Source organism: Candidatus Nitrososphaera evergladensis SR1 (genome assembly GCF_000730285.1).
Lineage (GTDB): Archaea > Thermoproteota > Nitrososphaeria > Nitrososphaerales > Nitrososphaeraceae > Nitrososphaera > Nitrososphaera evergladensis.
On record NZ_CP007174.1, the window covers coordinates 110,649 to 225,278 of the forward strand.

At 45.0% G+C, this 114,630-nt stretch carries 121 protein-coding genes and 1 pseudogene (2 of these 122 running past the window's edge); 57 read left to right on the forward strand and 65 right to left on the reverse strand.

The features are described 5' to 3' along the window. Positions 1-653 carry the 5' portion of a bile acid:sodium symporter family protein gene (locus NTE_RS00630; RefSeq protein WP_148699261.1) on the reverse strand. 331 nt of this gene lie to the left of the window's left edge, so 653 of the gene's 984 nt are visible here — the first part of the coding sequence; the start codon lies at positions 651-653; its stop codon lies off the left edge, out of view. A gap of 387 nt (positions 654-1,040) precedes the next feature. On the opposite strand from NTE_RS00630, the gene NTE_RS00635 reads away from it, so the two are divergent. The 4 genes from NTE_RS00635 (at position 1,041) to NTE_RS00650 (ending at position 5,116) form a co-directional block, all read left to right on the forward strand. Further along, the gene (locus NTE_RS00635; protein WP_148699262.1) at positions 1,041-1,844 is read left to right on the forward strand and encodes a dienelactone hydrolase family protein; all 804 of its coding nucleotides are present in this window, start codon (positions 1,041-1,043) and stop codon (positions 1,842-1,844) included. Between the two features lie 11 nt (positions 1,845-1,855). Then, the gene (locus tag NTE_RS00640; RefSeq protein ID WP_226987091.1) at positions 1,856-3,355 is read left to right on the forward strand and encodes an erythromycin esterase family protein; all 1,500 of its coding nucleotides are present in this window, start codon (positions 1,856-1,858) and stop codon (positions 3,353-3,355) included. A gap of 104 nt (positions 3,356-3,459) precedes the next feature. Further along, complete coding sequence (locus NTE_RS17015) at positions 3,460-4,536, forward strand: DUF2795 domain-containing protein (protein WP_226987092.1); 1,077 nt, start codon at positions 3,460-3,462, stop codon at positions 4,534-4,536. 10 nt (positions 4,537-4,546) lie between these two features. Beyond that, positions 4,547-5,116 carry a DUF2795 domain-containing protein gene (locus NTE_RS00650; protein ID WP_148699263.1) on the forward strand — a complete coding sequence of 190 codons (570 nt, stop codon included), beginning with the start codon at positions 4,547-4,549 and terminating at the stop codon, positions 5,114-5,116. Between the two features lie 63 nt (positions 5,117-5,179). Here NTE_RS00650 and NTE_RS00655 read toward each other — a convergent pair whose 3' ends face one another. The 4 genes from NTE_RS00655 to NTE_RS00670 all read right to left on the reverse strand — a co-directional run bounded on the left by NTE_RS00655 (position 5,180) and on the right by NTE_RS00670 (position 8,349). Further along, complete coding sequence (locus NTE_RS00655) at positions 5,180-5,494, reverse strand: luciferase domain-containing protein (RefSeq protein WP_148699264.1); 315 nt, start codon at positions 5,492-5,494, stop codon at positions 5,180-5,182. A 152-nt stretch (positions 5,495-5,646) separates the two neighbouring features. After that, positions 5,647-6,186: a hypothetical protein gene (locus tag NTE_RS00660; RefSeq protein WP_148699265.1), complete on the reverse strand. Its 540-nt coding sequence runs from the start codon at positions 6,184-6,186 to the stop codon at positions 5,647-5,649. Between the two features lie 281 nt (positions 6,187-6,467). Beyond that, positions 6,468-7,349, reverse strand: coding sequence for a hypothetical protein (locus tag NTE_RS00665; RefSeq protein WP_148699266.1), 882 nt, complete (start codon positions 7,347-7,349; stop codon positions 6,468-6,470). 166 nt (positions 7,350-7,515) lie between these two features. Then, positions 7,516-8,349 (reverse strand): hypothetical protein, encoded by an 834-nt coding sequence (locus NTE_RS00670; protein WP_148699267.1) that lies wholly within the window; start codon positions 8,347-8,349, stop codon positions 7,516-7,518. Between the two features lie 547 nt (positions 8,350-8,896). Here NTE_RS00670 and NTE_RS00675 point away from each other — a divergent pair. The 3 genes from NTE_RS00675 (at position 8,897) to NTE_RS00685 (ending at position 11,675) form a co-directional block, all read left to right on the forward strand. Then, the gene (locus tag NTE_RS00675) at positions 8,897-9,496 is read left to right on the forward strand and encodes a PepSY domain-containing protein (protein ID WP_148699268.1); all 600 of its coding nucleotides are present in this window, start codon (positions 8,897-8,899) and stop codon (positions 9,494-9,496) included. Positions 9,497-10,382: 886 nt separating this feature from the next. Continuing rightward, complete coding sequence (locus NTE_RS00680) at positions 10,383-10,808, forward strand: hypothetical protein (RefSeq protein ID WP_148699269.1); 426 nt, start codon at positions 10,383-10,385, stop codon at positions 10,806-10,808. A gap of 168 nt (positions 10,809-10,976) precedes the next feature. Then, the gene (locus NTE_RS00685; protein ID WP_148699270.1) at positions 10,977-11,675 is read left to right on the forward strand and encodes a hypothetical protein; all 699 of its coding nucleotides are present in this window, start codon (positions 10,977-10,979) and stop codon (positions 11,673-11,675) included. 61 nt (positions 11,676-11,736) lie between these two features. On the opposite strand, the gene NTE_RS00690 is transcribed toward NTE_RS00685, so the two are convergent. Then, on the reverse strand, positions 11,737-11,934 hold the full coding sequence (locus NTE_RS00690; RefSeq protein ID WP_148699271.1) for a C2H2-type zinc finger protein: 198 nt from the start codon (positions 11,932-11,934) through the stop codon (positions 11,737-11,739). Positions 11,935-12,106: 172 nt separating this feature from the next. On the opposite strand from NTE_RS00690, the gene NTE_RS00695 reads away from it, so the two are divergent. From NTE_RS00695 to NTE_RS17230, 3 genes are all read left to right on the forward strand, one after another. Then, positions 12,107-13,222: an ABC transporter ATP-binding protein gene (locus tag NTE_RS00695; RefSeq protein ID WP_148699272.1), complete on the forward strand. Its 1,116-nt coding sequence runs from the start codon at positions 12,107-12,109 to the stop codon at positions 13,220-13,222. Then, positions 13,219-14,031, forward strand: a complete 813-nt coding sequence (locus NTE_RS00700; protein WP_226987093.1) for an ABC transporter permease — start codon at positions 13,219-13,221, stop codon at positions 14,029-14,031. Before NTE_RS00695 ends, NTE_RS00700 begins: the two co-directional genes overlap by 4 nt. A gap of 137 nt (positions 14,032-14,168) precedes the next feature. Next, on the forward strand, positions 14,169-14,297 hold the full coding sequence (locus NTE_RS17230) for a hypothetical protein (protein WP_264357931.1): 129 nt from the start codon (positions 14,169-14,171) through the stop codon (positions 14,295-14,297). 479 nt (positions 14,298-14,776) lie between these two features. On the opposite strand, the gene NTE_RS00705 is transcribed toward NTE_RS17230, so the two are convergent. Further along, positions 14,777-15,019: a hypothetical protein gene (locus NTE_RS00705; protein ID WP_148699273.1), complete on the reverse strand. Its 243-nt coding sequence runs from the start codon at positions 15,017-15,019 to the stop codon at positions 14,777-14,779. A gap of 593 nt (positions 15,020-15,612) precedes the next feature. Here NTE_RS00705 and NTE_RS00710 point away from each other — a divergent pair. Continuing rightward, a complete protein-coding gene (locus NTE_RS00710) occupies positions 15,613-17,493 on the forward strand; it encodes a sensor histidine kinase (protein WP_148699274.1) in 1,881 nt (626 codons plus the stop codon). A 33-nt stretch (positions 17,494-17,526) separates the two neighbouring features. On the opposite strand, the gene NTE_RS00715 is transcribed toward NTE_RS00710, so the two are convergent. Together NTE_RS00715 and NTE_RS00720 are read right to left on the reverse strand one after the other, a co-directional pair. Continuing rightward, positions 17,527-17,727, reverse strand: a complete 201-nt coding sequence (locus tag NTE_RS00715; RefSeq protein WP_148699275.1) for a hypothetical protein — start codon at positions 17,725-17,727, stop codon at positions 17,527-17,529. Between the two features lie 827 nt (positions 17,728-18,554). Then, on the reverse strand, positions 18,555-18,944 hold the full coding sequence (locus NTE_RS00720; RefSeq protein WP_148699276.1) for a response regulator: 390 nt from the start codon (positions 18,942-18,944) through the stop codon (positions 18,555-18,557). A 597-nt stretch (positions 18,945-19,541) separates the two neighbouring features. On the opposite strand from NTE_RS00720, the gene NTE_RS00725 reads away from it, so the two are divergent. Continuing rightward, positions 19,542-19,988 (forward strand): hypothetical protein, encoded by a 447-nt coding sequence (locus tag NTE_RS00725; RefSeq protein ID WP_148699277.1) that lies wholly within the window; start codon positions 19,542-19,544, stop codon positions 19,986-19,988. A gap of 1,840 nt (positions 19,989-21,828) precedes the next feature. Here the strand turns inward: NTE_RS00725 and NTE_RS16115 are convergent. From NTE_RS16115 to NTE_RS00740, 4 genes are all read right to left on the reverse strand, one after another. Then, the gene (locus NTE_RS16115) at positions 21,829-21,993 is read right to left on the reverse strand and encodes a hypothetical protein (RefSeq protein ID WP_158384894.1); all 165 of its coding nucleotides are present in this window, start codon (positions 21,991-21,993) and stop codon (positions 21,829-21,831) included. A 684-nt stretch (positions 21,994-22,677) separates the two neighbouring features. After that, complete coding sequence (locus NTE_RS00730) at positions 22,678-23,025, reverse strand: Sso10a family chromatin protein (protein ID WP_148699278.1); 348 nt, start codon at positions 23,023-23,025, stop codon at positions 22,678-22,680. Positions 23,026-23,113: 88 nt separating this feature from the next. After that, positions 23,114-23,314 (reverse strand): hypothetical protein, encoded by a 201-nt coding sequence (locus tag NTE_RS00735; RefSeq protein ID WP_148699279.1) that lies wholly within the window; start codon positions 23,312-23,314, stop codon positions 23,114-23,116. A 429-nt stretch (positions 23,315-23,743) separates the two neighbouring features. After that, entirely contained in the window at positions 23,744-24,499 is a 756-nt protein-coding gene (locus NTE_RS00740; protein ID WP_148699280.1) for a response regulator, read from the reverse strand. Between the two features lie 80 nt (positions 24,500-24,579). Between NTE_RS00740 and NTE_RS00745 the strand changes: the two genes are divergently transcribed. The 4 genes from NTE_RS00745 to NTE_RS00760 all read left to right on the forward strand — a co-directional run bounded on the left by NTE_RS00745 (position 24,580) and on the right by NTE_RS00760 (position 28,322). Beyond that, positions 24,580-25,047 (forward strand): hypothetical protein, encoded by a 468-nt coding sequence (locus NTE_RS00745; protein ID WP_148699281.1) that lies wholly within the window; start codon positions 24,580-24,582, stop codon positions 25,045-25,047. A 160-nt stretch (positions 25,048-25,207) separates the two neighbouring features. After that, the gene (locus NTE_RS00750) at positions 25,208-26,182 is read left to right on the forward strand and encodes a cation diffusion facilitator family transporter (RefSeq protein ID WP_148699282.1); all 975 of its coding nucleotides are present in this window, start codon (positions 25,208-25,210) and stop codon (positions 26,180-26,182) included. Between the two features lie 768 nt (positions 26,183-26,950). Continuing rightward, the gene (locus NTE_RS00755) at positions 26,951-27,289 is read left to right on the forward strand and encodes a hypothetical protein (RefSeq protein WP_148699283.1); all 339 of its coding nucleotides are present in this window, start codon (positions 26,951-26,953) and stop codon (positions 27,287-27,289) included. Positions 27,290-27,695: 406 nt separating this feature from the next. Continuing rightward, complete coding sequence (locus NTE_RS00760) at positions 27,696-28,322, forward strand: hypothetical protein (protein ID WP_148699284.1); 627 nt, start codon at positions 27,696-27,698, stop codon at positions 28,320-28,322. A gap of 615 nt (positions 28,323-28,937) precedes the next feature. On the opposite strand, the gene NTE_RS00765 is transcribed toward NTE_RS00760, so the two are convergent. Then, complete coding sequence (locus NTE_RS00765; protein WP_148699285.1) at positions 28,938-29,414, reverse strand: hypothetical protein; 477 nt, start codon at positions 29,412-29,414, stop codon at positions 28,938-28,940. Here NTE_RS00765 and NTE_RS00770 point away from each other — a divergent pair. The 4 genes from NTE_RS00770 (at position 29,407) to NTE_RS00785 (ending at position 34,817) form a co-directional block, all read left to right on the forward strand. Beyond that, on the forward strand, positions 29,407-29,700 hold the full coding sequence (locus tag NTE_RS00770; protein WP_148699286.1) for a hypothetical protein: 294 nt from the start codon (positions 29,407-29,409) through the stop codon (positions 29,698-29,700). The two genes, NTE_RS00765 and NTE_RS00770, sit on opposite strands and share 8 nt — an antisense overlap. Before the next feature lie 495 nt (positions 29,701-30,195). Beyond that, positions 30,196-32,613, forward strand: coding sequence for a chitobiase/beta-hexosaminidase C-terminal domain-containing protein (locus NTE_RS00775; RefSeq protein WP_158384900.1), 2,418 nt, complete (start codon positions 30,196-30,198; stop codon positions 32,611-32,613). Positions 32,614-32,747: 134 nt separating this feature from the next. Further along, positions 32,748-33,671, forward strand: a complete 924-nt coding sequence (locus NTE_RS00780; RefSeq protein WP_148699288.1) for a D-glucuronyl C5-epimerase family protein — start codon at positions 32,748-32,750, stop codon at positions 33,669-33,671. A gap of 564 nt (positions 33,672-34,235) precedes the next feature. Further along, entirely contained in the window at positions 34,236-34,817 is a 582-nt protein-coding gene (locus NTE_RS00785) for a methane monooxygenase/ammonia monooxygenase subunit C (protein ID WP_420835318.1), read from the forward strand. A gap of 189 nt (positions 34,818-35,006) precedes the next feature. On the opposite strand, the gene NTE_RS00790 is transcribed toward NTE_RS00785, so the two are convergent. Further along, a complete protein-coding gene (locus NTE_RS00790) occupies positions 35,007-36,680 on the reverse strand; it encodes a polysaccharide deacetylase family protein (RefSeq protein WP_148699290.1) in 1,674 nt (557 codons plus the stop codon). A gap of 478 nt (positions 36,681-37,158) precedes the next feature. Here NTE_RS00790 and NTE_RS00795 point away from each other — a divergent pair, with 478 nt between their 5' ends. The 4 genes from NTE_RS00795 to NTE_RS00805 all read left to right on the forward strand — a co-directional run bounded on the left by NTE_RS00795 (position 37,159) and on the right by NTE_RS00805 (position 40,526). Further along, positions 37,159-38,586: an MFS transporter gene (locus tag NTE_RS00795; protein ID WP_148699291.1), complete on the forward strand. Its 1,428-nt coding sequence runs from the start codon at positions 37,159-37,161 to the stop codon at positions 38,584-38,586. 646 nt (positions 38,587-39,232) lie between these two features. Further along, positions 39,233-39,481, forward strand: coding sequence for a hypothetical protein (locus tag NTE_RS00800; protein WP_148699292.1), 249 nt, complete (start codon positions 39,233-39,235; stop codon positions 39,479-39,481). Between the two features lie 612 nt (positions 39,482-40,093). Then, positions 40,094-40,270: a hypothetical protein gene (locus NTE_RS16120; RefSeq protein ID WP_158384902.1), complete on the forward strand. Its 177-nt coding sequence runs from the start codon at positions 40,094-40,096 to the stop codon at positions 40,268-40,270. Continuing rightward, positions 40,248-40,526 (forward strand): hypothetical protein, encoded by a 279-nt coding sequence (locus NTE_RS00805; protein ID WP_148699293.1) that lies wholly within the window; start codon positions 40,248-40,250, stop codon positions 40,524-40,526. The genes NTE_RS16120 and NTE_RS00805 overlap by 23 nt, the downstream gene beginning before the upstream one ends. 19 nt (positions 40,527-40,545) lie before the next feature. Here NTE_RS00805 and NTE_RS16125 read toward each other — a convergent pair whose 3' ends face one another. Then, complete coding sequence (locus NTE_RS16125; RefSeq protein ID WP_158384904.1) at positions 40,546-40,698, reverse strand: hypothetical protein; 153 nt, start codon at positions 40,696-40,698, stop codon at positions 40,546-40,548. Positions 40,699-41,241: 543 nt separating this feature from the next. On the opposite strand from NTE_RS16125, the gene NTE_RS16130 reads away from it, so the two are divergent. Continuing rightward, complete coding sequence (locus tag NTE_RS16130; protein ID WP_158384906.1) at positions 41,242-41,418, forward strand: hypothetical protein; 177 nt, start codon at positions 41,242-41,244, stop codon at positions 41,416-41,418. 629 nt (positions 41,419-42,047) lie between these two features. Here NTE_RS16130 and NTE_RS16135 read toward each other — a convergent pair. Together NTE_RS16135 and NTE_RS00810 are read right to left on the reverse strand one after the other, a co-directional pair. Beyond that, positions 42,048-42,212, reverse strand: a complete 165-nt coding sequence (locus NTE_RS16135) for a hypothetical protein (RefSeq protein ID WP_158384908.1) — start codon at positions 42,210-42,212, stop codon at positions 42,048-42,050. Between the two features lie 321 nt (positions 42,213-42,533). Beyond that, on the reverse strand, positions 42,534-42,815 hold the full coding sequence (locus NTE_RS00810) for a hypothetical protein (protein WP_148699294.1): 282 nt from the start codon (positions 42,813-42,815) through the stop codon (positions 42,534-42,536). 643 nt (positions 42,816-43,458) lie between these two features. On the opposite strand from NTE_RS00810, the gene NTE_RS17480 reads away from it, so the two are divergent. After that, complete coding sequence (locus tag NTE_RS17480) at positions 43,459-43,713, forward strand: winged helix-turn-helix domain-containing protein (RefSeq protein WP_226987294.1); 255 nt, start codon at positions 43,459-43,461, stop codon at positions 43,711-43,713. A 65-nt stretch (positions 43,714-43,778) separates the two neighbouring features. On the opposite strand, the gene NTE_RS00820 is transcribed toward NTE_RS17480, so the two are convergent. Both NTE_RS00820 and NTE_RS00825 read right to left on the reverse strand, forming a co-directional pair. Continuing rightward, the gene (locus NTE_RS00820; protein ID WP_148699296.1) at positions 43,779-44,231 is read right to left on the reverse strand and encodes a hypothetical protein; all 453 of its coding nucleotides are present in this window, start codon (positions 44,229-44,231) and stop codon (positions 43,779-43,781) included. A gap of 8 nt (positions 44,232-44,239) precedes the next feature. Beyond that, on the reverse strand, positions 44,240-44,794 hold the full coding sequence (locus NTE_RS00825; protein WP_148699297.1) for a hypothetical protein: 555 nt from the start codon (positions 44,792-44,794) through the stop codon (positions 44,240-44,242). Between the two features lie 338 nt (positions 44,795-45,132). Here NTE_RS00825 and NTE_RS00830 point away from each other — a divergent pair, with 338 nt between their 5' ends. Continuing rightward, entirely contained in the window at positions 45,133-45,549 is a 417-nt protein-coding gene (locus tag NTE_RS00830; protein WP_158384910.1) for a response regulator, read from the forward strand. 29 nt (positions 45,550-45,578) lie between these two features. After that, entirely contained in the window at positions 45,579-46,169 is a 591-nt protein-coding gene (locus NTE_RS00835; RefSeq protein ID WP_148699299.1) for an MEDS domain-containing protein, read from the forward strand. A 646-nt stretch (positions 46,170-46,815) separates the two neighbouring features. On the opposite strand, the gene NTE_RS00840 is transcribed toward NTE_RS00835, so the two are convergent. Both NTE_RS00840 and NTE_RS16925 read right to left on the reverse strand, forming a co-directional pair. Beyond that, positions 46,816-47,049: a hypothetical protein gene (locus tag NTE_RS00840; RefSeq protein WP_148699300.1), complete on the reverse strand. Its 234-nt coding sequence runs from the start codon at positions 47,047-47,049 to the stop codon at positions 46,816-46,818. 187 nt (positions 47,050-47,236) lie between these two features. Beyond that, entirely contained in the window at positions 47,237-47,539 is a 303-nt protein-coding gene (locus NTE_RS16925; protein ID WP_193354082.1) for a hypothetical protein, read from the reverse strand. Positions 47,540-47,685: 146 nt separating this feature from the next. On the opposite strand from NTE_RS16925, the gene NTE_RS00850 reads away from it, so the two are divergent. The 3 genes from NTE_RS00850 to NTE_RS00860 all read left to right on the forward strand — a co-directional run bounded on the left by NTE_RS00850 (position 47,686) and on the right by NTE_RS00860 (position 51,368). Beyond that, a complete protein-coding gene (locus tag NTE_RS00850; protein ID WP_226987096.1) occupies positions 47,686-48,189 on the forward strand; it encodes a hypothetical protein in 504 nt (167 codons plus the stop codon). 211 nt (positions 48,190-48,400) lie between these two features. After that, positions 48,401-48,757 carry a hypothetical protein gene (locus tag NTE_RS00855; protein WP_148699302.1) on the forward strand — a complete coding sequence of 119 codons (357 nt, stop codon included), beginning with the start codon at positions 48,401-48,403 and terminating at the stop codon, positions 48,755-48,757. A gap of 283 nt (positions 48,758-49,040) precedes the next feature. Further along, positions 49,041-51,368: a sensor histidine kinase gene (locus NTE_RS00860; protein WP_148699303.1), complete on the forward strand. Its 2,328-nt coding sequence runs from the start codon at positions 49,041-49,043 to the stop codon at positions 51,366-51,368. A 2,023-nt stretch (positions 51,369-53,391) separates the two neighbouring features. Here the strand turns inward: NTE_RS00860 and NTE_RS00865 are convergent. Continuing rightward, on the reverse strand, positions 53,392-53,592 hold the full coding sequence (locus tag NTE_RS00865) for a hypothetical protein (protein ID WP_148699304.1): 201 nt from the start codon (positions 53,590-53,592) through the stop codon (positions 53,392-53,394). 610 nt (positions 53,593-54,202) lie between these two features. Between NTE_RS00865 and NTE_RS00870 the strand changes: the two genes are divergently transcribed. From NTE_RS00870 to NTE_RS16145, 4 genes are all read left to right on the forward strand, one after another. After that, entirely contained in the window at positions 54,203-55,648 is a 1,446-nt protein-coding gene (locus tag NTE_RS00870) for a multicopper oxidase domain-containing protein (protein ID WP_226987097.1), read from the forward strand. A gap of 273 nt (positions 55,649-55,921) precedes the next feature. After that, positions 55,922-56,122, forward strand: a complete 201-nt coding sequence (locus NTE_RS16140; protein ID WP_158384912.1) for a hypothetical protein — start codon at positions 55,922-55,924, stop codon at positions 56,120-56,122. A gap of 24 nt (positions 56,123-56,146) precedes the next feature. Then, on the forward strand, positions 56,147-56,755 hold the full coding sequence (locus tag NTE_RS00875; protein ID WP_148699305.1) for a hypothetical protein: 609 nt from the start codon (positions 56,147-56,149) through the stop codon (positions 56,753-56,755). A 979-nt stretch (positions 56,756-57,734) separates the two neighbouring features. Next, complete coding sequence (locus NTE_RS16145) at positions 57,735-57,878, forward strand: hypothetical protein (protein ID WP_158384914.1); 144 nt, start codon at positions 57,735-57,737, stop codon at positions 57,876-57,878. A gap of 195 nt (positions 57,879-58,073) precedes the next feature. Here NTE_RS16145 and NTE_RS00880 read toward each other — a convergent pair whose 3' ends face one another. From NTE_RS00880 to NTE_RS00890, 3 genes are all read right to left on the reverse strand, one after another. Beyond that, positions 58,074-58,358: a hypothetical protein gene (locus NTE_RS00880; RefSeq protein WP_148699306.1), complete on the reverse strand. Its 285-nt coding sequence runs from the start codon at positions 58,356-58,358 to the stop codon at positions 58,074-58,076. A gap of 219 nt (positions 58,359-58,577) precedes the next feature. Continuing rightward, complete coding sequence (locus tag NTE_RS00885) at positions 58,578-58,853, reverse strand: death domain-containing protein (protein ID WP_148699307.1); 276 nt, start codon at positions 58,851-58,853, stop codon at positions 58,578-58,580. Positions 58,854-58,954: 101 nt separating this feature from the next. Beyond that, positions 58,955-59,209, reverse strand: a complete 255-nt coding sequence (locus NTE_RS00890; protein WP_148699308.1) for a hypothetical protein — start codon at positions 59,207-59,209, stop codon at positions 58,955-58,957. A gap of 1,014 nt (positions 59,210-60,223) precedes the next feature. Between NTE_RS00890 and NTE_RS00895 the strand changes: the two genes are divergently transcribed. Further along, positions 60,224-60,610, forward strand: a complete 387-nt coding sequence (locus NTE_RS00895) for a response regulator (protein ID WP_148699309.1) — start codon at positions 60,224-60,226, stop codon at positions 60,608-60,610. Between the two features lie 171 nt (positions 60,611-60,781). On the opposite strand, the gene NTE_RS17485 is transcribed toward NTE_RS00895, so the two are convergent. Next, on the reverse strand, positions 60,782-61,000 hold the full coding sequence (locus NTE_RS17485) for a winged helix-turn-helix domain-containing protein (protein WP_226987098.1): 219 nt from the start codon (positions 60,998-61,000) through the stop codon (positions 60,782-60,784). Between the two features lie 516 nt (positions 61,001-61,516). Here NTE_RS17485 and NTE_RS16155 point away from each other — a divergent pair. Then, positions 61,517-61,660: a hypothetical protein gene (locus NTE_RS16155; RefSeq protein ID WP_158384918.1), complete on the forward strand. Its 144-nt coding sequence runs from the start codon at positions 61,517-61,519 to the stop codon at positions 61,658-61,660. A gap of 154 nt (positions 61,661-61,814) precedes the next feature. Here the strand turns inward: NTE_RS16155 and NTE_RS00905 are convergent, their stop codons facing one another. Together NTE_RS00905 and NTE_RS00910 are read right to left on the reverse strand one after the other, a co-directional pair. Then, the gene (locus tag NTE_RS00905; protein ID WP_158384921.1) at positions 61,815-63,398 is read right to left on the reverse strand and encodes a polysaccharide deacetylase family protein; all 1,584 of its coding nucleotides are present in this window, start codon (positions 63,396-63,398) and stop codon (positions 61,815-61,817) included. Positions 63,399-64,128: 730 nt separating this feature from the next. After that, a complete protein-coding gene (locus NTE_RS00910) occupies positions 64,129-64,728 on the reverse strand; it encodes a PepSY domain-containing protein (protein WP_158384923.1) in 600 nt (199 codons plus the stop codon). On the opposite strand from NTE_RS00910, the gene NTE_RS16160 reads away from it, so the two are divergent. Together NTE_RS16160 and NTE_RS00915 are read left to right on the forward strand one after the other, a co-directional pair. Continuing rightward, positions 64,697-65,173, forward strand: a complete 477-nt coding sequence (locus tag NTE_RS16160; RefSeq protein ID WP_158384925.1) for a hypothetical protein — start codon at positions 64,697-64,699, stop codon at positions 65,171-65,173. The two genes, NTE_RS00910 and NTE_RS16160, sit on opposite strands and share 32 nt — an antisense overlap. Before the next feature lie 407 nt (positions 65,174-65,580). Continuing rightward, positions 65,581-65,820, forward strand: coding sequence for a hypothetical protein (locus tag NTE_RS00915; protein WP_148699312.1), 240 nt, complete (start codon positions 65,581-65,583; stop codon positions 65,818-65,820). 835 nt (positions 65,821-66,655) lie between these two features. Here NTE_RS00915 and NTE_RS00925 read toward each other — a convergent pair. The 3 genes from NTE_RS00925 to NTE_RS00935 form a co-directional block, all read right to left on the reverse strand. Next, complete coding sequence (locus NTE_RS00925) at positions 66,656-67,111, reverse strand: cupredoxin domain-containing protein (protein ID WP_148699313.1); 456 nt, start codon at positions 67,109-67,111, stop codon at positions 66,656-66,658. 297 nt (positions 67,112-67,408) lie between these two features. Beyond that, a complete protein-coding gene (locus NTE_RS00930) occupies positions 67,409-67,753 on the reverse strand; it encodes a hypothetical protein (protein ID WP_226987099.1) in 345 nt (114 codons plus the stop codon). 320 nt (positions 67,754-68,073) lie between these two features. Further along, positions 68,074-68,286 (reverse strand): hypothetical protein, encoded by a 213-nt coding sequence (locus NTE_RS00935; protein WP_148699315.1) that lies wholly within the window; start codon positions 68,284-68,286, stop codon positions 68,074-68,076. 112 nt (positions 68,287-68,398) lie between these two features. Between NTE_RS00935 and NTE_RS16165 the strand changes: the two genes are divergently transcribed. Continuing rightward, entirely contained in the window at positions 68,399-68,548 is a 150-nt protein-coding gene (locus NTE_RS16165) for a hypothetical protein (RefSeq protein ID WP_158384927.1), read from the forward strand. 277 nt (positions 68,549-68,825) lie between these two features. Here NTE_RS16165 and NTE_RS00940 read toward each other — a convergent pair whose 3' ends face one another. The 3 genes from NTE_RS00940 to NTE_RS00945 are packed head-to-tail and all read right to left on the reverse strand — an operon-like array spanning position 68,826 to position 70,190. Continuing rightward, entirely contained in the window at positions 68,826-69,539 is a 714-nt protein-coding gene (locus NTE_RS00940; protein WP_148699316.1) for a nucleotidyltransferase family protein, read from the reverse strand. Between the two features lie 8 nt (positions 69,540-69,547). Continuing rightward, the gene (locus NTE_RS16170; protein ID WP_158384929.1) at positions 69,548-69,700 is read right to left on the reverse strand and encodes a hypothetical protein; all 153 of its coding nucleotides are present in this window, start codon (positions 69,698-69,700) and stop codon (positions 69,548-69,550) included. Positions 69,701-69,713: 13 nt separating this feature from the next. Then, on the reverse strand, positions 69,714-70,190 hold the full coding sequence (locus tag NTE_RS00945; protein WP_148699317.1) for a hypothetical protein: 477 nt from the start codon (positions 70,188-70,190) through the stop codon (positions 69,714-69,716). Between the two features lie 323 nt (positions 70,191-70,513). On the opposite strand from NTE_RS00945, the gene NTE_RS00950 reads away from it, so the two are divergent. Next, positions 70,514-70,939, forward strand: a complete 426-nt coding sequence (locus NTE_RS00950) for a hypothetical protein (protein WP_148699318.1) — start codon at positions 70,514-70,516, stop codon at positions 70,937-70,939. 297 nt (positions 70,940-71,236) lie between these two features. Here NTE_RS00950 and NTE_RS00955 read toward each other — a convergent pair whose 3' ends face one another. From NTE_RS00955 to NTE_RS17020, 7 genes are all read right to left on the reverse strand, one after another. Beyond that, on the reverse strand, positions 71,237-71,704 hold the full coding sequence (locus NTE_RS00955; protein WP_148699319.1) for a type II toxin-antitoxin system VapC family toxin: 468 nt from the start codon (positions 71,702-71,704) through the stop codon (positions 71,237-71,239). After that, positions 71,691-71,918 (reverse strand): type II toxin-antitoxin system VapB family antitoxin, encoded by a 228-nt coding sequence (vapB, locus tag NTE_RS00960; protein ID WP_148699320.1) that lies wholly within the window; start codon positions 71,916-71,918, stop codon positions 71,691-71,693. The genes NTE_RS00955 and vapB overlap by 14 nt, the downstream gene beginning before the upstream one ends. A 287-nt stretch (positions 71,919-72,205) precedes the next feature. Then, positions 72,206-72,901, reverse strand: a complete 696-nt coding sequence (locus NTE_RS00965) for a hypothetical protein (protein ID WP_148699321.1) — start codon at positions 72,899-72,901, stop codon at positions 72,206-72,208. 348 nt (positions 72,902-73,249) lie between these two features. Further along, a complete protein-coding gene (locus tag NTE_RS00970; RefSeq protein ID WP_148699322.1) occupies positions 73,250-73,819 on the reverse strand; it encodes a hypothetical protein in 570 nt (189 codons plus the stop codon). A 979-nt stretch (positions 73,820-74,798) separates the two neighbouring features. Then, a complete protein-coding gene (locus tag NTE_RS00975) occupies positions 74,799-76,919 on the reverse strand; it encodes a potassium transporter TrkG (protein WP_148699323.1) in 2,121 nt (706 codons plus the stop codon). 120 nt (positions 76,920-77,039) lie between these two features. Continuing rightward, on the reverse strand, positions 77,040-77,837 hold the full coding sequence (locus NTE_RS00980) for a class I SAM-dependent methyltransferase (RefSeq protein WP_148699324.1): 798 nt from the start codon (positions 77,835-77,837) through the stop codon (positions 77,040-77,042). Between the two features lie 12 nt (positions 77,838-77,849). After that, entirely contained in the window at positions 77,850-78,125 is a 276-nt protein-coding gene (locus NTE_RS17020; RefSeq protein WP_226987100.1) for a hypothetical protein, read from the reverse strand. 841 nt (positions 78,126-78,966) lie between these two features. Here NTE_RS17020 and NTE_RS00985 point away from each other — a divergent pair. Together NTE_RS00985 and NTE_RS00990 are read left to right on the forward strand one after the other, a co-directional pair. Then, on the forward strand, positions 78,967-81,063 hold the full coding sequence (locus tag NTE_RS00985) for a sensor histidine kinase (protein ID WP_148699325.1): 2,097 nt from the start codon (positions 78,967-78,969) through the stop codon (positions 81,061-81,063). Between the two features lie 137 nt (positions 81,064-81,200). Next, positions 81,201-81,557 carry a hypothetical protein gene (locus NTE_RS00990; protein ID WP_148699326.1) on the forward strand — a complete coding sequence of 119 codons (357 nt, stop codon included), beginning with the start codon at positions 81,201-81,203 and terminating at the stop codon, positions 81,555-81,557. Between the two features lie 1,292 nt (positions 81,558-82,849). Here the strand turns inward: NTE_RS00990 and NTE_RS00995 are convergent. After that, positions 82,850-83,275, reverse strand: coding sequence for a hypothetical protein (locus tag NTE_RS00995; protein WP_226987101.1), 426 nt, complete (start codon positions 83,273-83,275; stop codon positions 82,850-82,852). Positions 83,276-84,571: 1,296 nt separating this feature from the next. Between NTE_RS00995 and NTE_RS01000 the strand changes: the two genes are divergently transcribed. Beyond that, complete coding sequence (locus NTE_RS01000; RefSeq protein WP_148699328.1) at positions 84,572-85,480, forward strand: manganese catalase family protein; 909 nt, start codon at positions 84,572-84,574, stop codon at positions 85,478-85,480. A gap of 374 nt (positions 85,481-85,854) precedes the next feature. Here the strand turns inward: NTE_RS01000 and NTE_RS01005 are convergent, their stop codons facing one another. The 3 genes from NTE_RS01005 to NTE_RS01015 form a co-directional block, all read right to left on the reverse strand. Then, entirely contained in the window at positions 85,855-86,163 is a 309-nt protein-coding gene (locus NTE_RS01005; protein WP_148699329.1) for a hypothetical protein, read from the reverse strand. 174 nt (positions 86,164-86,337) lie between these two features. Further along, the gene (locus NTE_RS01010) at positions 86,338-86,532 is read right to left on the reverse strand and encodes a hypothetical protein (RefSeq protein WP_148699330.1); all 195 of its coding nucleotides are present in this window, start codon (positions 86,530-86,532) and stop codon (positions 86,338-86,340) included. 133 nt (positions 86,533-86,665) lie between these two features. Further along, positions 86,666-86,917 carry a hypothetical protein gene (locus tag NTE_RS01015; RefSeq protein WP_148699331.1) on the reverse strand — a complete coding sequence of 84 codons (252 nt, stop codon included), beginning with the start codon at positions 86,915-86,917 and terminating at the stop codon, positions 86,666-86,668. Between the two features lie 222 nt (positions 86,918-87,139). On the opposite strand from NTE_RS01015, the gene NTE_RS01020 reads away from it, so the two are divergent. Further along, complete coding sequence (locus NTE_RS01020; protein ID WP_148699332.1) at positions 87,140-87,451, forward strand: hypothetical protein; 312 nt, start codon at positions 87,140-87,142, stop codon at positions 87,449-87,451. Between the two features lie 142 nt (positions 87,452-87,593). On the opposite strand, the gene NTE_RS01025 is transcribed toward NTE_RS01020, so the two are convergent. The 4 genes from NTE_RS01025 to NTE_RS16175 all read right to left on the reverse strand — a co-directional run bounded on the left by NTE_RS01025 (position 87,594) and on the right by NTE_RS16175 (position 90,914). After that, the gene (locus NTE_RS01025) at positions 87,594-87,974 is read right to left on the reverse strand and encodes a hypothetical protein (protein ID WP_148699333.1); all 381 of its coding nucleotides are present in this window, start codon (positions 87,972-87,974) and stop codon (positions 87,594-87,596) included. A gap of 1,918 nt (positions 87,975-89,892) precedes the next feature. Beyond that, positions 89,893-90,072 (reverse strand): hypothetical protein, encoded by a 180-nt coding sequence (locus NTE_RS01035; RefSeq protein ID WP_148699335.1) that lies wholly within the window; start codon positions 90,070-90,072, stop codon positions 89,893-89,895. Between the two features lie 113 nt (positions 90,073-90,185). Continuing rightward, the gene (locus tag NTE_RS01040; protein WP_148699336.1) at positions 90,186-90,584 is read right to left on the reverse strand and encodes a hypothetical protein; all 399 of its coding nucleotides are present in this window, start codon (positions 90,582-90,584) and stop codon (positions 90,186-90,188) included. Between the two features lie 165 nt (positions 90,585-90,749). After that, positions 90,750-90,914: a hypothetical protein gene (locus tag NTE_RS16175; protein ID WP_158384936.1), complete on the reverse strand. Its 165-nt coding sequence runs from the start codon at positions 90,912-90,914 to the stop codon at positions 90,750-90,752. A 380-nt stretch (positions 90,915-91,294) separates the two neighbouring features. On the opposite strand from NTE_RS16175, the gene NTE_RS01045 reads away from it, so the two are divergent. Together NTE_RS01045 and NTE_RS01050 are read left to right on the forward strand one after the other, a co-directional pair. After that, positions 91,295-91,630 carry a cupin domain-containing protein gene (locus NTE_RS01045; protein WP_148699337.1) on the forward strand — a complete coding sequence of 112 codons (336 nt, stop codon included), beginning with the start codon at positions 91,295-91,297 and terminating at the stop codon, positions 91,628-91,630. Positions 91,631-91,858: 228 nt separating this feature from the next. Beyond that, on the forward strand, positions 91,859-92,266 hold the full coding sequence (locus NTE_RS01050) for a carboxymuconolactone decarboxylase family protein (protein ID WP_148699338.1): 408 nt from the start codon (positions 91,859-91,861) through the stop codon (positions 92,264-92,266). Between the two features lie 57 nt (positions 92,267-92,323). Here the strand turns inward: NTE_RS01050 and NTE_RS01055 are convergent, their stop codons facing one another. The 3 genes from NTE_RS01055 to NTE_RS01065 all read right to left on the reverse strand — a co-directional run bounded on the left by NTE_RS01055 (position 92,324) and on the right by NTE_RS01065 (position 93,580). Beyond that, the gene (locus NTE_RS01055; RefSeq protein WP_148699339.1) at positions 92,324-92,590 is read right to left on the reverse strand and encodes a hypothetical protein; all 267 of its coding nucleotides are present in this window, start codon (positions 92,588-92,590) and stop codon (positions 92,324-92,326) included. Between the two features lie 283 nt (positions 92,591-92,873). Further along, positions 92,874-93,338 carry a type II toxin-antitoxin system VapC family toxin gene (locus tag NTE_RS01060; RefSeq protein ID WP_148699340.1) on the reverse strand — a complete coding sequence of 155 codons (465 nt, stop codon included), beginning with the start codon at positions 93,336-93,338 and terminating at the stop codon, positions 92,874-92,876. Beyond that, a complete protein-coding gene (locus NTE_RS01065; RefSeq protein ID WP_148699341.1) occupies positions 93,317-93,580 on the reverse strand; it encodes a hypothetical protein in 264 nt (87 codons plus the stop codon). Before NTE_RS01065 ends, NTE_RS01060 begins: the two co-directional genes overlap by 22 nt. Before the next feature lie 348 nt (positions 93,581-93,928). On the opposite strand from NTE_RS01065, the gene NTE_RS01070 reads away from it, so the two are divergent. The 3 genes from NTE_RS01070 to NTE_RS01080 are packed head-to-tail and all read left to right on the forward strand — an operon-like array spanning position 93,929 to position 97,349. Continuing rightward, positions 93,929-94,150 (forward strand): cupredoxin domain-containing protein, encoded by a 222-nt coding sequence (locus NTE_RS01070; RefSeq protein WP_148699342.1) that lies wholly within the window; start codon positions 93,929-93,931, stop codon positions 94,148-94,150. Between the two features lie 24 nt (positions 94,151-94,174). Next, positions 94,175-95,935 (forward strand): TackOD1 domain-containing metal-binding protein, encoded by a 1,761-nt coding sequence (locus NTE_RS01075; protein ID WP_148699343.1) that lies wholly within the window; start codon positions 94,175-94,177, stop codon positions 95,933-95,935. Further along, positions 95,928-97,349 (forward strand): glycosyltransferase family 2 protein, encoded by a 1,422-nt coding sequence (locus NTE_RS01080; RefSeq protein WP_148699344.1) that lies wholly within the window; start codon positions 95,928-95,930, stop codon positions 97,347-97,349. Before NTE_RS01075 ends, NTE_RS01080 begins: the two co-directional genes overlap by 8 nt. 158 nt (positions 97,350-97,507) lie before the next feature. Here NTE_RS01080 and NTE_RS01085 read toward each other — a convergent pair whose 3' ends face one another. Further along, on the reverse strand, positions 97,508-97,900 hold the full coding sequence (locus NTE_RS01085) for a hypothetical protein (protein WP_148699345.1): 393 nt from the start codon (positions 97,898-97,900) through the stop codon (positions 97,508-97,510). 374 nt (positions 97,901-98,274) lie between these two features. Between NTE_RS01085 and NTE_RS01090 the strand changes: the two genes are divergently transcribed. After that, positions 98,275-98,559: an AbrB/MazE/SpoVT family DNA-binding domain-containing protein gene (locus tag NTE_RS01090; protein WP_148699346.1), complete on the forward strand. Its 285-nt coding sequence runs from the start codon at positions 98,275-98,277 to the stop codon at positions 98,557-98,559. Beyond that, entirely contained in the window at positions 98,556-98,978 is a 423-nt protein-coding gene (locus tag NTE_RS01095; protein ID WP_148699347.1) for a PIN domain-containing protein, read from the forward strand. The genes NTE_RS01090 and NTE_RS01095 overlap by 4 nt, the downstream gene beginning before the upstream one ends. A gap of 749 nt (positions 98,979-99,727) precedes the next feature. On the opposite strand, the gene NTE_RS01100 is transcribed toward NTE_RS01095, so the two are convergent. Together NTE_RS01100 and NTE_RS01105 are read right to left on the reverse strand one after the other, a co-directional pair. Further along, positions 99,728-100,198, reverse strand: coding sequence for a pyridoxamine 5'-phosphate oxidase family protein (locus NTE_RS01100; protein ID WP_148699348.1), 471 nt, complete (start codon positions 100,196-100,198; stop codon positions 99,728-99,730). A gap of 39 nt (positions 100,199-100,237) precedes the next feature. Continuing rightward, positions 100,238-101,308 carry a class I SAM-dependent methyltransferase gene (locus NTE_RS01105; RefSeq protein ID WP_148699349.1) on the reverse strand — a complete coding sequence of 357 codons (1,071 nt, stop codon included), beginning with the start codon at positions 101,306-101,308 and terminating at the stop codon, positions 100,238-100,240. Positions 101,309-102,335: 1,027 nt separating this feature from the next. Between NTE_RS01105 and NTE_RS01110 the strand changes: the two genes are divergently transcribed. Next, the gene (locus tag NTE_RS01110) at positions 102,336-103,112 is read left to right on the forward strand and encodes a metal-dependent hydrolase (RefSeq protein ID WP_338031178.1); all 777 of its coding nucleotides are present in this window, start codon (positions 102,336-102,338) and stop codon (positions 103,110-103,112) included. Positions 103,113-103,694: 582 nt separating this feature from the next. Here the strand turns inward: NTE_RS01110 and NTE_RS01115 are convergent. Then, positions 103,695-104,114 carry a type II toxin-antitoxin system VapC family toxin gene (locus NTE_RS01115; RefSeq protein ID WP_226987102.1) on the reverse strand — a complete coding sequence of 140 codons (420 nt, stop codon included), beginning with the start codon at positions 104,112-104,114 and terminating at the stop codon, positions 103,695-103,697. A 2-nt stretch (positions 104,115-104,116) separates the two neighbouring features. Beyond that, a complete protein-coding gene (locus NTE_RS01120) occupies positions 104,117-104,350 on the reverse strand; it encodes an antitoxin VapB family protein (RefSeq protein WP_148699351.1) in 234 nt (77 codons plus the stop codon). Between the two features lie 302 nt (positions 104,351-104,652). Between NTE_RS01120 and NTE_RS01125 the strand changes: the two genes are divergently transcribed. The 3 genes from NTE_RS01125 (at position 104,653) to NTE_RS01135 (ending at position 105,702) form a co-directional block, all read left to right on the forward strand. Then, positions 104,653-104,880, forward strand: coding sequence for an antitoxin VapB family protein (locus tag NTE_RS01125; RefSeq protein WP_148699352.1), 228 nt, complete (start codon positions 104,653-104,655; stop codon positions 104,878-104,880). A gap of 6 nt (positions 104,881-104,886) precedes the next feature. After that, positions 104,887-105,285, forward strand: a complete 399-nt coding sequence (locus NTE_RS01130) for a type II toxin-antitoxin system VapC family toxin (RefSeq protein ID WP_148699353.1) — start codon at positions 104,887-104,889, stop codon at positions 105,283-105,285. A 186-nt stretch (positions 105,286-105,471) separates the two neighbouring features. Continuing rightward, entirely contained in the window at positions 105,472-105,702 is a 231-nt protein-coding gene (locus NTE_RS01135; RefSeq protein ID WP_148699354.1) for a hypothetical protein, read from the forward strand. 253 nt (positions 105,703-105,955) lie between these two features. Here the strand turns inward: NTE_RS01135 and NTE_RS01140 are convergent, their stop codons facing one another. The 7 genes and pseudogenes from NTE_RS01140 to NTE_RS01175 form a co-directional block, all read right to left on the reverse strand. Then, complete coding sequence (locus tag NTE_RS01140; RefSeq protein WP_148699355.1) at positions 105,956-106,534, reverse strand: hypothetical protein; 579 nt, start codon at positions 106,532-106,534, stop codon at positions 105,956-105,958. Between the two features lie 336 nt (positions 106,535-106,870). After that, positions 106,871-107,355: pseudogene (locus NTE_RS17490) on the reverse strand (cation:proton antiporter domain-containing protein); the annotation flags it as partial. 367 nt (positions 107,356-107,722) lie between these two features. Continuing rightward, the gene (locus tag NTE_RS01155) at positions 107,723-108,163 is read right to left on the reverse strand and encodes a type II toxin-antitoxin system VapC family toxin (protein ID WP_148699358.1); all 441 of its coding nucleotides are present in this window, start codon (positions 108,161-108,163) and stop codon (positions 107,723-107,725) included. 25 nt (positions 108,164-108,188) lie between these two features. Further along, on the reverse strand, positions 108,189-108,467 hold the full coding sequence (locus tag NTE_RS01160; RefSeq protein ID WP_148699359.1) for an AbrB/MazE/SpoVT family DNA-binding domain-containing protein: 279 nt from the start codon (positions 108,465-108,467) through the stop codon (positions 108,189-108,191). 1,237 nt (positions 108,468-109,704) lie between these two features. After that, entirely contained in the window at positions 109,705-110,130 is a 426-nt protein-coding gene (locus NTE_RS01165) for a hypothetical protein (RefSeq protein WP_148699360.1), read from the reverse strand. A 71-nt stretch (positions 110,131-110,201) separates the two neighbouring features. Next, positions 110,202-110,540 (reverse strand): phosphomannose isomerase type II C-terminal cupin domain, encoded by a 339-nt coding sequence (locus tag NTE_RS01170; RefSeq protein WP_148699361.1) that lies wholly within the window; start codon positions 110,538-110,540, stop codon positions 110,202-110,204. A 242-nt stretch (positions 110,541-110,782) separates the two neighbouring features. Further along, the gene (locus NTE_RS01175) at positions 110,783-112,324 is read right to left on the reverse strand and encodes a hypothetical protein (RefSeq protein ID WP_148699362.1); all 1,542 of its coding nucleotides are present in this window, start codon (positions 112,322-112,324) and stop codon (positions 110,783-110,785) included. A 690-nt stretch (positions 112,325-113,014) separates the two neighbouring features. Between NTE_RS01175 and NTE_RS01180 the strand changes: the two genes are divergently transcribed. Then, on the forward strand, positions 113,015-114,630 hold the 5' portion of the coding sequence (locus NTE_RS01180) for a hypothetical protein (protein ID WP_148699363.1). 241 nt of this gene lie beyond the right edge of the window; the window shows 1,616 of its 1,857 coding nt (coding positions 1-1,616); the start codon lies at positions 113,015-113,017; its stop codon lies off the right edge, out of view.

The window sequence follows — 114,630 nt, forward strand, 5'->3', positions numbered from 1 at the left end:
ACTCCGAAATTGATGAGGGCGATAAATACGATGGACGCCGGCAATGATCTTTTATCGACCTTTTCAGCTACTGCAGGCCACCGTTTCTTTACAAACCAGCCAGCAGCGATTGGAATAAAGAGTGCGGTGACTAGCAGGAAAATCATCTGTAGTATTGGTATCTTAAACTGCGAGTTGCCCAGTAGGAAATATACCATGGAAGGAAGAACGAACGGGACAGCAAGAGATGTGACAATTACCATTGCGACAACCAAAGACAGTTGCCGCCTGTTTTTTTCTCCCTCCAGAGTAACGTTAATCACAAACGGTGCTCCAAGGCCGGTTGAAATGCCTGACAATAATAGCACAGGGATTGCTAGTGGCTCGTAGACGATTTTTGTAATGGCATACATCAACAGTGGCAATATCAAAAGTTTGGTTACCGACAGAATGGCAAGTTTTTTGGGAGTCTTGAACGTAGAGGCAAGCTCACCGAGATCCATTCGTATGAGGTTTAGAAACAAAAGGCCGCCAAGCCATACGAGCAGATAAGGTTGAAAAATGCGTCCCACAGAGGGTACAAGAACGCCGGCAGACATTGACGCCACAATCGCTACGAAAAGCAAAATGTCATTCTTGTCAAGCTCTCTTTTTGGAGCATATTTTTCAACCATGATGTCAGTACTCAGATCATCGGCATAATATATCAGCACGACAGATCATTTTATTAGGATAGTTTAGCAGCGCAAGAGAGATGAAAAAGAAAAAGATGAAGAGAAAGTGCGGCCTGCCAGCTGCGGCAGCAGCATTTTATCATATTGCCGGATAAAGTGTTTTTAATTTTTAATGAGCAGTACAGGAAATGGAGAATGTCGGCAGCAAGGGTATCATGTACATGGATAGTATATGCACCTGCAAGACGTGTAACCACAAGCTAACAAAAAATTGCATAGAGGCCAGCTGCTCCTGCTGCACCGAAGAAAATCACTCGATGGTTCTCGATGGAATAGAAGGGTTTGCTCCCCTGACAAACAAAAAAGAAAAGAAGGAGGCCAAAAGAAATGCAAGGGCGCAGAAGAGACTACGATAATGATGACGATGATGATAAAAACGAGCAATCAGTCGATATCTCGCTTGATTCAGGTGTTTTACTGCATGGTAATCTGAAGGTCTTTGATGATGACAATAATAGCCTGTCCAAAATAGTACTATTTGCCCACGGAAGTGGGAGCGGAAGATACAGCCCGAGGAACAGATACGTTGCAAGCGTGCTAAATAAGACGCGCATAGGCACTCTACTTTTTGACCTCCTCACAGAGGAGGAAGAAATTGTCGATGAGCAAACTCGGCATTACAGGTTTGACATCAGCCTTTTGGCAGACAGGCTGGTCAGAGTAACCGACTGGTTGTTGCTCCAGAATGGAGGCTTTGCTAATAATAATCATCTTAGAATTGGCTATTTTGGGGCAAGCACCGGAGCTGCAGCCGCATTGGTGGCGGCTGCAGAAAGGCCAAATGCAGTGCAGGCCGTCGTCTCGCGGGGAGGCCGGCCTGACCTTGCCACAACAAAATCTCTGGCCCAAGTCCGGGCGCCTACGCTCCTCATCGTCGGGCAAAACGATGAGCCCGTAATTGAGCTAAACTGGGAAGCGTTTGGCAACCTGCAACTACTCGCCAATGACAAAAAAGAATTGGTGATAATTCCCGGCGCCACGCATCTATTTGAGGAGCCGGGCAAGCTTGAACAGGTGGCACAGCTAGCCACAAGCTGGTTTGCGCGTTTTCTCGGCGGCGACATAAAAGAGAAAAATCATGATGAGGATGGCACCAAGAAATCTGACATGGCAGCAGAGGCGACGCGATAATTGCAGAGACGATGATGACGGTGTATAAACTTGAAAATGCCTCCAATCTTGATCCGCTGCTGGAGCACATTGGAGACGCCAGGTATGTCTTGCTTGGAGAAGCGTCGCATGGGACATCCGAGTTCTATGCTTGGAGGACAGAGATCACCAAGCGCCTGATAGCTGAAAAGGATTTTTCTTTTGTGGCAGTTGAGGGAGACTGGCCGGATTGCTATAGGGTAAATCGCTACGTAAAAGGTATGGCAGAAGCCGGGTCATCGGCCTTTGAAGTGTTGCACGCGTTCAGCCGCTGGCCTACATGGATGTGGGCAAACAGGGAAATTATCGAATTGGTCGGATGGCTAAGGTTTTACAATGACAGAAGGGTGGCAGGACGGAACAATAGAGAAAGAAGACGCGACAGAAAGGCTACTACTACTACTGCTGCTGGGTTTTACGGTCTGGATGTCTACAGCTTGTGGGAATCGCTTGATGCCGTCATGCAGTACCTCAAGAAGAATTACCCCGATTCGTTAAAGGCGGCTATCAACGCGTACAGCTGCTTTGAGCCCTACGGCAGAGACGTCGAGGAATATGCTAGGGCGACTGCATTCATCCCAGAGTCTTGTGAAGACGAGGTTGTTGAAATGCTGGTGGAATTGAGACAAAAAGAGCAAAGGAAGGAGAGGAACTTGGCAAGTGGTGGATACAAGAGTGATGAAGAAGAAAAAGAGGCATATTTTGATGCAGAACAGAACGCCGTGGTGGCAAAAAACGCAGAATTGTATTACAGGACGATGATGAAAGGTAGCGCCGCTTCATGGAACGTCCGCGACCACCACATGATGAACACGCTTGAGCGCCTGATGAGATTTCATGGCAGCGATTCCAAGTGCATAGTATGGGCGCATAACACCCACGTTGGCGATGCAAGGGCAACTGACATGCAAAGGGCCAAAATGGTAAACCTTGGCCAGCTTGCAAGGGAACAGGCAGGGCACGATAACGTAGTGCTGGTAGGTTTTGGAACATACGAGGGAACCGTAATTGCTGCAAAAGAATGGGGTGAAAAAATGGAGAAGATGCCTGTCCCGCCTGCAATTGATGGAAGCTGGGACAGCTTTTTGCACAAGTATGACGAAGCTGCCGAAAGGTATGACGATGATGGTAGTGACAGCAGAAGCAACAATGATAATGATAATCGAAAAACCATAAAGGATAAACTCTTTATCTTTAGCAATAGGGGAAAAGAAGGATACAGCACGTTTCTTGTCCCAAGGGGGCAGAGGGCAATCGGTGTAGTTTACAACCCTTCATACGAAAGATATGGAAATTACGTGGAAACCATTCTGCCCGAACGATACGATGCACTATTGTTTATTTTGATAAAACAAATGCGCTCCGACCAATACACATGCCAGTATCGCCAGACGAGGAACTTCCAGAGACTTTTCCTACTGGTGCATGATGACATAAGCACACACGCATGTGTATGTATGCGCGCATGTATGTGCTATTGCTACTATTGTTAATCACAGAGTCAACAATACGACTCGTTTCCTAGTACGCGGACTGCTATAAATCAAAACGAGATATAGAGAGATACTCATTTATTTCATTTTTACCAAACTTTAGAATGGCCGAGAAAGAAAAACCTGGGATTGTAGAACAAGGAGATATTTTCTTTTTTTACAGGCCAAAGGTCGGCAAGGAAGAAGTCGAGGAGATAAAGGACGTGCAGAGATTCTATATGGTCACCTCGCCAGAAGAAGGAAAACAAAGAAGGCTCTTTATTCTAGGCCAGAAACAACTGCCAAAGATCGTTGAGGGCAAGTCTACGTCAGAAGAAAGAAACTGGGCTCTCAATGTGCTTACGACCTCAAACACAGAAGACATCAGAAAAGAATTACTGCCCGCCGAATATGAGACAGAAACAAGGGGCAAAAGAAGGGTAGGACCTGCAACGCCAGCCGGTGAAGGCAAGTATTCCATAGTCAAGCATGACAATCATACCGAGCTTGCGTATGTCTTGGAGCTGCCTCCAGTGCCGGGTCCTACGCAAAAAGAATTTGAGATAAAAAAAGAGGCCAGCTACATCATTTCTGTTAAAAACCCGGACATACAGGTGCCCGGCTTTAAAGCCTTTGAAGAGAGAAAGCCGCAATACCCCTCTTCCGTAAAGGAAAAGTTTGGAGACAGACGGTGGATAAATGTGGAAGATCCGGATCTTTTGAACTATGAAAACACGCAGGTATTGCTCATCGGCGCAAGGAAAAGGGATGTCGAAGAGGAGCTGGGCATTGACCTCAACGAGGAAAAAGAGACAACCAATACCGCCGAGCTGTTCAACGAGCTAAAAATCAGAAAGGATCAAGTCCCATTAAAGCCTCTGCTGAAAGGTGATTTTCCAGGCAAAGAAGAAATGCCCTCAGAAAGGGAAGTCCAGCAGCTGTCAAGTGAGGAAGCCCCCGGAAGGGGAGGCAAGGCAGGAGGGCGTGCGGCCGCATCAAGAGCGCCGTCTGCTGCGGCAATAGCAAAGATACTCGCCGGCACTGATTTTCCAAAGAAAAAAGATGAACTTGTAAGGGTTGCAGAGAAAAATGCAGGCAGGGTAGAGTCAGCCCAAGACATTGTGCAAACTGTGCGCGACCTGCCAGACAGGAAATACAACAGCATGGCAGACGTGGAAAAGGCCTTGGGAAAGGTGAGCTAGAGTAGAGAAAATGGCGCAGTTCAAGTGCGAAATATGCGGAGACGGTTTTGAGCAAAAGTCCCGGTTTGAAAGACACCTGGCAACGGCACACCCTGACAGAGCGCCGTCTGCCGCGGATTTGGAAAAAGCATTGTCTGGTGTACAATACCCAAAGACAAAAGAGGAGCTGCTGACTGCCTACGCGTCGCAGCAAGTATCTGATGACGAGCTTCGAAAACTTGTAGAGTCGCTGCCAAGTCGCACGTACAGAGATGCTGCAGAAGTTGCAATTGCATTGGGAGAAGTAAAGAAAAAGCAGGGAATCCGGAGCGCAAGTGAAGTTGCCGAGAGTGAAGCGCCAAGCGCAAGGGGCGGAAGGACCGCGGCAAGCACAGCAACATCCGCCGCGGCGGTTGCAAAGGCTCTTTCTGGCGTGGATTTTCCAAAGAGAAAGGATGAGCTAAAAGAGTATGCACAGAGGCATATTCTAGAGTCCGGGCTTGATAACCCAAAAGACATAGTGGACATGATAGGCATGCTGCCGGACAAGGAATATCACGACATGTCTGATGTAGAGAAATCGCTGTTTGCGCAAACTTGAAGTACAAAAAGAAGAAAAATCTACCAAGTCCTTATTTCCCGCGCTTTTTTGCTTGTTTTTTCTTTATTTCTTCTTCCTTATTAGGCGCTGATGCTGCAAATAAAAGAGGTCTATTACTGCTTTTACATCTTCGGGTTTCTGAATCTCATGACTCACCCATCCAGATTTTGGAATGACATGGTGCGGCAGCACTTTTCCCTCGGATATGAGTCTCTTGCTGATTCTAGTTGGAAATTGCAAATCTGCTATTTCGTCGCCATGAATGTGTCCCATCTCAATGCCGTTCACATAAAATCTGGTAGTTGCAAAATCGTGCTCATGTATAGTAACTCCCTCCCAACCAAGCAACTCTCGCTTTATGACTTCACTTGAAGGCAAATCCATCCGACGGCGTTTTCATCTCTTAATGCTTGTATGCTGCACCGCAGTTATTACCTCTTTCTGTGCATACATGCACGCATGGCAGAAATTTGCTGCATTCGATAAAAAATGAAAAAATATGATGTGGTGCATGTCTTTGCACTTTTTTCTTAGGAATCAACAACAGTCAGCGCAAAAAAGTTGTCCGAAATATTGTATTGTGGCCTGTTGCCGGTGGCATTATGGATAGCTTCTGCAATCGTCTTACAAAAGAAGAGCGAACACTTGTATCCCATATTGTGATGCACTAGTAACTGGATCTTGTTGTCTTGTGTTCTCTTTTTAGAGAAGGTAAAACGTGATGCTATCGACCATATCTCTAGACTCTCAATAAGCGCATCTTCTGAATACTCTCCGTGCAAAATAAACTGCAGAGCTTTTGGATCAGTCTTGCTGTTGGCCTGTGATACTTCTATTATTTCTTCTTCGGTCATTTTCTCCATTATGACCCTGAGTCTGGCCTTTGAGACTGGAACCATCATGCCCTTTGCGGTCTTTGTGTTGCACCAGATATATTGCATGAAAGCTTTGTGCACTAGAGAGTTAAGGCTGATTCCTTCCTCCTCTGCCTCGCGCTTCAGCTGATCCAGAACACTACTCTTTACTCGAAATGTCTTTGTTTCAGTTTCTTCTTTTGAATTGCTAATCAAAGTGTTGATAATAATGTTGATGGTTGAAGAAAGATAAAAAGGGACAAGGAAGCTGCGACGTTACTGCCGTACCATGAGAAAGGCATTGCATGTTTCTTTGTTATACCGGGACTTTGTATCTTGCTTTTGCCAAGCACTGTCACAGTATTTCTGAAATTTTTGAAATATCTTCTTTATGCTTGGTCCTTCATAATGGCCGAGAGAGAAATTTTATTATCTGATAAAAAGAAAAAAGTCTAATGCTCCTTCATAGGAGGAGCAATATGTCTCAGTAGCGTATCTCAAGCTGTTGCGTTACCTGATGGTGTAGTTGATGTTGCGTTACCTGATGGTGTAGTTGATGTTGCGTTACCTGATGGTGTAGTTGATGTTGCGTTACCTGATGGTGTAGTTGATGTTGCGTTACCTGATGGTGTAGTTGATGTTGCGTTACCTGATGGTGTAGTTGATGTTGCGTTACCTGATGGTGTAGTTGATGTTGCGTTACCTGATGGTGTAGTTGATGTTGCGTTACCTGATGGTGTAGTTGATGTTGCGTTACCTGATGGTGTAGTTGCGCTTACAGTGAGCGTAGTTGAAGCTTTAACGCCGTTGGCATCTGTTGCACTGACATCGTGACTGCCGCTTGTTATGTCAGCAGGAGGCGTTGCAGTTGCGGTAAATGAACCATTGGCATCTGTTGTTACGGGTTCTAGCGTATCCAGAGTAAGATCGTCGATCATCAGCGTCGCGTTTTGGTTGCTGCTAAAGCCAGAGCCAGTGACAGTCAGCTGCTCATCCGCATTGACGGAAGATGGCGTCAGAACAAGAGTTGCATTTTTTGATAGTGCTGTTATATTTCCCGGTGGCGCGGTTACGTTACCTCCCGGTGGCGCGGTTACGTTACCTCCCGGTGGCGCGGTTACGTTACCTCCCGGTGGCGCGGTTACGTTACCTCCCGGTGGCGCGGTTACGTTACCTCCCGGTGGCGCGGTTACGTTACCTCCCGGTGGCGCGGTTACGTTACCTCCCGGTGGCGCGGTTACGTTACCTCCTGTTGCTGTCCCGTTGGTTGCATTTTGCGCTGATGCAAACGGGCTTACCATTGCCAAAGATGCAATCGCAAAGCCCGCAACCAACAGGCAGGACGTCAACAGTTTCCTATTTCCTGTTAGACTTGACATTACGGCATTTCTGTGTTAGTGATTCTTAAGATTTGAGGAAACACAGTAGCTATCCTCACTACCCAAAATATTCATAGTAAAACCTCTACGAAACTACTACCTCTCTCTCTATTGCAGCGCATTATGAGCAAAAAAGGAAGGAGGAGGATATAGGTAGAGGTTGTCGCTACCCGCGCTCCTTTGCAACAGTGCCGTAGATGGGTTCAGTGCCAAAGTGGTTGTCTATCTTGTCAGGTCCCAGCGTCATGGCAATTGCAGAGTTGCCTATTATCTTGATAGTTACTGGTACATCCTGCACTGGGCCCTTTGACATTGTGACGGTAACTGTTCCATTGATGGTCGGGTTGCCAGACTCGTCGTTCTTGATTTGAGTCACTTTTAGATCCGACACTTCATGCTCATGCGGGGCAGTTCCGTCAGGGCGGACCATCTCTATTTTGGCTACAAAGGAAAGGTTGCTTCCTGCGGACGTGGATGTGTTGTTCTGTCCTGTCATTGAGGTGGCATTTCCTGTAACAGTGGTCTTGTTACCATCTGTTGTTACTGTCGCGTTGCCCTGTGTGGTTACTGTCGCGTTGCCGGCCGTTACAGTAGCGTTGCCGCCAGTGGCTGCAGTTGCGTTGCTCTTTACTTCTTCCAGCTTCCAGATTCCAGCCAGTATCCATGCAGGCTTGTTAGCTTCCTGCTGTATGCTTGCAATCCGGCCCGTTAGCCTGCCGTCTTGCATCTTCAAGCCTGTCTGGTTTCCCGTTGGGGCCGTGCCTGTTTGGTTCCCTGTAGTGGCCGTTTGATTTCCTGTCTGATTTCCTGTGGTCGAAGTCTGGTTTCCTGAACCTGTTACATTTCCAACCAGGCTCTTTCCAGCCTTCGTCGCGTTTCCAATCAGGTCTTGGATTGGATTTTGTGCATAGCTTTTTGCCACTGAAAAAGAGCCGGCCACGATAGCCGAGACAAGTACAGCGGCAATTGCAGCAGAAAATACCTTAGCCTTGTCGTTCATCAAAACATATAATCACTAGGAAATGTTTAATGAGTTTCGACCTTGACTTTGACGTGCGTCAGATAAGCTAGAATGGGCAAGAGACTTTACTAGAAGGATAATCAAGAATAGTTACTGTCCAATCATAATGAGTTAGTTGGCCTCGCATGTGATCTTTCTCTCTCTAACAAGCGTATGTGCGTGTGCGTGAGAAAAATACCCGCGCCCCTATTACATGTCGATGTCAAGTCTAACAGGAAACGAGGCGCGGGTGAGGTACTCTCCGTACCTTGTAATGCAAACAAGTATCTAATAAGATTAGTGGGTAATAGCTACAGGCCTTTTATATGGAAGAAATTCTCCAGTTGGCCCGGCTCAGAAAGCTCTGCCTCTTGGTCTCATCTTTGGGAAAAACCTGTCACGAAGAAATGTTCTTTTCTCTCTTTCCCCGCCTGGGTCTCTACATGTGCATATAATGAAAATGCGCAGGAGCTAAAGTAACTTTGTTACTCGCTAATGATACGCAATCATTAATAAAAAAATTTGGCTATTACGGTTGCATACAGTCATGGAAGCATCAGGAAAGAGTAACAGAAAAACACAGATGATGGTGATGGCAGGCGTCATGGCTGCAGTCCTGGCTACGGCGGCAGTCTTTATGACGCAACCTGTACTAGCGCAGCAAGGAACCAACAGCACACAATCCAACAACAACCAGCTACAGCAACAACAGCAGCAGGGCGTGCCACAGCTTAACGGCACCGTAAACTTGCGAGACGCTGCAAAGGCATTTTTGCGCGACAACGTAAAGGTGCCATTTGACAGTGCCCTTAACACGGCAAAGGGAGCAGTCTCTAACGGCACCGTGATCGGCGGTCAACTTACAGTGGTTCAGGGCTACCTCGTATACGCGTTCAAGGTCGCCAATTTCGATGCTGACACAAGCCAAATAGTCATAGTGGATGCAGGAAACGGCTCTGTCCTGTACACCTCTGGCAACATGCCGCTGCACTTTGGCGGATTTGGAGGCGGAGGCTATGGGTGCGCTCGCGGTCACTTCTCTGGCCATCATGGCATGAACTGGGGCGACAGGGCTCCTTGGTCTTCTTCGCCATCATCTTCAGACAGTGGTAGTAGCGGCGGGTCTTCAGCTGCCCTTAATGCTTGAGTGCCCCGCAACTCTTCCTTTTTTCTTTTTTCTGTCGCAGTTGCACACATCTCTGATGCTATTGCAGCCTCCTCTCCTCAAATCTATTCAATAGTGTCAGGGCAGTTTTTGCAGTAAAGGCCCTGCTTGTCTCCACTGTAAGCATTGGAAAGGTCAAAAAGAACGGAATCTCCGCAACAATATGCTTGGGCGTTAAACGACCGCATTTCTGTTGAGGAATTTTTTTGTGTACGTGCACACCACAGTATTACTTCTTCGTCAGCTTACACATATGCAAGATGTATATGTGCCTACTCGCCACTGGTGAGGCAGCAAATGACCTTTTGCGAATTTTATTGCTTTAACTGTAACCAGCCAGCAGACGAACATCGAGACGGTAGCTGCCGCAACTGTGGCAAGCCTGTCACTAGACTCGTGGAAAAGAATCATCAGCAGCAAAAAGAAAAAAAGGCATGATGAAATACGCTATCGCATGTTCTTCCTATACAGTCGCGGTGGTCTTGCAAAAGCTGTCCAAACGAACAAAAATAATTTTTTGGGCGGCCATCACATGCCCATAGTAGAAAGTCATTAAAGATAGCTATAGAACTAGATTAGGGGGGCTGAGGGAGGGACCCAGTTACCTGATTACGCGTATGGTGTCGTTGTGCCCAGCTACGCCAGGCGTTCTCAGGCATACCGGATCTCTGCGGAAATTGTCCATCCTGCCTCGGCCCCTTTTTAGCAATTTCAAGCGTGCAGATGCCCCGATAGCCTGCATAAATGAGCTCATAAAGACGACCAAGTCAACGGAGCGAAAAACCCTCGGCCTCGAAAAAAATAGGACAATGGAAGCAAAAGCGAAATTCATTTCATTGAAGAAATTCTATACTAATACGAAAATAATATGCCTGCAGTCGATGAAGTTAGAGTTGCCTTTGAAAACCTACAGCAAAAATACAAAGAGCACCTGCCAAAGGTAGACACTGTTCTCATAGAAAACCTCCTAAAGCGTAAAATGGAAGATCCGTCCAACGACCCGATATTCATGGTCGAGGTTTTTACCAAGCCGGGCCTTGATCCGCAGCAAGTCAGAAGCTACATAATCCAAAAGACGGGTATGAGCCCAGAGATATACGACAACGGCACGCACTATGTGACAAACCAGAAACTCAACTTGAAGATACTAAAAGAGATATCCGATTCTGACGATGTTCTTGAGGTTACCGGCGAGTATACAGGCAGGATTGGGGCCTATGGTGCATCACACGAACATCGGGAGACTGAAGATACTCCGGGAGCAGCAACTGGACGCGGTAAGCCACCTGGATAAGGAAGGGAGCTCCTCTTTCTTTACTCTGCCGCACATGGACTCGTAGCGCAACACGGAAAGTAATTTTGTTTTGCTGTCGTGGACATCCTTACATCATCTTTGTCATTATCATCTAGAGGTTTCTTCGTGAATCTATTTCTAATGGTGCAAATTTCTAAAGCATCGCACATGGGGGGCAGAAGCAGTAGTGTCCTACGCAAGTTCTTGGCAGGTCTGATCATTGTTGATGCGTTGATCGCTATTTGGATTATCGCCATTGCCGGCAACTGGGATCCGCGGCTCTTGATTGGATGGGCTGTCTTGAACGTGGTAATAGCAATTTCCGCGCTAGCGATCATCAAGTCATCGTCGCGGCGCAAGGGCAGTTCCTCTCTGCAAGCACGTCATACTCGATATTATTATTCTCCATCCCAAGAGGAGGAGCGGCATACAAGGGATAGCGACGACGATTATAATAGTGATTTTCACCGAGCCGCATACATTACGATGAACGGAGAAACCGTGAAAAGCAAAGGCGAAAAGCTCCTGGCAGATTACTTTTATCAAAACAATATTGTCTATCAATATGAAAGAGCGGCATGGACCACTGGCACCAGATTCAAGTCTAAAAGAATGATTTCCAAGCCCGATTTTTATCTCCCCGATTATGACGTGTATGTTGAATACTGGGGAATGGTGAATACCAAGGACAAAAACAACAGGGCCGACTATATCAAATCGATGGAGTGGAAAATGACCAAGTACGATGAAAACAAAATAAAATTCGTATCCATCTATCCAAACAATCTAGACGATCTGGACAGGATTTTCAAAGCAAGGTTGAGGAAAGCTACCACTACTGTTGCTGACGCAAAGAGAGACAATTAGGCGTGTGCATATATATTCAATAATAATAAAAAAGGCCACAGAAGAAGACGGCCATAGAAACCTAGGCTACTGTTGTTGATGATGTGTTCTTGGCCACGTGATCCTGTTTTCTGTGCTCTTCTAGGTCAAGTGAACTTGGGAACGTCTTGTTACATTCTTCGCATTCAAACCTTGGACGCTCGGCCGGCACCTGGGCCTTCACTTCCTCTTTTTTTGCAAGGGGCACCTGCTTGCCTTCCTTTTCCATGTTTCCATTCATAGCATTGCATGTACCGCTTACGAAATAAACGAGTTTCTCGAGGCTTAAAGAGAGGTAAAATACCTAATTTCCTTAAATCAGCCGACGATGATAATGATACACGTGCTCCTCGATCCGGAGCTCTGCAAACAGAGAGTGAGAGAAAAAAGGGAAGGGGGGAGTCGATTGATATGTGCGTCGCGACATGATATTCTTGCGCAACAAAAAGATGCAAAAAGAAGAAGAAAAGGAAATGCAGCTGGAAAAAAAGAACGCCATTGAGGTCCACAACCTGACCAAGACTTATCGCGGCAATATCCCCGCGGTGGACAGCATCAGTTTCTCGGTCATGCCTGGAGAGATATTTGGCCTCCTGGGGCCAAACGGTGCCGGCAAAACCAGTACTATTAAAATGATAGTCACCCTTGCCAAGGCCACTTTTGGCAGGCTGGAGGTTTTTGGAGTTGATGTCTCTAGATCACCCCAAATCGCAAGAGGGATGATGGGATACGTGCCTCAGAGCATATCCGTTGATGCTGACCTTACCGCGTATGAGAATCTGCTAATCTTCTCCAAGCTTTCGTATGTCAGCAAGCAAGACCGTGACGAGAGGATACGCGAGGCGTTACAGTACATGGGCCTGGCAGGAAGGGCAAACGACCTTGTCAAGCATTTCAGCGGAGGCATGATGCGCAGGCTAGAGATAGCCCAGGCACTTGTCAACCGGCCAAGGATCCTGCTCCTAGATGAGCCAAGCATCGGGCTTGATCCGGCGTCAAAGAGGCAGGTGTGGAAAAGCATCAAGCAGTTGCGGCAGGACTATGGCACTACCGTCCTGATTACCACCCACGACATGACAGAAGCAGATGTCTTGTGCGACAGAGTGGCTATCATGTCTGCGGGCAATATAGCAGCATTGGGAAATCCTGCAGAACTGAAAAGGACCATTGGAGGTGGAGACAGGGTGACGGTAAATTTTCTTGCCTCTGCCGTGCGGCCGCAGGACATGGAATTTCTGTCAAGCCTGGGCAAGGTCGTTGCAATAGGCAACAACAACGATGATGAAGAAGGAGACGAAACGTCTGTTCAGATTCTGGTGGGGGACGGGGAAGAAGCTGTACCGCACATCATGGATTCTTTTCGAAATAACGGCATCCAAATCGAGTCCATTTCGGTAAGCAAGCCGACCTTGGATGACGTTTTCATGAAGTATGCCAACCGAAGGCTCGACTGCGAAGAGGAGATGGTTGCTGCTGCCAAAAGCAACTCTAGCGGAGCAAGGCGCGATTTTGTGAGACACGCAAAATGATGATGAATAGAAATAAAAACAACAGCAACAATAGCAACAGCGTCGAAAGGTTCCTTTACAGTTCCATGACAGTGGCAGAAATGGAAGCAAGAAAGCTACGCCACGATTCTACCGAGCTGTGGACCAGGGTGGTGCAGCCTGCCCTTTGGCTGCTTATTTTCGGCGTGACTTTTAACAGCCTCCGAGCTCTGCAGACAGCCGGCGACTTTTCCTACATCCAGTTTATCACGCCGGGAATCCTGGCGCAGTCAGTTCTGTTCATAGCAATTTTTTACGGCATCACCGTCGTCTGGGAGCGCGATGTGGGGATCTTTACCAGGCTCTTGTCTACGCCGTCGCCAAGGGCGTCCATAGTTCTGGGCAAAGCCCTTGCCGCTGGCTTGAGGGGGCTTTTCCAGGCAGCAATGATATTTGTACTGGCTCTTTTAATCGGAGTCGAGATAAGGCTTGACCCTGTTGACGTCATCGGAGTTTTTGCCATAGTGGTATTGTTTGCCATGTGCTTTTCCAGCCTGTCGATGTTGCTTGCCTCGTACATGAAGACTCGCGACAGGATGATGGGGATAGGCCAAGCGCTGACCATGCCTCTTTTCTTTGCAAGCAACGCCATCTATCCGATTGCTCTGATGCCTGTGTGGCTCCAGTACGTGTCGCTGGCAAACCCGCTGAGTTATGTTGTGGATGCGCTCAGGGCAATGCTAATCACCGGTAACTATGCAAACTTGCCAGTTGATATTGCCGTGGTGCTTTTTGCTACGGTCGCATTTGTAGCGCTTGCCTCTGTGTCAATAAAGAGGCTGCTGGAATAAAAAGAGGGCGACTCATTCTAACCTCTGATGTTCTGGCATACGTGGGAAAGTGCCACAGCGCCGCTGCCTGATGCGCTTTGATATAATGATGATGCATCAAGTCTTTTAAAATATGGTGTTGGTGATATTTTTGGTATATGTCTTCGGATGTCCCGCGTTGCAAGGAATGTGGGATGGTGTTTGATACTGTAGAATCGCTGGAAGAGCACGTAAAAAATGAAAAGCAAGAAGTTGCAGAACGCCACAAAGGGATCGATGACGGATAGCGCAAGGCTTCTTTCTGCTATTCCTTTTTGAAGCCCGCTATTTGGAAAAATACACCGCCTATTCTTCTCTAGGTGTGCATATATGTAATCACGGTAAGGATTTGGAATGAATGTACGTGTATATGCTCTTGCAAGAAATTTAGAGATGTAGTGTGAGAATAATTGCGCCAAGGCAGGCAGGTATTGTTATTATTCTGATGACGACGATACCTATGAGAGGCGCCACAAGGACACACGACTACTGGAGCAACAGGTGCCACACACACATATATGCACCTTGTCAAGATCGGGAAAGGAACTGTTGGTATCGTCGTCATCATCTTTGTTCGCCATCCCATCATAGTTAGCCTGCCCCGGCGTCATCTCCTTTCCGACTTGCTTTAAAGTCGTTGCGGAGCTATTTTACGCGGCATCGGTACAGGAAAATATATTCGGTACATGAGTTTGCCGTGACAACAGTATGTGCGTGTATATCTGGCTCATCCCCTCTTTTCATTTTCGTTTTGGTCCTTCTTCTTTTTTTCATTAGTGTTATATTTCAGATCTATCGGGGGATTCTCGTTTCCTTGGCGCGGCATCTCGTTTAGCTGACCTTGATTGGGACTCTTTTGGTTCTCTTGTCGCTTGCGCTCACCTGATTTCTTCTCCGCATTTTCATTTGACACACTACTAATTGTATGTGAAATTGCAATAAAATAGTTAAGCGCAATTGGCAGCGCCATATGATGATGGCGTGTGCGCGGCTGAATCAAAAGCCGCCAAAGTTTCTAATTTGGCAGATCGTCCAAAGCTTCTGTAACTTGATGAAATTGCACGAATTTTTCGTGTCTTCTATTGGTTTAAGCATATACGTATTACGTCTGTGTCTTCTCGACAGGCTGGCAAAAATAAAAGGGACAGTAGAGTGTCCTGCGTGTCCTTCGGTAATTGCAAAGTGCATCAATTATTGCAATGTACCCTTAATCGTTATAACATATTGACACGGTCATGCTGGTGAGTAGCTCATTACTCACCTTACCCTTCGACGAAGATGAGGATCAGGGTCTGGCTGGAGCGGAGAGTGTTCATGGCAACTCCAGTCTCCTGATCTCCTGATTTGCATTTTGGACGTATATGTTCTCTGCTGTTTGGCGCTGCCAAAGGTCATTGTCAACTCATTAGGGGTAAAAAGAACAGTGGCATAGTCAGGTAGCGACTTTTAGTAGAAAAGTTCTAAAATAAAAAAAGGACGGGCCGTCTAGAGACGAAGAGGACACAAATCCAAATGATAGTTTAATTATTACAGCGACCATCATTGAATTTGCGATAGCTGCTGATGCTGCAGAAAAAGAGCTTGCTCCTAATAGTATTGATTGCAGCAGGAGCAACATCTCTGTCAATCGCGTCTTACCAGTACCACGATTCCACAAGCAACAGGATAACCAGCCTGGCCAAGAGGGATATACACGATAACGCAATCATCGAGGCAAATGCCATTTCACGCGCCCTGTCAACCAAGATAGCAGATGTTGCTGGCAACCTGAGATTGCTGGCCAATGCGCCAAGCGTACAAAACGGCGATGTAACCGGCCAGCAGCTGTTTGATTCTTCTCAGACTATTACATCGGACCTTACAGATGGATACTACTGGATTGACAGGGATGGCAAAATCGTAACATACAGCGAAATTAACACCGGCAAATTTCCAGATTACCGCGGAGACGATCTCAGCTTTAGGGAATACTACAAAGTGCCCAAGCAAACGCTAAAACCCTTTATAAGTACGGTGATCGATTCTCGAGACGGAGTTCTGAGGCTCTACCTGTCCCATCCTATAGTTGACCTTAAGGGCAACTTTAGCGGCGTCGTAGTTGCAGCCATCAGTACAAAAAATGCGGGTGATTTTGTGCAAAGCCAGCTGCTCCCACAGTACAGAAGCACAGTGGGTTTAATGGATCGTGACGGACTAATCTTGTATAGTAACAACCAAACGCTTATTGGCATTCATTACGATGACGCTATGTTCCAATCCGTTGTACCTGATCCGATAAAAGCGCAATTCAATTCTTTTCTAGAGAGGTCAAAGATCAATACGTCTGAAGTTGAGGATATCTCGTATGGACCAAACACTGTCACCATTGCATCAAAGGCGGTATTGATTAACGGCGAGCACTCATGGACAGCGTACATTGTTTATCCCCACGTCCTGACCGACGAAACTGCGTCCTTGCTAAATCAACAGAGTACCTTTAACATCGTAATAATTGTTGCAATAGGAATAGCCGCAATTCTCACTGCGGCGATGGTTTTGACATGGAACAAGCGGCTTGAAATGGTAGTAGAGAAAAAAACTGTGGAATTAAAGCATGCAGCCGATTCGCTCGCCCGGGTTAATGAACAATTGAGGGAGCGTGACAAAATGCAAACAGAATTTATCAACATTGCCGCGCACGAACTAAGGACGCCAATACAGCCAGTTCTTGGAGTGATTGAGCTTCTAAAACAAAGCGCCGCCGGCAAGGCCAAGACGGAGATCACCGATAGGCAACTGGCAATAATGGACAGAAACGCCAGGCGGCTTCAAAAGCTGTCTTCTGAGATTTTGGACGCCACGAGGATTGAAGCAGGCACGCTCAGGCTGGACATGGAAGTGATGGACATCAATGAAAATATAAGAAATGCAATTGCAGATACTAAAAGTTGGATTCCTGACGATCAGAAGAAATCATTACAAATACGATTCAGGCCTGTTGCCATAGACGAATTTGGCTATCCTATCCCGCTGCTTGTCAAGGCCGACAAACTCAGGATATTTCAGGTAATTTCAAACCTCCTCAGAAATGCAATCAAGTTCTCAGCCGAGGAAGGCGGCAGCAAAGGGGTCATTATTACAGTTACAACCGACAAGAGAGATGGTGATGATGGTAATAATGATGACAATAACAGCGACGGAGGTGGCAATGGGGGCGGCGGCTATGCAATAGTGTCAGTCAAAGACTGCGGAGCAGGGATAAGCGCGGAGGTGCTTCCAAGGCTGTTTACCAAGTTCTCAACGGACAGGGAAAGGGGAGGCACGGGCCTTGGCCTTTTCATTGCAAAAAACATCGTTGAAGCTCACGGGGGAAGGATATGGGCGGAGAACAATAATAGTTCTGAGGATGGCAAAAGGGGAGCGACTTTTTCTTTCATGTTGCCGCTTGCTGCTGCAAAGCCTTAAGTTGTTATTATATAGTTTTGAGAGCACTTTGGATTAAATCCTACATATGTTGTTGTAGAGATGTTCTGCCTTCTCTGCAGGCCTTTCTTTTATGCTGCCTTCAGCCATAGTAGTATGTGATGGTGATTGTGTAATATCTACAACAATAGCAGTAGAGGCTGCTGCTATTTGTTCTTCTTGTTCGAGTTTGGATGATAATCTGCCAAAGCCTCTTCTATGGACCAGGGTTGCCATTGTCCTATTCTCCTGCAATTTATGCATAGTTTCCTCTGCATGTACTTTTCAAATGATTGTCCTGGCCGAAGCTTGGCGAGATCCTTTTCTCCACAAATGCTACACTTGATGAATCTATACTCCACAGCCTCACTTTCTGATTGTCTGATATATACGAGAAAATGCTACACTTGTTTGAACAGCTTGGCCGGTAACATCAAAAAATCACAGAATATTGACTTATAACTGTCTCTACTAATCTTATTAGCGGGAAATGAGATAGTAAAGTGAGGCTGGACATCCCGCGCCCTCTCTCGTTCCATCCTCTGCTGTGGTTTCGGACATACACGCCGTCGTCTCTTTCTTGCGAGAGCGCGGATACCTTTTTTCTTCTTGTGATATATTTTCGTCAACTCGTCTCAAGATCCGGATTGTCACCACTGTAGTGGTAACCATTGGCCTTGATGAACCGTAAAAATGATATTGCGACAAAACTGGTTAGCTTTTAGTTTAGAGAAGGATCATATTCTGCAGTTGGCAGACACTTGTCACAATAGCGGCGTAGCACAATGTAGTTGCCGACGTCGAAATGAGCTTCGTTGGTGGCATACGCTCCGCACGCGTTGCAGTATGGCAAACCCCTCCCCGGTTCTGCTTTCAATGGCTTGATCTGAAATGGCTTTTGCATACTGTCAGGAAGCAATTGAGGAGTTTTATATAACTTTTAGTTGCAAAATACACAGGTAAATTGAAGTGTATAGCCAAACACACATACAAAAAAATCAATTCGCCTGTTTTGCCTATTGCAAAATTTCAAGACGGCACGTTGGATTTTATCTTGAGACAAACTATGCTTTGGCTTGATCAAAGCTTGTAGAGTGAATCTTGGGCTCAAACAGCTTCATCAATAACCTTGTCAGATCCTCAAGTTCAAACGGCTTTTGCAGGACCTCAATTTTCTCTATCCCGGAAAAGTCGGTAAGCTCCTTGCTAAAAGCTGTTATCATGATTATTGTCTGTCCAGAATGTCTGGCGAGGATCTCCTTGGCAACATCCCGACCATTCATCTTTGGCATCCTGTAATCTAGAATCACTACGTCGAAAGGTTTGTTCTGATGGTCAGAAAGCATGTAATGATGTAGACACTCTTCCCCATCGCGAGCAGTTGTAACTTCGTTTCCCTCGCCTTCAAGGAACACTCTGTACATGAGAAGGATGTTTGGTTCGTCTTCGGCCACAAGTATCCGCAAGGCCACTGGACAATAACGCGAGTCGCTTAAAAAGACTATGCTTTATACGCAAAATCTCTAGTCGTTTGACGATTCTGCCTTGGAGTGATTCACAGCGGGGCCGTAATGACACTTGCCGGGCATACGCACACATGGGTGTCAAGTCAATAAATACGCACGGCAAGCAAATGTTTGGTCACAAAAGGCTAACAAGGTTCCTTTCAAAATATGTGCATTACTAAAAGAAGTGCGTACTAGATGTCATACTCTCCAGCCAGCAAGCATTTTTCGCAGTACCTCTGCACCACGACATAGTTTTGCACATCGAAATACGCCTCTGAGGTGGCGTATTCCCCGCACGTATGACAATAAGGAAGTCCCCTGCCGGCTCTCCATTGCAACTTTTTTATCTCAATTGGCTTAATTTGCATCCGAGCAATAAACTCCGTGGATTGATATAACATTGATCGAATCGGTCACTAGGGTGTAACCTGATAGGATTTTTACAGGCCGACTCTCTGTTGCTTCATATTTTCATTAATAGCTAGCAGGGAAATGTGGCTCTCGCCCAAAAGCCTTTTCAATTATTTATCTAATTTTCAGAGTATGGCCCTTGGTGAAAAGCTATTTGAGGAAATCGGACAAGCAGCAGGTTTCAGGATAACAAAAACCCATCCAGTTGAAGGGACTACGATGGAGGTCAGCTTCACGTCGGATCTCAAGGGAGTTGGCAAGTTCCCAAGTGGCAAGAATATGGGTTCGGGTGTAGTCATTCAGTATCCCCATGGTGTAGTCGATGGAAGTTATCAAGGCATATTGAAAACAACAGATGGCGAACAGGTATTTTGGTGGGCCCATGAGAAAGGAAAAGTTGTGGCGGCAGAGAGGAATGGCGGCGGAAGCAGCGGTGACAAGATAAAAAGCCTAATCATAGTCAGCGCGTTTACAAATTCGCAAAAACTGTCATGGATTAACAATCTGATTATGGCTCTAGAAGCCGAACGTGATCTGGTTAGCCATCACTCCAAGACAGTCGCATATGAATGGAAATGATGATGCAGATCACAGCCATGAAGTCGCGTGGATTAAATGCGGTCAGAGTTTCAAGTATCTGCACTCTCCCCCTGTTATTCTTCAAGCTTGATGAAAAAACTATGGATACCCGCGCCACGCAATCAGATGATGTCAAGTCTAACAGAGTAGCGCGGGTATTATGAACACTGCTGACGTCGTATGCTGTTTCCAAGCCATCTGTTAATATTGACACCGCATCAGCGTTCCTGCCAATTGTTCTGTTCGTTTGTTATACAAGAGTGAAGAAGAATGCGTACGCCCGCGCCCCTCATTAAAGACGGGCACCTGTACGTCATAGGCAGAGAGGCGTGTGAGGGAGGGCGCGGGTGGAAGCGTGCCCATCTACGCGAGCTATTCGATGGGCGTGAATAGTGTAAATAAAATCTCAGAGTAGGCAGAACTCGTAACACCTCCCTGTTCGCTTGAGCTCGAACGTCTCTCAGTTAGCTGGAGAGTAGGTAAAGAGTATGCCCGCGCTCCTTACCTGTTATGTACTTGGAATCAACATGGCCCAGGAGCGCGGGCACGATGAACGCAGGTCCAGATCAACTTTGCCCCGCTCAATGCGTTAATAACACTATTGTAAGAGTAATACGAAATATACTTCTATAAGAAATATGTGCGTAACTCGCCATATTAGAGAGAGGTATGCTGCTTAGAGTGATTCATTATGATTCAGACACGAAAACAAGTCCGGTATGACAGATATTGAGGACAAAGTTAAAGCAAGCTGTGGCAAACAAGATTGCAGATGCCCCTAATGACCTGAAGGCTGAATATCAAAAGGGAACAGTAAAGGAATCGACGCAGTAGAGCAAGTGACTGTCTTTACTTTTTCAATTTTTATCCTTATCATCCTGTCATTTTCGAAATAAAATATGTGCCCGCGTGCCCACTGCCGTGAACTTCGAATGTCACACCATGACAAGGACACGCAGGCTGCAAGATGCGTCTGAGTGTAAAATCTATGAAGGCCAAAACGTAATAACGTCTCTGCAGTCTTACGCTAGAGTCCGAGCTTGTGATTTTCTTATATGCCGCTACTTGTCAAGCTCGAACACGTCTGCTTGGTATAGGCACTATTACTCTCTCCTTGCAAATGGCCGGCCATTTGCCCTCGCAGATGCTCTCCGCTTGATTCTTTCAGCAAGTGACACCTCTGCTGGTTGACGAATGTGCACTGCAATAATTCTATGAAATTTTATAATTATCGCTCTATGTACTCCGAGTCTTTTTATTGGATTGAATTGACTTTATATACTAAGATTCGTCTAATCCCGAAAACATGACGAGGCCAGGAAAGCCTGACTGGGGTTCACGTGGTGGTGGACATTATTTCAGGACCCTGGCCTCAATTTTTCAACTATCGTATTTTTCCAAGAAAATCGATTTCTGTGCAAAACGCCTCAGGTTGTATTGGGGGTTGTGTTCTGTGCAATTTGAAAGTGCTCCCGACCAGGATTCGCTCTTACTTTGATACCTTACAAAACTCAACTATAGGATCCTTAAAGTCTGCGTTTCCGCGATTACCCGACGTTTGATCAGGTCCGCACATGACGGTGGGAAAAATGTAAAAGGCAAAGAGTAAGACTATTACAAGCAAACTTCCTATTACTACCATTGCGCCAAGCATGGGTTTCAAATGCTGAATCCTATTGCCTGATGCGATATTTCATTCTGTCGGAATAATAACACAAGAGGTTTTTATTATACAGCAAAGCTTGACAAAAATTATGAGGACGAATGAACGGACGGACAGACAAAATGCTGTTCTTGTCCTGCGACAAGATTTTTTGTCCGTTTCCGAATCGAAGCGTAACTAGCCTTCATCGCCAACTATCACGGCATCCTTAATGAATTGCAGCAATTCGTCGTGACCTTCCAGTCTGTAATAGTTTTTCAAATGGATGATAGTATCATCATCGACAATGACGTACTGTTCTTTTCTCTCATTTAGCTTTTCAAATTCATTTGCTCTGTTCATACATAGTTTTGGTTTTTATCCTAAAAATGACTTTCCTTAAACGTCAATGCATTGAAAGAAATGAATTTGTCATTTTATGAGCTTGAGGACTTTTATCTCGGGTTTTGCGACTAATTCGCAGAGATAGAGAAGAGTAGATTGGAATAATATTGCAAGCAGCTAGGTACAATGCAATAGTTCTTCTTGTTTGTCATTTCCTAGCGTATGAATGAAAAACTGTGCCAAAGTAAGTCTTGCTTGCTTGCAATTGCCATACGCAATCTGAAAAAAATGACGAGTGTATTCTGGCCCTTTTCTACTTCTTCTGTCATAAAGATCGGCTTGGAAAAAATCATTCTGATGATGACACTGATTGTTGTTCTTAATGGCCCTGCTCCCCTCGACCATGACTAGACGAGAAAAACTGGCGAGGGGCAGGGCTCCGCAACAGAGATTCTGTAAATATCAGTACAAAATCGAAGTATAAGAGAGCAAGGGAACAGTGTTACGCAAATACGTATGTTCTATCCTTTTGCTTTCCTAGCTATCATTAAAAAGTACACGGTGGCCCTGTCTCCCGAGAATGGTGCAACGACGTGGGGACAGGAGACAGGACCAAGTATGGTCGTTGTTTCTGCGTCTTGGCGTTCACAATTGTAGTATAAAAAACTCGACTAACTCAGTTAACGTAGCTTCAAGTTCCTGCTAGTCTGTTTTAGCACTATCGCTTCTTTTGATAATAGAAATGGCAGTTTCATGACCTTTCTTGTCTCTTGCGCGAAGCAGTATATGCCAGATTTGTTCATAGCTATTAAGAAACAGCATTCCCTTCTTGGTAGTGCAGTAAAGTCTCTCTTTTGGCCTATGCTCTATCATTTCTGTCTCAATGAGCATTTCTAGATATCCGTTTAATTGTTCCATCGAGGTGCGAGACTCGTACTTTATTCTGGTTTTCAGTTGCCCATTTTGAGCAGCTTTAAGAATGGCTGCAGCTATGTCGACATTGCTTCTGTATTTCCTCATAATTGTGTTCCCTGCCCCTGCTTTCCTCAAAACCTATTCTTCGTGCACAAGATGCTCTTGCCGCGGAAGAAGCTTTGAGGCCAAATTGCAAATTTGAATAATCTGATTACATATAAAATCATTCGTCAAGTATCATTACCTTCCTTGCGCACTTTTCATGATAGTACTTTGTATTCTTGCTGCTGCTCTTGCTGATTATTATGTCACCAAAGTTAATTGTCTGTCTGCATTTTTGACATGCGCCTTTGTACCTGTAGAGGTTGATGGAGAACGCCTTGTTGTATGCTCTGCTATGAGGTACTATCGTGTAGGCCGTCATGTTGTATACTCCTCTCTTGCAAAGCAGGCTTGTTTTTGATGCACGTTAACTGGTCATTCATAGCAACAGCTAGCCAATAACTGAAATATCATATAATCACCTCCGCCATTTTTCATGTAGGCAACATAGGTGAGTGGTTCAATTCTAGATCAAGTAGGTCAACCGGTGGCCCTGTCTTCCTATAAGCGGCATCTTTACCTTTGATGCCGTGTCATACGAAAAGAGGCGGCTTGCTGAAGGCCGTCAGTCACACTCGCTATCGCTTGCTGATGCTTTTGCCGCCTCGACGGCCAGAATCCTGCTGCGATCGACTTTGGTTACTGGGCATGTAACCCAACCGTTAAGCGAGTAGCACTCAGGGCTAGACAAAAGAGAATCTTGGAAATTTCCCATCAGTCCGCTTTTCACGCGAAGAGCTGTTCCAAGATTTCACGGTGCACGTGTCGCGTTTCTAACCGCAACACATAGTTCTTTCATCCCAAACGGCTTTTGAAGCAGGTTTTCGCGAGTCACCCGACGCAGATGGTTCTTCATTTTCTCGTCGAGTTGATACGCGGACATTGGCATTATCTTGGCATCAGGATTGATACGAAGAAGTTCTTCAGCCAGGCGCAGACCGTCCATACCATGCATACGGATATCCGTCAGCACCAAGACATGATTGTGATGGTAGTAGTCCCTCTTTTCCTCCTTCTCATTATTATTATCATAGGCGGACTTGAAGTGCTCCAGTGCCTTGACGGGGTCATTAAAGGTCTGAACTTTGTTGTATCCACACGCAATCAGCGATTTCTCAATGCCGCTTAGAATATCCTTGTCGTCATCGACAATCATGATGATCGTCCCGACCTGTGAGCCTGCCGTTGTTGTTGCTGCTACGAACTTGGCGAAATCTCCCTTCTTTGAATATGATGTTGTAACTGCATCATCGAGGCCAAGTTCGCTTTTTGTTCGTTCGCAGATCTTTGCAAGAATTTCCCCGCCTGTCCTGCTCCCGAGTATTCCAATAAATGCGAGCTCAAACAGCTCTGGCCTTTGCATTATAGCTGCATGGACGCTCATTTCCCCGCCTAGATAATCCTCTGAAATTTTTTCGATGAACGCATCAAATACCCGAGGGCCAAAGACTGATTCTATCGTCGACAAGATTGTCTCTGCCAATCTGTAAGAATCTATGTTTTGCATAGAACTTTGCTCTAAAGCAAGAGCAGTATGGCCTTATATGTAAATATTATTGGGCGGTGTCTGCATGGATGCCATTGTCTATGCAGATCGAGGAATCACTTATCCAGAAATATTATCTGGCTGAAAGATGTTTTGTGCGACCTGAAGTCCGAATCTCTAACTATGTACTAAAGTGGAATGAAATCTCTTACGGCATTCCCAAGAGAGAAGTTTCAGAGTTGAAGGCGTTCCTGAAAGAGATTCTCCCGTATATTTCGGGCGCCTTTTTCAAGGCTGCTGGCCAGATTTCCAAAACGATAGAGGAAGAAGTAGGTGATGCCAGGCAAGTGCGCAAAATCCATGATTCGTTTTTGCCAGAATTGCAGATATCGTCCAGAAGGGTGGATCACGAATACGTTCTACAGATGAGGGAGGATGGTGCCACAGTAATTAGCAGGAATGAGACAGTGACCACAAGCTCAGGCGACGGTCACGATAGGTCGAGCAGCAGAATAATGGCAAACCTCTCTATCAATTCTATTCTGGGTGAACTCGTTTTCATTCGGTAAGAAAGGCCAGCTGCTGTGCTCCATGTCCAGATTCTGACGGCCCCATTACATCCGGCGTGCGTACAGATAAGGGCCGCTCAGTTCAGAAACATTTGCGTCATGATTGCCATAGCGCCTTTATAATATATTATTAGGGTAGAACGACGGATATATACTTGCATTGGCCGGCGGCTCCAAGAAAGCGATTTACGCCGCATTGTTTGGAAACCTTGGAATAGCCATAGCCAAACTCATCGCCGCGATATTTACTGGTAGCACGGCAATGTGGGCTGAAACCTATCATTCTTTCTCTGACACGTTTAACCAGATACTGCTACTCGTCGGAATAAGGACTAGTGCCAAGGCCGCCACGGAGCGTCATCCGTTTGGCTACGGTAAAGAGCAGTTCTTTTGGTCCTTTCTAGTCGCCACGATGCTTTTTGGAATTTCCGGCGTGCTCTCATTGGAGCAGGGCGCCACCTCGCTGTTGGTTGCGCCCCATCACATCCAAAACGTCAGCGTCAGCTACATAATCCTGGCAATATCCGCAGCATTTGAAGGAAATGCGTTGAGAGTCGCATTCGTGGTGTTCAAGCAAGCGATTGAAGCAAGGGGCGAAAAGGTCAGTCTTCGTACCCTTTACAACGAGTTTAGAGAAAGCAAGGACCCTTCCATCCTGACAGTCATGGTCGAGGACTCTGCCGCCCTTCTTGGGATTACCATTGCAGCAGTAGGGATATTTCTTTCAGAAGCGACCGGCAACACCATCTATGATGCCGTCAGCTCGCTTGCCATAGGTGTCATCCTGATGGTCTTTGCTTCCTTCTTGGCAAAGGAGAACAAGGCCCTTCTGATAGGTGAGGCCATATCAAGGAAGGAGTGGAAGAGAATAGTCGATTCTGTGTTGCAGATTCGCGAGGTCAACAGGGTAGTTTCCCTGAGGACGATGCACTTTGCTCCCCAGGACGTGCTAGTTGCAATGGAAGTCAACCTGAAGGATGGCTTGGACACGGACAAAATAGAGTTGGTGATAGACAAGATTGAAAAGCAAGTAAAAGTGACTATCCCTTACATCAACCCCTCAAAAATCTATGTCGAGTTAGAACAGGATAGTTGTCCGACCGACTTCAAAAGAAAGCCAGAAAAGGGAAAATGATTGTATGGTAAAAAATAGGGACTTTGATAAAAACTGGCATGGAAACACAGAGTCGTCCGCTTGAGGTTCTAACTTTATATTTCAAGATGGCAGAAGTTATAATTGCAAGTTGAAGTGCGCGTGTTGCGGCGGAGAAATGACGGTCGACCAAGAGCTTGAAAACACAATAATTTACAAATGCTCAGAATGTGGTTTGAGCAATTCCATTCTAAAAGACAATCATTCCAGTACTACCGCTGTAGACAGGGCGTAGGTAATATTATTGCCAACAGTTTGCACTTTACAAGACGCTAAAATAATGATATAAGAGAAAAAGGAAAAGGAAAAAGAAAAGACTCTAGGCCACAACCTTTAGTCTAACCTTTTGTTTTCGACTTGTCATACGATGTGTACGGACTTTTCTGCCGCACTCTGGGCAATAGACAATTCCTAACGGCCGCCGCTCTTGACATGTGCTGCAAAATGTGTTGGTAATGTAGATTGAATTTGCCATCTGTCTCCCCCGCTCTCCCTCCCCGGTTCTTCTGTATTCCTTATACTATCATTTATCTAATATAGTGGCCGGATTCTTGACGTTAGTACCAAAGTGGCAATTTTTGGATATCAAATAGAGGGTTGTTCTATCTATGTTGCAGTTCGCATATTCTCCCTGGGACAATGGAAATAAAATAGAGCAGATATGGACATTACATTAACTAGTTACAATTTCTTCATATAGACCAAAAATGGAGACAGCTTAAATCAATTCTTGATGAATAATGCAATGCTTTGACAAAAAGAGAGTACAAAGCCTCCATGTCACTAGCCAGGCGAATGTTTTTGGGCATTGCTCTTGCATCAGCTGTAATAATTATTATGCCGACAGCAGTGTTCTCTGCTGCGGCCGAAAATGTCGACGATAACAACAAGATGACAGCCACCATGTACATCGATGGGAGCAGCGATTGCTGGAAATGGGTTCGTTATCCCCATGGCTTTGGTGAATGGCAGCAGTTCAAAACATTTTCGCCTTGTGAAAGCTATGAATGCCATTTGCCAAGATACGAACTTGATGAAGTCTGTCACAACGTATTGGGAGAGAAGAGGATGAAAGCAACAACAGGATAAAATAATAGTAACAATGTCGTAATGAAATGAAAGAGAAGTTCGCCCGCTGGCAGGCATTCATAGACCGGGTTGATGTGCGTGTGCTTCTTCATAACTCGTTTATGCAATGCTGCGTAAAAAACAGCATCGAACATCTGCGCCACACACATGTTCGATGTTTACCCACTTGTCCCCGCTCGCATCCAGAGTGGGCGGGGTCAATTATCCGCAAAAATCTTTCAAATTTCACATTTAAGGAACGTGTAGCTGGCCTGCAAAACTGTTTCTGAATAACTGTATGCGTCTATAGTACGAATCCATAATATCTTGGCAATATAGCGCCTGCAGCGGTTGCGGCAAAGCAATATGAGAGAATTATCCACAAACGGAATAAAAAATAACCTAGAACATCATATTTTTATATGATGTGATGCTGAGGGTGGTGATGAAAACCACGCTAGTTATAACGAGCCTCGTCATTCTTGCAGGATTTGCTACTGCAATTGTAGCAGTCCCAATGATGATGACGACGGCAGCGTATGCACAACAATCGCAACAGCAACAAGTACCGGGTTACAACTACTTTTACCCAGTACCGCCGATGAACGGCACAACGCCTCAGCCTCCTGCAGATAACGGTACATCAACAACTCCTCCACCAGAGGACAACGGGACAACAACAATGCCTCCGCCCGAAGACAACAACACCTCACCGCTTCCGCCGCCGGGTAACAACACCCAGAGCGATGAATCCAGTATATTCATCAGCGCCCATAATATTCACTCGGCAGAAATCGGCGATGGCATAATCGGAGTACGCGTTCTTCCTCCAACTCCTGGCTTTGAGTGGGATGGCGACATTATCTGGCAGGCAACAGGCAATGTAACTCTCATCGCAATCCAGAGCGACGGAACGACCACGGTTTCTCAAGAAGCGACTGCAAGTGCGTTGCACTTTACCGCCGCGGCGCTAGAGTTTCAGAGCGTAACAGGTGAGCCAGTCGACGTGACGTACAGTGTACAGGCGCACCTTCAGGCCGTGCCTGCACCTTAGGTAGATAGATGCAAAGAGAGAAAGTATGTGTGTGTATCTGTATGCGAGAGTGAGTAAGAGTATTTTTTTTCTCTCTCCTCCTCTTCATTCCTTGACCTGTCTTCTTGTCTAGCGCTTTTGACTACGGTCCAGATTCCAAACGCATGTTTGTGGTATTTTTGCGGTTGAGGCACATGCTATCGTCGGCGCAAATACTAGCCTGACCGTGCTATGTTCATTCGATGGGTTATGCTGCAATAGGTTGAAAAACTTGACTATGTAACAGGATTCTAATTCTAATAACTGAGCGTCAAAAACTCTGCTCGCATACATTCTCAAAGAACAGAGATTGAATGCGAGCAGAGTAATTGGACTCATTGGGCATGTATATGAGTCACGTTTGATTTCTATTGCGTCAGCTTCCAAACATGACTGCGAAAAAATCGCAGCATTGTGATAAAAAAGCATTACCTACAAAAGTTACCTAATGCTTGTTGGACATGCCTGCCAAAATTATTTTTATTGCGCAACATCTCCTGCGCATTACACACACACTCTCTCTCTCCCAACTGTGCCGATACGCAATTTGCAAGCCGGCTAATAGTTGTGGCACTTTGAGGATTGGATGATGTGCCTCTATCGTGCAGGAAGCTCTTCATGCATAATAGGAGAAGAAGGTGCCGCCGCCACGCTTGCTATAGTAGTAGCGGTGGCAGTATTGTTATTGCTGCCAATGATTCCGCTTTCCCACTTCCACAATGTTATGGTAGCCACCTTTGAATCCGGGTTTTCCTCATGTACTCCAGCCACCGTCATGCCGTTAAATGGTGCAAGCGTGCCGGTCGCATTGCTGTCAAATGCTGCTATTACTATCCCCTTTCCTTGCAGGGTGGCAGGATCGTACCGGATGATTTCATAAAATGTGATGGCCGTAGTATCGCCATCCTCTTCAGAATGGATGTGCTCTCTTCCGTAAGCAAAGACAGTCTCTCTTCCGGTGATAATTCCGTAACCTGTATTGGTCATGTTGATAGTCTCCCCGGTGTCCAGGACCGTCATCGTACCATTTCCAATGAAATCCACCCTTGTGTGCGTCTGGTTTATTATGCTCACACCGGTGGATGTTGCGTTTTCTTCCCAGATTGGTTGTGATGAAAATTGTAACCCTGATGACGATGATGATAATGGTACATTAGCCCTGTCGCTGCTGTTTTCCCCTTGTGCAACAGCAGCGATCGGTGCGGGGCCAATTAAAACAAAAACAATAGCGGCTAGCAGAGTTATTGATGCCAAAAAAGATTTTGTTTGTTCTGTATTGCAAGCGCGTGACATTGTAAGACATGATCTTCTTTTTATAATTAAAGACTTACAGAAATATCTGCTCGGCGGACGCCCTTGACACACACACACAGCTTGAGGCCTGTTTCTCTTCTTATTCTCTGCATTCATAAAAGAAGGCTCTTTTTGCATTAGGGATGCTTGTTAGCATATTTGTAATAGTGGTTGACTTGCCGTAAAATGACTATGTAATGTTGTTACTATGAAGGATTTCGCTCTAGTAATTTTTCGGGTGTGTTCTTTCCCTCCATCCCTCTATAGAGCGCCTAGATTTTGCGGCGCCCTGACTTTTGACATCATTGTCAATCTGATAATTTCATATGCAATTCATCTAACTTGGATCCGAATTGAAAATAATTCGAAAAGAAACGAGAAGGTGGACTTTTCTCGTATATAGAAAGCCATGGGACTTTGTTATGTGAAAATCTCACCTTCATTGTCTTCCAGAACTTACAGTTCCAACCGAAGTGGCGGCAATGATATATCCAGACTGCGGCGCACAAACTTTTTTTCTCCTTCTTCTAAAACGGCCACTACTACTACTTCCCTGGCTGCAATGGCAGCCTCGTTCTTGCTCGTATTGGGCGCAATCTCTACACCATTGTCTGCCCAAGCTGCTACAATCCCCGGTGCGTGCAACTGTGTAATCTTTAGGCTTGATGATATTCAGGATTTCTGGCTTAACACCGTTCAGGTTGCGCTTATGGATCACTTTATCGAAAAAAGCGAGAAACTTACGGTTGGAACAATAATGAACTTTATTGGAAACGACCCTTCGGTGGTGGACAAGGTGAGGGCAGGACTGGATTCAGGAACATTCGAGCTTGCAAGCCATGCGTGGAACCACGTTGACTATAGGACCTTGACTCCTCAGGAACAACATGATACGCTGCAGCAGGCCAATCAAAAGATGACCTCGCTTTGGGGAAGCAGTGCAGTGGTGTTCATTCCCCCATACAATGCCTATAATGACGACACTCTTGCCGCGCTTCAGGCACTGAAAATGAAGGTAATAAGCGCAGAATTTGACCAAGAACTTCCGACCATCTACGACCCCGACAACCCTAACAGCAAAGACAACAAAGTCTACAAGGCGATACCTGGCTCTAATATTTCAGACTCGCATGGCATCTATCATCTTCCGCAAGTGATAGGATTCTACACCTATGATTCCGAACCCCCGACAAAGACAGCGATGAATACATTGACCAGTCGCATCGATTCGACAATATCTTCATACGGATACGCGGTTGTTACGTTGCATCCCCAAGACTTTGCTGTAAAGGATTCAAGCCAGAATCCAACAAACCAGATCTCAAGCAGCGAACTAGCAGATCTGGACACTCTCATCAAAAACATTCAATCAAAAGGGTATGCGATAAGGACGTATTCGCAGGCGATAGGCGATGATAATAATGGCAGTGGTGGTGGCTCCCCTTCATCTCCGCCACCGTCTTCGGAACCGCCTGCTGCTGATGATGATACTGACAAGACTGCTCCCCAGATAACCGCCCCGGCAGATATCGTAAAGGAAGCTACAGGCGTTCTTACGCCAGTTTCACTACCATCGCCGTCTGTGCACGACGACAAGGATCCATCTCCGCATGTCACCAATGACGCGCCCGGTGGAGGGTCTGAGTCCGGAGACGGTGCTAATGGTTTCCCCGTTGGGACGACCACCGTCAAGTGGAACGTGACTGATGCCTCAGGCAACTCCAATTCTACAACGCAAAAGGTTACCATAACCGATACAACACCTCCTTCGACTCCAAAGCCGCTGTCGCCAAAAGACGCTTCCAAAATTGCAAACGGCGGAGCATTAAGGTTTGAATGGACAGAAGCAACCGACCTGGCCTCGCCTGCAGTAAGGTATGATTTGGTGGTTGCAGACAACCCTGACTTTAAAAATCCTGCCGTTATATCGCAAACAGGACTTGAAGCACCAACGTACAACATCCCTCCTCCTAGCGGCTCAGAGCCTTTAGCCAATGGGACGTACTATTGGAAGGTCAGAGCATCGGATTCATACGGGAACCAGAGTCCTTACAGCGAGGTGAGCACGTTTATCGTCAACAGTAACAGTAGTGATAGTAGCAACAATGGCAGCAGCAACGGCAACAACAATAATGGTGGAAGTACCAGTAACAGTGCCATCGCATTGACCGCCTCGCCTCCGGCTGGCACATACAGTTCCGCGCAGTTAGTCACGCTCTCAGCCAATGCGTCATCATCATCGTCTGCTACTAACGCTGTTACTATCTATTATACCACCGATGGCTCTGACCCTGCAGCAATGACAGCTGCAGTCAGCGTCTACTCTGCACCAATACCGATAGCTTCCACAACGACGCTCAAGTTTATTGCACGAGATAGTAGCGCCGGTAACGTCGTCGCCCCTACGGTCGCACAGGAATATGTCATCCAGAGTGTCGCAAGTAGTAGTGGTAGCAGCGGCGGCGGTAGTGGTGGGGGAGGCGGCGGTGGCGGCGGAGGCTCCTCTTCTGGCGGCAGTTTCACTGCCGATGGCCAAGTGTTCACCTATGCGGACTCGCACTTTGCACAACACCCGCTGGACCGGATTCAGCTTGTAACCTTTGGCACGATGAACTTACTTCAGAACAACATCGTCATGACGTCAGTCAATCCAGGGCAGCCGGTAAACATCTCGGCTACATTCAAAAACTATCAGAACATCCCACAGAGCTACGTCTTCATAACCCAGGTTGAAAAGGACGGCATTACTTTTAGCATTGACTGGACAACAGGCACGGTAAACGCTGGACAGACAGAAACGGCTTCGAGGTTTTGGACGCCTGCAGACAACTATGATTCTGGCAACTATACCGTCAAGGTCTTTGTATGGGACCAGTTGAGCGGGTCTCCTGTCGCGCTGTCCGAAGCAGGAATATCACGAATATCTGTTGTTGCGCCGGCGTCGGCGCAACAGCAACATAGCGAGCTGCCGCAAATGTGATAGAGAGAACAACTGTATCGTTGACACTGTGTATTCAGCCAGAGCAAAAGTCAGATAATTTTTATTGTTATGTGTTTACCTTGTGGGTTTACCAAATCTCTTTAAAATAATGACAGTATAGCTAAAAGAACTTGTTGCCGCCAACTTGGAAAATCTTCGAAAGTATCACCGAGAAGCTCAGTAGGAGAAGAGGTCTGCTCGTTATTCCTCTTGCCATCGTCGTTTTCACTGTTTCGGTTCCGCCGACGCTGATGATGAAACCGATTGCGTTTGCAGAGGATTCAGTTGTTAATGTTGCTGTTGCCAGTGATAATAATGATAATAGCTCCGGCAAAAGAACCGGTTGGTCAGACATTGAATATATCAATGACGTAAATAACATCACGATGGTAGATTACAAAAACCTCTTTGGCCTGAATATAGGCCAGGTCTACAATCCTAACTTTGTGAACGATGCTGACTGGTTTCTCAGTCACTTTGAAGATCATGGCGATTATTATCTAGTGCCGTATAACTATGACTGGCACTTTTATTCGCACATATCGGCGCCCTGGTACGGTTGTGAAGCTCAGAGTAAGGCGATGCTTGTGACCGCTAAAGCATACAATGAGACAAGAGATCCTAAATATCTGGAATTTTCCAAAAAAGTGTTCAACGGCTTTAATTCCACGATCTTGAATCAGGATGGCTGGCTTTTGGGGGTAGCAGCAGAAAACAACAATGCTGCAATACTGAACAGTCAGCTGTTTTGCGTTGCAAATCTGATGACTTATTACGAATATACTGGGGACGAGCAAGCGCTGACATTATTCAAGAAGGGTGTAGATGTATTGGAGAAAAACATCGGTAACCTGACAGCAGATTGTGGCACATACTATTCCCTATCTAAAGACAGGTTTGTGCCGCACCAACAGCATCCTGAATACATGAAGATGCTGGACAGGCTCTATTCAATGACGGGAAGCGACACGCTGAAAAATACGCTGGACAAATGGCAGCAAGACTATCTAACTTGCGGCAAAGAAGATGACGGAGCCCGTCAAGAACAAGCCGGCTAGTCGGTCAAAAAAGTTCCACTCTCGGATGCGTTCTCTATGTCTAAAATAGCGACGGTTATTGGTGATCAGAATGGTCTGGAGACAGCGAGGCTACTTCTTTAGGAGATGGCATAGGATTGTACCTGTACACCAACTATCCTGCACAAATAGTATTATTAGAGGAACTTGTGTAGGTTCCAAAAAATGCGATGTGCCCACTGCGGTATAGAACTCTACAACGACGATGCATGGAACAACTGTATGGATTGCGGCAAGCCAATGTGTTCTAGCTGCCACGCTGCAGAGATGCTCGCCCATCAGAAAGATCGCCCTGACGATCATTAATGCCGACAGTTTTTCGCTTACAGTCAGAATTTGGGTCATTCCCATGTTGATCATCAAAAATCAGGTATTTGATAATCTCAATTGACTACCGTAAATGATAATTTTCAATTCTTGAAAATTTTATAAAAAAAATTCTAGTTAGTTGTTGCATTTGTACCAAAACATTCGCTTTGCCAAAGATCTAAAGAAATTGCATATATCATTGCAAAGTCGGACTTATATCGGCGATTGTCGATCTTCATCATACGTGAAAGAACTATGGCGCAGATGCCAGCACTGATACCAAAGGAAGTCGAGGTCCAAAGGCTGAAGAAGATCTACATAATGGTGATATGCCTAGGTTCCATTGCAGCCTCCGTCGAAGTAGACAACTTCGTCGATGGCTCGCTGCACCAGACATCCATACGTGACTCTGCATTCACGCCAGCACACTGGTGGCTGTACAGCCACTTCGTGGCTCTCCCTGTCGGCTGGGGTATGGTAGCAATTTACGACAGAAAAGTCCCGGCACTCAGAGGTCCAGGCAACTCGATGAACACTGGTTTGAAGATAACCATCCTTGGTTACCTTGCCACGATGTTCACAATCGGTGTCAACGAGATGTGGCACTTCTGGTTCGTAGAAGAGATATTTGCAGTACCCAACCACTGGATGTTCAACATGGGTGTCGTAGTGGCATTCATGGGAGCCCTTGCGTACGTGGTAAGGGTGTACGCACGTTTGGTAGAACTGGGTGCAGAAATGCCTGCAAGGAACCCGTATGTAGCAGAGATGTACAAGCTCGCACTGGAAGGCAAGCTGTACAGCAGGTCCATCCCGTAAAAAAACGAAAAAGAGGATTTCGACTCGCTCGACTGACTATATCCTCGCTACAAGAGGGAAGGTCATTTTGTAGGGCCTTTCCTGTTTTTTATTTTGCTAAAAGTCATTCGCATCTGCCTGTCTGTATGCTATTCTTCAAATCGCCATTGGACAATGAGGGCATCCTCTTCCCAATGCTGCGGAGAATCATCAGGCTTTGCCATTGCCGGTAGTAGTAGCAGCCGTTCCGTTTAGTGAAACTTGGACCTGAATTGTTCTCCATTGATGGTTCCCGAAAAAGTCTGTGGCTCTTGCGATAATTTCTGTGATCCCGGGGTGCTTTACTGTTACAGATGCACTCCAGTTTGACCATCCGTCGCCTCCTCCTTCCCCTTCCTGTTTGGCGACCTTGTAGTCAGTGTCGTTAGTCCGAACCTCTATCACCTTGACTCCTGACTCATCGTCAAAGGCGGTTCCTTTCACCGGTATGTTTGCGATTGGAGCACTTCCCTTGATTGCAGTCGTATTTGCAGGCGCATCGATAGTGACCGTGGGCCGGGTTTTATCCGCGACAAGAGCCACTGTCACATACTGGGTTGCATTTGCAGCGTTGCCTGCATCGTCGGCTGCAGTCCAGATCACCTTGGTCGTTCCTCTCGGGAAGCCCACTGCAGGCGCATTGTTTATCGCCACCGGGTGAGGATCCACGTTGTCAGAAAGGGTTGGGAATCCAAGGTCGACATGAGTTAGAGGAGATGAGGAAACAACCGCCTTGTCCATGGGGGCATTTATGCTTGGGGCAACATTGTCTACTATCGGAAATAGAGGAACCTTGGTTGCATCTGAAAATGTTCTTATCGTATGGTTATTTTGTTTTATCCAGTCTATCAGGATGCCAAGGTCGTCTATCTCCTTCTGTGAAAGATCTTTCGTTGGACTGTTATCCGCGTTCTTCACTGTAAAGTCCTGCGGGTGGAGCGTCACTACCGCATAGCCGTAGCTGGCAATGGTACTGCCAATCTTTTCCTCGATAAGTGCAAGCGGGGTCTTTGTTGGAATCTCTGAATCATAGGTGTAAAAGCCTACTGCCTGTGGCAAGTGATAAATGCCGTACTGGTCTTTTATGTCATCATCAAGCGAGCCATCACCACCGACACCGCTTTCGCTGTTGTTTGCGTCTTGCCCTTTAGGTATTGTAGTGGCAGTTGCTGTCGTCGCCCGGTATATCTTGTTGTCAGGACTGTCAGGCTCGTCTGGATTGTAAATGCTTTCAATCTCTGTATCAAACTCTGCGCTAATTATCCTCAAGCCGAGCTGATTCATTGCTTTGAGCGTGTCCTCATTGTACGAGTTAAACGGCATCACAAGTATCGCGCTCTTTCTGCCAAACAGATCTTGCATCCTTGCGTTAGCCGCTTTGAGCGTGTCGTACTGCTGCCCCAAAGAAAGCTTGCCGTAGTCAACGTGGTTCCATCCATGAAGCGACATTTCGATGAGGCTTGAATTTTGTTGTGAAAGTGAAGCCTCTCTTAACTTGCTGACCAGCGCGGGGTCGTTCCCAACCCAGTTCATTATCAGCGCCATATCAAGACTCGCATTCTTTTCGATGAACTTGTCAATGATAGCCGCTTGCACAGGTACAAGCCAGTAATCCTGTACATCGTCAAGCCGGAATATTACGCAGTTGCACGCTTCTTTAGGACTCGGGGTGTCTACTGATGCTGCCGTTGTTAACTCCTGCGCGGATGCTGTGAGCGCCATACTTGCAGGGGTAATTAGCAAAAGCACCATCACTGTCGTCATCATCAGAGCAGCGACTGCTTTATGGGTAGCAGGATAAGAGCAAGTTGACATGAACTTGAAAGAAATCTTCTTTCTTGTCATAACGGGACGTCCTCAATAACTAGCGTACAATACAATCCATTCTGATCATTGTACGTTTAAGTATATCATAAAAATGACCAGTCAGAGTTTTGAGCACTTCTTTTTTTGCTGCTATAATCCTGCCAATAGCGAGCACTTTATCCCAGGAACATAAATCGCAAGAGTTAGTCTACACATTTCCATCGAGACGGCGTCTGTTGAAAAGTTATGGTGGCAAACCACTACCACAACATCACGTAAAGGTGCGGAATCATTAATCCCGCCTCTGCCATTTGTGCCACACATGTGTTATATCAGGATGAAATTTTGGCTTCAACAATAACAACCGTATTTGTTTAAAGGTCGTGCTGTAGCCGCTCTTGCATATGTATTTTGGTAACAAGTCAAGAAATTTTAATCGCTCGTCAGAAGCAGCGGCTCTCAGGTTATACAACCCATATGTTGATGTACAAAAAAGAAGCAGGCAACAACAATAAAAATGAGTCGAGATTCTTCTACCAGTAATAATCATCGCTTTCCTTATTCCGCCGATGTCTCGGCATCGGTTTCCATCATTATTGCCAGGGTTTTCTACGCAGTAAACTGGTTCAATGTGGCAGCGATATTTCCGCTTCTTGTACTTGACTTTGGGCAGCACGATATTGGTCTGCTAGGCTCTATATCTGCGGCTTTTTTCATAGGAGTGGGGATGTTTCAGGTCCCTGCAGGCATATTTGCCGCCCGGTATTCTCCCCGGTCCATGGCAATATTTGGAATAGGGTTGTCATCTAGTGTCGCTCTTCTCTACGGCTTTACATCAGAGGCGTCACAGCTGATATGGCTGCGTTTCATTGTGGGAGCAGGCATGGCATTATTTTTCAGTTCTGGAGTTGTGCTTATCGCAAAGCATGCAGGAGGTACTAAAAAGTCCTCTGGCTTTTCAATTGGCCTTTTGAACTCGGCACACTCGGCTGGCGGAATTATAGGACTTTTTGGCTGGATCGTCATCGCTCAGATGGTTGGATGGAGGTCAAGCCTTGTATTAAGTGGAGCAATTGGCATCGCAACAGCCTTACCCATGATTATAGCTATTCCATCATCGGCCCACCGTAGGCCGATATCAAAAAGACCACCACCACCAGCAGCAGATGCTGCTGTCAACAACAACTATTCAGAGAGCAGAGACATTATTTCGCCATCACCTCCAGAAGCGCAGGCAGGAGGCAACAGATGGCCAGACATCTCCGAGATCTGGGGAACATTGTCAAACCCTTCATTAATTGCGCTCGGTCTTGTCCTTACAGGGATTCAGGCTTCCTGGGCTCTGTTGCTGACTTTTACCATAGTTTATCTCCAAAGCCTCAATATTCAACTGGAAAGCGCGGGCGTAATCGCAAGCATGGCATTGATATCTGCCATTGTATCTGCACCTTTGATTGGCGGTTATTACGACAAGAAAGTAAAGGATTCAAGAAAGATTCTGCTGGCCTGCGGCGTCGGCATAAGCGCTGCCCTTGCGGCAATGTCTATTCAGATCCTGTCAGTCATAATCATCGCCGTCATTGCTCTTGGATTCTTTTCCGGCGGCGCGTTTACCTTTGCCTATGCCAAAGCGCGCACAATAAGAACAACGGCTCGTGGTAGAGGTCAGGATGAAAGAAACAACAGCGTGAGTTTGCAGCATGAAGAAAGAAGAGGAGAGGATACAAGCTCCTACTCATCTGCTGACAAAAACAAATCTTCTTACAATAGCAGTGCGCTAAACGTCGCTTGGATAAATGGTCTATCACTTATTGGTATATTGTGGATGCCTCTTGTGTTCTCGCTTGCAGTCAAATCCGGAGGGGGATACTCTAATGCCTGGCTCTTGTCCGCCATACTGGCTGCGCTATTTATGTTCATTCCACTACAAAAGGTGGAAAAATAGGCAAGTGTGTGTATAGAGCCTCTGATGACGATAAGCAAGAGCGCATAAATGCTAATTATTGATGGACCCTGGCTTTGATAACACCGCCAACTGTTGTTATTTTTTGATATTATTGATGTAAAATTGCTTATTCTTGTATATATCGACATAGCTTCTATATTCCAAAACGCTACACTTGTATACTATGAGAACGTACAGGGTGTATGATTACACCTAGAGAGATCGATTGCCCTAACTGTGGCAAGCCGAACGAATATTCACTAGGTTCGTGTCGCAAATGCGGACTACCGAGGGAAGAATTCGACAAGATTGAGCAGAATGAAGAAATCTTTAGTAAACTGGGCGAAAGCCTTGCTGCAAAATCAGCCGCTCGGCAAGGCATTCTGGCTTAGCCGCATATGCACAGAATCGTGGCGGTTTACTTTTGCGTATAGAAAAAAGCAAAATGAGTGAAGACACAATTAGCAAAGGTGCATACTACTCCTTGCAATGATTAATGAACATCTCGAGAAGTGCGGAGAACCAGAGTGCCCTGCCAGGACAGCCGTAGAAAAGGCCTTCAAAAAGTTATGAATGCATAATTTCTTGCCTTGGTGTATGTGTATATGTCTTAACTATTTTATTCAATCCTGTGCATTTTTCATTCATGTCTGCCGAAGGACACCAGAACAACGACAACAAAAAACCAGCGCGAAAGCCGAATCTTGGTAAGAACGAAGTAAATGAGTACCCACGCCAAGGCAATCTGGATCCTGAATTAGGTTTGGTTGGCGAAAAAGGCGTACAAGAGGTTGCTGAAAAGGAAGGAGAAAGAGTGGGAAAAGACATTAAGAAAAGAATCCGGAAGGGCCAAGATGAAGGGGTAACTTTCGACCCATCAAGGTCTGACGAATAGTAGTAGAAGAAGATTCACTTTTTGCCTACTCTGATACCAATCTGGGTCCTAGGTTATGGTGTTCAGACTTGTATGGCTGGATATCCGTACTGCCGCATGTAGACATCTATTTACGTCGCCTTGAAAACGGGCTTGATATGAGTTGCACTTCCAGACTTGTTGTATGTGTTCTTCCTAATGCACTCCTTTGGAACTAGAAGGATTAACGAGTTATTGCTATTGTTTGCTGTGTATACTTTACTGTTTTAAGGTTCCTTAAAGACCGATAACATGCATTCTAGACATTCATGGTTCCGCCGGAGCGTCTCTGTTAGCGCTTCACGGGCTTTAGTATCCGGCGGAACCATAATCAAGTTTTCTGGAATTCAGCTAGGCAGGATGTGAAACGCGGAGATTCTCTCTTCAGTCAATATTTTATTAACAATTTGAGTTTAGAGACTGCTGAGGCCAGAGCAATACTCAACACCCATGCGCGATGGAATCAGATCTCATTCCTTTTGCCTGCTCTGGCACAAGTAACGCTTGTTGTCCTTGATTCGTTTGCTGCGGCAGGCGGGCTGGTCTGCATGATTCATAATTTAAAGATAGATTTAAATCTATGCAGCATTAACTATGGCTGTGAAAAACCCTGACGTCCGAGCAGTTCTAAGGGATTATGCCAAACTGATGGAATTAGGTGTAGACCAAAAGTTTGTCGAAAAACTTGATGCCAATCAGGCCAAAGAGTTGCTAAAGGGGATTCTGTACGTCAGAGCAGTCTGGGAAGATGATGAAGGGAAGGTGCAATGAAATGGTTGCTGCCGTACGCAACATGCCCCTAAAGGAATTTCAGCGTCGGCTTACAAAGCTCCTTGGTACAACTACTACGGAAAGCATAGTCAGGGTACTCGAAAGTAATGGTGTTGTAAAAGATAATGAAGTAGATATCTCTAGGCTTCAAGGTTCATTTGAAAGTCTATTTCAAGATGCAGGTGTTTTGTTGATAAATGAAATTGTAAAAGAACCCAATGCAGTGCAGGATAACGTCCACAAAACCCAAGATTGAAAGAAACCGGACGAATTAGCTAACGTGCTTTTTGTTTGCCGTGTTCAAGTCCTAAAATACCTTTTAAAATTTGGCTTCGCGCAGATGGAGGAAGCATTCTTGCAAATTCTGCATCTACCCCTAAGGATATGAGTTTGTCAGTTTCCCTAGTTGCCCTTGCTTTGCTGTTCATCTTGCGCAAATAAGTGACATCCAAGCCAGAATAAAAAGAGTAGCTCTTTTTTCCGAACAATATTGCTTCAGGCCAAACACATGCTATCAGTATAATAATTACCATGCCTGTGCGAACGATGCTTGTCGAGAAAGAAAATCTGCTAAGAAGGATTTTGATGAATTACGGGTAAGTATCATTTTTTACAAGTCGCAGTACCGGTCAATCGGCTCACCGGATCTTCCAACCTCTAGCTGAGAATGACAGTTTTACCTTCTACGTCAAGACATCCCATTCTAAAGTATTCAGATTGTGATATTATCATGATATGTAAAATTATCTAGTAGATTTAACTAGGATTTTCTATGGTGAAGCCTTATCTTACAAGGCCAGTTCAGGATAAAACTACAAAGTACAAGCCTTACTGTATAAAGTGTTCAATGGTACCGGCAGAAGAAGAAGCATTGTTCAGAATTAAAGGCGCAATTATTATAGAGAAGTATTGCTCTGCATGTGTCAAGACTGCTACATACCGTTTGTGATTTTCCAGTGTGAAAATATTGTATGGTAAAGCCGTTTGCGGTGCGGCCAGCAAAGATTGCGCTTAGGAAAAAGATTACTCATTGTTCGAACTGCAGCGTTGAAGTTGCGACGGTTGAAGCACTGTTCAAGATTGAAGGTGCAGTTTTTGTCAGAAAGTACTGTCAAAAATGCCTTGCTGACGCTGAATTTGAAAACTAATCCTGATATTCATAGGAGCGTCGCAACTTGGCCGAACTAGACAGGGGTTTAATCTCCTCAGTAGATTATTGCTATCATTAAATGTGCAAAAAGTAGGCATCCTGTTATTATCTTGTAGTGAAAATCTGCAGAATATTGACCTATCGTTGCAAGGGGTTATGCGAGCAGTTCAAAGTACAAAGGTCAGCACTAGGTCATTACCAATTGGGGTACAGGCGTTGCCAAACTTGCGATACCTTCATGGCGATTCCAGCAACCTACTGCCCATGCTGCGGCTCAAAATTTAGGCTCAAGCCGCATAACCGTGCGCTAAAGCGGAAACTTAAGGCCATGCAGAAGCAAAAGGACATTTATGTAACCTGGCGCTTTGTTGAAGATGGTCATGGGTTCAACGCTAATTAACAGCCATATCATCCGCTGTGCTGGATCAATGGCGCTTTTTGCTCCTTCAGAGCTGGCTCGGTTAAAGGGCGACAAGCAAGTATCAAAAATAGTTATGAACTCATGCTCATGCGTTCAATCCGTGCTAAACTAACTAAACACCTTCTCACAGCTAGATCTTGCTCTCCTACTGTCGACGGATTTCGATGTTATGTATCTTTCTAGCGTTACGGCGGACGCTGCTGAGGCTATTCTTCGTCGCCTACTATAACGACATCTTTTATGAACTGCAATAATTCGTCGTGGTCTTCAAGCTTGTAATAATTTTTCAAATTGACAATAGTATCATCGTCGACGATAAGGTACGTTGCTTTTCTATCGTTCAGCTTTTCAAATTCATTGTTTCTATTCATTTGTAATTTTCGTCTTTATCATAAAAATGACTTTCCACATCATGGCGCGCTATATTCGTCAGCGAATCAAAGGTTGCAGCGCTCGCCGCATCTACTATATTACTATTATCATATATTGATACAAGTTCGCAGAACATTGCATTTGTCAATCGGCGCAGTCCATACTTGGCTGTCATTTACACTTCCTGCAACTATACTTATCATCAGTGCCGCACCGAGTGCGGTTGCTAGCATTGAAAACCTTGGATCTTTTGCGACGAGTCTTGCCCTGACGTGTGACGCGGAGACCGTTCAGTGTAAACAGTTCCCTTCCGTGCCAGCTTAACGACCGGCAGGTATGCGCTTATCCATATGTTCAATGTAAAAGCCCAAAAGGACCATGGCCGCACGAACCTCGTGATCTGATAGATACCGTAGTGCGGAATTGTAGCGGCGCATCACATTGCGGCATTCATCAATAGTCTTGAGGGACGTTTGGTGATTTACACTATCAATCATAAAAACGCTAAAGGGCTTGGTAAAAACAATGTCGTTTCCTTGTTTTTCTGCGACTTCATTGGCAACCAATTTTTCTATTAGACCATTTTCGACCCACGGCGGCATATTTTCCCCTGTCGGTTAGATTTGCAAGCTTTTAACCTTGGTTTGCATAGATTACCTATCAAAATAACAGATGAATCTTAGGCGCTTGACAAAAACGTAACGCTTGTCTCTAAATTCATTAATATTCAAGTGTTGACAGCATCGACAGACTTCTGGGGCCATATCGAGCTACTAATTAAAAAGAGTCATGCACTAATGATCCGGAGATTTATTGCAGTGTAAACGTGCGAGATATATGTAGCCATTAGCTATATCTAATCGATGAAACAAATCATACAATCTCTAGACACGCCGGTAGCAACTATTGCTGCGGATGTTTGCGCACAGGATGGACTAGATTTCTATTCGCTTGACGCAAGAGCTGTGAGGGGTTTGATTTCGTACTGGTGCTCGACCTGCAGCAGGATATATCCGCTCAGCGATTTGTCGGTTTCACCAAGAAGAACAAAATGTGGTCACTGCCTAGAGCCAGTGAGGCTTTATTCGAATAGTAATAAGTTTGGCAAGCTGCGACGAAGTGTCTTCTACAAGCTGATTGATGTAGGTATGATCAAATTGGAGAAGTAGAAGGCCTTCGGGTACGCCAACCATGATAGGGCAAGTCATTTATACATTATTTTTTTTGCAAAGCCATTGAATGACTATGGACATTATACAAAAAGACAGTCTAGCTCATGCTGAAGGCGATGGTGTGCTAAAGACTACAATCATGTACAACTGCTACGTGTCTATTCCGCAGCTCAGGAAGTACATGCCACTTCTGCAGGAGCATGGGCTCATAGAATATTCTGAGAAGACTAGATTGTACAGGACAACTGAAAAAGGCAGTCTATATCGGAAAGCCTACGACGCTGTAGCTGATGCACTCAAACCTAATAACAAAAGAAGTCGACATTGAAGCAGGAAACTGTAACTCAGATCAATAGTATTATGAATATAGTCCAGCGGGCCCGTCAAAAATCGTTAGCAGACTTCTCTTTTTCTATTATAGAACCTAGTCAGCTTCCCATCCTGCGCCTTCCTTTCCTCATTCTCCGATCTCTTTATCTCTTTCAAGAATGCCCTTGCCAGACTTTCCTCAGAGACCCTCACTAGATTTTCCTCAATCCTAATACCTACAATATCATCAGAATGGTTTTTGAATCTGGCAAATAGATAGGCTGCAAGACTGTCTACCGCAACATCCTTGGAGATATCTAGAACGAAGATCATCTGGCTTCCGGCCTTAGCAGTGTCCATCAGCTTGGCACCTTTGTAAACAATTCTGGCGCCCTTCAGAATCTCTTTGGAGTCACCGGTCTTGAATCGAAATGTCTTGCCATCTTTTTCCGCTTTTTGTCTAAAAGGTCCTTCATTATTTGATGACCTGCGTACCCCTTGGCTCGAATCTTTAGTGTGATAGATGGCAAAGGCCATCTCTCTTTTTATGTCATTGCAATGGCAGTATGATTTTTTTCCAACATTTTTTTCTCGCCCGCATCCAACACGGATGCCAGATGTGGACATATTAACAAAACCTTCAAACCTCTTCTCTCCCACGATTTGAAGCTGTTTTGCAATGACTTCTCAAGTATGCCACATTCTTCAAACTTTTCATTCAGAGAAAGGTGCTCGGCACAATCTACAACGATTATCACGAAGTCGTTATCAGAAGATTGCTCAGTCAATATTCGTTCAAGTTTCTCTCTCATTTTACTGGCTCCATGAAAATCGCCGTTCAAAGCATCTTCATAGCAATCTCTGATATCCAGAAGAATGAAACATCCTCTCTCACTTTTTCCATCATGACTTGCAGTTATAGTCTGGTATTTTGATGACTGTGCAAAAGTATCGTTGCTTATTGAAGCAAGCACCGCCGTGTGACCCCGACCTAATGTGTTATGAATGAACTCGCTAATTGTGTACTCTCGCTCTAGTTCACTATCATAAAGTAGAAGAACATGTCCTGTTTTGTCCAGAGAATCAAGTTCCTGAGACATGACCAACTTTTGGGAGTATATTATAAACGAGTTAGCACAAATGTTTTCTAGCTATAGAGGCCAAATATACTAACTTTCGCAATGGCAACCTAAAGGAGTATGCCAAGCAGACCACTGCACCTTGATCAACAGATAGGACTCGATAATATTAATGACGTTCTCTGCTATTTTCGTACAATAAGAACTCACATTTACTTCTTTCTCGTGAGGCAGATCTGAGCAAAGTAGTAATGCCTTTTAACTGGATAATTGGTATAGGCTCCAAGTCATGTGGGGTAATGTAGATGGTGACTAGAGCTCCTAGACGTACTGCTTTTCAGGGAAGGCCAAGGCTTTTGGTGGTTGATGATGAAGAAGATATTCTGGATGTAATTGAGGAGATGTTAAAATCAAACAACCCGCCGATACAGGTAGATACTTTTACAGATCCTGAAAGAGCTTTGAAACATTTTAGAGATAAGCGTGAGGGCTACTACTCAGTTGTGTTATCAGATGTCAGGATGCCTAGGATGTCAGGCTTTGTCTTTGCAAGAGAGATTAGAAACTTGAGCCACAAAGTCAAGATAATTATGATGAGTGCTTTTGAAATGAACAAGAACGAATTTGATTCGGTTTGGCCGATGCTCCATATATCTGAATTTGTTTCTAAACCCTTTACACGGGATCAGCTTGTTCGTGCTGTCACAAAATATATGGATATGGGCGATACTTCTGCGACAGCAGGCAAAGACGACGAATCTATGTACCTCAGCTAGCATCGAGTTCGTACTAATTGTGATGGCTTATGACAAAAAAAATCAATCGTGGTAAACCAATAAGCGGCTCTGCACAAATGATTCTAAAGCAACTAGAAAAAACAAAGCACGGAGAGCACAACATCGTCATCTATCCTAGTACATCAGCACTAAACGATGTCATGACAGTGCATTACAAGGAAGCACTAGAAGCAAGAAATGAACTTGCACTATTTGTTACGACGTACACTCATCCTGATAAAGTTAGGAAAATTCTAGGACAGTCTGGCCTTGATGTTGCCAAGTACGAAGATGAAGGCTCGCTTGTGATTTATGATGCTGTCAAGGGTTATCAAAGTACCGAGGGCGTTTATACAGTCATGGCGCTAATAAACATGCTATTTGAAAAAGCAGCCAAGCTCGGAAAGACTGGCATGTTTGGCATGGCTGATATGGGCTCTTTTTTTGTATACGAAGCTATTGAAAAGCTAATGTCATATGAGCTATCTTTGCCTTCCGTATGGGATAAGATGAAGCTGCGATCATTTTGCCTGTACCATAGACGGGATTTCTACTCACTACTGCCTGAAGAAAGACAGGCATTGATCGAGCACCATTACAAGTACATCAGAGCATACTAAGAAAAACAAGTCTCTACCAATTCCCAACAAACTGCCTCGCTCTCTAGCGATGCGGTCTCTCAGCGTCTCTATAACTTGTATATTCTTTCAAGTCCAACTACATTCATGCCTTTAGATGTCGAGCAGAAAACGCTAACGACTTGGATTTTGTTGAGCGTTCTGGTAGCTCTCCTTGTTTTGGCAATCACATCGTACCTAAATGCGCCTTTATGGGGACTTGTTTTTGCACCGTTTGTGGCAGGTTTCATAACAATGTGTGTGTCTTTTTGATGCGGTCTGGTGGAGCAAAAGGACAGGTACAGGTACTTGAAAAAACCTCTGCCACTTAAACATCTCTACCCGTGCCGATTGGGAGACACATAATACAAGACGTGACACGGGCAGAGGATCTGACAGATCGGCTAGAGAAACTTGTAAAGTCTAGAAAGCAGCAAAGAGATAGAAGAGATAGTACTCTCTCCAAGATCTCTTTTACTTTTATGCTGCCAAGCCGAGTTCCCATTATGGATGAGCGAGCCAATGAGGAAAAGATGTTGGCTGATGTATCTCGCTACGCCAAAGCCTACAAGGTATCTGGCGAGGATCCTTTAGATGCACTGGCCCCTGATTGACTTGAATTCTTGAAAAATATATGAGGTGCGGCTTATCAGCCGTTCATCTCTTTTTTACACTGGTTATTGGACGTTATTAGAGAGCCCCTTAATACGCATTTGTAGTCGTCGCTGCTATCATCGCATTTGTTCTTGTCATCTTCACTGTTGTCGTAGCTCGAGCTTGCAAATGCAGTAGTCGGCATTATCATTACCAATGATGCAACTGCAAAGCCTAAAACTAGGAACATGGTGGTTAAGAGTTTCTTGTTTCCTGTTAAACTTGACACCGCAGTTGGATTAAAATTAATAAATTTATGAGCATTTGTTTTTGATTACCTACAAAATCATGAGAAGAGAGGACCCTGTCTTTTTAATATTGATCAAAATGCCATTGAATAAAGCTTAGAAATTACGGCGAGCAGAGCCTGCACTTGCATATCCCATCTGACAATAGCGGATGTGTGTGTGTGCGCGTTATTCGAAATTATCGCTAAATTTCCTCGTCTGTACGTCGACCTCTTCCTGAGGAGTCATGTCCTTAGTTTTTGATTCGTCGTGTCTATGCAGGTTCTTTTCTTCACGCGCCCTAACCTTTTTCTCGTGTTCTTCACGTGCGTGATGAAGCCTGTCCTTTTCATGAATGAACTCCTTGCCACATTCATGGCACTTGACAATGGCATGATGATGCACTTCTCGGGCATGTTTTATCAGATCATCATAGGTATCTAATTTTGAATCGCATAAGTCGCATTTGTAGGACTTGTGTAGAAAATTCATCTCTCTTGACTAGAGTAGCGTAGCCATTTGATTAAACAGTTTTGAGCATTGTGAGGGCAGTTTTGCCATATATCATTAACACGAATAGGATATAGATTTTGGCTGTGTAAGTGTTCTTGCAGCGAAAAAAGGATTGATTGACTGACATGACCACCGCAACAACGATACCGCTTAGGGACAGGTTGGTTGTATTGAGCTGTTGGCTTGGTATTGCAATTACAATTCGCGTCATCCTGTACAACCTGCACTGGCTTGGAAGCTTGGGAGCAATAGGAATCACTTTTCTAATCATCACCCTTTTTCTAAAAAGTAACTATGGCAAAAAGCACGACAAGAGATTCAAACGTGTATTGAGATATTGGTTTTCTAGAAAGTTTCAGTGGGCCAGCCTTGGCTTTCTAATCTTTGCAGTCTTTATGATAATTTCAATAGATAGAGGGTATGCTCGCTTTGGCGACAACATTGAAGCTTCCATAGAGCCCGGCCTCCATATTGCGGGATTGGACAGATTCGCATTTCTTGCCGCATATGCTGATCATTCTTCAAATGGTGTGTTTTCCTGGTCATCCTGGATAATCGTCTATGAAGATGCAGAATACCTGATTTTCCTTATTCTAGTCAGGAAAGGACTTGTCTTCTCAGAGAGTTAGGGAAATGATAATGTCCTTGGGAAAATATTTCTCATTGAGACGCCTTCATCGTTAGGAATTTGTTAATGTGTCGGAAAAGCGGCAGTCATAAAGTAATAGCACTATGAATGCACTACGACGATTGACTATGTTTTTCCAATAGCTTGATAAGATCTTTTTGTGACAATAATCTCAACGCTATTGGTGATGCCGTATTGACGGCTGACCCTAAATGTTCGATTTAAAGGAAGGAAGTAAAGGCAAAGAAAAAACAATGGAAAAGAACGTCCTCATGAAAAGGGCAAACACCTTGGACGAAGGAGTCGTTGCTTTTGGAGAATGGTTAATGTCAGTTGATAATGATCCAGCTCGGTCAGCTTCCTGCGGCCCGCTTTCTCTAAAGAAATTTGTAGCAGATGAATACGCAGTCCTCATGGACGCTTCTCTTGGAGAGCAAGTCGTGGTGGAAATTGTTGATGGCATTCCAGAATGCAAAAAATGCGCCGACCCCGATTGCATGCATATAGGCTTTACAATTTGCGCCTCGCAGATGATGAACAGAAGAAATGGAATGGTAAACTTCACTTAGGTTTTAATCGCTAGTCATATTCTTGTTGTTACTGTTGCTGCTAGATTTCGTTTTGTAGCCATAGTTGCTGTCGTCGCATTTTTTTGCTTCTGCGGCGTCAGAACTGATATTAGGGACGCTGGCAGAAAGTAAATTGAGTGGGGAACAGGTTATGTTATTTTACTATCACATCCTCAGGACAGGAAGTTAGGACAAAGGAGAAGAGAAATTGCATGCATCAAATTAAGATGAATAGCAACTTTGTTCCCTATGTAAAGGAACTGAAGGCAGGCATTAGGTAATCTTGTCTACATCAAATCAGCCAGAAGTAAAAAACAAGGAGACGGCAGCCGCAGCAGCAACAACAGAGATTCTCTACGGCGCCGAAAATGCGGTGGAGAGAGGAATAAAGTTCATGTCAAATGTACAAAAACGAATGGATATTACTTTTGATCACAGAGGTCCTTCCATAGTAGTCGAGATACCCTCTTACTGGGACGGATATCTTGACATCATAAGAAGAGGGGGAGAAATCAGAGTTGTTACGGAGATCACTTCTGCAAATGTGAACTATTGCAAGCAAATCGCAAAAATTGCCAAGGTCCGCCATTTGAACGGGATGATAGGAGGCATCGCGATGAATGAAACAGAGTACATGGCTACCACAACGCTGGAAGAAAGCAGACCCCTGACACAAGTTATTTACAGCAATGTAGATGAAGTTGTAAGACAAGGTCGTTGCCTATTTGAAAGCCTCTGGGAAAATGCGATTCCCGCCGAAGACAGGTTAAGGGAAATTGAGGAAGGGGTAGAGCCGGAAAGGACACGTGTAATGCACGGGTCTGATCAAATCCTCAACTGGACAATGGAATCCTTCTCCAAAATAAGAGAAACCTTTGATAGCTGCATGACTTCTGACGGCCCTTCAATACTTTTTGAGAATGCAGCTCTAATGAAAGCATACGCCCAACTGAAGGATAGGGGAATAAAGTTAAGGTTCCTCACCGAGATTACCGCAGACAACCTGCCCTACTGTAAGCAGATTGCAAAAATCGCCGAAGTGCGACACCTTGACAGAGTCAAGGGCACATTTGGCATAGCAGACAAAAGGCAGTATGCTGCAAGTGGAATTGCACACAAAGGAGAGGTGCCTTCCAGACTCATTGTGAGCACTGTAAGGGTTTTTGTCGAGCATCAACAGTATTCATTTGATGCTCTGTGGGAAAAGGCGATGAGCGCAGAGCAGAGGATAGGGCAAATTGAGGAAGGCTTGGAGCCTGAGTATATAAAGACGATAGACAATTCCGAGGTGCAACGTATTGTATACGAGTTACTTGATAAGGCCCAGGAGGAGGTACGAATAATTTTTTCAACAGCCAATGCGTTTCGCCGCCAAAAACGGGCGGGAGGCTTGCAACATTTAATTGCGATTGCAAAAAAGCGTAGACTAAGGATCAGGCTTCTTGCGCCACTAGACAAGAATATACAAAAAGAATATGAAAGATTTGTAAGAGAACTTCCGCCTGCATCACATCATCATCATCATCCTCATAATCAAGACGACAAACAGATTGTTGATATTAGATATATCGAGCCCGGCTGGCACAGCAAAATTTCTCTCTTGATAGTTGACTCAAGATTCTCTTTGGCCGCTGAATTGAGAGACGATACAAAAGAAACTGTCAATGAGGCCATAGGTCTTGCAACTTTGTCAAACAGCAAGGCCACGGTGTCGTCGTACGTTTCGATGTTTGAGAGCATGTGGATGCAAAGTGAACTACATGAAAAGCTTAAAGTACACAGCAAAATGCAGCATGAATTCATCAACATTGCAGCCCACGAGCTTCGAACTCCAATTCAGCCGATAATTGGACTGTCCGATGTTCTTTACATCAATACAACGGATGACCGCCAACGCGAACTTGTTACCATCATAAATAGAAATGCAAGGAGGTTGAAAACGCTTGCAGAGGATATCCTTGATGTTACCAAGATAGAAAGCCATTCTTTGAAATTGCAGAAAGAGCATTTCAATCTGAGGGAGTTGGTAGCGGATACCATACAGGATGTCAAGACCTCGCAGGAATACAAGGACAGCAAAGTGCAATTATTTTACAAGTCTGGAGGAGATCAAGACGAGGACAGTGATGGTGGTAGTGACGATGATATTGTGGTAGAAGCAGACAAAGAAAAAATAATGCAAGTAATCCGCAATCTTTTGGACAATGCATTAGAGTTTACAAATGAAGGAGGAGTTGTAAATGTGGAAGTGGCGAAAATGCATACAAATAACGACTATGGCGAAGCCGCTTCCGATCTTGCCGCCGTAGTATCCATCAAGGATACAGGCGCTGGAATAGCGCCAGAGATACTCCCCGTAATGTTTGATAAGTTTGTCACAAAGTCTAACAGAGGCACTGGTTTGGGGCTGTTTATTTCAAAGGGAATAGTAGAAGCTCATGGCGGCAGGATATGGGGTGAGAACAATTACTATTGTTACAACAGGGGTGACGGTGGTGGCAGCAAGGAGAAGAAAGGTAAGAAGAAGGGCGCGACTTTTACATTTACTCTGCCATTAAAAAATAAAGACTGTCGGTTCATAAGGCCTTCCGCAAAAAATATTGCGCTTTAAGGGCTGTTGCTTCCCTGTCGGAATAGATACGTCGTGTATATTATTCAATAATACGTCCCTACCTGCCGCACCAAGATGTCAAAAACGGTTTGTAGCAGAGAGCAAAAATACAACGTTAGAAAATCAATTCTCCCTTATGCAGCTAGGCTATATATCTGACAGAAGAATCTCATTAGATAAATTCAGCTAGTAGCTCTAGCTGCATCTTAGAGCTGACTTTTGTACAAGATGTTTTTCACATTACAAACTCATTATACTTCGACAATCGTATAATGTGTCTGGCTAGAAACGAACGGGGTTTTAGCACCGATGTACATGAGAGCACACCGTGCCCCTACCTAGTGAGTTGTACCTTTTGCAGGTAGGGGCAACAATTTACCAAATCAAAATCGACAAAACGCGCAAAAACGTATAGAAGATAAACCAGCGCAAAAATCATGTCTTGACTCCACAATTTGGGTCATCGACGAGTAACGAAAATAGATCAGTGCAGGCTGCCAAAACGTTATTTGTCGAATCAGTCTTTGACTGTATTATGGCTTGTTTTTAGCAGCAATGCCTAGCTAAGAAATAATGAGTTTTTGCTTCACTATGATAAATCATACAATATACTTGGGTAATGTGATTTAGAAAATAATAATTACTTACTTTGGTTGTACAATGTTTATCAGGTGCGTTCTAGCAACCGTGCCTGAGCAAGTCAAGCATAACCCCAAGTGACCGTGTGAAGCCGACCCCTGCCCGCCATCTGATCATAATACCCAGATGGGTAGGGGTCGACCAAACTAACCAAGACTTGATTTTGATTTGTGCATTAAAAATTGCGCGAGCCAGCGTGATTCTCGTGCCTGAGCAAGTTTTACATCATACCTCAAACTAGCCACAACCCCTCGTAACGCCGACTCGCGCGAAGTCTAGGCAAGGACGTTTGGTAATAATGTAGTGCTCAGAAAAGTTTGTTCGCGCGGCAAAAATTGGCTTGCCGTTGTCTGCTTATTTGTAGATAAGTAAGCCACCTTAAGGTAGCAGCTTTACTATCTCGTCAGTAAGCAAGCCTTAAAGGCTACACTATGTTGCTTGTCTACTATCAGGCATGAAGGCAACCGTGCCTGAGCAAGTCTTCAAACAGCATCATAACCCCAATCTATGTCTGCATACAAGACCCGGCCTCTACTCAGATTGCCATGTCTGACTAAGTAGAGGCCGGTCGTCAAATTACAAAGTGTCTTTTATTTTTAGAGATGCGCGAGCCAGCGTTTCATACCCGAGCAAGTCACAACATGATACTATACCCCATAAAGCCACAACGCCCGAACATGCTGACTCGCGCAAAACAAGATCGACTGTCACGAGTATTAATGTATGTCTCGTTATTGTAATTGCAAATGGTTCGACAATGGGCAAAGTTGACACATTTGGTCAAAAAGAGACAAATGTGTTATTTTGCGCCTTATCTATGATGCTAGGCCATTATTTTGATTCTGTCGTGCTTTATTCGTCGATGTACGAAAACAAGTCGCCGATATTGTCTAAACCAAGTGTGCTACCTAACAGACTAGTCACCGTTTGGGCAGCCAATTTCTCTAGGTATTTTCATGTCACTTTAGCACGCAGCCATATCGTACAAGAGCACCGATTCGATTGATAGTGCGTCTTTAGCGAAAGTAAGTCATTTTTACTATGAACGTGAACTAGTTCTATCGGGCACATACAACGGCCGGTAGTAGTGCCTGATAGCCCCAACGTAGAGACGCCGTAACTGCCCCTACCAAATTTGTGCACTTGGTCCTGGTAGGGGCCATATAGACAAAACACGTAGTCACTGGCAGGTTACAGTTTGTCAAAATATGTATGACATCGATAAATCACCCGCAACAATGCCTGGTGCTCGACACCCTGTATCTCGCATTACGAGCTCCGCACATACCCTGAATCGATTACATAATAACCTGAGCTCTTGGCGCGGATATACAACCGCCCTCCCCCGCCTCTTTAGAAGAGTTATGATTTTGTATTGTGAGATTCAAACATCCGCTTCAGCCATGATTCTTTCAGCATTTCTGATTATGATAGCAGCATCATAAGGCTTGGCGCAACCGATGCCCAAGTAATGTTCTTGATCAATTGGAACTAGAAATGCCTTCATCTTTTCGTGACTTATGATAATGTGCTCGACCTTTCCGTACAGCGGTTCGTTTGTGGATACCTGAGTTAGCATCGTCAATCCTTGAAGATACATCTGTTCAATTCCTCATTACTAGGTAAAGGTACTTCAGCTTTTTTTGCCTGCGCCACTGGCTCTACTCCTCTGAGTACACTAACAATGAATATCTTGTTGTGCGAATGTATGCTCAAAGTCCAAATCCTCTTCCCTTTTTCTACATACGAGGTTTTAAGTTATACCGATATAGTTCATGGAAACACTATGGACTGAATTTGAGTATCCTTTATCTAAGATGAAATATCGACACAACGCCGAGCGCAAAAAAGAGAGAGAAGGATTTCTTTTTCTTCCCAATAAGGGCTTTAGGCCACGATTGTTGCGGCATTGTTCTCTGGAGCTGCCGCTACCTCTGCTTTCTTTGATGATGACTGTGATAATGTCTTGTTGTTGTTCTTCTTCTTGCGATATAGTATTATTCTCTTGCCCTTTGCTTTTGCAGCGAGATGTTTTGCTCTGACTCTCGAATAGACCTTTTGTTGTTGTTATTCCTTTTTTCTTATATCATCCAACTATCTGTGCATTCACACTGATATCACATGTAATCAATGCTCCTGCATTGCTTGCAGAATAAACGTCCTCGCTAAATGCCACACCCGGAAAATTTGTGTTGATGAAGACGACGACGAAGAAATTTCCTATGATGACTCTTGCCGTTGCAGTAGCGGCATCCATAGCGCTAACAGGAGTTAGTGGATACTTTGTTCTGCAGCCAGGCAATTCCGAAGAAATACTGCAGAATTCTGCACAGGGGAAAGGAACGGCAGACGACGACACTTCGCGTGGAGATGCGCAGAAAACTGTCGAGTACACGCTAGTAGGAGAAAATACGACGCTTGAAATAGCACCTGGGGTCAGAGTTGAAGCTTGGACATACAATGGGACGATACCGGGGCCCGTCCTTCGAGCCACAGAAGGGGACAGAGTTGTCCTTCACTTCATAAACAAAACTCCAATGTCTCATACAATACATCTTCATGGCGACCATGATGAGAAGGATGATGGAGTCTTTCAGGTGGTCAAACCCGGCGAGACGTACACGTACGACTTTATCGCTGGGCCTCCCGGAGCGTTGATGTACCATTGCCACGTGATGCCTGTGACGCAGCACATACGTATGGGTCTTTATGGTGCGTTGATAGTCGATCCAAAGGAAGGCCTTTCGCCAGCCAGGGAATACGTTCTAGTGGCAGGCGAATATGACACCAAGGACCAAGTTACAAACAACCCCGAGTACGTCTTCTTTAACGGCTATGCAGACCAGTACTGGGATCATCCCTTAGAAGTAAAGACAAACGAGACAGTCAGAGTGTATTACGTAAACATGGGTGCATCACCAGCATACGGCTTCCACATCCACGGCACCATCTTTGATGCCTACGCATCAGGAATCTGGGAAAATACGCCTATGAAGGTACAGACATGGGAGGTAGCCGCAGGCAATGGTGCAATATTTGAGGCCAAGTGGCCTTGGGAGGGAAGATACCTATTCCACCTTCATGGCCTGCCGGAGGAAAAGGGCACAATGGCCTACTTTAACGTCACAAATGCTCCTACAAGCGCAGTAGACGGCGTAGACATTGCCAAAACAAAATCAATCAACATGATTGGATGGCAGGAAGACCTTGCAAGAAAGCTGCAAAAGCAAGATGCGTCTGGAACGCCAAGTGTAGATGCATCGTTATCAGAGTCGCCACATGGTGGACATCAGATGATGGATGGGGTTAATGGCAACAATGGCAAGGAGGCAAACAAAAAAGTAGAAGCCGGCAGCGCTGTGCCAGTGCAAACCAACACGGTGGTCATGCCCAAGGGTGCGGCAGCTGATGACAGCAAGAGCTTTGAACCATCCAGCATTACCGTAAACGCAGGAACCACTGTAACTTGGAGAAATGACGACAACACGTTCCACATAGTCGCCAGCAAGGCAGAGGGCGTATTTGCATCGGATCTTATCTCGCAAAAAAAGACATTTGAGCATACATTCGCAGAACAAGGTACCTACGATTACTATTGCTCCCTGCACCCATGGATGACAGGAACTGTGAACGTAAAGTAAGAAGGAGGAAAAAATAAGACCGCCGGATTTTTCTTCCCTCTCTTCTATTTCTCGCTCATCTACCTCCACATACACACACCTTCCTCCACTTTTCTTTGACCACTATAGACGGCGACCTAACCCACAAACAGACATTTTACATTCTGATTTTCCTATCTTCCCTAGTCTTTCATAATATATGTAAAAAACCACACATCTGCCTGCCGCGCAATTTTTTTGTGATTCTATTCATTTGCGCATGATTGCTCTGTATTCACAAGTATTATTATCATATTGTCCAGAGAGTCTGGCAGGGGTTGTGTCACATCAAAAGATATGCAGCAGCAGCTGCTATTCTTCAGTCAGAAAGGAATGACAAAAACAACATCAACCGAAGCAATAACAAGAAGATCAGTAATAACAATAGTAGTAGTAGTAGCAGCAGCAAAACTATTCTTCAGGATACACGGAGCAGAAAAAAAGGAACAGGGGTAGCAGCAGCGACAGCTGCGAGTTACAATGGCAGGAAAAAAAGAAAGACTAGCCGGTAAAAGCAGACCTCTGTTACTGCGCATCCCATCCAACCTGCTAGAGTCCTTGAAAATTGAAGCTGCCAAAGATGATGCCAGCGTTAACTCGTTCATAACCACGGTCTTGAAAAAGTACATCTCATGGGGTCGTTATCAGGAAAGGCTAGGCTTCATGCCCCTTCACAAGAGCATGGTAAAGACCATGCTTGAGAAACTTACCCCGGAGGAAATCGAGGAGGTTGGCAAGATGCAGAAAGATCAGACCATAAGGGATTTTTTGCTATTTGAGTCAGGCTATAACCTAAAGAGCTTCATACAGTGGATTAGGCTGAGATGCAGAGTTCTGGGTTTTGACCTGCGGATCAAGGAAGAGTTCGAGCCAGATTACACCATCTTTGTCATGATTCATCACGATATGGGAGAGAATTGGTCGCTCTATTACAAGGGCATGTTTTCTGCCGTCTTGCAGGAACTATTGCCGCCGGATGAAAAAGCCTACGATCAAATAATTTTCGAAACCAACAGGACGTCATTTGCCATGCATATTGTAGGATTGAAAGTAGATGATGATATGAAAGAAATAATGAGCGTTGATTGATACACACATAGTAGAGGACACTCGTGTGTGTGTATAAACACACACGCGCACATTTGCATACAAGACAGAGAGCTTCGCTCAGCAGAGTTGCGCCAACAGTATGTATGTAGTTAAAGATGATGTGAGAGAGAGATGACGTTGGCTCTGGTCCGAAGGCCTTGCTCTCCACCGGAACACAGAGCCAGGTAAACCCAATTACCAGCAGTTAATTTCGTTGTTCACTCTATAAACATCACGTGTACGGACAGTTGCATATGTAATCTGATGATTACAGAGCGCGGAAATACATACACATATTCTTCTTAGAGGCAAATCTAGTAGCCAAGTCATTAATTGTTGAACTCAAAGAATACTAAAACAGTTGTGTTAGCAATTCTAGATTATCTTGCTTCCATCAAGCTGCTGCAGCTCCGTGCACTTCTCTCTTGTGCTGCTCAACGGCCCGATACGTCTCGAATCTTTGGCCGCAAATGCTACAACGCATTCTCTCTCTATGCTGTCGTTCGGCTATCCAATCGGATATTCTCATTAGAAGCATAGTGATTCCAAACATGTATGTTTTTGCCCTCTTCAAGGTTAGTTATCCCTTCTAGTTCTAAAATGACTTGCGGTGGCCATGATGCTGCTGGGGAGAGAGCCAAGACTGTATTTTATACCGACATGCAGCAAAATATCTGATGATCCCGTTTTGGGTTCAATAACCAAGTTAATCGAATTTTTTTATATCATGATTACAGACACCAAAATGCAGAAAAAAAGACGACCATACTTGGTCCTGTCTCCTGCGAGCCCACAACATTGCACCATGAGCCGGGACAGGACCATTGGATTACGGAAATACAGTCACCCGAAAGTTTGCCTCCTTCTTCAACATCTCTGGATGGACGACGAGGTTTCAAAGGAAAACGACGACCGCCAATGGCGGTGATGGTGGTGTCATAGACCTAACTCCTTTAAATTATTTCTAAAGAGATCCGGTATGAGCGAAGATGTCAGAAAAGACGAAGAAGCAAAGAAACCCCAGAGTGCACCAGCAGAGCTAAAACAGAATCCTCACGATCCTACAAAAGTAAACAAGAAGGATCTAGAGCATTTGCAAAATCCTAAAGAAGGGTCTGGCTAGGCGAGCGAACGGTAAGCTACTAGGCTTTCAAAAAAATAAATGTGTGTCCTTTCTGCCCAAGTCAGAAACATAAAGAGCGCGTGTGTGAATGCATGATCTTGTTATCTAGTATCGCTTGCATAGGGGTTGGTTGGTTAATTGCTACGATGCGATCTAACTGACCGAAAAAAGTGACTAGTATTTTTTCACCGTTGGCTAGTACAGACTCTGAGAGTGTCTCAAAGGAGAAATCAATTCTTCAGCTTTATCCAGGATCATCTTGCCTGTATTCCCTCGTATTTCCACGTCTGCATCGACTGATATCATTAGAATCCCGTCAAGCTCGCTAACTGTGTTATAGATTGGCACGGTAATCCTCTGGATATTCTCGTATGCAGTGATTGAGTATAGAACACTGCCAAGCTTGCGGGAAAGCGATGACCTGGTAGCCATTCTTATCAAAGACAGGACCACCGAAACCTCCAATTCAGAATTATCCAACAATGCAGTCATTCCTCTGCGTTGCAAATGAGCCACCAATTCGCCATTCCTACTTGCCAATCCTACGAATCTGATGCCTTTGTGAGATGCAAGCAGTGCACGGCAAATGTTCAGAGGCGTAGTCAATGAATAGAATAACCCAGAGAATTCCATATAATAATTTACTCGATTAATTTTTGATGCTTGCAATTATGAGCTGACAAATTTACAACTCATCCTCTAGGTATCGTGAATACTTGAAAAATACTGTACTTGTATACCAATCTTGATGACTTCGCAAATTTGCCGCGCATTTTCTCTGCCCAAGAACCGTCGCAATGGTTTTTCGATATCGTCAAGTGAGTAGTAATAGTTGGCGTCAAAGACTAGGCCGTTCGCCTGTAGAATCTTTGCAATTACCCTGCTGAATTCTTCGCCCCATAAATCAAGGTCGTCGAGCGCCTTTTGTAGAACGTCGCCGCGAACTGGCTGTGATGAAATCTTTACCTTGTTCAAGAACCTGCGAAGACCTATCGCAGATTGTATGCTCTTATGCTTTTCGTATTTTTGATCCTTATAGTTCGAGAGTGTGTGTGCTCTCTTGTAACAATGAGCAACTATTGGTTCCGTACGCCAACTTCTATCAATTTACTTACGCTCCAAGAGATTTCTTTGCCTAACAATTTCTGCATTCGCCTTTCAACATCATAGAGCGAATAGTAATGTTCGGCGTCAAAGACAATGCCGTGATATTCTAGTGTTTTAATAATAACCTCACTAAAACGCTCGTTAAAGTAGCCGTTCTTTTCAATCGCCTTTCGTATGATGTCGCCTCGTACATGCTGCCGCGCTGAAACCTTCGTCTCATACATACAAGCCAACCGAAGTCTGCCTATCTTGTAAACTCAAAAGTCTTGTGCGAGTGAATTACATAGTCTTACTCTAGCAGCGGTTAGACGAATTACCATTTTCGGCGACATTAAATTTTTATGGCAAAAACTAGTATTGCAATTTCGATTATCTTTGTTTCTATAGGAGTTTTCTATTTTCGTTCTTGCACTCATGAGAACTTGTCTAAGCTTGACTTTTCGCCTGTCAGATGTTGTACTCTGGCTTCTCCTAGCTCTTTTCTCTGTTCATCTGATAGCCCGGTAGTCAACTGTTTGAATTCAAGTACATTTACTACGGCCTTTGCTTTATCGGTCAGGATAATCAAATCGCGTACAGCCATACACTAGAAAGGCAATTTTGATTAAACATCCGCGCCCCCGGGGGCTGAGTGAGATGACAGAAGCAGGACTACACTCGAATGGAGACGCGGATGTATGTCGCGTGAGTACTGCTCTATAGCCTCGCATAGTAAATAATCTCTGAGTAGGCAAACCTTAGAAGGTTTTGCTATTCGCCTTATCCTTAATCCCCTCCTTCTCCCCAAGGTACTAGCTCGCTTATCTGGGGCTGCCCGGAGCTCAGATTTAGTGGCGGTCAAAACAGTAGAAGAAAGAATAGATGGGCATTTACGCTTGAATGCCCGCTACATATCAGACAAGTGCAACCCATTATCAAAATGACTGCGGAGACCACAGAAAGAACCATCAAAGCAGCGCCCCACGACGTAAATAAACTGCTAATCGAAATCGCACCAAAACAAAAGGTCTTTCGTAATTTGAATCAGGTGTTCACCACCCGACGCTTAACACCTTTTCCACCCCCGAAGATTGAACAGAACCCTCTCATGTCTCCCTCTCGAACTTATAGCCAAACGGCGTTGTAACCGGATCGCCTTAAATACAACTGTAGTATCATCTGCACTTGTCGAACATGGCTAGAATACTGCTAGTTGACGACGATCGCAATGTTGTTGTTGCCATGCGTACGGCACTTGAATGGCGAGGCTATGTCGAGATATTTTCGACCGGCCAGAAATTGCACTTCGGCATTTTTCCGCGAGAAAATACGATATTGCAATCATTGATGCAAAAATGCCAAAAATAAGCGGCTTTGAATTGGTGCGACTGATTTACGGCGTAGACAAGAACACAAGAATTATCCTTATGAGCGACTCAGATTTAGAGCGAGAAGAATTTGAAAAATCAGAGATAGCATCGAAGGTCGATGCATTCATGAAGAAGCCTCGCGGCATTATGAAGTTGATTAGCCACATTGAGGCGCTACTAAAACACAAGCGGCGAGAACTAGCCGCTTTGGTTGCGTCGGCAGGAGCATCATTGATGGCACTATCGTTTGAAGTTGTTACTGCAGCGATGCATTGATAGATCAATCGTGTCTGCCAGATTATCGACTAGTACTCTTTCTTGCCTGTTATGCCATTGTTTGCAATTTGGCAGTCAGTCAGCCTTATCTCAAAAATCGATCCTATTGCTTCAATCGAGGCGGCTAATGCTCGCAATGCTTTACGGCCTTTCTTGTTTGAAAGCGGGCTGCTAGAAAAAAAGTAGGTACGAGGGGGTAACTGACTTGGGGCACAGACAGTATACGACTACCACAGAGAAAGACAAATAGTGATTTGTCCGTTCAAAACTCAGGTTTGTCCTGCTCATGATATGCGCCTTCTTTTGCGGGGTCAGACACAACTGTAGAATATCATGTAAAATTTCAAATTTGGTTCGGTTACTAGTACGCTTTATTGGTGTGTGCGCCACAACTACTACAGTATTACTAATAATCAAGAGTCGCGATCCTTTTTTACCATCTTTGCTTGTGTCATGATATCGACTAAACCGTACGCACAGTCGTTATGATATCTCGACAAAAACAACAGGCAACCGCGAATGACTACATCTTTGCTGACTACAATTTTTGTGGCGACTTCTTCAATTGGCAGTAAGCAAGCGTGTGCAAGTTATCTCTTTTAAGATAATAGTAGAGCTCGAACGCCGACATAGAGTTATGCCCCTCGCTGCCGCATCTGCGCTTTTGTGCTTGTCTGTTCTTTCCCTGTTTGTATTCCTGCTTAAGCAATACACAAAAGTGATGTGTTACTTCAGAAATGGTATTGCTGGTAAAAATGTTAGAGGGTGAAACCGTAGTCACTGTCACAAAGAAAGGCTAGGCAACTACTCCAAGGGCTCTTCGGAAAAGGCACCTGATTGGAAAGAAGGTGCTTGTTATTGTGACACCGAGGAGAGTCCTCACAAAGCCAGTGCAGATATCCTGCCATGGAAAAGGGTTCGCTCAAGGCGTTCTTTGAGGGCAGGACATCCAGAGAGCCTGTTCAAGAAGCGCGGCTAGAGGAGAAGTCAAAGAAGGAGAAGGTCAGAGAGCGCGGTGGAAAGGCATCGTACCATGAGCATGAGGTATAGAGTCGTTCCAAGCACAAGGCCAAGCATAAAAGTACTCATCATCCGCTCTCTGCATTGATGTGCAGCCGTGGCCCTGTCATATCCGCTCCTGCTCTATCAAGAGTGGTAGAGCATAGATGCTCTTTTTGCCATTTCCCGATATTGATGGTATATCTCATTGTTTGCTATCCAATGAAACCTTTACCACGTTTGTTTCCCATTTCTGGTTGCCAAAAAAGTCCGTGACTCGTGCCTCAACCTCTGTGTCTCCTGAATGCGTAACCAATAGAGTTGCAGTCCAATTTGACCAGCTGCCTGGAGTCACTTGATTTGCTATCTCGTACTCTGTGTCATTTGTTCGCACCTCTACAACCTTGACTCCAGATTCGTAGTCAAAGGCTGTTCCCCTCACCTGAATATAGGCGCCCGCGGTACCAGTAGTGGTAGTATTAGTGGAAGGAGGAGGAGAGGAAAGGCTTCCTTTAATTATGGTTCCATTCGTAGGAGCGTCAATCGTGCCGATGGGTGCGACAGTGTCATTGGTCGAAGCAACCGTCACATATTGGGTTGCATTTGATGTATTGCCTGCTTTATCTGTGGCAGTCCAAGTGACTTTGGTTGTCCCTTGCTCAAACACGAAGAACGAGCCGGCTCCTTTTCCATGTCTTGTGGTGGCATCATTTTTCACAGACGGGCTAGGGTCTGCATTGTCAGAAACTGTCGGGCTTCCAAGGTCGTCAACCTTGGTTAGCTTGGACGAGGAGACGATTGCCTTGTCAGGAGGTGCCGTGATATCCGGGGGAACATTATCAATTATTGGCGGAAGCGGAACGTGGCTTGCCCGTGAAAATGTCTGTATGGAGTAGCCACTGTCCGTTATCCATGTTATCAGGGTGTCAAGGTCCTTAATCTCGTTCCCTGAGAGTTCCTCTGTTGGGTTGTTGCCTGCATCCTTTACCGTAAAGTCCTGCGGGTGCAGAGTCACCACCGCATAGCCGTAGCTGGCAATTGCGCTGTCTATCTGGCTTTCAATTTTGGAAAGCGGCGTCTTTGTCGGGGGGTCTGAATCGTACGTGTAAAAGCCAATCACCTGCGGAAGGTGGTACACGCCAAACTGGTCCTTGATGATGGTGTCAGAGCCGCCGGCTATTGCCTTGTACACCTTGTTGTCTGGGCTATCCGGCTCGTCCGGGTTGTATATGCTCTCTATCTCTGAATCAAACTCGGGACTTATGATCTTCAAGCCCAGTTGGTTCATTGCCTTGAGCGTATTTTCATTATACTCGTTGTACGGCGGTACGAAAATGGCGCTCTTTCTTCCAAACAGGTCCTGCATCTTTTCATTGGCTGCCTTGAGAGTATCGTGTTGCTCTGATAGTGTAAGGTTAGCATAGGATACATGGTTCCAGCCGTGAAGCGCCGTTTCGATCAAGCCTGTTGCTAGGGCCTGCCTCACCTTGGTGACTATTGCAGGATCGTTTCCAATCGAGTTCATTATCACAGCCAAGTCAAGCGGTGCATTCTTTTCGATGAACTTATCGATGATGGCAGCTTGAACAGGTTCCAGCCATTCGTCTTGTACGTCATCAAGCCTAAAAATTACACAGCTGCATGTCGATGCTGCTGCTTCTTTGTTGCTGCTATTGTTGCCATCCTCTTCCTCCTCACCACCGCCACCGTCATCATCGTGAATTGCCACGCCCGCTATGGCAGCTGATGCAGGTGCCGCGACCGCCTTCCAGCTGGCAAGAGGCAGCATTAGTGAGATTACCAGTGCCGTAGAGGCGAACACTGCAAGGTTCTTGAGAGAATACAGCGAAGACAATGGACCATTCCTTCTATGGCTGTAGTGGCAGTGGTTCATTCTCTATCTGAGAAGGATAATGGTAGCGGCAGTGGCAGCAACATTGAAGATTATGGAGACTGTAATAACGAAAACGCAATTCAAGCTACGTTGCATGTTGAACGTATATCATTGAAACGTCCAGACTGGAGAAGCTACAACATCGATTGCATAGCAATAATGGATGTGATGATGAATAAGCCGGTCAGCTCCTATAAATCGTAGTAGCCAAGAGCCAGTTTTCTATATGTCTAAGTCGTATTAGAAAATCATATTAAAATTATTATGATCATCATCTAGAGGCGCTCGAAAATGCTCGGTATGTTTTTTCTCTCACCATCTCTCTGTCTATCATGTGTACGGGTGAGAAGAGCGTGAGAACATTTTTTTCCTCTTGCGTGCACCCTTGTAGAGCGCTTTTGATCCCGTTGCAGAGCTCCGAGCGCTTGCGGCATTTCTGGAGCTGGGGCGCCAGGTTTTTCGACGTATAGGTAGACCTGACCGTGCTGCGTCGTTCATTCGAGGGTCGGCGAGAATGATATAAAAAAATAAAAAAACAAAGAGGAGGGCTGCTGCCTATAGCGAATGTCTCTAGCTAGTCGCTTTCTTTATGTGAGTACCTTCAGCTCTTCGGCATGATGATGCGTCAGAAGAGGTCTCCGATGTGTAACTCGCCCAGAGGCACAACTTCCGAAGAAATTATGCTTCCTGTGGTTGGGTTCACCCTTGTCTCATGGAGGGTACCGTTGTCAATGTCGGCTACCGTGATTAAATAGACCAAGGCACCACCTTCTGCCTGTGCAGCAGTCGCAATTGATCCTGCAACCACCATTCCATTCTGGACTTGGTTCTCTGCCACGTCTGCGGCATCGATTAGAGTTTTGGTTGCATTGTCAAACCCCGCAGGTAAGCCAAGTGTGTCGACTGGAAACGCTGCAGATTTTGAGAGGATTTTTCCACTTGCCGCATCAACAAAGACATTAAAGGCATTGCCAGTATCGGTGTCTGCTACAGTGACGTTATAGACCAGGCTTCCCTGCAATATGCCAAAGTGTGCTGCGACAGTTGCTCCATTTGGTACTTGGTCTTCTGCGGCACTTGCGGCGTCGATCATTGTCGCGTTCAGGTTGTCATTTAGAAAATCCTTTGCTGCTTGCGTGAGACTTATTGTTCCTGCGGTCTGATTTGCTGTTGTTGTTGCTGCCTGATTTGGCGTGGTAGCGGTGGTCTGCGCAAAGGCAAGCATCGAAGATGGCGCTCCTACAGCAGCCGTCATTATTACCGATGCGACCGCCAAGCCAACGACCAACAACGAAGGGATCAAGAACATTCTTCTGGTTTTTTCTGTAAGGCTTGACATCTTGAAAAAAGCCACAGATGATATTCTTAAAGTTTCAGTAGAAATTTCTAGTGACAATTTTGTACTGAATATTCCAGATATTTTTCCGCAAGATCTTGCTCCAAGCTCTGGCCTGACCAAATTGAAGCGCACAAAATGTTGCTGCTATACTTGTAAGTGTTGCCTGAAGCGCCGCATTATTGGCGCAAGGAAAAGACTTGCTCATAACCAATTCAAAAGTATACTGGATGCGGGTACGAGGCTAGATGGCACTGATTATGTTGCTCTCTACTTTTTGCATGCAGCGATATCGCGGCGCCTTGAGCAAACAAGTCAACCAGCTCTAGTGTAGTATCTCTCCTTTTTTCGGCGGCAGTTACAAGCCGGCACCATTTGCCGGAGATTGCTTGACCTTTGCTCATCCCATTGCATGCGGCATCATGTACAGCAGGCGCAGAGCCATGCTCTGTACACCGAGTGTTTTTTCAATTCTGAGTGCAGGATATTACGGTAACAACTAATGGACGACCAAAATCGGCACGATTATGACAAAACGACAGATCGGAATAATGTATGTCCTGACTGTCAGATAGATTATCCCACGTTTGCAAAGAAATGCCTAGATATTCAAGACGTCTGCTTTCTGCTCTGCGATGAATAATCATTCTTCTTCTCTTCTGTGCGTCCAAAATAGATAGATTCTGTGCCTTGCACTGTACACATGTAAGTTATACACTCTTTCTGTGAAAGAATGCTGTATTGAACTACGAGAACGAACATGACCCATCGATCATTAGGGTAGAGAAAATACGGACGGCAAAACCGAAAATAATGGATCTTGTCACCATTAGAAAAATGTGGGGAAGGAGCAACAAGCTACCCATATGCAATTACTGTGGGAAGCTGATCAGTCTTGGAGACGCGTATTTCTACCACTCAAGAAGAAAGAAGGCCAGGAAATATCATTGGGATTGTGCCAAGAGAATCAATTTGGTATAGTTATTATCCTCATCGCCATCAACGACAATAATCTGCATAACGTGCCATATCCTTGTGTTATGTCATCAAACAGCAGGCAAGTATTTCCGGCTTGTCCTATAGCTCAATGCCTGAACGCCTCGCCCCCCCCCACATTGCTTGGGACTTCACCTTTTGTTTGCAGTCGATCATATCGGTATGCGATATATCTTGTAGGCACATACTTTCAGAGTCTTAGGAAATAGCGATATGTAATGCTCACACTCGCACTCTCCTTCGTCTCTTAAGCTCGGTGGAGAAAGTGAGATTCGACCCCGCGCCCTCATTTCCATATGACAAACTATACTGCTAACATGACAAGCGCATAGAAAACTTCATTCTAGAACGAACCCAGTAAGGTGCTAGCAATTCGTTTATCAATGATGAACACGAGCCATTCGGAGGTACGATTGTAGTTTGACTTGCAAGGGGATATGCATCCGTCACAAGGCTCAAAAGCCGATGGGTGTCGGCAGGTATGAATCTGGACAGAAGCGTTGTCAGATATGTGAAATATTTATGCAATGGAATGGACTCTGGTGTCCGTGCTGTGGGTACAGGCTGAGGACAAAGCCAAGGAACTTGAAGTACAAGGCAAAGTTAAGGGAGAAGAGGACAAAGGGACCTAGTCTCGTTGAAGCGAAAGATGGACCAGAAAATGTGCCAGTTTTGATAAAGCAGTAGATTGAGTGTACTGTTTAATAAATGTCGGATGACTGCTTAATGAGATAAACTTCTATTCGACGAATTCTTGACAGTACCGCCACAACAATGTCCGTCCACAGTAAAGGCCATCGCGGACATTCTATCTAGCTATCTACTGCTTTGCCGCTACAATGGTAAGCGTACCTGTCGCGGTTGTTGGAGCAGCTGTCGAGTAGAATGGATATTGTCCTTCTCTCAAGTTAGCTGCCGTATACTCTGTAAATTGCTTTGGCTGAATCAACCCCGTATCAAACATAGTTCCAGAGGTAGGATCATTGCTTGACTTGCCAGATGTAAAAGATTGAGGCGAAGTGCTGTTGTTAAGTATCAGTATCTCTTCTCCAATCTTTATCGTGACATTATTTGGTTTGAACACTATATTGCCAGAAGCGTCTGTATCGATAATTATCACGGCAGCATTTGGAGACGTATCTACTACTCCTATTCCAGAATCTGCCGGTATACTTTGTGCATTTGCAAGATGCAAACTCGCCGCAAATATTACAACAAGGGATGATAGTATGGCAATAGGCAGAGAACTAAAGAGAACGAATTTTCTATCCGTCATCTTATCTGCAACATTTTGATGATTGGATTCTTTAAAGAGTTATGATATCTTGATTTTAAGTGCAGGTTCGTGTGCGCATCCAATTCGGTCTACCTTGACATTCCTCGGCACACACACATAAAGAAGGATTCTTTCTCATTTGCCTCGCCGCTCAAGACGAGATTAGACCGCATATATTTGCGCTTCTGGTTGATGTTTATGCATCTTTCTTTCTTCATAATACTATTGTTTGCCGGGAAGAACAGCAATCATGACCAAAAAAATACTCCACCAATATTGGAGATGCCTGCTTTTCCCTTACATTATCTCTTTCCGGATTCTTCTATTTTCTATGGCCAAGATGACAATGCATAATCCAATAAACGCCAACTGCACCACTTCTGTGGCAATATCTATCGGACCAACACGTGATGCTCTATGGGTAATAGGATTGCCCTGCATTCTGGTAATGGCCCATAACGCAATAAAGACAACAGTACCTGCAATGCCTACAGAGTACCACACCCTTCCCCATCGCTTCAGAATAGGAACAATCCAGAATACCTGAACAATCCCTCCAATCAAAAAGAGAGTGATGGTGTTTGTATAGACATTATGCAATATGGCGTTGACTACAAGGGCAAGGTGAATTATTCCTGCCAAGCCCGTTGTTGATGCAGCTGCTATGTAATAATGGATGTGGCGATGATCTGTTAAATTGCTACGTTTGATATTGTCGCGTTCTGCCTTTCTAGTCATTTACGGCCTATAGGAGTCCGCAGGAATCAACCTTAAGTATTGTGTAGAAATGTCACCTTGAAAAGAACAGTGATTCTCAATCGTAGCTAGCCACAAAATAAGAGTAATGACAAAACGCGGCAGCTTGGAATAAGAAGAAAGAAAAAAGGCTAGTAGTAGTGGTGGTGGTGCATAAATCATCCTGAAGAGGATGACTAATGATTATCTATCTACCTATCTTTCTTTTAGATCCCGTCTCCGTCAGGGTCGCCTTGGGCCAAGTCGCCTTCTTCGTCGCTGCTGCTCGTTTGGTTCCCAGACGCTGTCATGTTGCCGCTGGTTTGGTTCCCGAATGCTGTCAGGTTGTTGCCTTGTGCGGATGCGCTCTGGATGCCGGCTATATGTAGTGGCCCGGCTAGAGTGCCAAAAATAGCCATAGCCAGAACAGACACCAGCAACAAGGAGCCTCCTGTTAGAAGGATCGTTCGTCTACTGCAGCTTGTTTTTGTTCGAGTCATTATCGAGCGCCGGTACCTCGCAATATTATTAAAGAGAATATGAGCCAAACGGTTGGGAAGTTCACACACACACGACCACTATTTTCAGGGTCACGAGGAATTTTCAAGGGCATTTCTACAGAAAAACGAGCAAAAAGGAGAAAGCACGCCTTCCTGCAAAAACGTCGGTACCTCCGCGCAGCACCACCTTGTTGTCCTTTAGCCTGATGGAGCAAGCGTACCCTCTTCGCAGTTTCACGTTATTAGGTTCTTCTTTTTCTTCGACTCAAGATGCTCGATGGAGCTGGCAGAGTATATACTAGCTACCAAGCTTCAGCGTTTACGACAGACCTGTAGATTTTTGTGTGTAAACAGGGGGATACTATTTTTTACTCATTGTCGATGAACTTGTCCAGACTCGGAGTACTCGAGCCTATCTGGATTCGAATCTATACGAAAATGTGACCTAGAATAAAATAACTACTTGCACGTAAAATTGTTTATTTTGATGATGACTCGATTTTTTGTCGCAATTTTGACAGGTTTTTCTTGCAGTCTGATATGAGAGGCTCTATGTTGCGCCTGAGCCCAAACGCCGCGCGTAAAGACTGGATGAATTGCTCCTCCTCCATCCTTCCGATTATCTCCGTGACCTGCTTTACCAGAATACTCTTTGTCCTCCGCATTGCATGCTTCAGGACTGCAGTCCAGTCCACACCCTCGCTCAGCATCACAATGTCGCGCATGTCCACGTCCCTTGCAGAGTGCATCTTCATGACCATGAGCAATTCCTTTGTGGGCACTGTAGTGCTGGCAGAATTCTTTGTGCCCACTACTATAGCTTCTGTCGAATTTTCCTTGATGTATTCATAATTCCACCATGCCTCGGTCTTGCGCGAGGTGATGCCGTTTATGAAAAGATCCACAGATACACGCATTCCTCCAAAGCTTTTCACATAGATGTCGACCTCGCTATGGTGGGCCTCGTCAAAACCTTTGGCAGACTTTTCCTTCCTGTAGCCTTCCTTCTTAAGAAGATCTGAAAATTTCATCGCGTCTTTTCTCAAAATGACCATGTCGCAGTCTACCGAAAATCTGTGAATAGACAGCGCGCTGACTGCGTACCCGCCGATTACGACAAAGAAGCCCTTCGGCAGAGACGACAGGATTCTGATTATCTCCGTCTCTCTGCTTTCTAGGTCGTCACGAAGCATTTTTTGCATCACCACGCTGCTACGTTGGTCTTGGTTTCCCTGTACTTTGCCCCCCCAAGCTTCAGGTTATACTCCTCGTCGAGCATTTCAAGCGCTGGCTCGAAAGCATAGATGTTGTCCTTGCAAAACTTTATGGTATCGTCGAGAGAGTCTACCCGCAACGATCCGACCTTTTCAGCCCTTATCCTTCCTTTCTCGGGGTAGAGTATGAAGAACAGCCCGAACAGTGTCTCTCGGGTTCTCGCCGGACAGCACCGACTTCCAGCCCCTTTCTGCAAGCATCTTTCTCCACTCTGGCAGGTCGTCCCTTGCCACTCTGACGTGCACGGGATAAAAGCCGAAGAACCTGTCGGTGTTGTACCCGCCGCGGGTCCACGCATAGACGGCGTCCACGTTTGTAAGCGCATATGGCAGTTTGGCCTTGCGGAGAAAATCGTAGGCCCTACCCGCATCGTATTTCGAGAATACGTATTCGCTTGTGCTCCTGACCCTGTACCTTCCCGTACTGACCCGCTCGAGCATGCCCTTTCTGGCCATGTCGTGCAGGACTTTGTTTGGGTCGGGACTGTAGAAAGTTCTGGCAAAGTCTCCGCTCGAAAACTCCTTCCTCCAGTTGCCCAGCACGGCCCACAGCTCGCCATAGGACGACATATATGATCATTACTATGGTGGTAAGTTTCTAAATAGATTGTGGATTACTATGATGGTAATATTATATGATGTTCCACTTTTGACAGAACTTACTAAAGCTCTGTCCGATTGCGGATCATCACAGTGTGCCCTTTCCCAGCTCCTATAAGGAGGGATAATCTACCCCTCTGCATCGAATACGATGAGGTTGCGGGCAGTTAGTTCGCAAAATCGATAATACTTACACATAGTACAAGCGTCCGCTTTTTGTACTGCTCTGAATGCCGATCTATGCAACCGAAAACGAAATTCATTTGATTAAAAGGATGCTAATACAGAGAGATATGACAGAGACTGATGAAATAAGAACTGCCTACAAAACTCTGCAAGAAAAGTACAGGACATATCTTCCAAAGGTAAAACCCGCGCTCATTGACAGTCTTCTTCAACGCCAAATGGCAGACCCTTCGGATGATCCAATATTTATGGTAGAGGTCTTCACCAAGCCCGGCCTTGATCCGCAGAGGGTGCGAAGATACATTATCGAAAAGACAGGAATGAGCCCTGAGATATATGACCATGGAACGCATTATGTGACAAACCAAAAGCTTAACCTGGAGATCCTCAAGGAGATATCTGACTCTGACGATGTTCTTGAAGTTACCGGTGAGTATACAGGCAGAATAGGAGCATATGGCGCATCACATGAACATCGGGAAATTGAAGATACTTCAGGGGCAGCAAGGGGACGTGGTGAACCGCCTTCATAATATGGTGCTAACATCGCAGATTACCACACACAGTACACGCATGCTACAAAAAGCGACACAAAGACACAAACACTAAACTAACAGGATAGGCCGGGTGGTTAGGATTGATGGTGGAGTATTATGATGCCAATCTCGCATACTTCCAGCCATTTTCGCAAAGAACAAGCAATCCGGGTGACCGTCCTATCCTGTTAGCATAGTTCTACGATTGTCGTATATATGCCTATACCGGAGTAAGCCTCTGAGTTTGCCGACTTTTTGATCGTGCTCTCTTTTTCCTCTTGACCGGCGTTTTTCTCAGATCTGAAAATCCTTTAGGTGCATAATGCTCATCAGTGGTTTTTCCTTGTTCTCTTTTCTGCTCTTGTTTTTTGTTTTTGCTAGGATTTCATCATCTGCCGAAATCAAAGTGGCGTCAAAGTGATCTGCCAAGGCAATGTATGCAGCGTCGTAAAAGGTAATAGAATGGTCGCGTGCAATCTTCATTGCGTCCATCGCCATTTCTTGGTTTAACTGCATAGACTCTATCTCCATGTCAATAAGATTGCTAATAGCATTCATGGCGTTTTCTGCTTCAGCTATCCATGCCTTGTTCTTCCAGATCGAGTTTCCGACTTCGTACACCATCTGAGCTGGAGCCAAAAGGCGTATTTTACCCTGCACAAAGGCGTCTCTGACCTCTATGGCCTTGTCAGTGAGACTTTCGTTGTTGAACCATTTTGCCGCAACGCTTGCATCCAAGACGAACCTGTCAGGCTGCTGCATCGCGGTCCTCTCTTATTGACTTGGTCGAGTCAAATTCACCATACTTTGTCCTTTCCCGTATTTTGTCCATCGAATCTGCCGCTTTTTTTCTCTGCAATTCTCGTATCTTGGCTTCAATGGCTGTCCTGATGTACTCTGCCCAGTCGATGTCTATCTCCTTCATCTTCTCTCTTGTCTCTTCAGGTAGTCTGACGCTCAGTGGTGCACTTGCCATACCTTATGTATTACCATTAGCACATACATAAATGTAACCGTCATGGTACGAAATTGATGTATTACATATACGTAGTGCAATATCTGTTGTTTGGACACATGCGGCTAAGTATCTGAATTAGCTGCCTTTGCAGCCTCTGTACTGCTCTGCTCATATGTGTAAGCTATCTTGAGAATGCGTAATTCGTAAGTGGCCTCCCAGCTAGCTGAACGCCGACGGGCAATCTTCTGCCAACAAAGTATCATTGTTATGCCCTCTAGTTAGGCGCTTTTGATACCTCAATAGAACTAATAATCTTCAAATTGCCAATTAACTACGAGAAAATTCTCTTTTCTCCTTAACCCTGCAGACAAGGAAGCAGAGAACCATCGCACTTGGTTGTCTCTGATGGTATCTTTCTTGGATTGCATTGATTTCATATACAGTGTTCTCCCTTTGTTCCAAGCAATGACTTCCCAGCACCCGCGAAAAGAATTGCCATTGTATCTTGCAATCGATGCCTGCACTTGCTCCTGGTAAGCACTATTCAGGGAACTTGATGTGACCTGATCTTTACGAGGCACGTCTTCTCTCCATTCAGAATAATAATAAGGACCACTTTGACGCACAGGATACGCCTTCTGCCAGAATGCCGACCATCCGCTCCTGACTGCCATTTTCACTATTGCGAGTTCCGCAAACATCGGCTTTCCCTCATATTCAACCACCGGCTTGCCAGCCATGTCGTCTTTGATGGGCTTGCCCTTCCAACGCTTGAATACAATGTTGGTTGCCGGCACGCTGACTTCTAGACCAAGAATTACATGTTCATGATCAGGCTCTAGACCCTTTGGAAAAAATGGATAAAGCGCGCGGGTAGGGACATCGGTGCTATTCGTAGTAGAACTACTGTTGACAATAACAGGCGCCGCCTGTTGTTGCGAGGACAATGACGAAGACAATGACAATGATGGTGCATTGCTGCTAACGATTGCATCCTTCATAGGTAAGTAATTCTAGAAGGAGGCTATATAATTTTAATATATGTACCTTAAATCAAGATCATCTTTGATGGCGAAGGGCGAGCCTCTTATCTGAAGGGCGCATGCGCAACTATAACTTCCAAGGGTCTGCGATCAAAGCCCCTTCTATCTAGTGTGAGGTTGACAGGACGTTCTCGGTGGGGCTGTATAACGTGCTTGGTTCCATCACCCTCTGGATTGCATTACGCTCAGCCTTGATACGCTCGCCCGTTTGGGCATGTACATCCATCCAAGCTAGACATCTCCCGATCCATTTTGACTTGGCATTTGTCAAATCTTCTCATTTCTTCGTCTACCATGCTCCCTGCCTCATCTCACCTTCTTGAATAGGAAGAAGATCCCGCCAACAAGACCTGCGGTAAAAGGTACTGTCACAACCAGGAGTTCTTGCGCCGAAATCACAGAGGTATGCCTGACATTGACGTCAAAGTCAGCTTCAAGTGGTTTTTTCATGTGCTCCGCATTTCCGTCGTCAAGCCGCATTAGCAACTTTGCAGTATATTGGCTATTATTCTGAAACGTATAGGGTATCGAGACGTCGCTAATCTCATAAGTCTTGTAGGGCATCTGATGGACAATTGCACCGGATTTCTTGTCCACGATCTGCAGCGCCAGATTCACATTGCTCAGACCAGAGTTGTTTTCCTTTATGCTGAAATGTAGGTCTGTCCTGTTGCCTGCGCTTGGAAATTGCGGGATCAGTTGAAAGGAGACTAGGTACTTGTTGTCAACTTCTCTTGTTATTCCAAGAACATGAGCATACGCTCTGTTATGAGGCTGCAGGAAGATGGAAGGAGCTGCTGCCATAAATACGATGATAGAGGCGATTGTAGTCCTTGCAGCGATCTCTAGCATCTTTTTTTGGAATTGCTTTTTCATGATGAAGAAGAGAGCGGACTGTTGTCGTACATGTACAAACTCTTCGTCGATGCAGCAGCAGGATAAGTTGATGACAAGGAGCATGAGGAAGATGGCGCCATTAAGAAGAATTCGACCATCGATGTCTTGTAAGTAGTAGTAGGGTGTGCGTTGCACGATACCTCAGAAGATATGCTAGAGCACCCGGCTGCGCATCTCGGTGAGGATAACATCACCAATTGTTTGAAAGGAGGCCGCGGACTGCTAGATTTTTTTGCTACTATTATTATTTCCATACTTGCTTTCATTTTATGAACGCCTAAATTGCATTGCTTTAAAGTATTGTGCAGAATGGAAATAGTTGCAAGTCATATAGCAAAGAGTCGACATTGTTATCCAGTTGATTTGACCAAAACTTTGTACGGTTAAATTCGGATATTCAGTATCTGACACCTCCTCCAAGACTTTACAACAGTCATTGCCGCTTGCCTAAATCCTCAGCTTCCAATTTAAGGTCGTTTGAGGCAAATTACCGCGATTACTACACTGGCATTTTTCTTTCTGTCTGGAGTTACACTCGAAGTCGGCATTTTATACAGCCCGCTACTAAGCTTTACAGTTTACGACGGCTTGTCCGGTCTTCGTGCTCGACAAGGTTTGTATTCGGTTCGCTAACGGCCGGCTGGGAGGGTAAATGTGCGAACGTGTGTATGCATGTGTGTATGCATGTATGTGTGTGTATTGAATAAATGCGTACTCAAAACATTCGCATTTTCATTAATAAAGCCGCAACTCCCTGCAATTTTTGTATTGCGGGCTGAGGCGCTTGTCGCCGTCAACATATGCCAGTTTGACCGCGCAAGGTTCATCAAGTGTAAAACGTTCAAAGTGGTCCCAAGGGTGCTTTTCCACAGAGATCAGTGATTGTACGTTCAATACTAGTCTCTTTCAAGAGTATAGCTATATCTGCCGCCTCTTTTGTACGGTGCAGAAAGTATCATTATTTTCTAAAGTAGCTAAAGAAAATATACAGTATGGCAATAATTTCAAACCTGCCGACAATCATATTTGCGGCAAGAATTAGTTTTGAAAATGGGTCCAGGTCGACCGACGTTATTCCTGCGGTCAATCCTGCCGTAGATATTGCAGACACCGATTCAAACAACGCGTCCTCAAGGCTAGATCCAGTAACAACACTGATAATGTATCCGGTAGCCACCGAGATGGAGATATAGAGGGAGATGACGAGTAGGATTTCCCGCACTATTTTCTTGCTTGTTGTGACCTTCACCCTCTTCACAAAGTGCGTTGCTTTTTGACGATCGATCTTCTCTTCTTCCGCATCTATTTGCTTCTTTTGATTATGTTCTTGCAGTCCCTCAAAAAACTCTGAACTCCTGTACGGATTGGCTGTGGACGAAATAGAAGTTGAAGTAGAAGTAGAGCCTGTTGCTATTGGAGGAGATGGTGATGATGCTGTTGTTGTTGTCTTCTCCTTTGCCTTCTTTGCGAGTTCTTGATAGAGTATGACAAACCTGCCGATCTTTATTCCTCCAGCTGTGGAAAATGCCGTTCCTCCAACAAGCATGAGCAGGATCAAAGACATTTTTGCAACGGGGGAAAGTGATTGGATGTTGAGGTACTGAAAGCCGGTAGTAGTCGCGCTGCTGAGTACATGAAATGCAGCACTATAGATGTCGACGACAACATCGCCACTGCTGCTCCTTCTATTGCTACTATCACTTCCTTCTGCTGTTGCTGTCGCCACCCCTGCTGGGTCGATGGTGTTGTCAAGGCCTCCGGCCAATACATAGAATATGGGAATTGATGCTGCCATTACGAGGAAAAAGACTGCTACTTCCAGACTTATCGTCCTTCTCTCCCGCAGTCCTGACTTGGCGGCAAAGATATAGTAATGAAACGCAAAAGGTAGAGCCGAGAGGATCATTCCCACCGCCACAAAAGTCATCCTTTCCGGGTGTAACGGGCTTATCAAGTCCGTATCAGGGAGAAACCCGCCGCCTGTAATTGAGCTAAATACAAGTGCGGTGGCGTTCAGGACATCTGTTTGGCCAACAAATACCATTGCAAGGACAAGGATTATGGTGTAGGCAGTAAAGATCACGACGATGGTGATCAAGAGCTCCTTTACCCTTAGCATGCCGCCTCCAAGGACACTCTTCATGGCATTCAATTTTCTTTCGGGAAAGAATATGATCATTACCAGGTACATGAAGCTCAGGCCTCCGACCCACTGAGTATACGAATGGTAAAAGTCAAGGCTCTTTGGTAGGTCTTGGGGATTGCTAATGATGGAAAGGCCGGTGGTGGTAAAGCCGGACGCACTTTCAAAGAAGCTGTTCACGAACAGCGAAGAAAGAGACATCTCGTCACTCGGCCTAAATGGATCAAGGTAGATGTATGGTATCGAGCCGAACAAGCTCAGCAAAAGAAAACCGCTTACAATGAATATCGATGCCTGTTTTAGGTTCATCGGACCCTTCTCGCCGATGTGCGTCAAAAAGAACCCTGCAAACGAAAGTCCGATGACTGCAAAGAGGATGCCTGTCGCACTCGTACTCTCGCCCAGGGCGGCTCCTATAAACGCTGGAACTACAAGCAGCACCCCTGAAAATTGTAGGAGAATTCCTAGGTTGCCAAGAATGGGCTTGTATTTTTCTGTAAACATACCGCTCCTGTAATGGCTAAAAGTCTTCTCAAGGACCGATGTCCTTACAGCATTTGCCAGGGCTACCTGGGTAACTATGCCAAGTACCTCTGAACCATCGGCAACAACGGGGAGCCGCTTCACCTGGTTTATGCGCATAAGCTGCAAGGCCTGCCTTATTGTGCCTCTTGGAGAGATGGTGACAAGCGGCTTTGACATTATGGCCTTGAGAAAGACTTGGTCGGAATCCTCGCCTTTCATCACCACCTGGTCGAGGATGTCGCTGTCAGTGACAATGCCTGCGGGCCGGCCATTTTTAGATACAATAATTGTTTCTGCATTCTGGGAGTTCATCTGCCGGACGGCGCTTGCAACATTTGTATTTTCATCAAGAACTACATACAGCCGGTTCATGTACGAAGTGATCGGTCTTTCTAGTACATCATTCTGCATAGAACCTAACTAACTTGGATTAGTTGACACTTTGCGTGACTAATAACCATTATCATATGAAAGATACAGGAAACGGAGAAAACCCACACCGTTTTACGGGTGGATGGGTGAATTCTTGTTTCATTTTGATTCTGGGACGGAACCACGTACGGCCCAAACTTGGCCATGCAGCGTAAATGGAGTTGTTTCATCTTGGAGCCCCAACCGTTCCCTCAAATCTTCGCGCAGCGTCATCAGAGATCTGTCTTTCCCAATCCGCCTTACATACGCGCCAGCAGGACCTTGGCCAAGAAGAAAGGGGTCCCAATAGTCCGGAAAAGATTTGAAATTCATCTTAACTTCCAGTGGATGTTCAGAGATATCGTAAAGTCCAGCAGACCTCCATAGTGCAGAGAGCTCACCCTCATGGCATAGCGGCATCTTCCTTTCGTCGAACCTTTCAGCATCCGTATCCAATGCCACTGCTGCGTCCCAAAATATTCGTAGCATTTCCATGCGGCCGCCATAATCCCATACCGCTGCTACAACCCGACCTCTCGGCCTTGTGACTCTTGTCATTTGATAGACCGCCCTCCGAGCGTCTGGGATAAAGTTTAGCACAAGCAAAGACAAGCTACTATCAAACATTGCGTCTGGAAAAGGAAGATTCTGTGCGTCGCCGACTTTGAGTTGGATCCTCCTACTGCTAGAACGAATCTGGGATTTGGCATAACCAATGTAGTCGCTTGAGGCATCGATGCCAAGTACATTGCAGTGAGGCCTAAGCCTTGCAATAGTGAAAGCCAAAGAGCCAATACCACAGCCAACGTCAAGGATTTGGCCACTTTCAGGGAGCTTTGCAAATTCTATCAAGAGTGGCGCGACTAGGCGGCTCCATCGACCCATAAATCGATCATATGCATGGGCGTTGGTGAACATATTTTTCAGTTCTTATTTTTGCCAACCAAAGTATTCAAGGCTTTCAATAAAAAGATACATCGTAGGCACTCGCATTGGTGAGAGCGAGGTTGCTGTCTGAAGTCTGTTGCTTCCGTTACCGTGTTTACTTCTGTGCCATATAGCCTGCGTTTTGCGTTCAAATGAACGCTCCGCAGGGGTGATGTATTTATTATTATTACTATTACTATGGACAATGCTGTCAATAAAAGCCCGTTCTTGCCTTTGGAAGACGTTTCTTGTACTTTCTACACCTTCTGCAACAAGCATAGGGACGTTTATTTTCAAATCATCGGCATTGGCAATTTCATTTGTCTTGGTGAAATTGCCAAGATTGAGATAGGACAGTCATAGATCGACAACGATTGAATGTTGTTGTAGATTCAGTCAGTCAGACAGACAGACAGACATCAGCTCCGGTTTTTTTACCTCGATGTTCTATATGATGTTTCATCGGAAGTAAAATTATTTGATACTCGTGCCGCATTGAGATATGCGCCCAAGTCCAACAACGCGGCGCGAGTATGATGACCGCACATACTGTCTTGATATTTTCCATTCCGTTTGTTATTATCAGCATTGCAAGGGCGCTCCTGCCTATTCTTCTGTCTGTTTATTGTACAAGAATCACTAAATCATCCACACTCCCGCTGTCACTGGTCTCTCCTCCCGTCAGACGGTAAAGAAAGAGGTTATGGCACTTCTTCTCAAGAAAATTGGTGTACGATGAGCGAGGGGGCGCGGATGATGATGTTGTTGTTGTGTGCATGTGCTGATTGCTAGAGAGAGCGATAGTAAATAACTGCCGAGTAGCAAATCTTGGAAGGTCCTCCTGTTCAGTTATAATAATACTTAATCTCCCAAATTACATATACCGAGAGAGGGAGAGGGAGAGAGAAAAACTGGGCTGCATAACTACTTGGCCAGGTAGTCACTTAGGCTGCGAACGCTATGCAAGTAGTAATTCATTATAATCTAGTTGCGAAGAAAAGGCTGTATTATGTACACAGAGGATAAAGTAAAGGCAGCTGCAAAGTGCAGCACCATACCGCAAAATAGATTAGACTTGGATTCTGATGCCGATGCATTTAGGAAAAAGAACTTTTAAGTCATGAATGATCCGGTGAGAAAAAGAGAGACAGAAGAATATGGTGGTGCTGCTCACAGGATGACAGAAGATGGCGCCTCTGGTCAAGACCGCAAAGACTATGCTCTCCCCTCTTCTTCAAAAAGAAAAAAGACTTTTTTCTTGGTAGTGTTGGTTGCTGCTACTGCTATAATTTTAGGAATCGTGTCGTACAAGTATTATCAATATACTATCGACAGGATCGCTGAATTGGCAAAGGATGAGATACAGTACAATACTCAAGTCCAATCGGCGGCTATTTCACGCATGCTTGGAAAGGATATCCAAAAGGTAGAAGGGAACTTGCAGACCCTAACTCTTTCCCCAGTGGTATTTGGAAATGAAGTTGCTCGATTTCCGGCCATCTTTGGCTCAAGGCAGGACTTGACAGAAGACCTGACTGACTTTTACATCTTGGCAGACAGAAATGGCAAGATAGAATGGATAAGTTTTGGCGACAACAGCAGTGGCGTCAGTTTGGCCAAAAATGCGGCCTCGACAACTTTATCCAACAACAATAATGCCACGGCTTTGAAAATAATCGGTTCCGACGTCTCTATGGAAGAATGGTACGCGGAAACAAAGAAGACTCTAAGGCCTTACCAAAGTCCCCCTATAATAACTCCCTTTGATAACGTCAGGAGACTCTACATTTCCTATCCGCTAGTCGATGACAATGGCGTGTTTCAGGGTGTAGTAGCAGCTGGAATACCACTTGACAAAGTTGACAGAGTACTGCAGTCGGATCTTTTTCCAAGGTATCAGAGTAGAGTAGCGATGATTGACAGAAATGGCATAGTGCTATCCTCTGATGACCCCGAGAGGATTGGGACATCGGTATTTAGCGACACATTTAAGGAAAGGGTGTCCCCGACCCTTGCCAAAGGCGAACCCCAACTACTAGATGACTTTTTTAGAAAATCCGTCAGTGGACAGCCTGCAACAGTGCAGCTTACATTCTCCGGCGTTAAAGCGGTCTTTACCGGCTATCCTATATTCGCAGACAACAGCAGTCAGAATCACTTTGGGACTATAACTGTAAGAACGTACTACGCGTTGGCTACAAATGTCGAAGGAATACTAGGGGAGCAGAGAATATTTGGGCTAGCGGCGCCTGCAATCATTGGTGGCGTGGCTAGCGCCGTGATTGTACTGCTTCTTTCATGGAATAAGAACTTGGAAAAAGCAGTAGATAAAAAAACAATCGAGTTAAAAGAGTCAAACGAGCTTTTGCAAAAGAAAACCAGACAGCTGGAGGCTGCAAACGAGCAGCTTCGCTTGCATGACAAGATGCAGACAGAATTCATCAACATTGCCGCTCATGAGCTTAGAACTCCTATACAGCCGATGATGGGAGTTGTTGATTTGCTAAAAGAAAGATTGATGTTGAGAAACAGCAACAGCAACAGCAACAGCAACAGCAACAGCAGCAACAACGATCATCCAGAGAGCGTGGCAATCTCTTCCAAGCACCTAGCAATACTTGAAAGAAACGCCAAACGTCTTCAAAAACTATCTACAGAGATTTTGGACGCTACAAGAATTGAAGCTGGCACTTTGAAGCTGGACCGAGAAATAATGGATATTAACCAAAAGGTGAGAAACGTGATTGCAGATACCAAGAGTTGGATTCCTAAAGATGCAAATATCGACATACAGTTCAAGCCTGCTGTAAAAGAAGATGCAGAAGGCAATCCAGCTCCGCTGCTTGTCAACATAGACAGATTACGGATGTTCGAAGTTATCTCTAATTTGATTAGAAATGCAATCAAGTTTTCAGACAATAATAATGATAGTAGTAGCGGCGCTGACGGAACGCCAAAGATAGTAACAATTACAACAGAAAAGAAAGGCAATGAAGTAGTAGTATCAGTCAAAGACCAGGGAGCAGGGATAAGCGCCGACATTTTTCCAAGGCTGTTCACAAGGTTTTCAGCCGACAGGGAAAGGGGAGGCACGGGCCTTGGCCTTTTCATTGCAAAAAACATCGTCGAAGCTCACGGGGGAAGGATATGGGCGGAGAACAACAACAAAGACGGCGAAAGAGGTGCAACCTTTGCCTTTACACTACCGCTCGCATAGAAAACGCGATGGTGATAATAATAATATGGATATAGACATACGAGTACACTCCTGTTAAGGGCGCCATTGTTAATTCTTATGCCAAGGTGGGCTTTTCATGGCGACCTTATGTCCTTGGACGCTATTTTGACACATGGATGATGCTTGCTGAAAATGATGGCATTATCATAAAGGACTGGAGAGAGTTCTGGATGGGCCACAAAGGCAGTATTGAAGCTGTCTACACTGTGAATAAGGGCTTACCCGAGGACGTTATAGAGAGAATGAGATCCGCCTATGCTAAGGCGGCTGAAAAATATCTAATTACTTCAAAGAACCATGATCACTCATTCGATAAACTGAGAGAAGAGACAAACAAACGGTTCTTACAAATTAGCGGATTCAGTGATAAACAAATTCAAGATATCGTTAAGGAACATGGTGATTTAGGGACCATATCCGATGAAAAATATCGGAGCTCATCGCCGGCAATCACAAACAAGCTTTGGGCTTGAATGGTAACTCCCAGAAGGTTGTTCCACGTTCCGAGCTCAAGAAATGGATTGGCAATGGATGGGAGTGGGTTGCACACATAGTTGAAAACGAGTCGATTGTTAGGCTACCTGCGCGCTAGACGTTTTGTATCTAAATATCTTTTGTAACATTGGTAATTTTACAATCCGTTCATCACATGAGAGAACATCTGGCTCGGAGGCAATCAAAGCTCGCAATGCCGAGTTGGGCCTCAGGCTGCTCAGCCAGGGCGACTTGAGCGACGAGATGTTTACCGTCTTTTCAGCCATGATGGAAGAAAATTCTAGGTCATGATATTTAAGGGAAATTATTTTTTCAGGAAAGCTAGAAATCGGCCAGCGTCATCACAGCTGCGCAAGTCTTACATTTGTAGGTAGGATACCGAAAAGAGCCACGCATTAAAATCCGCCCCACAATCTGGCACCTGGGACACGCGCCCCGTACAGTTGCTGCCCACTCTCTGACCCTTCTCTTGTAAACATGTGATTTCGAGCCACATTTACGCTTTGGCAATACAACTTCTTACCCTCCTAGCCTCATAATGGCATGGTTTTGAACAGTAACTGCCCCTTCCTTTCCGGATGTGTGCAGGGAAGGTACTTCTGATGATTCAAACGGAGGGCCCTCATCCGGAAATGGATTATCAGGGGAGGGTTGCATGGCCATAACAATTCACAACCTATGCGGGCCCCGCCCTCTTCAATCCAGATAGGCTATCTCACATAGAGGGCGGGGCATACATACAGGCTCACGTCAAAGATACGCACGTTCTGTCGTCACGTAAGTTCGTACGTCTCGTTACCCGTAAACTAAGGCGGGCAAACACGGATACGGACGTTAAGTCTCTACCTAGCATACGTAAGCGACGACCCGCTCATTGAGCTTACGAGCAAGTATTGTTATGTAAAATACAATATTTTATTTTTTCGAAAGCGGCAAATGTTAGTTGGCAGTCGCTGAAGGGCATCGAGCGTGCGTTAGCCCAGGTGGTAGAGCGTGGTCAATATGTCGGTACGTAGAAAAAGAAACAATCAAGAAACCGTATCCCCGCCGCTATGACCAAACGACGGGGATGGAAACTTAGGATTTAGGTATTCAGGTGTGCACGTTAAGGTGTGAGACACCTGATAGGAAATATTGGAGTTATGAAAATTAAAGATTTTTGACTATGCATCGGGCGAGCGATGATGGTCCGAACAAAAAATAAAAGAAAGGAATGGGCAGATTTGGGCAATCTGCCCCTTGACTTGCCGCTGTTATTTCTTGCATCTTCTTACACCAAGCTTGTAGTAGCAGTCTTTCCGAAGTATGCCTTGACATGTGGCCGGTACAGATAGTAGATCACCACACCAGCTATGATGATGTTAACTATTGCTCCAAAGTTCCCGCCTACTAGTGAGACGATGCCCATGATGACGCTTATGGCCGAGAGGATAATAGTGACTGTCCATGCCCATCCTTTTCCTTTGAATAGGCCCCATGCCACTATGAAGGAGACTATGCCAAGTACTATGAGAACAGCTCCTACTGCTGCGGCGCCTCCACCTAAGAGTCCTACAAGGGCCATTTGGCCGCCTGCGTTTGGATCGACAGTAGTCATGGTCGGGAGTGCAGAACCTACCGCTGCCAATCCTGTCCCGCCTATCAGCATGATAATGCCGCTTATGACATTCAGGATGGCGATTATGCTAACGCCCAACGGTCTCGTTCCCGTTCCAGTTGTCGTTCTCATGACGTTATAGCGATTTTATAATATTAATGAGATTGGCTTTTTTCCAGAAGAAAATTCTCTAAATACCCAATCCAAAAGAGCCTGAATGGAGGGCGAGTGGAGCGAGCGCACGGTTGAGTACAAAGGCTTAGATTCCATATAGGATTGTTACAAAGTTTGTATTGACTCTAGATTAATTCTAGCAATGCAGTCAGTTTTGTTGACTATTTGGCAAAACATGAGACGAAGTTAGCATGGGCAGTAAGTTGTAGACTACCGTGCAGATATGTCCAACTGATAGTCAGTTTTTCGCACTGTTTGTACGAGTTCCCTATTTACGGTATCATTTTCAGTAATCTACTTCAGCTAGAGCCTTCTAGTAGAAATACAGGCACGAGTAGCTACATGCCAAAATGACAGACGTACGCATGAGGAGAACGGGAACGGCGCCAACGATGGCAGCAGCCGAAATCGAGACATATGAGACGCTATGGAAGAATTGGGACCGTATAAAACTTGCAGAGTTAGGCGTAAACACAGATTTCATTAGGAAACTGGATGATGGTCAAGCTCGTGATTTGGTGAGAGGTCTACTCTACCTTTTTGAGAAGCACAAAAGTCAGTTATGAGGGCCCGAAACGGAGGGCGACTGGAATAGGCAAGAACATTGAACCAACAACATTACATAGAGACACAATCTGATATTGTTGTCCGTGTCCGTTAAATGAGATAGCTGAGGTAATTACCATATGGAAGCCGAGCTACTAACTTGTCATGAATGTATATGCCTTGACTGTCAGCATGAATATGCCGCTATTTGTGTTCAGCGTGATTGTGACTGTTGCAACCATGATGAGATATGATGCTCGAATTTAAGCGGGGCGCATCAGGCGCCGAGCATGTATGGTATGACGGCATGATGGCACATAAGTAAAAAGCAGTACACATTGCAATAATTCCGAAGCAACAAAGTAAAGTTATGAAAGTGTAAACCGGCTCCTTTTAAGACATGAATTTACTGATAGAATTATGCAAAAACCAATCGAAATAAGGCCTTTGAAACCAAAGCGCAACATGATAAGACAGTACTGCGAAGAATGCGAAGAAGAGGCAACCAAAGAGGCGGTATTTGATTTGGAAAATTTTGTCGCTGTTCGGAGATTTTGCGGCAGGTGCGTTGAAACTGCAAAGGTAGACTTTGCCGAAGCATAATGGAACAAATCCGGTTTAATAAGACAAGTTCATGACTCATTAATAATTCGATCCCGAATATGCCCCTAGAAAATGTGGTTATCGGTCGAAAAATTAGTTAATGAAATAAAACAAGACAAACCTGATCCGGCAGCTGCAAAAGCCCTGCAGGAAGGACTTGGAGGACAGTTCGGTGAGATGCGTACACTGATGCAGTACCAGTTTCAGAACTTTAACTTTCGGGGCGATGCCAAGCCTTTTCGTGACGTAGTTAGGGCCGTAGGAACAGAAGAGATAGGTCATGTAGAACTCATTTCCACAACTATCAATATGCTGTTGGACGGTTCCTCTACTTCGTCTTCTACGAAGGCTGTCGATCCTGATTCATTGCCCCTTGCCGACGCACTCGACGGGAATGGGAATATTCATCATTTTCTAGTTGCAGCACAAAGCTCAAGGCCGGTCGACGCCGCAGGCAACCCTTGGAGTGCGCTGTACGTCTATGACAGCGGCAATCTGGTGCTAAATCTTTTCTACAACCTGATGCTTGAAGCGACAGGCCGGCTTCAAAAGTGCAGGTTATATGAAATGAGCAAGAACAAAACTTTTCGGTCCACAGTATCCTATCTTATTGTAAGAGACCTTGCCCATGAGAAAGTTTTTGCAAAGGCACTTGAAGTACTGGGCGTCAACTGGGGAAAGGTCCTGCCTGTTCCAAAGGTTGACACGGATAAGATGCCGGAAGTTAAAGCACTGGAAAAGAAAAACCTGCACAACCAACAATGGACCTTCTCAAAGGAATCACAACTTGGTCAGATCTTCAAAGGAGAATCGCCATTTGGTGATGGAGAGATAGAAACAATGGATGGATTGCCAGATGGCTTTGATGTCCCAGTGCTTCCAGATAGAGAAGAAGAGTTTGCACCTGGCCTTGACAAAGACTTGAAAAGTAAGGCGCAGGAAATAGCGGGAATCACCAGACAACAGAGAGCGGCACAGTGATAGGGCTGCTCCCATTACTTTTTTTCATCAAAAGATCCGCTTAGTTGAAACGCCGGTGCTCCCCTTGCAATGCTGCTCTTCTATTTACTTAGGACTCGTCGCTTTTTCCGCTATTCGTTGCTTCCCTGCTTGGATCAAGTGAGTGCTGAGCCGTTAAGATTTTTAAGAAATGTGCATCGAACGGGAGAGAACTAAAGTACGAATAATGCGTAGATTAACTCCGTGTCCAAACCGCACTTCAAAATAGTTCCTGCCTTCTCTTCTCCTTGGCAAATCCGTCTATACATATTTCGCAGCTGAGATGATGATCCCGGCTACCGTGAGCGTGGGCGGCGTCGTGAGCGTGGTGGCGCCGAGTGAGAAAGGCAGAAGGGTTATGCGTCCTCTCTATATTCGTTGGTCTCTGCGACTTCCACAACCCGAACTTTGGGATTCTGCATGACAGTCTGCGCATCTTTACTACTCTCCCACATCTTTCTTAAGGCTTCTGCCATAGCTTGCGCCCGTGTCGCATTATCAAACTCCAAATCAATCATTACATAGTTTTGATCATCCTTTGGCCGCAATATCCGATAACGTCGCACGCCGGATTTTTCCCGCTTTAAAGGATCGGTGTCAAACATTTTCTTCCAAGCTTCAAAGTTGCCAACTGCGTGTTCAATTCGAACTATAGTTGTTGTCATACAAAGAAGCCTACAGTGTTATTCATAGATAAACGAGACACATACAACTTCTAGAAGTATCTGGTATCAGTTGGAACGAGCCTCTCCCAGGGAAGGCGAGCATTAATGATTCCCTAGCTGGAAAATGACCAAAAGTCAAAACAAAAAAAGAAAGGCGAGAGCGTACAGTTGTTTTTACTTTAGAGCGTCCTTTGCCTTTTCCTTAGCCTTGTCAAAAGCCGAGCTGGCCTTGTCAGCCGCATCTGCTGCGCCTTCTTTGACTTTTGTTGCGGCGTCCTCTGTACTTTTCCTAGCATCCTCAGCCGCATCCTCCACACCCTCTCTAGCCTTCTTGGCTGCATTTTTAGCATCTTGTTCGATATCTGACATGTGTTATCCAGTATGTCCAATCAATCTAAACGAGTTTCGAGATGAAAATAGAAAATAATTGTTCATAGGAAATGTATAGAATTACGTGGGGCATATGACGGACAATGAGGACGAGCATCAGAGAGTGCTTAGCCTAAGTAAGAAGGTCCAATGCCATCTTAAGTTCTGAGAGCTCATTCTTAACTGTCTCTTGGTCAGATTCATTCTCGGCATACTTTAACAATCGTTCACAGGCTTCTATTTCGGCAATTATGATATCCTTCTTGTCAAGGCAGAGTGCATGCGCTTGATCTACAAATGCGTATGAAACTTTCCTACCGTTATTAGTAGAACTATTGTATGTCTTGGCAATGACTATGTTTCCTGCTTCGTTCTCAATATTCATCGTGTACTAGGGAACTTTCAAGCCTTTAAGGGCTTGCGTAACATTGTTAGCAGGCCCTTCATGGTGGGGCGGGTGCAACCGCTAGCTGAAAGGCGAGTTTCCCGATTCTTTTCATTTTCAGCCTTTTCGTACCGTAACTGATGACTATATCTTACAATAACTAAGGGTATACCAATATTCTTAAATCTGCTGAGGTTTTTTACTATATTCAGGTGTATTGCTATGTTTCAAACCAATATCAGCGTCTTAGTTGATGCAATGCTGCAAAACGTCAGAGCAACATTAGGTAGAGAGGCATACGATGTAGTCATGTCTAAAATAATTGGCGATTACTTTGGCGAGTCGATGGATATACGTGAAGCAATCATGTGCAGGCCGGAATTATTTGAAACGGCTTTTCTAGAGTTGTTGGGACAAATGGGTATCATCCTTCTTTCAAAATCGTTAGCCGAGACCTGTCCCGAAAGCATTGGGATGCAGTATTCAAAAAGAGGAGATTTTGCGAGATACATCACGGCGCTATATAGTACGTAAGATTGGCGATTCTGTTAAGAAGGAACGCCATATCTAGAAAGCAATATTTCGGCAAGTATCTGTTAGAGCCCATCTTTGGCCATCCTTCGTATCCGGTTCAATCAGTGCTGAAATAAAAAAATCCCTAAAGATATTTCGTTTGCTATTCCATCTTTGTGATACGCTGTTGAATATTCTCTATTAGACCAATTTTCTGTTTGCCTGATTTGGTGACTAGACACAAGACCTTCTGCACGCCTGTTGGAAAAAGGAAGACTTGTCCAAACTTATAGCTGGCGCTCACATATTCAAGATCTCCCAAGTAGTCTCTCGCACTTTCTGTCATTGAGGTTACGATCTGCGCTCTGAAGGCCAATTGTTTCCATGTTTGCTCGTTAGGAACTGGCGTACCTTCTCTAACGTACCAGTCTACGGGTTCGTCTGCTTCAAGCAGCGCGGCAATTAGCACATCCTCGTCAGATTTAACTATCGATTCAAGAGAAAGTTCGTCCATGAGGGCCCCTGAATAATGATAGAAAGCCAATTCTTAAGAGTATCCACATGGCTTGGACTCTCCGTATTTAGAAACTGAATGATCAAAAAGGCGATAGGGACGGCGTGGGCGAGCCACAGGGGAGGGCAACGACTACCGTTGGAACCTTCGATTCGAGTATGCAAGGACTTCCAAAGTTTCACTGTCCTAGACCATGCTCCGTAGTTTGTATAACTTGTAGGTGTCGTATACTTGCCAGATGAAAAAAGGCAGAATTAACGCTATTGTCAGCCAATCTAGGTAAGGACCCAATAGGAAGTTAACCGCCGCACTATAACCAATTCCTCCCGCCAGTATCAGAACGCCACGTTTCACGAATCCAAGATAGATCTGACCCAGTCCAGAGATTAGCACCGACAGAAGAATCGCTAGCCCGAGACTCTTTTGCTTGGGCACAAAGTCAGTTCTCTGCGTCTCTTCTGGAGTCATGGAAGGTTCTCTTGTCGCTTTTACATAAAACGTGCAGTAAGCACCGACATCCATGGGCAGTTCTTTACCACAATGTCTACAAAATACCATAGTCCCAAGTAGAACATTATACGCGATGCTCTTGACTTTTGTTCTTCTATGCAAATCTTATATATTGACTTGGAATAATGGTGTCGTGCCAAATCAGCCTCCTAGGATGACTCTCTCAACAAAGGATTGGTTCTTGATTCTAATTGCTACAATCATTTCTTTACTTTCTCAGGCAATGTATGATATGGGCAAGAGTATCCTATTGCCATATGTTCATGGCATAGACAACTTTGCCAGCTTGGGAGCGGTTAGTTTAGCGGTATTCTTTTGCTGATGATTTACAGATTTACTATTCAGAGGAAGCAAGCTGATACTAGCTCACGGGAAGAGTTGGTTGATGAAAAGTAGGCTCTGAGGCCGGCGGGCGATGAGGGTGTGCCAAAAGCCATATCCACATTCTCTTCTCTTAATATAGTTAATCAAAGCAGGCTCCAGGTTCCTTGTATCTTTTAATAAAACGTCTTGCTGCTTATGCTGATGGCAAAGTTAGAGACATTAGCAATGATGCTTTGTGTGTCAATGCTTGCAGGTTTGGCTGTATACACATTGGCAATCCTTGAAGTGCCGGGAACGCAAGGCGTGCTGCAAAAGGCTGAAGCAATAAGAAGGAGTACACATCAGTGTCCCGGTGGTTGGTTTCCGGGTTGTTAAGCGATATATAAGCAGACCAGCTGGAAGCGAGCCTGCCGAGCCCCGCCTCAGGACGGGCGAGGTTGAGGGTGAGGCGTGGGGTGGCGGATGGAGGAGGGCTGTTCCTAGTGGCGCTAGTGTCTTTTCAAGATCTCTCTCCAGTAATAAGAATGAGCTATAGAGCTACAGAATAAGTACTAAAATAGCTAGCGCCGGTAGCGACACTATCCTTAGGCAAAGATGTCGTTCTGGCATATCTTAGTAGACTATAGATTTTTCGCTAAAATACATAAAAATAAGAAAAAGAGGGAGAGAGTAGCAGCAGAGATTCTGTCGAACTGCCACTACTACTGCTATTATATTATCTGCAAGCGTCGTCAGAATGTCCCGGCCCGAAGGAGTGGCAATGCTTAAAGCTGTTTCCATGCGGAGGATCAGCAAATGCCTGTTGTGGGAGGACAACGCTTGGGACTACCGCTGCTGCGACTAATCCCATGGCTGCAACGATTGCAACCACAGCGATTATGGCCTTGAGATTGCTCATGGGCGTATACCTCGGAACAAATGATTTTAAGTATTTCTCCATTTGCGAAGATGATTAGAAGATAGGCAAATATTTGGTCAAAATAAAATAAGAAATAGTGACAGATCATGAAATATAGTACTTCATTCGCTTGACCAATAGCCTAGCATACAATCAGAACTCCCTTATTGCATAAAATATGGTAATGGCCGATGCGAGCCACAGGGCTTGTATGAATTACGGCTGTGCCTCTGCATCCAGTTTGGCTAGCTCTTCTTGGCAAATCTTCATCATTTCAAGCTTTAACGCCTCTGTCAAGGCAGACAAAGGATCCTCGCCCGATGCTTCATAGGCTTTGGCGTATCTGCTAACATCGGCCAGAAGTTTTTCTTCATTGATTTGCTCGGTCACGGCCATAGCTCAATGTGGGAATTTAAAAGGGAAGCTGGAAGAGAAAGCGGGGCTTAACTCTACATATCGCACAGATGAATCATATTCAGTTGTTGATCAGTCCGACTTGTCTTCCCATGTCACCGGTTTACAGGTATCATCTTGAAAATCTTGTCAAGGACTTTTTCGATCTCCAGATCAGGTTTCCATTCTCCGGCGTTCCGCTCCTCTCTAATTTTTTCGACACGTTCACGAATGAGTATCTCGGTAAGTTCGGGTTTCTTGACAATATCAGCTACCTTCAATCCATACTTGCTGTTGGTGATGGCGGATATGGCATTCATTAATACCGATCCGTTTTTCATCTTCTCCTCAACTTCTTCCACGCTCAAGGTGGCTCCGTTAACTTTTCCTGCGAGCAGCTCCGCTACCTTCTCTACTACCCTCTTCGTACCAAAATTATCATATTCAAAATCCTTGTTCCAAGCTCTAGACATTCCAGTTTTTATGATGCCTCTCGCTTGGTGTTCGGCAAGCATTTCGAGGGACTCCTTCTCACGTCCACGATCTCGAAGACTTCAATGTCGCTCCTCTTCACGGCCTCAAACAGAGCCTGAAGATTGGCTTCCATAAACCCTTATCGCCGTCACAATAATCATCAGGATCTAGCAACTCGATCCCTAAGTTTCTAGATAGCATAGTGACTAGAGTTTGGCAAGCTCGTCTGCAAAGTAATTCTGACATATCGTACAATCTTTGTCAAGCTGCATTATCTTCCCTCTAAAGTCAGCATGGGCAGACACATGCCTAATTACAACTTCAACACCTAACTTGGCTCCTTCAATGTCCGCATTCATCATTGATGACATATTGTATCTAAGAAATACATCATTATTTTATAGAGTATCGGTCCTGCCGTCTCTGTCGCCGGCAGATGTAACTTGGCAAAAGACGATGTTTTACCCCAAGCAAGACACCTCAAGCAAGCTAACGGATAAATCACTCAGGAATTTTAGTGATGTCATACGCTGCACAAGAGCTAGCCAGACATTGGCTCTGGTCTGATGCTTGTGGCGTATGGACAAAAGAACAGAGATGCCTGCGTTCTTTCGACTTCACAAAAGGACACGGACGCGGGTATCTCTTTCATCCGAGCTTTTAACCGTTAACTTTGGGCTGCGAGTATCACGGATTTCTCTAATTTCCTTCCAGAAATGATAAAAGAATCACCATCCGAATTGCTTGCCAAATGGAAAAGAAAAACATCGAACAACAACCGGATCAAACCGTAAACATGGAAAAAGGAAAAGTTCAAGTCGCAAATATCGGCAAGCTAAAGGTAACCAAGTTTACCTTTGAACCAGGATGGACATGGGAAAAATGCGAGAAGCCATTGTTTAACACAGACAGCTGTCAGCTGACTCACAATGGATACATAATCTCCGGAAGGTTAATGGTTAGGATGGTTGATTCTGGAAAAGAGATGGAATATGGACCAGGTGACACATTTTACATACCTGCAGGGCATGACGGGTATGTCGTTGGAAATGAGCCTGTGGTCGGCTTGGATATTTCTCCTAGCTAACACAAGCGGCAGATTTTGGAAGAGGTTTTAGATAGGGTTTAGCCTAGCCAAACAAGCTAGGTTTAGCCCCGTACGGCTATGGACTGGGCGGGATTTGAATTTGAGCTCCCCAATGGATTTTGTAAAATAGCTGCTATGCTGAAAAGAGAAAGTTGTTAGACTTTATTCCCGATTTGGAAACAATATGGAAAATCACTTAAATCAATCCAAACCTTTTCCAAGCATACAATGACTGAAATGGTTTCTTATGAACAAACAAGAAGAGAGATACAAAAAACATTTGGGAGCATACCGGGCTTCATGGCAGCAGTACCGCAGGACGTTCTTGTCCAGATGTGGCCAATTATGAAGACATACATGATGGGGCAGACCAAAATCCCACCAAAATATCGGGAAATGATTAGCTTGGCAGTTGGAGCCACACTAAAGTGTCCATACTGTGAAATGTTCCATAGGGCATCAGCAAAAATGAGCGGTGCGACAGACGAAGAGTTGGCAGAAGTGGGCGTCTTAGTCGGACAGGTGACATTTTGGAGTTCAATCCTTCACACATTGAATTATGACATGAGCACATTCATGAAGGAGTTCAATGCGATGGGAGAGTATTTGTCAAAGCAGTCTCGACAGACTGTCTAAACAATGGCCTATTTTTTTGGCTGATGCTTGCTACTCCTCCTTGCTTTCTATTCTTGCTCATCTATTTGAGAAGTCTTCGCCCGCCGCACCCAAGCTTTTGCCGTCGATTTCATGACCTATTTTTGGCGGCAAAAATAAGGGATTTGTTCTTAAGTGAACTACTATCGGACAAGTCCGGCGGACTTCTCGCCACTTTTCTTTTAAAGGTGGGGCCGACATGACGTACTCTGTTGCCCTTGAAGTGGCCAAGACAATAACAAAATCATTGTATGTGCTCTCTGGCCTAAAATATGGAGCGCGGCCAATCTTCCTCTCCTTCTTCATCTTCCTCCTCTGCCTTGAGCTTACTTCCCAATAGATTCACGGACACACGCCAAAACTTTGGCTTTATCTCTGACCGCTTTCTCTACCATTTTGAACAGACCTAAATCTATCCACTCTTTTGGCGGTTTTGCCAAACATTAACATGTGTAGTGTTTCGGGCCATGGGCATAATGCCTCGCAGATGTTTACTTACGTCATTATTCTTTCTGCGCTTTTGGTGGCTCCTGCAATATTTTGTTGTAATAATGGCGAGTTGTGGCCGCTTCCAAAACAGACTCGGCACTTAGATCTTCAGGTCGGATATGTGCCTAAAGTTCTCGCCCTTTCCTTTCATCATTACCACCTTGGCGAGAATCCTTTCATCGGCAGTATACAGAGTCGCATCAAGGTATTCGGCCAATGAAATGTACGACGAATCGTAGAGGGATATTCCGTATGCAAACGAATTCTGAACGCAGAGCGCAGCCAGATCGCCTAGGACAGGATACAACCACAGCTGGTACTTTTCCAAAGCCTTGGAAGCTATCTTGACCTGCTCTTCTCCAAACTCCGGGTTGTATCTTAGTGCATTTAGGACCTCGTACGGGAGTAGATGCGGAACTGCAATCTCCACTTTTCCATCTATGTAGAGCTGTCTCAATGCCAGGGCATTTTCCGTGTTCTCCTCGTCTACAAACCATTTGACGATGACAGAGGCGTCGGCAACAACAACGACTATTGGCGCTACTATTTTCTTGCTTCTCTCCACCTTCGTATCTCCTCAGTTGAGTTCCATGTTTTGGAGGAGGAGGTACCCTTACGTATGCTGTCTGTCAACGACGCCGCCTCGCTCAGCGCATCGAAATCCAGAGTCCTGCTGGCGCCCTTTGCTTCTTCCTCTTCAATCTTTGCAGCCAAGGCTCGTCTTATGATTTCGCTCCAGTTTACATGAGAGAATTTTTTCATCTTTTCCTTTACGCGCTTGTCGACCTTGACGCTGAAAACTTCCACGATATGGTATTACCATATCTGGTAATAAAAATATTACCGACGAATATACATCGAGAAGGTATTCGCTTCTTTGCTTCACTTGCGTTTGACTATACAAATAACGTAACTTCACCATGGAACAGGATCGTCTCTCCCTCTCCCTCTCCCTCTCCCTCTCCCTCTCTCTCCCCCCGCAGAGATATCCTCGAGGCTCACAGAAGAGCGATGTAGATAGATAAAGCTTATAGAAAGGGCACAGCTATAAGATTTACCCGCCTTGGGGAAGATAAATGCAATGACAAAGAAATCGCCAAGAGGAAAGAGGAGACACGGGTAGTAACCGAGCTCCGGATAGGGATGTACAAAGAAATGAGGAGGAAGAAAAAAAAGAAAGAAGGACTCGTTAACTCGAGTAATAATAATGTAGTAATATTTACAGCTTCATCGATATCTGATGAAAACATTGAATGGATGCTAAATGACAATACAAAGATGGTTCTTAGCAAGCCCGTGTCTCAAGATGATTTGCAGTCTGTCGTAACCAAGTTTGTGGTGTCAGGTCAGCCGGGGAAGAAGATGTGGGAAGCGTAGAGTGGGAGGCGAAAGACAAAGCATATGACCCTTTCATCCGAGTACAAAAAACAGGTTCTTGCTGTAGTTGATGGCTCAGTAGGTCTTGCAGGTGGATTGCTAAATGAGCGCCATGTGCTTGAAAAACTTGGACAACAGATAACCCGAATTATTTCTGCATCAAGAATAGAAGGAGACGAAGAAGTTGCTTCCTTTGCAATGCATGTCAATAATGTGGTAGTAGCACTTGCATCGGGAAGACTGGTGCCGGATGAAAATATCCGATCTCTTCTCAGAGAATCTTTCCTAGAGATACGGAGAAGTACACAAGACAATGACGACAACAACAACAATAATAATACTAGTAGTAATCGCACGCAGATAGATCCTGCCATCATTAACAAGCTAAAGTCTGTTCTGACTGCTGCTGCAAATACCTCAGAGAAGGATTTTATTTTTTTGAGTAGCATAGATGTCCTCTATATCGATGCGGACGACTTTGTGTACAAAAGTCTGGCAAAACGTGCAACCGATTCAATGGCAACGATAATGAAGATGACGTCGATAAAACTTGTGTCAAATGCATCTGAAGCAAGACAATTGTTGTTTTCGTCCCAAGAAAAATTTGACGTTATTCTGTGCGAGACTGATCTTCCGGATGAGAGTGGGCTTGAGCTAATCAAAGAGTTTTCTTCGCGCTATCCAGTAGTAGCCATATCCGCATCAGATGATCCCCGCAGTATCCAGCTTGCTATGAAAGCAGGTGCAACTGACTATATAGTTAAAAACGAGACGGGCATTAGGATGCTGCCTAGGTCTCTTCACACTGCGGTAGTTGAACGGCAAAAAAGAGGCCAAAAGACACAGAAAGACGAAATACTCAAGGATCCTCGGGCTGCAAAAGTGCTTAACTACTTGATGGTAAGCGAGGATTCTGTCATAGAACAGACGGTAGAACCATCAAGCTACTACAAAATGCAAGTACTTGAACCTGAAAGGGATTTTTCCGATACATTTGCCACGCTTGAGCGAGCTGGCTATGTTACCAAGAGCAGCAAGCGCCTTGCACTTTGCTGTCCGCGCTGCCGCTCTGCTAACCTAGTTTCATACTTTGTTTGTGCCAATTGTAACAAAAGCGACTTTATCAAAGGCGATGTGATTGAGCACAACAGGTGTGGATACAACGACATGGAGTTTGCGTTTCAAAAGAATGACAGTAAGGAGCATCTCTTTTGCCCAAAATGCAACAAGGAGTTAAAACTAATAGGCGTCGATTACTTGAGGACGGAAGCTGCGTACAAGTGCAAAGAGTGTAGCAACATTTTTCCAGCGCCTGAACAGAGATTCGTTTGTCATGACTGTGATAATTCCTTTAGACTCTCAGAAGGAGGCTGGAAGTCAATGTACATGTATAGGCTAAATTCCGCCAAGGTTCAAGAGCTAAATCAAAAGACACTTCCTCTTCAGTCCGTCGAGGAATATCTCTCATCGAAGGGCTTTAGGATTTCACTTGAAGATTATGTGGATTCAAAACTTCAGAAATTTGGACAGTTTGATCTCGTGGCTTACAAAGAAAATACAATTTTTGTAATGATAATTCTTGGCGACGACATAGAGCTGAATCATTCAAGGATAATTGAGCTCGATACTATGAGCCGAGCGGTCGGTTCACGTGTGACAGCGTATGCGATAACGTTTACGGATCTGCGCCAAGTAACGAGGGATCTGCTGTCAAAGTTTGGAATAATTGTCATACAGCTAAAGCGCCCGGACCAACTGCTGAGCAAAATCCAAGAGTATGTTTGATGATTTGTTATCAACATCATTGTCATCATCATTATTGTTATTTGCTCTTTCCCCTGGTGTGGAGACTTTTATTTACAACTTTGCCAACGGATTTGTAGCATGGATTTCTACGCTTACAATTTGGGATTTTATAACACTTACATGGTTTGCTTTTATCATCGACATTTCACGAAACGTGGGAAAAGCGATAATTCTAGCTAGCGACCATTTCTTGAGAAAGTGGAAAAAGGAGTATCATTATTATTCTTCTTCTTCGCTATCTGCTCCATTCAGTACGACGACTACTACTACCACCACTGATAGTGACAGTCGCAGTAGTAGTAGTGGTGGTGGTAGTGCTGTTGTTGGCAGATTTGAACCAAATATATCCATAATAGTTCCTGCTCATAACGAAGGTGCTGCAATAAAACATACGATACAATCTCTGCTTGAAAACTCTTATCCGAACAAAGAGATTATTGTTGTAGATGATCACTCGACAGATAACACATACCAGGAAGCATTGCCTTTTATGCAAAAAGGCCAGATAAAGTTGGTCCAAAGAAAGTCAGGAAAAGGCTCTAAATCTTCTGCAATCAATTACGGAGTAGTTTTTGCAACAGGAGACTACATCATGATAATGGATGGTGATACGCTTGTGGAGAGGACTGCCATCCAAGAAGTTGTCAACCAACTCGGCGTACGTGGGGTCTCTGCAGTCTCTGGAAATGTAAGAATTTTTGCTGGCGACGGGGGAAAGAGAAACCTGCTGACACGCCTACAGTCGTACGAGTACCTAGTCGCCTTTGAGGTTGGACGGCGCTACAATGCGCTCATGAACATGCTGATAATAATTCCTGGAGCGTTTGGCGTTTTTCCAAGGTCGCTTGGAAAAGAAATAGGAATGTACGACACGGACACTATTGGGGAGGATTTTGACCTCACCATCAAACTACTAAAAACGGGAGGAAAGGTTTCCTTTGCGTCTAATGCCATAGCGTGGACTTATTGTCCAAACAACTGGAAAGGCTGGCTTAGGCAAAGAATTCGATGGGCTCACGGTCAGCTTGCCGTGCTTATGAAGCACAAGGATACAACTGGCGTGTACAACACCTACCGCCGGCAACTAGTTGTGGCATTTTATGACATGATAATGATGGATATTGTTTTGGTGTTTGTAAGGATGGCTGGGTTTGCATGGGTAATCGCTGCATACGGTGATAGACTCGCTTATGTGATGCTGATGATGTTGCTACTTTACCTGGGTAACGAACTGGTAGCTATCCTGACAGCAGCCCTCTTTTCCCCTCGCAAAGAGGACCTCAAGTATGTTTATCTGGTGCCAATCATGGTGTTCTTTTACCGCCCGTTTTACTCTTGCGTTAGGCTTTACGCCTACTTGAAAAGATTGCTAAAGAAAGATGCGACCTGGTGAGCCCTTCCTTCAAAACCATACACAAGATGAACGTTTGCGCAGAATCCAAAGGAAGGGCTCTAATTAGGCACCGAGTCGTGTAGAAGCTACTGCAGACAGTAGTACACTGCTATATGTGCAGATAGAATGTTTAAGCAATTTTTCAGTCATGCTGATATTCAAAACGCCATTTGGCAACCAGAAAATCCTCTCTTCTCTTTAGGCCGGCGGACAAGCGGACCGCTTTGCCGAATTGGATACGCTTCCTGCCAGAGTGCTGACCATCCTTCTCCTCCGCCGCGGCTCCTGACCGCCATTTGTACTATGGCAAGTTCTGCAAATATTGGCCTTCCATCGTATTCTACTATAGGCTTGCCGGCCATGTCGTCTTTGATGGGCTTGCCCTTCCAACGATTGAATATGATGCTGATTGCTGGCACGCTAACTTCTAGACCCAGAATGACTTGTTCATGATCAGGCTCTAGACCCTTTGGAAATAATGGATAAAGTGCACCTGCAAGGATGGCAGTGCTATCCGTAGTACTGTTATTATTGGCAATAATGGGGGCCACCGCCTGTTGTTGTGATAATGATAATGATGACGACGGTGATGCTTTGCAAATCGTAGATCCAACCTCGATGAAGGGGGATTCTAGAAGATACTCTATGATGTTATTATATGCACGTCAAATCAGGCTCACCTTTGCTGACAGCCGGGCTTCCATGAGCAAATTTGTTTTCTAATTAGACACGAGGGGAAAATTGTAGGCTTGTCCTTTGAGGGTCGTTTTCTACAGAATACGACCTTCTAGCCCTGCAGGACGCATGTGTATCTCCCCCTCCACAAACATTGCGACCAAAAAGAAGTTGTGCTCTCTCTCTCTGCATGCCTGCCTATTTAATACATAATAGTTGAGTATTACTTTAGTAACAGTATTACTGGCAAATGGTAGAAGAGGGCGAAAGCATAGTCACTGTCACAAAAAAGGGCCAAGCAACGATTCCAAAGGCCCTTAGAAAGAAGCATCGGATTGGAAAGAAGGTGCTTGTTATTGACACCGAGGAAGGAGTCCTCATAAAGCCCGTGCAGGATCCTTACATGGAAAAGGGTTCGCTCAAGGCGCTCTTTGAAGACAGGACATCAAGAGAGCTTGTTGAAGAAGCACAGCTGGAGGAAATCAAGAAGGACAGAAGGAGTCTGCTAAAAGAAGGCGGCAAAGATAGGCAGTGAGCGTTGTACTTGATACTCAGGCCATGTTGATCCTCTACTTGGAGGAAAAGGGAGCTGAGCGCGTAGCAGAACTCCTTACACAGGTTCTTGAGGGAAAGATAAAGGGGTACATGAGTGTCGTCAATCTTGCCGAGCTGTACTACATTCTTGCCCGAAAGAGCAGCAAGATTGCCGAAGAGAAGGAGAGAAACCTCCGTAGTTTTGGCATCAGGATAGTTCCGGTGAAAGGTGATCCTGAGGATGCAGCTATGTGGAAAGAAGCGGCTCTTCTCAAAGCCAGTCCTTCTCTCTCTCTCTCTCTCTCACTTGCATATGCCTTTGCGGCCGCGACAGCCAAAGTTCTATCGTCGACATTGGTTACTGGTTCAGATCCTGAGTTTGAAAGAATAAAGGGAATTAGGACAGAACGAGTAGGGTAAAGGAGAAGATGCAGCACAGCGATAGCAAGAGCGTCATCATCATCACTGAATGAATTTGCCTTGCGCCATCTGGAAAGCTTCTTGCAAGAATCAATATCCTGGTCATTTTTGGCTCATTCACATTCAAACTGTTGTGCTGTGCCTCTCGCTCTGCAAAACTGTTGGAAACTTGCGTTGAATTTTTGCCATATGGTCTCTGTATGTTTCAGAAATATTTTGAATTCCTTCTGTGACTTTTTGCTGGATCGACAGAACCATGGTTCTAGAAGTTTCTGGATCGTAGTTATGATGCCACCATCATACCTTTGCTCTATGCTCTCTATTCGCTTTTTCTGTTCTTGGATTCTTGTGTTGTTTTTGGCTATCGTCTCCTCTTGCTCGTAGATCGTTAGCTGCAAGTTCTGTGACTTACCATACTCTTTTATAACTTCCTCAGGGCTTCAAACGGATCTCCTTACAGGTCTGCAGTGTCGTAGATCTCTTGTATTGTCTCTACGCTGAATCCCTTTCTCCAAAGCCTGTCGCAGGTCCGTGCTACTGCTCGTTTTTTCTCTTTGCTAATCTCCACACCTTTCTCAGATGCGCTAACGGTGGCGCGCTCACTCCTTACCAAGGAGCAGCGAGCGCGAGCAAGAGCACATGGTCTATCTTTTGCCAAGGGGTATGACGAAGGTAATTGTGCACTAAGCTTTAGCCATCCTCCAGTTGTCACAGTGAACATTTTGATTGGAAAGTCGTACTGATTGCAATCAGTACTTTCCAAAGTCCCAAGTCGAAAAGTAACTTGGACTGATTTCCAACAATATTGACTTGCCACTTTTTACAGTCTCAAGGATGGATCTTGCAGTCGGATGATCCACGCTGCCAAGATACTTTATCATTATCTTTTCAACGATTGGCAGGTTGTCTTTTGGATTTTCAGATATCTTTGTTTTTCCCTTTCCTTTTACGCCCTTTACCGGCATTGCTTCATCATCGATGCAGAAATAGACTGTATCTCTTTTTCTCACGTTAGCTATTTTCCTGGAATCGACATTTGTGTTGATATAGATCTTTTCACTACGAGGTTCGTAGATAAACCACACTGGATGTACGTTTGGGTCTCCAAGTTCATCTACGGTTCCTAGCCTGCAATTTTGTTTGCTTGTGGAAAGAAAGTTACGCAGTTCCTGCTCATCCATCGGTGCCCCCATGCCAGGGGTAGCATGGATTATTTTCATTGCAACGCATCACCTACAAACATATGTGACTATGATAGGTCACGGCTTTGCCTCAAATACGAGATTGAATGGTGTCTGCGCAGCCCTGCGGAACTTTGAGAATCCTACTCCCGTCACTATATCCCGAATCCTAGCCTCGCCCGCCTGAGCTCCTAACGCAGGTCCATTCTCGCTTAACGAAGATGGAACGCAGACCACTGTCGAAACAGAATAAGATAGCCTTCCCAGCGGGTTTAGGTTATCCTCTATCTTGTCGTTGGCAAATGGCTCTACTATCATCCAAGAACCATTTTTCTTTTTCAGAGTTTGCAGAACATGCTTGGCAGCTCCGGCAGGGTCGCCCATATCGTGGAAGCAATCAAAGAATGTGACCAAGTCATAATCGTCACCCGAATAGTCTGTCGAGCCTGCAACTTCAAATGTAATATTTTTCAAGCTCTCCTTTTCCGCTTCTTTTCTAGCCCATTCAATTGACGGCTTGTGAAAGTCAAAGCCTATGACTTTCGAGTTTGGGTACGCTTTGGCCATTAGTATGGTGGAGGAACCGTGACCGCATCCTACGTCAGCAACTTTTGCGCCGCCACCTCCATTTTTGAGCTTTGCTTCAACGCCATCTAGCGCTGGAATCCAGCTTGAAGTAAGATTTGCAACATAGTTTGGTTTGAAGAACCTCTCTGTTGCTTGAAACAGATAGTGATGATGGTCTCCCCATCCAAGTCCTTTGCCGGTTTTGAATGCCTCGATGATCTTTTCCTCATCTTTGAATAGTCCTGTTATCATCTGATAGGCTCCTGCAATGTACGCGGGACTATTCTCATCTATCAGGGCGATTGCATGTTCTTGCGGTAGCTCATATGTCCCAGAATCGGCGTTGTATGTAACAATTCCACCAGCAGCTTGAGCGGCAAGCCACTCTCTCATTATTCTTGGATGAGTATTCGTCCTCCCTGCCAACTCTTCTGGCGTCAATGGTCCTGCTCCAGCCATGGCCTTGAATAGGCCCAGCCTATCCCCTGCAAAGGTGAGCAAAACGCCCAGAGCCGCGCCCCATTCAGTTGCGGATTTTTCGACGAACTTGTTCAGCTTGGTCTTGTCAACTGCTACTGACATTTTTGCGTTCAAACCTCCCGAAATTCATAAAACAAAAATGAATTTTTTTGTATTTAAGCAATTTTCCAGATCGTATCCAGGTTGGATGCCAAGAATCCTTTCCATGGACTCGTTTAGTTTTTGTGAGGTTCGTCAATCCCGTTAAATCACAAATCTTGGGGCTCTTGTCTATACCCGCAAATGTTATGGGTAGATACGGCGACTCGCTCCAGAAATGGCGATTTTGATTTGTGCTTGCAGAGAGCATATGCATCAGCTCAAGCACAATACGGCGCATCATGACTTTTGCCTGCTTTTATCGTGCCTATCAATGCGTGTTGTCCTTTTGCTTCTCATGCCTGCCTGATTCTGCCTATCGCGGGCATGTTTTATTATCCAGGTGCCCGCAATCTGCCGGCACAATTCTGGAGCACTAATGCGTGGGACATTGACGTGCACTGGAAAAAGTCAAGTCGACAACTATAGAAGTGCTACTTCCAAGTCTGTGATAATGGGAGGAAGAGTGAGGCGGCATAGGTGACACAACTATTTGGCTTTGAGATAATGCCTACGTGTTCCTTTTTCTCTCCTTCCTCGGCCATCCGCCCCTCTCCTTCTCCCTCTCCCTCTCTGCACCGTGCTCTCTGGGTTATAATAGCCGCATGCAAGACAACTTCAAGCCGACCTCTATTTGCCGGGATCGGCCATAGCTGTCGCGCATGTACCCAGATCCTTCGATCTGTACGCATGTACGCATGTACGCATGTACGCATGTACGCAAGTATGTATGGAGGTGTAGCCATGAAATTGTGTGTCTACAAAGGTAGGCTTTCATGGCTACGCCCCGCAATTCAGCTTCACAACGGGAGAAAGAAGAATAGCCGTAAAAGGAGTCCAAATGATGGATATCTGGATGATCTTGCGGTTTGGGCTTTCCGTTGGGAGATCGTGTGCGTGTGTGCTCGCATGTACCTGATCGTTTATGGCTATAAATGGTCAAATGCTAGTGTGTATCCGGTAGCAACAGTTGTTTCTAGTGGGTCATGCAATGGTTGCCTTTCTCATTGCATATGCAGTATCTAGAATGCTCGTTACTTCTGAAGATAAAAGGAGAAGATTAGCCGGGACAACAAAAATCGCCTTGGCACTTGTTATGCTTCTTGGAATCTTGCCGGATACTGATATTGTGTTTCAAGCTTTCGGGATAATACCTCACAAGACGTTCACCCATAGCGTCATTCTTTCCGCGTTTCTGGTGGCTCCTGCAATATTTGTAGTGGCAAGGTGGCCCCTAAAGCAGACTCTGGCAGCCTCGCTGGCATATGCACTTGCGTATGCACAGCACTTGTTTGACGACATAATTGTTGGAACCCTCAACGTAGCATATCCATTTGGCACCATTCCTGTTGGTATCGGCATCGCTTATGGGTCAGTTTATCATCTGGCGCTAGAAATCGTGCTCGTGGCCGCAGTGGCTGCCATCGTCATGAAAGGGTCATTTGGCAAAACACGAAAACAATCGGAGAGTTTTGGCCAACGGTCAAACAATTATTATTCTCTCTATAGGCTGCACTTGTTTGGCTTTGGCAAAGTCGACAAGGTCTGCTATGCCCTGTTGATGCTGTCTTTATTGGTGTCGTTTGCGTACTTGCTGCAAGAAATGAAATCAATTCCGCGCCTGTTCATCGAATCGGACCTTGAAGTTGCCCTCTTTGTTATCCTGCACCTTTCTGCGCTGGCGCTCGTATCATTTATGATACTGGTATCTAGAGAAAATGCAAAGCCGGAGCCCTCTTCAAGAGAAGAGACGGTCAGAGATGTGTAATTTATTAGATGTACTACATATATTGATGAATATGTGTATGCGATAATTGTAGAGCAAGATGCCTGGGATCAGATGCCAGTTTTGTGGTATACCACTCGACAATGAGAAGCAGTTCATAGGTCATTACATAATAGGCCATGAATTAACTCTGGAATCGGCACGGTCGATATGGAATTCTGAATCTGGGCTAATAGTAATGAATGAAAAGGAGCGGGTGTGAGAGAATAAAAGTTGTTGTATTGCTTGCGGTGCCACAAACGCGTTGAAGTAGTGTATAACGAGCTTTGCGAAAAATGCTACGATGATAGTGTTGTTATTACTGCCCGCAGAGGGTCATCATCATCATCATCCGGAGATTCAAGAACTCGAAGCAGGCATAGGCATATGTAGACAAGCCTTGCCAGGGCGACAGCAGCAGAAGAAGAAGAAGAAGACTAGTCAAAATAAGGGTCAGTTTTTGGATTGACATCATCAGAAGTGGTAGTGGTGGTGGTAGTAGTCGTTGCCCTCTTGACTTGATTTGCCAAGTGTAGACAAGATGCTGATGTGTTTCTTTCATGCAAAAACTCTCTCTATCTCTTGTTACCAGTCTTCTACCTTCAATCCAGAGATGCGTTCAAAGTGTTTCTTGTTTCTAGTAATCAAGACCTGCTTGTTTGCAAGGACAATGCTGGCTATCAAAAGATCAGATTCGCCTATAGGGTTGGACTTGTCGTTGAGAGCCCCGGCAGCCTTTGCAGAGTCCCTATCGAGAGCAAGCAAAAAGAAGGCGTCCAGCAGCTTGTCGACCCTGGCAAGTTCTGTATTGGAATCCTTTGATTTGTATGCCCCCTTGTACAGCTCGAAGGCGTTTATTATTGTGGTGTGCAGGGGCTCCTGTGTGGATTCCAGCTCTTCTAATTTGCATTTAGCTGCAGGGTCCTTTCTAATATAAGCAACCAAAAAGTCAGTGTCAAAGCAGACCATTTTCTTCTTCCTTCCTTCTCTCTTTTTCTCCGCCACTGCTAAAGCTCTACGTCACGGGTCTTGAAGTTCTTTCTAAACTCCTTGCTTGCTTGTTCAATGTTGTCTGCCAGCTCTGGCGAATGCATCTCGTCCATCATCTCAAGCAGCCTTTTAGCGCTGCCCTTGTTCCCAGTCAGCCTAAGAATGACATCTGTGAACGACTCTCCTTCCTTCTTGGAGGCTTTTAGCGCCATGTATGCTTCCTCTGTGATGGATAGCGTCCTTGTAGGCATGCCAAGAACATATAATACACATATGTGTATTTAACCCTTTGAAACCCTCCCAAAAATGGGGAAAATAGCCAGGGCCCTTTCTCGGTTCAAGATGTCTTTGGTCTGCCTAGACACGACTGTCTCATAGACCTGGATAGGAACGACGAAAAAGCATGCGTCTTTTTGATAGGACAACCATCTAGGCGTGCATACGCAGCTGCATTCCGCTTATACAAGCTTGTTCTTGTCGTCAGGAGGGAAACCTTATATGTATACAGATATGTATACATATTTGGTGACGAAACCTGGCCTCAAAGACAATAATGATCTCTGAAAAAGCATACGAAGTACTGAAAAGAAGGAAGAGGAAGAACGAGTCCTTCACAGACGTAATACTCCGGCTCAGCTCGGAGAAAGGAAGCGTTGCAAATTTACTTGACTTGGTGCGGGAAGAGGATTTTGAGCCAATCAGCCCTGAAACAGCAAGGCATATGAAAGAGGCCAGCAGCGAGTTCAGGAAAAACTTTCAGCTGCGCGATGCAAAGCTCTGATCCAGAATGGTCTGCTTTGACACCGACTTTTTGATAGCATTCCTACAGAAAGATCCGGACGCAATAAAAAAGCTTGAGGACATCCAAGTAGGAGACGGGGATACTGCGGCCATTACAACGACAGTAAATGCAGCAGAACTGTGGAAGGGCGCATACCGGTCTAAAGACGGGCAAAAGGAAGCTGCCAAAGTAAAACGGCTGCTGGATTTGCTGGAGTTGATTACGCTTGACCGCGAGTCTGCAAGAATGGTGGGCGAGCTTGATGCTACGACAATAAAGTCAAAGCCAATTGGCGAAACAGACCTTCTCATTGCGAGCATCGCTCTTTCAAACAAGCAGCCCCTTGTCACAAAGAACAGGAAGCACTTTGAGCGCGTGCCCGGGCTGCAGGTAGAAGGCTGGTAGTGCGCACGTACTTTTATTAAAAGATACTGCAAAGTTATTGGGTCATGAGTGTTGTCTCGTTATTATTACCTATGACCCGAAGGGTTAACGGAAAGCCGCGCAAGCTCTTTCTGGAATTAGCTGCTCTTGCAGCCTGTAATGCCGCTCATACATCTACGCTGTCTTGAGGAGAAAAAAGTTGTAGGCTTGTCCGATGAGGATTGTGCTCTACAGAGAGAGAACGACCCTCTTGCCCTGCAGGATGCGTGTGCATTTATGCTCTATAGACCTTGCGACCACGAAATTGTGCTCTCTGACACAGCGCACGCGCTGGCCGTCGTGGGCGGTGCTAGAAACATTGTCTTAGGAGATGATCACCTGATCAGCTTGGGCAGTTTCAGAGAAATAAAGATCCTGACTGTTGCCAGTATATTTTGAAGATATTGAATGAACAAAAATAACGTGAAGCTGACAGTGGACGTATTTTAGGTATAATTGTGGTTGATATCGACAAGACTTGTTTGCCAAATTAACATGAGGGCAAAATTGGAGCAAAACAAGTGTTGGGAAGCGCCTTGCAGTTTCTTAGCATGACTACTACCACTACCACACATCTGTATGATGAAGATGTCTTTGAAAAAGTAAGAAAGAAAGTGACGACGAAAACAGAAGGACAGGAGAGAACGGTGCCTTAGGAAGAGGTCGTTGTTGTCGATGACGATGTTGCTGCTGGTGCTTCTACTACCGCAGACTTGGCTTCCTTATCCAGCGGCACTGTCTTGACCCTTGCCCGTCTTGTCGTTCCTATCGCCGCTGCTGCCGTTGTCGTCATCGTCTTCTTTTTGAGGTACAGGGTTCTCTTGCCCTTTGTCTTTGCTCTAACTCCTTGCTGGCTTTCAATTATGCTTCTTATCGCCGGAAGCTGGCCTGCAGAGTATGATACGCCCTTTAGGAGGTTTGTAAGAGTTCTGGGAGTTGCTGATATCTCTCTGTTAAGGTGTGCAAGGATCTCTTGTCTCTTGGCGTCACTCAGGGAAATGATCTTGCTGGATGATGATGATGGTTTGGTTGATGTCGCCCTGGATCTCTTGCCGGCAATTCTAATCTTTTTCTTTCTTGCAGCCTTTACGTTCCTTGCACTTCTTCCTCCCTTACTGGCGTCTGTCAGCATTTTTCCAAGCTTTCTGTAAAGCTCCCTTGTCTCCTTCAAGGAGAGGCTTAGCCTCTGGCCATCGCGCAGTTCAATAGAAATTGCTTTGCCTATCTTCACTTCTATGCACTACAAGATTGCCTATTTATATAAGTTTCATAAGATTCGAACGTAAATAACGCAATAATTCGCTGATCATAGGTGATATCTACGCTTGTTGATGACCTTATTGCGCCCATGAATAGTTAGTTGTAATTTTGTTAAAATGGCTTTTCTTGCGGTTATACCTGCAAAAGAGACCTACCAAAGTTACAGAAATCCCGGACAGAGAAGGAGAAGAAGCGAAAAAGGATGTGCTGAATGATATAGTATTCGTAGTAGGCAGTCATTAGGACGCCGTTACTTTCTATCGGGGCAGGATCATAGTATCTCATTCTCTTTCTCCCCAGTTGTGTTTTAGATTTTGATCATTTCTCTTGCAGCTGCTGAGCTCTGCAGCAAGCTCTTTTTCTGATCCTCCTCCTTCTTTTCCTTCTTTTGCCGCCGCAGCGCTTGAGTGCTTTGTTCCTGCCTTTTCCTATATTTTACAAGTCCACCAGTCGTTATTACGACTGATGAGAGGATGATGACAAAGACAATTTGCGGATAAGCACCTGCATTTGGCAGTCCAAGCGTCAGAGGGAGCGTTGCAAGTACGGCCGCAGCGAGACCGCGTGGCATCATAAAGATGGTGACAAGCCTGTCAAAGTCAGGAAACTTTGAACCTGTTACACTTACTTATCTTTGTCACATATTTTTCTTGCTACAAGTAGCGTTATTGCAACGCCTATTCCTGCCAGAACGTAGTATTCTATATTGCCAAAGCTTGCCAAGAGGCCTACAAACACAAAGAAGAAAGACCTAACAAGGAAGGTGAGGCGCTCGTGGAATGGGTCAGTTAGCGAAGGCGACGACAACGACGACGATGATGTTGTTATTGTTGTTCTAGCAGTAACAGTATTAGTCGTTACCATCATGTTGCCGCCGGATGGTGCGGTTTGGGCTGGCTCGGCTGCTGCTACTGCTGCCGAGGAAGCGGCAACCTCTTTGCATATTCTTTATTATTATCGTCATCGTAATTTCCATTGATCCTCTTTAGTAACCTCGGCTTTTCTAAAAAGAATTGCCGGTTCCCGAGAATTAACCCAAAGACCAGCGCAGTAAGGGCGCAGAGCGTGTGTCAGAACTTCTTGCCCAGATCCTTGAGAGAAAAATGATGCTGGATGTTCCACTATTGACAGAGCTTGACAAGTTCTGTCAGATTGCGGCTTAACGCGGTGTATCCTGCAACTGCTTGGGTGTTCTGACCTTGATTAGCTTGTTGTCTACCTGCCTGATCTCCGGATCTAACGAAACCACGTATTCACAATTTATCGATATGGCAGCTGCAACCATGAATGCATCGCCAAGAGACATCCTATAATCTGCCTTCACCCTTCCAGCAAGTTCTGCAATCTGCTTTGTAATGGGAACCATCCTGTCTTCGCCAATCAGACTCTCTATGCTTGTTTTGGCAACTATGGTTTCCTCCTCGCCCAGTCGACTATATATCGAGATAATCTCTGCAATCGTCAACACGCTAATGAAACCTTCGATTTTTTTGCTTCTAATTTTCTCCAGGAGCTCGACTGAACTGTCGAACCCTTTTTCTTTGTTCAGTACGTTCACAAAAACACCTGTGTCTATCAATATCTTTGCCGTCGTCGTCATCGTCACCTGCTACATCATCATCTCATTATCCTTCTCTAACTGCCTGATCTTTTTTTGCTTCCTTCTTTATTCTTGCCTCTGATTGCTTCCTAATCTCTCGCACCATCTCAGTTGATGGCCTGTTAGCTTTTCCTTCAAACAACCCTATCATCGCCTTTAGCGGATCTTCTTCTCTTTTCATGACTAGTATGCCTCTTCTGCTTTCCTTCACCACCACCTCGTCGCCTTTGCGTATTCCAAATTTGTCCCTGAGTGGTTTTGGGATCACCACCTGTCCCTTTGGAGATACCTTCACCTTTTGCATATGTGTAAGGTTATACTTTGTAGCCTTTATGTTTTACGGGTGGTCGCAAAAGTTAAACTAGTTTCAATACCGGTTCAAATCCCGAATTTGAAAAAGTGAAGGGAATTCTGGTAGAAAGAGTTGGATAAAGCCGTGGCGTCATCGTCATCATGATCACCGCCACCAACAACAATAGCGCTTACAAGAACTGCGGGGTAGAGGATGTGTCAGCCGCCTTCCTTCAAATCCTGGTCTAGTTTTCTCCCGAATATGCGTGTGTGTGACTCCTCTCAGGCAAGTTGCTGAGCGCAAAAGTGGTTACAAGCAAAGAAGATTATTATGGATGATTACTATATAGTGATAACTCTTGATCATATCTTGCGTCCATCTGCGACCTTGACAAGGCAGAAAAGCAGAGGAGACATTGTTTTGAGCGGGTTTCGCAATTGAAATAGTGAAAGAGTGTTAGTAGCTCCCAAATAGACGCACCTCTTTCAATTGTTCTATCCCGTTTCATGCTTGTGCTGTGTAGAGTACAAGCAATTTGCCTTGCAGGGTGTGTATGCATGTGTGTGTATGTGTCTGCACACCTGCGTGCTTTTCGATAATTCTCTCCTTGCCGCGCTCACGTTCAAGTCCCTTCTGTACTATAGAAGTATAAGTTCCGAACGAACTCTATGACAATCCGCGCCCACTATTTTGCGAGCATTTCGGAGCCAGAGAGCCTTTGAGTTCGTCCTAATAGATGGTGTTAGAACGATGATGATTATTATTCTCTCAAACAATCATTCATTTGGGCCAGCAGAACCTGCCCTCTTGTAGTCATCCTCCAGTCTTATTATGTCTGTCTCTTTAAAATCGCCTGTTGCTGTCTCTAGTATTGTGGCATCAGTTATGCCCCCTCCCCCGCTTGCTAGGCAAGGCAGGCGAAAGGCAGTGAAGTTTGGCAAATCGACGAATTACTTTTGGAGGGGCATAGATTCCCATGGGATTTTGAAGAGGCATCAAAAGAGGTGCCTCTGCGCTTTCAAAACTATGCATAGCTAAATGAGGGTAGCTGACGACAAAAGATGTTTCTGGTAAGCCACCCAATGGTCGCTTTTTTTGAGTGTGTCTACTATCTGTGGAAGGCTTGGCAATGGAATATGAGTTTATGCACCTCTGCACGCATGTCTATTGGCTATGACAAATGAGAAGAAGAAGAAAAATGAAGTATTCGCAAACAGCTTTAGGCTGCGCCTACTGATGACGCTCCTCTTTATGTTCCCTTCGCTGCCTTTGTGGCTATCGCCTTGATTCTCTTTCTGAGATACAGGATTCTCTTTCCTTTGGCCTTTGCTTTGATGCTCTGCTGACTCTCAACCATGTTTCGTATAAGAGGTAGCTGACTGGGAGAATATTTTGCGCCTTTCAGGAGGTTCGTAAGGGTCCTAGGGGTATCTGATATCTGCTTGTTGAGGTGCGCCAGTATCTCTTGTCTCTTGGCGTCACTCAAAGTGACCGTTGTATTAGATGACCTGGCAAAGGTGGTTCTGGATTTTCTGCCACTTTTGTTTTTTCCGGCCTCTCTGTCGTATGTTAACATTTTTCCAAGTTTGAGGTAAAGCTCACCTGCCTCTTTCAAAGAAAGACTTAATCTCTGACCATCATCCAGTTCGATAGAAATTGCTTTGCCTATCTTCACTTTGTATAGGAGTGCCTTACTTTCTTATATAAGTTCAACTAGTTTTAAGGAATTATCTGCAACTTGAAAAGTCAGGCTCTCTTGTAGTCATCCTCTATTCTTACAATGTCAGTCTCGTCAAAGTCTCCCTTGGAGATCTCTAGTATGATGGCATCTGTCCCTGCTCCCTCTAGCCTGTGAACTGTGCCCTTTGGTATAGTAATGGTGTCACCTGTCTGCAACAGTTTTTTTTCTTCACCTATCTGTACTTTCACCGGGCCCTTGACCACCTTCCAGAATTCAGAGCGGTTGTTGTGGTACTGAAGGCTGAGGCGCTTGTCGCCATCAACATATACCAGCTTGACAGTGCAAGGTTCGTTAAGTGTAAAACGTTCAAAGTGGCCCCACGGGCGCGTTTCAGTAGAGATCACAGAAGAATTGTTCTATGCAAGCCATTATTAAGAATATGGCTCATTTGATGGGGAATGACGACAACCCGTACGGATGAAAACTTGAGCCAATTTCTATACATCTCTGGAAGAGAGGGATCTTTTTCCCTATTTATTTAGATCCTCAACTTCATTGCTGGATTCTGAATCTGGCTGGCGAGTCCCATCATTAACTATCGTTGGTGTAGTAGTATCAGAAGTTATTGGACCGTCAGTATCTGTCTCTAAAGTAGCTCCCCTTGCTCTGACTTCATATCTTTGTTCGGAACCCTGTTTGCTTCCTTTGTCGTGGACGTTGTTGTGACCTCTCTGTCACCGGGAAGGGATTTTGTAGCATTTGCTTCTTTTGTTTGGTTCTGAATGATAGCAGCAAAATACTGTTCTCCGTTGGAAGGTATCTCATAGTATCCGTAGGTTGATTTGTTGTGGGCAAGAAAGTCGCGCAGTTCGTTTTCGTCCAAGGAAGCTATGCCATCCTTTGCAGCTCTAGAGAGATAATGTCCGGGATCTTTTCCGTCATGCTGTATTGCATATTTTGCAAGACTTGGGTTGCGCGGCTCGATCTTGGTCACAGCTAGTGCAATTTTGCCTTCGGGCATGCATATTCTTGCTGCTTCAAAGAGCAGTTGTACTCCGTCAGCTTCTGACTTCCTTACCCGTTCTAGCCTTGCCTCTTCTGACTCGAACATTGCCTTTCCAGGACATTGGTAATGAAACAGCTTCTCAAGTTCAGGGTTTCTGGGGATAAAGATCGGTATGACATATGGATTACAGCATTCGTTGCATACTACAAGATCTATTCCTCCGAATTTTGGAGAGGTGGTTGCTTCTGCTGCTGTTTTTGTTGTCTCGTTGCTTGTCTTGCTGGAACCGCCTCCTGAAGACGGGTCATCTGTTGCCTCTTGCTGCTTTTCTTTAAGAGTCGCCGTCGTCGCCTTTTTGTGCTCCTCCCATTTGTTCTCAGGAGTGCCGTTTGAGGCAGAAGCGATGGCGGCAGTAGCGTTGGTGGTAGTGGTGTTGTTGCCGGCACCTGTGGCAGCATCTCCTGTGGTCGGAGGTTCTTCTCTGGCTTTGCCTTGAATTGACAGGCGGTAGTAGTGGTTTATTTCAGAGTCTTTTGCAACTTCTTTATAGATTCCAATTGTCGAATGTGCATCTTTCAGGAAGGATTTTAGCTCTTCATCGTTGATTGGCATTGTGCAGGCTTCCCGAGCCAGTAAATCAAGATCCGCTGATTCTGGCTTGTATGTAATTACGGAAGCTGATGAGTGCGGTGTATAATCATCTTCAAGTTTCTCTACTTCAAGTACAATTTCCTTGTCCTTGAGCCACATCTTTACTTCTTCAAATAGCTTGTTTACCATTTTTTCCTGAACCAGCAGCTTCTCATCTTCCCTCGCGATTTTGGAAGGAAACTCTCGTTCTCCTTTACAGCCGTGTGATGACTCTATGGGCAGCTGGAACTCTTCAGGTCTTGGGCTATGTGGGATATGCGTCAGAACAATGGTAAAGCATTTGTCACATATTGTGCCCTCTATTCCCACGGTCTTTACCGGGGAATAATGGATGGGAAAAGCTGCCGGTTGGATAGGTATAGACGCACTAAAGCCTTCGATCCCTCGAAGTCTTTGAATCCTGTTTAGAGTCTTTTGAAATTCTTCTATCGGTTTTATGTGCTTCTCGAATTGTGAGTTCATATGTTCTGCCAGACTAAATGGCTTCTTCGCAGCGGATGCCCTTTCTCCATCTAAAGTTGCTGGGACCATGCGAGTATCGTGTGCAGCAAGGGGTGGAGATCCCAAGAGTGTAATCCGATAGCTTGGTTCGATAACCAGTGTTGCATAAGCAGGCAACACCACAGCGGCTCCTGCATGAATGCTCTTGTTATGTCTTTCCACGTTTCGTATGCGCTCTGACCAGTAACCGCATATGCCGCACTGCCATACCCGCATGCCGCGCTTTGGTCTAGCCAAGTCTTTTGACCTCGGACTCGTGCCTCGCTCGTGAGTCGCTCAACTAGCGCTCACGAGTTCTGTGTGGATCTAGTATAAGAATGTTATATATCTATATTGATAGAAAGAGCATCTTGTACCTCTCTTGTCTCAGCCATACACATGCTAAGCTCTCCCGTCCTTCTCATTTTTGTCTTGGTCCGAGGACGGCATCTTGATATCTCGTTGTTTTCTGGTACCTTTGTGTCATCATCTGTCTGTCTTCCCATACGGTTAGAGGTGCTTGTTGTAGTTTTGCGGCAAGCCGTTTGCCGCACACTAATATACCGGTTTGACTGCGCAAAACGCGTTATTGCCGCAGCGTGAAAATGAACCCGTGAACAAGCCTTGACATTTATCATGGTCTAGATAATGAAATGCATGTGTTACAGAGTTCTTCGTTGTTACTCTTTCATACTGATGCTCGATAAGGCTTAAAGATATGTTAGAATGCTATAATTTTGCTTGGCTCAGGGCATTACTAGTGAAAATATAGTAAAAGCCTTTGGCCGTGGCTTTCCCATGTCGTCAATTATTGCTTCTGCTTCTCTGGTTGTTCTTTGTCTTTTCTATGTTTATTCTGCTGCTACTTTTGCCCACTTGACTGTATATCCCCTCATAGATCGCGTTACATACTATACTGTCTTTGGTGTTTACATTACAAATGAATACGTTGATCACGTGGTTCTGGGGTCGCTTTTGATTGTATGGTTAGTAGTTTCATTACGGAAATTAAAGAAGATCTACTACTATATTGCAATAGGGATACATGCTGCATTCCTTGTTGCGGGAGCAGCGGCCAATTATGCTGTGTTACTTAGTGGCATTGCCCTTGCTTCTCTTCCTGTAATAACCGCTCTTTTGCTTTATAATAGATATTCTCTGCGAAAGATCTTGAAAAATCAACAACAGGGCTTAACTCTGAATTATTTTGGCATACTTGGAATAATACTCGGTATCATTGGGCTTGCCTTTGCAACTGCTTCGGTTGTTTCTTCAAATGCGGTGCAGTCCACGCAGCCTGTGCGTAATTATGCCTATGATGTATTTGTGGTGCTTTCTAGCTTCTCTCCTGTCTTTATCCTGTTACTGATAGCATGCATTCCTGTAAAATTAGTTACAGATTCCATATTAAGAGCTTTGAAAATAAGGCTAACACCTCTGATTATCGCTGAAAATCACAAAATGCGCAAAATGCATCGGATAACCTATCTCTTGCTAATAGCACTGTCGTCAATCGTCTTTGCAGTTATTCCTCATCTTCCAACCATAAATCCTGACAATCAGAAAATAGGAGTAGATACTGGATATTATATCAACTGGGTCACACATTTGAACGAATCAAAGGACCCACAGGAATTCTTGTATAACGCATTTGTCAGTCAGAGTGAAGGAGATAGGCCTTTTACTTTGATTCTTTTCTCAGTTTTTCAGAAGATTTCTAACGCTGACTTGTTTCTTGTGGTAGAATACTCTTCGATAATTCTTGGACCGCTACTGGCCATTTCTGTATATTTTCTTGCCCGAGAACTTGCAGCAAACGATCTCGCATCGCTACTAGCCGCGTTTATGACGGCCATTTCATATCCTACCCTTGTAGGGATTTATGCTGGCTTCTATGCAAATTGGCTAGCACTTGTTTTTGGATATGCTTCCTTTATCTTCCTTCTTCGGTTTATTAAGACCATTGAGAGGAAAAATTTGCTTTTATTTGCTCTCATGATCCTGCTTACTCTCTTAAGCCATGTGTATACGTGGACTATAGTAACTATTGTAACTGGGGCCTATATTGCAGCAATATTTGTATTCAAGAATAAGTATACTATCTTAAACAAGAGCATTGTTCTTATTGTAATAGTCATTCTTTCTGTTATTGCTATTGACATAGTTCGAGTTAATATTACCGGCTCAACTGGCGGAATTGAGAAGGACCTTGAGTTGGCTTATCGCGCCATAGGCGTAGAGCAATTTGCCCTACGCTGGAGCAATCTAAACTATACTGCAAATAGTTTTGTAGGAGGTCAACTTGGTAATTTTATCATATATGCATTTGCCCTATATTGGCTATTCAAAGTAAGAAT

Bases quoted from the DNA above. Each gene is read 5' to 3' on its own strand.
- NTE_RS00635 (WP_148699262.1), top strand. From the start codon at position 1,041: ATGCAAGGGCGCAGAAGAGACTACGATAATGATGACGATGATGATAAA.
- NTE_RS00640 (WP_226987091.1), top strand. From the start codon at position 1,856: ATGATGACGGTGTATAAACTTGAAAATGCCTCCAATCTTGATCCGCTG.
- NTE_RS17015 (WP_226987092.1), top strand. From the start codon at position 3,460: ATGGCCGAGAAAGAAAAACCTGGGATTGTAGAACAAGGAGATATTTTC.
- NTE_RS00650 (WP_148699263.1), top strand. From the start codon at position 4,547: ATGGCGCAGTTCAAGTGCGAAATATGCGGAGACGGTTTTGAGCAAAAG.
- NTE_RS00665 (WP_148699266.1), bottom strand. From the start codon at position 7,349: ATGTCAAGTCTAACAGGAAATAGGAAACTGTTGACGTCCTGCCTGTTG.
- NTE_RS00670 (WP_148699267.1), bottom strand. From the start codon at position 8,349: ATGAACGACAAGGCTAAGGTATTTTCTGCTGCAATTGCCGCTGTACTT.
- NTE_RS00675 (WP_148699268.1), top strand. From the start codon at position 8,897: ATGGAAGCATCAGGAAAGAGTAACAGAAAAACACAGATGATGGTGATG.
- NTE_RS00680 (WP_148699269.1), top strand. From the start codon at position 10,383: ATGCCTGCAGTCGATGAAGTTAGAGTTGCCTTTGAAAACCTACAGCAA.
- NTE_RS00685 (WP_148699270.1), top strand. From the start codon at position 10,977: ATGGGGGGCAGAAGCAGTAGTGTCCTACGCAAGTTCTTGGCAGGTCTG.
- NTE_RS00690 (WP_148699271.1), bottom strand. From the start codon at position 11,934: ATGAATGGAAACATGGAAAAGGAAGGCAAGCAGGTGCCCCTTGCAAAA.
- NTE_RS00700 (WP_226987093.1), top strand. From the start codon at position 13,219: ATGATGATGAATAGAAATAAAAACAACAGCAACAATAGCAACAGCGTC.
- NTE_RS17230 (WP_264357931.1), top strand. From the start codon at position 14,169: ATGTCTTCGGATGTCCCGCGTTGCAAGGAATGTGGGATGGTGTTTGAT.
- NTE_RS00705 (WP_148699273.1), bottom strand. From the start codon at position 15,019: ATGGCGCTGCCAATTGCGCTTAACTATTTTATTGCAATTTCACATACA.
- NTE_RS00710 (WP_148699274.1), top strand. From the start codon at position 15,613: ATGCTGCAGAAAAAGAGCTTGCTCCTAATAGTATTGATTGCAGCAGGA.
- NTE_RS00715 (WP_148699275.1), bottom strand. From the start codon at position 17,727: ATGGCAACCCTGGTCCATAGAAGAGGCTTTGGCAGATTATCATCCAAA.
- NTE_RS00725 (WP_148699277.1), top strand. From the start codon at position 19,542: ATGGCCCTTGGTGAAAAGCTATTTGAGGAAATCGGACAAGCAGCAGGT.
- NTE_RS16115 (WP_158384894.1), bottom strand. From the start codon at position 21,993: ATGAACAGAGCAAATGAATTTGAAAAGCTAAATGAGAGAAAAGAACAG.
- NTE_RS00735 (WP_148699279.1), bottom strand. From the start codon at position 23,314: ATGACGGCCTACACGATAGTACCTCATAGCAGAGCATACAACAAGGCG.
- NTE_RS00740 (WP_148699280.1), bottom strand. From the start codon at position 24,499: ATGCAAAACATAGATTCTTACAGATTGGCAGAGACAATCTTGTCGACG.
- NTE_RS00745 (WP_148699281.1), top strand. From the start codon at position 24,580: ATGCAGATCGAGGAATCACTTATCCAGAAATATTATCTGGCTGAAAGA.
- NTE_RS00770 (WP_148699286.1), top strand. From the start codon at position 29,407: ATGCTCACACCGGTGGATGTTGCGTTTTCTTCCCAGATTGGTTGTGAT.
- NTE_RS00775 (WP_158384900.1), top strand. From the start codon at position 30,196: ATGGCAGCCTCGTTCTTGCTCGTATTGGGCGCAATCTCTACACCATTG.
- NTE_RS00790 (WP_148699290.1), bottom strand. From the start codon at position 36,680: ATGACAAGAAAGAAGATTTCTTTCAAGTTCATGTCAACTTGCTCTTAT.
- NTE_RS00795 (WP_148699291.1), top strand. From the start codon at position 37,159: ATGAGTCGAGATTCTTCTACCAGTAATAATCATCGCTTTCCTTATTCC.
- NTE_RS00800 (WP_148699292.1), top strand. From the start codon at position 39,233: ATGTCTGCCGAAGGACACCAGAACAACGACAACAAAAAACCAGCGCGA.
- NTE_RS16120 (WP_158384902.1), top strand. From the start codon at position 40,094: ATGGCTGTGAAAAACCCTGACGTCCGAGCAGTTCTAAGGGATTATGCC.
- NTE_RS00805 (WP_148699293.1), top strand. From the start codon at position 40,248: ATGATGAAGGGAAGGTGCAATGAAATGGTTGCTGCCGTACGCAACATG.
- NTE_RS16125 (WP_158384904.1), bottom strand. From the start codon at position 40,698: ATGAACAGCAAAGCAAGGGCAACTAGGGAAACTGACAAACTCATATCC.
- NTE_RS16130 (WP_158384906.1), top strand. From the start codon at position 41,242: ATGGTAAAGCCGTTTGCGGTGCGGCCAGCAAAGATTGCGCTTAGGAAA.
- NTE_RS16135 (WP_158384908.1), bottom strand. From the start codon at position 42,212: ATGAATAGAAACAATGAATTTGAAAAGCTGAACGATAGAAAAGCAACG.
- NTE_RS00810 (WP_148699294.1), bottom strand. From the start codon at position 42,815: ATGCCGCCGTGGGTCGAAAATGGTCTAATAGAAAAATTGGTTGCCAAT.
- NTE_RS17480 (WP_226987294.1), top strand. From the start codon at position 43,459: ATGGACATTATACAAAAAGACAGTCTAGCTCATGCTGAAGGCGATGGT.
- NTE_RS00820 (WP_148699296.1), bottom strand. From the start codon at position 44,231: ATGGCCTTTGCCATCTATCACACTAAAGATTCGAGCCAAGGGGTACGC.
- NTE_RS00825 (WP_148699297.1), bottom strand. From the start codon at position 44,794: ATGTCTCAGGAACTTGATTCTCTGGACAAAACAGGACATGTTCTTCTA.
- NTE_RS00835 (WP_148699299.1), top strand. From the start codon at position 45,579: ATGACAAAAAAAATCAATCGTGGTAAACCAATAAGCGGCTCTGCACAA.
- NTE_RS16925 (WP_193354082.1), bottom strand. From the start codon at position 47,539: ATGAATTTTCTACACAAGTCCTACAAATGCGACTTATGCGATTCAAAA.
- NTE_RS00850 (WP_226987096.1), top strand. From the start codon at position 47,686: ATGACCACCGCAACAACGATACCGCTTAGGGACAGGTTGGTTGTATTG.
- NTE_RS00855 (WP_148699302.1), top strand. From the start codon at position 48,401: ATGTTCGATTTAAAGGAAGGAAGTAAAGGCAAAGAAAAAACAATGGAA.
- NTE_RS00870 (WP_226987097.1), top strand. From the start codon at position 54,203: ATGAAGACGACGACGAAGAAATTTCCTATGATGACTCTTGCCGTTGCA.
- NTE_RS00875 (WP_148699305.1), top strand. From the start codon at position 56,147: ATGGCAGGAAAAAAAGAAAGACTAGCCGGTAAAAGCAGACCTCTGTTA.
- NTE_RS16145 (WP_158384914.1), top strand. From the start codon at position 57,735: ATGAGCGAAGATGTCAGAAAAGACGAAGAAGCAAAGAAACCCCAGAGT.
- NTE_RS00890 (WP_148699308.1), bottom strand. From the start codon at position 59,209: ATGTATGAGACGAAGGTTTCAGCGCGGCAGCATGTACGAGGCGACATC.
- NTE_RS00895 (WP_148699309.1), top strand. From the start codon at position 60,224: ATGGCGAGGCTATGTCGAGATATTTTCGACCGGCCAGAAATTGCACTT.
- NTE_RS16155 (WP_158384918.1), top strand. From the start codon at position 61,517: ATGGAAAAGGGTTCGCTCAAGGCGTTCTTTGAGGGCAGGACATCCAGA.
- NTE_RS00905 (WP_158384921.1), bottom strand. From the start codon at position 63,398: ATGCTGCCTCTTGCCAGCTGGAAGGCGGTCGCGGCACCTGCATCAGCT.
- NTE_RS00910 (WP_158384923.1), bottom strand. From the start codon at position 64,728: ATGCTTGCCTTTGCGCAGACCACCGCTACCACGCCAAATCAGGCAGCA.
- NTE_RS00925 (WP_148699313.1), bottom strand. From the start codon at position 67,111: ATGACGGATAGAAAATTCGTTCTCTTTAGTTCTCTGCCTATTGCCATA.
- NTE_RS00940 (WP_148699316.1), bottom strand. From the start codon at position 69,539: ATGCTTCGTGACGACCTAGAAAGCAGAGAGACGGAGATAATCAGAATC.
- NTE_RS00945 (WP_148699317.1), bottom strand. From the start codon at position 70,190: ATGTCGTCCTATGGCGAGCTGTGGGCCGTGCTGGGCAACTGGAGGAAG.
- NTE_RS00950 (WP_148699318.1), top strand. From the start codon at position 70,514: ATGACAGAGACTGATGAAATAAGAACTGCCTACAAAACTCTGCAAGAA.
- NTE_RS00955 (WP_148699319.1), bottom strand. From the start codon at position 71,704: ATGCAGCAGCCTGACAGGTTCGTCTTGGATGCAAGCGTTGCGGCAAAA.
- vapB (WP_148699320.1), bottom strand. From the start codon at position 71,918: ATGGCAAGTGCACCACTGAGCGTCAGACTACCTGAAGAGACAAGAGAG.
- NTE_RS00965 (WP_148699321.1), bottom strand. From the start codon at position 72,901: ATGAAGGATGCAATCGTTAGCAGCAATGCACCATCATTGTCATTGTCT.
- NTE_RS00970 (WP_148699322.1), bottom strand. From the start codon at position 73,819: ATGAAAAAGCAATTCCAAAAAAAGATGCTAGAGATCGCTGCAAGGACT.
- NTE_RS00975 (WP_148699323.1), bottom strand. From the start codon at position 76,919: ATGCAGAATGATGTACTAGAAAGACCGATCACTTCGTACATGAACCGG.
- NTE_RS00980 (WP_148699324.1), bottom strand. From the start codon at position 77,837: ATGTTCACCAACGCCCATGCATATGATCGATTTATGGGTCGATGGAGC.
- NTE_RS17020 (WP_226987100.1), bottom strand. From the start codon at position 78,125: ATGCTTGTTGCAGAAGGTGTAGAAAGTACAAGAAACGTCTTCCAAAGG.
- NTE_RS00985 (WP_148699325.1), top strand. From the start codon at position 78,967: ATGAATGATCCGGTGAGAAAAAGAGAGACAGAAGAATATGGTGGTGCT.
- NTE_RS00990 (WP_148699326.1), top strand. From the start codon at position 81,201: ATGATGCTTGCTGAAAATGATGGCATTATCATAAAGGACTGGAGAGAG.
- NTE_RS01000 (WP_148699328.1), top strand. From the start codon at position 84,572: ATGTGGTTATCGGTCGAAAAATTAGTTAATGAAATAAAACAAGACAAA.
- NTE_RS01005 (WP_148699329.1), bottom strand. From the start codon at position 86,163: ATGACAACAACTATAGTTCGAATTGAACACGCAGTTGGCAACTTTGAA.
- NTE_RS01010 (WP_148699330.1), bottom strand. From the start codon at position 86,532: ATGTCAGATATCGAACAAGATGCTAAAAATGCAGCCAAGAAGGCTAGA.
- NTE_RS01015 (WP_148699331.1), bottom strand. From the start codon at position 86,917: ATGAATATTGAGAACGAAGCAGGAAACATAGTCATTGCCAAGACATAC.
- NTE_RS01020 (WP_148699332.1), top strand. From the start codon at position 87,140: ATGTTTCAAACCAATATCAGCGTCTTAGTTGATGCAATGCTGCAAAAC.
- NTE_RS01035 (WP_148699335.1), bottom strand. From the start codon at position 90,072: ATGGCCGTGACCGAGCAAATCAATGAAGAAAAACTTCTGGCCGATGTT.
- NTE_RS01040 (WP_148699336.1), bottom strand. From the start codon at position 90,584: ATGCTTGCCGAACACCAAGCGAGAGGCATCATAAAAACTGGAATGTCT.
- NTE_RS16175 (WP_158384936.1), bottom strand. From the start codon at position 90,914: ATGTCATCAATGATGAATGCGGACATTGAAGGAGCCAAGTTAGGTGTT.
- NTE_RS01045 (WP_148699337.1), top strand. From the start codon at position 91,295: ATGGAAAAGAAAAACATCGAACAACAACCGGATCAAACCGTAAACATG.
- NTE_RS01050 (WP_148699338.1), top strand. From the start codon at position 91,859: ATGACTGAAATGGTTTCTTATGAACAAACAAGAAGAGAGATACAAAAA.
- NTE_RS01055 (WP_148699339.1), bottom strand. From the start codon at position 92,590: ATGAAGAAGGAGAGGAAGATTGGCCGCGCTCCATATTTTAGGCCAGAG.
- NTE_RS01070 (WP_148699342.1), top strand. From the start codon at position 93,929: ATGAGGAGGAAGAAAAAAAAGAAAGAAGGACTCGTTAACTCGAGTAAT.
- NTE_RS01075 (WP_148699343.1), top strand. From the start codon at position 94,175: ATGACCCTTTCATCCGAGTACAAAAAACAGGTTCTTGCTGTAGTTGAT.
- NTE_RS01080 (WP_148699344.1), top strand. From the start codon at position 95,928: ATGTTTGATGATTTGTTATCAACATCATTGTCATCATCATTATTGTTA.
- NTE_RS01090 (WP_148699346.1), top strand. From the start codon at position 98,275: ATGGTAGAAGAGGGCGAAAGCATAGTCACTGTCACAAAAAAGGGCCAA.
- NTE_RS01100 (WP_148699348.1), bottom strand. From the start codon at position 100,198: ATGAAAATAATCCATGCTACCCCTGGCATGGGGGCACCGATGGATGAG.
- NTE_RS01105 (WP_148699349.1), bottom strand. From the start codon at position 101,308: ATGTCAGTAGCAGTTGACAAGACCAAGCTGAACAAGTTCGTCGAAAAA.
- NTE_RS01110 (WP_338031178.1), top strand. From the start codon at position 102,336: ATGGTTGCCTTTCTCATTGCATATGCAGTATCTAGAATGCTCGTTACT.
- NTE_RS01120 (WP_148699351.1), bottom strand. From the start codon at position 104,350: ATGCCTACAAGGACGCTATCCATCACAGAGGAAGCATACATGGCGCTA.
- NTE_RS01125 (WP_148699352.1), top strand. From the start codon at position 104,653: ATGATCTCTGAAAAAGCATACGAAGTACTGAAAAGAAGGAAGAGGAAG.
- NTE_RS01130 (WP_148699353.1), top strand. From the start codon at position 104,887: ATGGTCTGCTTTGACACCGACTTTTTGATAGCATTCCTACAGAAAGAT.
- NTE_RS01155 (WP_148699358.1), bottom strand. From the start codon at position 108,163: ATGACGACGACGGCAAAGATATTGATAGACACAGGTGTTTTTGTGAAC.
- NTE_RS01160 (WP_148699359.1), bottom strand. From the start codon at position 108,467: ATGCAAAAGGTGAAGGTATCTCCAAAGGGACAGGTGGTGATCCCAAAA.
- NTE_RS01175 (WP_148699362.1), bottom strand. From the start codon at position 112,324: ATGGTCCCAGCAACTTTAGATGGAGAAAGGGCATCCGCTGCGAAGAAG.